Source organism: Nitrosomonas communis, from assembly GCF_001007935.1.
Lineage (GTDB): Bacteria > Pseudomonadota > Gammaproteobacteria > Burkholderiales > Nitrosomonadaceae > Nitrosomonas > Nitrosomonas communis.
Genome location: NZ_CP011451.1, coordinates 3,633,307 through 3,748,649 on the forward strand (window position 1 = coordinate 3,633,307; position 115,343 = coordinate 3,748,649).

Consider the following 115,343-nt stretch of genomic DNA (forward strand, 5'->3'; position numbering starts at 1 on the left):
AAGAAATTCTTTTAACCACACCGATTCAAACAAGAACCATTCTCATAGATTCGAGCGCACCCCTAGTAACGATAGCAAGAAGCGCTCTTTTAGACGCCCAAATCAATTCAACTCGGGCATTTATGCTGAATCAAGCAATTAATTCAACCTGTAAGAATAATTCTAAAAGATCACTTTTAGGATAATCTGTAAAAAGAGAAGATAAATAACTACGGCAGATCACTGCCGTAGTATATCCCTTATTCACTACGAGTCATCTTGTGAGAGTGGGATATTTTTTACTTCTAATTGTATTTCCTTATTTGATCTGTTTGATTAAATCTTTCTAATAATCTACGCTTTTTTAGCATACGTAGCATCCAGTAAGCGGCAAAGCCTGCTAGAAGATGTTTAAGCGTATGGCCACTAATCATTTGACCGAAATGATAGATCTCCTCATCCAGTATTTCTGCCAGCTTAGCCAGACCGTAAAGAAAAATAATCACGTAAATATCTCGTCCTCGTGTATAGCGGGATGGAAACCAAATTGCCAATAAAATGATCGATAGTATCGAGCAGATTTGCACGACAATATAAAAATTCAGATTCCCGTCGCCCTGCAGCTCACTCCAGTACCAGTAAGTCACACTAGCTACCCCCATTATCAGCAATACCGGCAACCAGCGCAAACCTTGTTTGACACCTATCCGCTCCGTCATGGTTGCAGCTAATAAACCCATGATGGCAATGGTTATAGGGAATCTATCCCAAAATAAAGTATGGTTATCTGGTTGCCAATGATAATAAGCTGATCCCATACTTACTAAGATGATACTTAAAAATATGGTCATGTATGGCCAACATTCTGAGAAGGCAGAAAACGTTTTTTGTACGAGCAACACCTGCATACGCCTCAGAAAGACTAAGCCAGCTACCCCAACAAACAAAAAAGCCAGATTAGAAACAACGTTGAGAAAATTAGGAATACCCAGAAATGAGCGTCGGTCAATAAATTCATGATAGGAAAGAGGCTGAGGAATGGGTTGCAATATGGCAGCAACGAGTAATCCCATGATGAAAAGTAGTATCAGAATACAAAATCTGGTTTTCATGATCTTCAATTTTGATTGCAAGAGTCACCTTATTCCATTTCCAAATCAAATATAACGCGAGGCGAGCGGCAGACAGTATCAATCATAAGGCCAGGTGAAACCGGCAAAGTCAGTTTTGATTTATAAATGGAATAAGTACTTCCTTAACGCAATTGAATCACTGCTTCTTCAATCCGCTGCACCGCGATGATCTCAAGGCCAGGAATAGATTGTTTGGGCTGATTGGCTTTGGGAATAATCGCTTTAGCAAAGCCCAATTTGGCTGCCTCTTTTAATCGCTCCTGACCACGCTGAACAGGACGCACTTCTCCTGCCAAGCCGATTTCACCAAATACGACTATTTTTTCCGGCAATGGTTTGTTTTTCAGAGAAGAAACTATCGCAAGGACAACCGCCAAATCTGCACCAGGCTCTGTGATCTTGGCACCCCCCACCGCATTGATAAAAACATCCTGATCAAAGCAAGGAATACCTGCATGTCGATGCAATACAGCCAGTAACATCGCCAACCGATTTTGTTCTAATCCCACACTTAATCGCCTGGGGTTAGGCGCATGCGCAGCATCAACCAGCGCTTGGATCTCTACCAATAATGGACGCGACCCTTCTTGGGTTACCATCACACAGCTGCCTGACACTCGGCTATCATGATGGGAAAGAAATAAAGCTGAAGGGTTGCTCACTTCACGCAGACCCTTCTCGGTCATCGCAAAAACGCCCAATTCGTTGACGGCACCAAAGCGGTTTTTGAATGCCCGAATCAAACGAAAACTGGAATGGGTATCACCTTCAAAGTACAGTACGGTATCCACCATATGTTCAAGCACACGCGGTCCAGCAAGGGCACCTTCCTTGGTAACATGGCCAATTAAAAATATACAGACTCCTTGAGCCTTGGCTAACCGCGTCAACTGAGCAGCACATTCGCGCACCTGAGCAACTGACCCTGGCGCCGATTGTAGTGTATCCGAATAGATGGTCTGAATCGAATCAATTACAGCCACTTTGGGTTGATATTCAGCGAGGACTGCTTGAATGTTTTCCAATCGAATTTCGGTTAATAGTTTGACTGCTGACACCTCAAGCGTTAAACGTTTGGCACGTAGCGCAACTTGTTGTGCTGATTCCTCCCCACTGACATACAATACCTCATGCCGGGCCGACATGGCTGAGAGCGCCTGCAATAACAGTGTGGATTTACCAATACCGGGATCGCCACCCAGCAGGATGACCCCGCCTCGCACCAGCCCCCCCCCCAATACCCGATCAAATTCGGTCATCTCTGTCGAGTAACGCGGAGATTCTTCTGTTACAACCTCATTTAAATTGCATACTTGGCTGACCTCAGTTGCAGCAATAAAGCGAGAGCTATTTTTATCGAAACTCGTGTAACTCGTTTTCTCAGCAACGGCTTCTACTAGCGTGTTCCATTCTCGGCAATGCGGACACTGTCCCTGCCATTTCAAAGTTTGGCCACCACAGGCATTACAGAAATAGAGCGATTTAGATTTGGCCATCATTTACAGCCATTGCGTTATTATCCCGACCAAAAGAGCAAACGGATCGATTAATCGTAAACTTCTGCTTCGTAAAAAGGTTTTCCTTGCGCATCTTTGGTTGATAACATAGGCTCGTTCTCAATAGGCCAATGGATATTTAATACCGGATCGTCCCATAGAATACAACGCTCATATTCAGGTGCCCAGTAATCAGTTGTTTGATAAAGAAATTCTGCAAATGCTGAAAGTACGACAAAACCATGAGCAAAACCTTCAGGGATCCAAAGCTGTTTCTTATTTTCCGCACTAAGAATTTTTCCCACCCACTGCCCAAATGTAGGAGAAGTTTTACGAAGATCCACTGCCACATCAAATACTTCACCCGCAATTACACGTACCAGCTTACCTTGAGGCTGCTTGATCTGATAATGCAAACCGCGCAAAACATGTTTCATAGAACGGGAATGATTACTTTGGACAAATGTCACATTTCTACCGATCAAAGCGTCGAATTGGCGCTGATTATAACTTTCAAAGAAGAAACCACGTTCATCACCGAATACGCGTGGTTCAATGAGGTATAACTCAGGTATCACTAACTGCGTCGCTTTCATATTTAACCAAGCTTTTCTTCATTATTCATACCGTCAATATAGCCATGCTTGAGAATCTGCATCAAATATAGACCATAACCGTTTTTACTCAATGGATGAGCCAGCTTTTCCAACTGGGCAGCATTAATCCACCCTTTTCGATAAGCAATTTCTTCTGGACAGGCTATTTTAAGTCCTTGCCTGTGCTCGATCGTAGCTACAAATTGACTGGCATCCAGCAAAGAATCATAGGTACCCGTATCAAGCCAGGCATAGCCACGCCCCATAATTTCCACATTCAGCCTACTTTGAGCCAAATAAATCCGATTGAGATCAGTGATTTCCAGTTCATTACGTGCTGAAGGCTTAAGACTTTTGGAAAAATCAACGACTTGCTGATCATAAAAATACAAGCCAGTTACAGCATAATTTGATTTTGGTTGCCTGGGCTTTTCTTCCAAATCGACCGCCAGCCCTTTTTGATCAAACTCAACCACACCATAACGTTCAGGATCATTGACATGATAGGCAAAAACACTCGCACCTTCTTGACGCATCATGGCGTTTTCGAGCAGATAATGGAAATCATGCCCATAGAAAATATTGTCCCCCAGAATAAGTGCAGAATGATCATTATGGATAAAAGATTCCCCAATGATAAAAGCCTGAGCCAATCCATCTGGTGAGGGCTGAACAGCATAAGATAAATTCAGCCCCCAGTGCTCACCACTTCCCAGCAAATGTCTAAAAAGCGGCGTATCCTGTGGCGTAGAAATAATGAGAATATCTCGAATACCCGCCAGCATCAGGGTGCTTAAGGGATAATAGATCATTGGTTTATCAAAAACCGGCAATAGCTGTTTGGAAACAACCTGAGTAACGGGATATAGTCTTGTACCAGAACCACCCGCTAAAATAATACCTTTTCTTCGGCAAGCAGCAGTTTGTGTCAGATTAATAGGATGCACTGGAATCATTTTTATTATTTTATTGCATTAAACTTAATTGCTTCTATCAATTATTTGAACAAAAGCCTGATTAAAATAGATTGTATAAATTTAGCCATAATATTTCTTACACTTAATGACATGTCTAACTTTTTTATCTCCCCTGCTTTAACATGCATCCATTGTATCTTGATATTCAAATAAGCTGACCTATGATCGAAATACAAATGCTCCGCCGCCTGATGATATGGGTTGTGCCCTACTGGACAATGCTTGCATTCGCTATCATCAGCCTGATTACCATTGCAGTCACTACCTCCTTATTACCCTTATTCATTAAACCATTACTGGATAACATTCTGACCAGTCAGCACGGATTAGAAGAGTTTCAGTTTGCTCTTCTGGCGATACTAGGTTTATTAATTACACGTAGCCTCGCAAGCTTCTCTTGTAGTTATGCAACTAGTTGGATAAGTGGAAAAGTCGGAATAGATCTGCGAAGAACCTTGTTTGATAAACTCCTAGCGCTACCTTTATCCTATCCGAAAGAAACGAATTCAGACAAACTCAATATCAATCTCTTCTCAGAAATCGAGCACGCTACCGATAGTATCGCTCAGATCCTAATCATTTTCGTCAAAGAAATATTAACCATAACTGGCTTGTTGATAGTGATGATACTCTTAAACTGGGAATTCTCATTCATGGGATTTTTAATCGCAGTGGTTATTGGTTTAATCATGCAATTTGTCTCTCAAGCGAGTAACTCATATCAAAAAGTACCCTCCTTATTAATAACACCTACTTTTTTAACATCGTGCAAGCATATCAAATCAATCAAGCTTGATGGTAGCCAGTCACAAGAAAGTCAACATTTTTGCAACTCCATTGATCATCAACGAAATCTTGCCCTAAAACAAGTAGTCGCCAAAACATTTAGCAAAACCATTGCATTCATTATGATTGCTACTATCTTAACGGTATTTTTTTTCCTTTTTAAACAACAGATCTCTCTTGGCATGATGACGGTCGGAGACGCAAGTGCTCTAATCACAGCAGTACTGATGCTTGTTCTTCCTGTAAGACGCGTACTGAACATACAAACATCTCCACAAAATAAGTTTCAAGTCATCCACAATGTCGATGCACTGCTTGCACAACAAAATGAAACTGATTCAGGCAAAGTTGAGATAGCCAACGCGCGCGGTCAAATACGGTTTGAAGAAATCAATGCTGGTAATTACTCACAAACATGCCCTCCCCTCTTCAACCTCACCTTGACGATACAGCCGGGTGAAATCATTGCGCTACCAGGCTCCAGCCAGGGTCAGGAAAGAACATTGATCGATCTTATTGCACGTTTTATTCACCCAGCAAGTGGTAGAATATTGTTCAATGACATTGATATTGCCACAATCAAGCTAGCTGACTTGCGTGCAAAGATCTCCTGGATAACACCCGACACCAGGCTTCTAAACGATACCATCGCAGCCAATATCGCCTACGGTACAATGCGCTGTGCGACAGAAGCAAGCATCATGAAAGTTGCGCGCACTTGCCATGTGACCACATTTGCACGCGAAATGCCGCATGGCCTTCAAACCAGAATTGACAATCAAGATATTAAGTTCACGGAGAATCAGCGCCAACGCATCTTAATTGCCCGGGCATTACTTAAAAACCCGGCAATTGTCATCATTGACGAGACGACATCCGTTTTTGATACCGATTGCCGATTGGTAAACAATGCGCTTGATGCTTTAATCCAGAATCGCACTACCTTGATCGCCTCATCCCAGCCAAACATGCTTGGAAAAGCGCATCGGATTATCAAGTTAACATAGCTAGAATGAGTAGTTTCAAAGAAAGCCCTTCTTTAGTAGCTAGGCCCTATCCTATAAAACAGGTGAATAGTAGTATGGTCGCAAAACTACAATTATTTCTTCTTTAATACCAACAGTATGTCATCCAGCCCATACCGTACTACTTCTAGTCGATCATTGCATTGAGAAACGTAATCCCCGCTTATGAGGGGAAGCTGGAATGGAAAGAATGCTGGGTTATTTAACAACAAGCCCAGTGCCACCTTGCCTTCTGAGGTGGCATGAAGTGCGGACTCAAACATCAGAATGGCTAGATCAGGATCAGCAACACTGATTGGCGCTGATTTCTCATAACAACCTTTGTTCTCAGCGTCCTTAAGTATTCCCCAAGCTACAAAGGAGCGCACGGTGTAACGTGCATTTCTAGCAACCGTTTCTCTATCCCCATATTGTTCCTTGATGCGTCCAAACACCTGAACCTGGGTTATCTGATCTTGAAGATTAAAAAGTCTTCCTGCCTGTTTAGCGATATTAAACCAGAAAGGGTATGAAGCAGATATTATTATCCAGTGAAGCGGGAGCCACTCCTCAGTTGATAAACTTCTTGCAAACATTAGTGCTTCATCACGAAATGGAACTAAATCAGAATCGGGAGCAAACCAGGAAGTCAAAATACCGATTGCCATTCCGTAGGTTTTTTCGCCTCTCTGACCTGTACCACCACTTTGCTTTTGCGTTTTTAGAAATTCATCCAATTCCGCTCGTATTTCTTTTTCGGACATCCCGGCCAGCATCATCTGAACAGTACGATCCATCCAGTATTTTTGAATCGTCTGTTTGACACCTAATTTCTCATGCCTTTTTCTCATCACCGTGTCCTCCTTTCAAACTTCACCAGGGGCACGATGACTTCTTCAATAGCGATACCGCCATGCCCTACCATGGCCTCTCCAGGATGCACGAAGGCATCGCGTCCACCCGTCACCAGGGGAAAATAATCTGCTGGCAATCCGACCGGCTGCCACTCATGGGCAAATGGGAAGATTCCTGCGACCTGAGAACGGAGTTCCGGCGTGGGATACACACGAACCCGCTCACCGCGAGTTTCGGCAATCACACCTTCAGATGGGCGGCCTTTGCCATTGCATTCGATGTTACCATGATCGGATGTCAGCCAGACCTCATACCCATAGTCCAGCAGGTAACCGACCAGCGCCGCAAGAAATCCACCTTGGCACCATTGCTTGATCTGATTGTGCATCCCAGCCGAGCCGAGTTGCATGCCATGCATGATCTTGTCGATCTTGTCCACAACAAGTCCTACTACTTTGGTTTTGCCGGGATGGATTACGGAGTCGAGCACGCTGGATGAATTACCGTCGCCAAGACCACGCTGGTAGGCGACATCCAGCCGGGACAGGCCATGACCTTCCCAGAACTGTTTCCAGAGTTTCTCTTCGCTGTTGGTCGAGTTGATGGATGACGGGAAATAGAGCGGCGGTTTGCCCGAAAAAATTGATTGCCGCGATACTGAGGTCAGCGTCGGGATCCAGGCGAAAGTCGCGAATTCGCGCATGACCAGATTGGCATCCTGCTTCTGCAAAAGTTGGCGGATAGTCACCCACTGGTCCAGGGCAAGGCCGTCTACCACGATCAGGCCCACACGATTGTCCCTCAACTCCTCTACATCCCGAGCCAAGCGGCGGGGCACATGGTGCACCATAGCCGGATTTGTCGGCGGCAAGTTGATCAGACTGGAATAGTGTTCGGCCAACCAATCGGCAAAAATCGTATTCAAGATATCACCGACTCCTTTTAACCGGTTCTGATGCACGGTGCTGTTGCCGCAATGAACCAGTGAAGAAAGCTCGGCCCATTTCAGCGCAAAGGCAGTCCAGTCAGAGTAGCGCGCTTCTGCTGTCGGCAGCTCCTTTTCGACAAGGTCAAGCAGGCGGGAGATACGAAGCTCTTCATCATCCACACCGACCATGGCAATGCCGCTTCGCACCCAGGACCCAGCATCCACCTCCATGCCAGTGGCCTCGACAGGTATAAGTTTTCCCTCCAGGAACAAGTTGTCGACGTAAACCTTAATATCATGATGATCAAACGGCAAGAGATTAGGCCCTAAATACTTGAGACCATATTGAGGCTGACGCCCATCATGCATCGTTCGCACTGGCTGGGTACTGCTTTGCGGTACCCAAATCTGCTGCCCTACTGATTTGTTAGGTGAATCTTCTATGAGCTGATCAATCTTTCTTAAGCTATTCAGGAAAAGAGGCCACCGCTCCTGCAGAAAGGCAAAAAATGCCTTCTCATTAGGAATAATTTCTTCCAAGGGCCAAACCTTGAATCCACCATGGCTTATGAGAACCTGAACGAACCGATGAGCCAGCATGAGCGGGATCTGAAGTTTCCCATAATGCAAACGAAGCAAAACCCGCAGCAGCTCCACCTCGTTAGCGATCAGCTCGGCGGCGATGCCGAACACATGGCGGAGAATGAAGTCCTTGGTGGCATTGTCGCCCATACGATCCGGCGGCGACTTGCGCTGTGCCTCAAAGAGCGCATCGAGCAGGCTCCGGTCGAGCTTCTCGATGACCGGGTAGCTCAGGTTAGGAAAGAGATCCCCCAGATTGAAGGAGAGCTTGCGTCCTGCCTGGAGCAGGTCGTAAGGCAAGGATTCCAGCTCGGTATCCTGCAAATGGAGGATCACCGCCAGATCGGTGTGCTCGCCTCGGTCAGAGATTGAGCGGTATTGGGACTCATAGGCGTATCTAAATTCGATCGGGTCATTGAACTCGATCAGGTCGAATCCGCGTCCGCGAAGCTCCAACGCTAGTTTCTCCTCAGTCAACAGACCGTCAGGGTCTGCAACTAGAGTGAGTTTGCTGACGTTGGGTACAAACTCGTTCAGGATGGCGTCTCGCCAACTACTCATTAAGCGCTTCCTGGTTGAACCACGAATAAACACGAACGGATATCACCTGAAATCACCCTGGTTAAGGCATGGATCTGGTGCGGCAAAGGGATGACATTGGATTCCACAAAACTCAGCATACCTCAAGCCAAGAAGTTTTTTCCGAAGCGAATGCTTTATGGACACGCTCTCAGCAATCGGGAATTGGTTGATGTGGTTCCCTGTAACTGGACAACCTGAAAGAAAGTTCAGCTCTGATATGTATAGTTAAACAGGTTCAGGCAACCCGATCAATTCTTGGATCACTATAGTAGATTTCATCAGGCGTAAGACGGTCAAGGCTTTGATGAAATCGTTCTTGATTGTACCATTCAAACCATGTGGATAAATTCTGCTTTATCTCCTTCAGATTATTGAATTCTCTGGTATATAAAAGCTCATACTTAACTGTCCGCCAAAGTCGTTCAACAAAAATGTTGTCATAGTAGCACCCCTTGCCATCCATGCTGATCTGAATATGATGATCTTTTAGTATGGAGGTAAATGCTTCGCTGGTAAACTGTACGCCCTGGTCGGTATTCATGATCTGTGGACAGCCATAATCCTGGATGGCTGCCTCCAGCGCCTGAGTACAAAAGTCAGTATCCAAGGTATTGGACAAGCGCCAGCTCAACACCTTACGCGAATGCCAGTCGATGATGGCAACCAGATAGCCAAAGCCTTTCTCCATGGGGACATAGGTTATGTCGGCAGCCCAAACCTGATTGGGTTTATTAATGACAAGTTCTCTAAGCAGATAAGGATAGACCTTATGCTGTTTGCTTGAGATGCTGGTCCTGGGTTTTGGAGCTATGCTGACAATACCGAGTGTCTTCATTAAGGAAGAGGCTTTCTTGCGCCCTAACATGATTCCCTGGCGCTGAAACCAGGTAGCATAACTGCGTGAGCCATATTGTGGCGTCTTTAAGTACTGTTCATCCATCATGCGCAGCAGAACCAGATCAGCATTACTGATTGGTTGCGGTTGATAATAATAAGTTGAGCGCGCCAGATCCAGCAGCTGACATTGACGAGTTTGACTAAGTTTGCCATGGGGCTCAATCATCTCTTTGCGTTCTACAAGACTTAATGATTGAGCTTTCTTGCTAAAAAATCGCGTTCTACCGCCAATTGACCAATAACCCGGTGCAGGTCATCTGTTGTAGGCTGCTCCTTATTGGCGGCAGTATTATTTTTACAAAACAGCTCGGCAGCTTGCTCAATGAGTTGCCGTTTCCAGCTATTGATCTGCGTGGGATGTACATTATAACGCGCTGCTAATTGGGGGACAGTTTCATCACCACGTATCGCTGCCAGCGCTAGTTTTGCTTTGAATTCGCTCGAATATTGTATGCGCTTTTTACTCATTGTTATTAAGCTCCTTTTTAATTCTGCCAGAGCTTAACAACCTGTACAGTTTTTGGGTACCACTTCAGAATTTGTCGGCTTCACCTTGCCGTATTATTTTTATACTGTCTGCGACTCGCCTTCGTGTCACTTTTGATTTGGAAATGGAATAACGAGGGGCTAGGGGAAAGTTTGTTCATAAAGCTATTGATCATTTTGCTGGCTTCCATCTGCAAGTTCAGGATTGATAAGAGTTGTTCTTCAAAAAGGTAACCAAAACGTTGGGCAATAAAGATTTGCGTTTCGATTTCGGTCAAAGACTCCCTTGCAATGAAAAAAGAGCGTTAAAATCAGCCGTTGAGATTTTTGCATGGCCTGTTGCCAAACAATTAAATTCTTGTAGCTGTTAATTTTCATAGCTCGCCCCTCACTCCTCGATCCTCCTTCCTAATCTCAACGATCAATGCATCGACCGAGTCATAGCTACGGTACTCGGGATGACCGGTTTCTGCATACAAAAGCCTCCCGGAGATTATGTTTCCGTTCCATGAAGCCACAATGGCCTGATTTCTCGAAATGCTCTGCAGCAACCGCAAAGGGTCTTGCTTGAGGTCTTTGTCGAAAAGGATCTCTAGATTATCCAGCACCACCGGTGTCTGAGCTTTATCTACGATTTGGTTGAGAATTCCAGGCAATCGTAGTGATCGCTGCTTCACAGTCAGCTCAAGCAATTCAATGGAAAGCGCCTGATTAATATTGATGACAAATACCCCGAACTCCTCGGCAACATTCTGCAGAACGCTAGTCTTGCCGGAACCGGTTTCGCCTACGAGTAATACCAAACGGTAATATAAGCCTTCGGCTGCTCGCAGGGATCGTATTATCTTGTCGGGAATTGGTTCGGCCATAGTTGCTGCTTCTTATTATTTTTTGCTTGCTCGTCAAACGCATCACCATAAGGGCTCTATTATCTACTTTGTCTTGTTTGAGCAACAAGTATTTTGAAAAAAGAGGAATTAACCAAGGTGCTTCCCTGATCCACTGTTGGAGCCTTTTACGAAAGGGAAAAAAATAATATCGATGACTGATGATCTGCCATTTACCTCTTCAGTATCATCAGTTTATGCTGTTAAGATTACGAAATTGATTAATCTTATATCTACACTAACCACCCTGCATCCAGCTAAATAATCAGTGCTGCTGCCACACGACGGCCTTCTGCAGATAAAATATTATAAGTGCGGCAGCCAGCCTGGGTATCCATCACTTCTAATCCGATCCCTGAAGAAACCATTGCTTTCATCAACTTAGGATCAGGAAAACGCAGTGCTGCCCCGGTTCCGAGTAAAATAATTTCTGGTTGAAAAGGTCGTATGCAGTCAAAATGGGCTGTTTCCAACTGCTCAATACTTTCGATTTGCCAGTTCTCGATAATGTGATCTGGCAGTACGATCAAATTATCCTCATAACGAATTTGATTAATCGTAACATAGCCTTCCCCGTAACTGGTGAAAATATTGATTCCTTCATGCTCTGAAAGATGTAGCTTCAAGGCAAAACCTCCTGCTTATTTATCGATAAAGAGTCTGTTCTTTATCCAGTAGAATATATTTAAAAATTATATTCAGTGTATTGCGTTGTTGAACGATTGTGCAGCAAGTAGTTATCAATAAAAAATTTAGCGTTTTTTTATTTTACTTTTTTGCAAAAATATATGGGTCAGGTAACATTATATTCTCTTTATTTTTTCAATATCTATCTACTACAGTGTAGTTTTTCATATTAACCATGCAGCCCATCACGAAATCCAGCAAGCTTGCTAACGTCTGTTACGATATTCGGGGGCCCGTACTCGATCGGGCCAGAGAAATGGAGGAAGAAGGTCATCACATTATCAAACTCAATATCGGCAACCCCGCTTCATTTGGCTTTGAAGCACCCGAGGAAATATTACAGGATGTGATCCGGAATCTGTCCGCTGCATCTGGTTATTGCGATTCAAAAGGCCTCTTCGCTGCACGCAAGGCCATCATGCATTACACCCAGGAAAAACATATTCCAAATGTGCAAATGGATGATATTTATATCGGTAATGGCGTTTCTGAACTGATCATGCTTGCCATGCAGGCACTGCTGGAAAACAACGATGAAGTGCTTATTCCTGCGCCTGATTATCCGTTGTGGACAGCTGCCGTATCGTTAGCAGGGGGGACGGCACGCCATTATATTTGCGATGAGCAGTCTGATTGGTTTCCGGATCTGGATGATATTCGTGCTAAAATAACGCCTCATACGCGCGCAATCGTAATCATCAATCCCAATAATCCAACAGGTGCGCTGTATCCGGTCGATTTACTGCTCGAAATCATAGAAATTGCCCGTCAGTATCACTTGATCATTTATGCGGACGAGATTTATGACAAAATACTTTATGATCAAGCTATCCATACCTCGATCGCTTCCTTGGCTGATGACATTTTGTTTGTGACATTCAATGGCTTGTCGAAGAATTACCGGGCAGCAGGTTTTCGTTCTGGTTGGATAGTAGTATCAGGTGATAAACAACGCGCGCAGGATTATATTGCAGGCTTAAATATGCTGGCTTCTATGCGCCTGTGTGCAAATGTACCCGCGCAATTCGGTATCCAGACTGCATTAGGGGGTTATCAAAGCATATATGATTTGACGTTACCTACCGGGCGACTCAAACGACAACGTGATCTTGCTTGGCAACTTCTGACCGATATCCCGGGTGTAAGTTGCTTTCGTCCCCAATCAGCGCTGTATCTATTTCCACGCCTGGACCCAAAAATTTATCCAATTCAGGATGATGAGAAATTTGTGCTGGATATGTTGCTGGAAGAAAAAGTGCTGGTAGTACAAGGAACAGGTTTTAATTGGCCCTGTCAAGATCATTTCCGTGTAGTGTTTCTACCCAATAGTGATGATCTGGCTGAAGCTATTGGACGCGTCGCACACTTCCTGGAACGTTACCGTAAACGCCATGGTATACACGCCGTATAATCCCATAGCCAATCTCATTAAATATGCTCAGAAATTCTGAAGAATCCATAATTTAATTATTTTGTAACAATTTTTGCTTATTTTAACAATTAGAATATGAACCCCATTAATGTTGGCTTATTAGGAATTGGTACGGTCGGTGGCGGCACCTATACCGTCCTGAAACGTAACCAGGAAGAAATTGTCCGCCGTGTTGGTCGTAACATTGTCATCCGTATTATTGCCGACCGTGATACCGAAAAAGCCCGCCGTCTCGCTGATCGTGATACGACAGTAACCGCTGATGCATTTGAAGTCGTCTCACGGCCCGATATTGATATTGTCATCGAATTGATCGGCGGACAAACTATTGCCAAGGAACTGATACTACAAGCGATTGCCCACGGTAAACATGTGATTACAGCCAATAAAGCGCTTTTGGCCTCTCATGGCAGTGAGATTTTTGCAGCCGCTCAGCAAAAAGGCGTCATTGTTGCCTTTGAGGCTGCAGTTGCAGGGGGGATACCTATTATTAAAGCATTGCGCGAGGGATTAGCCGCCAATCGGATAGAATGGATTGCTGGCATTATCAATGGTACCAGTAATTTTATTTTGTCGGAAATGCGTGAGAAAGGGCTTGCATTCGATACAGTATTGGCCCTCGCACAAAAACTTGGCTACGCGGAAGCTGACCCTACCTACGATATAGAAGGAATCGACGCTGCCCATAAAATAACCATCATGGCAGCGATCGCTTTTGGTATCCCGGTCAGCTTCAACAAAGTGTATATCGAAGGTATCACCCAACTAAGTAACGATGACATCCGTTATGCTGAAGAGCTCGGTTATCGCATCAAGTTACTCGGTATTACCAAACGTGTAGCGAAAGGCATCGAACTACGTGTGCATCCTACCCTCATCCCTATTAAAAGATTGATCGCTAATGTGGAAGGCGTGATGAATGCGGTAGTCGTCAAAGGCGACGCCGTCGGACCGACACTTTACTATGGAGCAGGTGCAGGCGCAGAACCGACAGCCAGCTCGGTCATAGCTGACTTGGTCGATGTGGCACGTTTACTGACCGCCGATCCGGAACATCGCGTGCCTTATCTCGCATTTCTGCCAGAATTATTATCAAATATTCCGATCGTGCCGATGGAAGAGGTTGAAACTGCTTATTATCTTCGCTTACAGGTGATGGATCAACCCGGCGTTCTTGCTGATATCACACGCATCCTGGCTGATTCAGATATTTCGATCAACGCTATGGTGCAGAAAGAACATGCTGAGGAAGAGGATAAAGTCAATATCATCATGCTCACTCATACAACGATAGAAAAGAACATCATTGCAGCATTAGATAAAATTGAGAAATTACCTACCATGGCAGGAAAGATAGTGCGTATCCGTTTGGAAGAATTAAACAAATAAGCATGATGTAATTTGAGTCGAATTACCGCCTTTTTTCAAAATCAGTCTAGGATAGTCGCTTATTTCTTCTCCTCCCTTATTATTTCAATCAGAATATTATGCGTTATATCTCTACTCGCGGCGGTATGTCGCCAAGAACTTTTACTGAAATACTGCTGAGCGGCCTTGCGCCAGACGGCGGGCTCGCTGTACCTGAAGTTTATCCAAAGATTAGTCCGCCTGAACTTGAGGCATGGCGTCATCTGGATTATCCAGCGCTTGCATTTGAAGTGCTTTCTCGTTTCATGGATGATATTCCTGCTCATGATTTGCGCAACTTGATAGCGCGCACTTACACAGCGGAAGCATTTGGCAGCACAGACATTACACCGGCTAAAACCCTTGAACCCGGGTTGCACATTTTGTGTTTGTCAAATGGACCAACCTTAGCATTCAAAGATATCGCCATGCAGTTATTGGGAAATTTGTTTGAATATACATTGGCCAAGACAAATGCTGAACTGAATATACTCGGAGCAACTTCAGGTGATACCGGTTCAAGTGCTGAGTATGCCATGCGCGGCAAACGGGGTATCCGTGTATTCATGCTTTCACCACTTGGCAAAATGAGCCGTTTCCAAACCGCGCAAATGTTTTCCTTACAAGATGACAATATTTTTAATATTGCTATTCGCGGTGTCTTTGACGACTGCCAGGATATTGTCAAAGCAGTCAGTAATGATCATATCTTCAAAGAAAAATACCATATCGGCACGGTCAATTCGATCAACTGGGCGCGCATAGCTGCGCAGATCGTTTACTATTTCAAGGGGTATTTTGCAGTCACTCAATCCAATGATGAGCAAGTATCATTTTCTGTGCCATCGGGAAATTTTGGAAATATCTTCGCTGGCCATGTCGCGCGTATGATGGGGCTGCCAATCAGACAACTCATTCTAGCCACTAACGAAAATGACGTATTGGATGAGTTCTTTCGTACTGGGCTGTATCGGCCACGCACCACTACTGAAACACATCACACAAGCAGCCCCTCGATGGATATCTCCAAAGCTTCCAACTTTGAGAGATTTATCTTTGATCTGACAGACCGCAATGCGATGCGGGTTAAGGAATTATGGCAATCCATTGATAAAGGCAATGCCTTTGATCTATTTGGGACGGCTTTATGGGTCAAAACGAAAGAGTTTGGCTTTATTTCCGGAACCAGCCATCATGCGGCACGTATTGATACGATTCGCCAACTCTATCATGAGCACAAAGTTTTGATTGACACCCATACCGCGGATGGAGTAAAAGTGGGACTTGAATATCGCGAGCCGGGTATTCCGCTTATTTGCCTGGAAACCGCGCTACCTACAAAGTTTGCCGAAAGTATCAAGGAAGCTGTGGGATTGGAGCCAGCACGGCCTGCAGGATTTAAAAATCTGGAAGACCTACCTCAACGCTTTGAGGTCATCGATAAAGATGTAGATGCAATCAAGACTTTTATCTGCCAGAAGATTGAACAGACTTGATGATTAAGATTTCACTCTGAATAGATCAATTTTTTAAACTGCATCGATGCCATCACCCTGCCCTGCTATCTTGATCGGTGAATATTAACTGTTAAGAAACGGAGGAGCTTCAATCATGCGATTCTCAATTAGCCGGTATAATCCTGACAAAGATGAGAAACCTTACATGCAGGATTACGATATTGAGTTAGAGTCAACTGACAAAATGCTGCTGGATGCCTTGATTCGAATCAAGTCTCAGGATGATAGTCTTAGCTTGCGTCGCTCCTGCCGGGAAGGTGTATGTGGCTCAGATGCAATGAACATCAATGGCCGAAATGGATTAGCTTGCATCACTCCAATCGCTAGTCTGAAAGAACCGATAGAAATCCGCCCTCTGCCTGGCCTGCCGATTATTCGCGATTTAATCGTAGATATGACACAATTTTTTAAGCAATATCACTCGATCAAACCTTATTTGATCAATAATGATCCTCCTCCAGAGACCGAGCGATTGCAATCGCCGGAAGAAAGAGCTGAATTGGATGGGCTTTATGAATGTATCCTGTGTGCATGCTGTACCACAGCATGCCCCTCGTTCTGGTGGAACCCGGACAAATATGTCGGCCCTGCCGGCTTGCTGCAAGCTTACCGTTTCCTGGCTGACAGCCGCGATCAAGCTACTGCTGAACGATTGGATTATCTGGAAGATCCTTATCGCCTGTTTCGCTGCCATGAAATCATGAATTGTGTCGATGTCTGTCCAAAAGGATTACATCCCATGAACGCAATTAGTAAGATAAAAAATCTGCTAGTGAAAAGAACGATATGAAACAGCGAGAACGCCTTTATTGGCGTTGTCGGCGCGGCTTGCTAGAGCTGGATATTGTATTGCAGCGCTTTCTGGATAAATACTATGCGCAATTAGATGAAGCGCAGTTAAATACGTTTGAATCCTTACTCTTACTCCCTGATAATGATCTGTGGGATATAATTTCTTCTAAAAAAGAAGCACCAAGCGAAAACTTGAAGTCATTATTAAAGCTTCTTCAACAAAGTTAAGCAAACTTACGCTGTCAGTTATACTAAACTAAAGCGTGTAGATCCATCCTCAAACCATGGAGATAGATATGTCTGAACAACGTATAGCAACCTTGCTGCTTGGCGAGAATAAAGAACCGGTTGAGCTCCCGATTATGCCGGGTGCGATGGGTCCGGATACGATTGATATCCATACCCTCTATGCCAAGAGTGGCATGTTTACTTATGACCCTGGTTTTCTTTCTACGGCTAGCACAAAATCTGCTATTACATTTATTGATGGGGACAAGGGGATACTCCTCTATCGTGGCTACCCTATTGAGCAGTTAGCGACACAATGCGATTTCATGGAAGTCTGTTATTTGCTACTGAATGGCGAATTACCTTCTGACGAACAAAAAAAGCAATTTGTTCATGCTATCAAGAGCCATACCATGCTGCATGAACAACTGGTCAGATTTTATAGTGGATTCCGCAGAGATGCTCACCCTATGGCAGTAATGGTGGGGGTAGTGGGTGCCTTGTCAGCCTTTTACCATGAAGCGATGGATATATCAGATGCGGTTCATCGTGAGCAATCCGCCTTCCGACTGATTGCCAAACTACCGACGATTGCGGCCATGGCTTATAAATACAATATTGGACAACCCTTCATTTATCCACGCAACGATTTAAGCTATGCTGCAAATTTTCTGCACATGATGTTTGCCACACCTGCTGAACATTATGAGCCCAATCCGGTTTTCGTAAAAGCGTTAGATCGTATTTTAATTCTTCACGCTGATCATGAACAAAACGCCTCAACTTCTACAGTCCGCCTGGCAGGTTCCAGTGGCGCCAATCCATTTGCCTGTATTTCTGCTGGCATCGCCTGTTTATGGGGTCCCGCGCATGGGGGCGCAAATGAAGCATGCCTTAACATGCTGGAGGAAATTGGCGATACTTCACGCATCACTGAATATATCAAACGCGCGAAAGACAAGAATGATCCTTTCCGCCTGATGGGCTTCGGTCATCGGGTATACAAAAATTTTGATCCACGCGCAAAACTGATGCGTGAAACCTGCCACGAGGTATTAGATGAAATGGGGCTCCATAACAATCGCCTTTTCAAGCTCGCCTTGGAGCTAGAGAAAATTGCTCTGGAAGATGATTATTTCATTACTAAAAAACTTTATCCCAATGTCGATTTTTACTCTGGCATCATACAACGTGCATTAGGTATACCAACTTCTATGTTTACTGCAATTTTTGCAATGGCACGGACGGTGGGCTGGGTAGCTCAATGGAATGAAATGATCGCTGATCCCGATCAAAAAATTGGACGCCCTCGTCAGCTCTACACCGGTGTGACACAAAGAGATGTACCGTCGAAAGAAACTGACAAATAGTAAGATCAACCCTAAATTTTAGAAATAAATTTTATGTGTATAGGGGTAAAAAGGGAAAAACCATAAAATTAAATTAGCATTGTTGGAATACAGGTCGACCGGCCAAATAAATTAAACCATATTGTGCAGGTACAACCTATTGCAAGGTGCTTCCGTTTTTTAACATATAGCGAGTTTGGTCATGATGAGACAATTCTTTGAGAATTCAATATTATTTGGCATTAATGCTCCTTTTATCGAAGATCTCTATGAAAAATATCTCAGCAGCCCGGATTCAATACCTCTTGAATGGAGGAGTTATTTTGATTCATTGCAGCAGACCCTGACGATAACTGCACGAGATGTTCCCCATACTCCCATCATTGAATCATTTGTAAAACTCGCACAAACTCCTCCATCTGAAAAACGTGTTGGCAGCTTATCAGTCGCTCCTTCTTTAGTCCCGTCTGAGGCTAAGGAACGTAAACAAATAGCTGTTCTCCAGCTTATCAACATGTACCGCTTTCTTGGGGCGCGTCTGGCGCGTCTCGATCCACTCAATCATCAGCAAATATCGGATACACCAGAACTCGACCCGGCTTTTTATGAATTAACTGAAGCCGATATGGAAACCGTTTTTAATACTGGTTCACTGGTAGATCAGGAGCATGCGCCATTAAAGGAAATTTTACAAATACTGCGGCAAACTTACTGCGGCACCATTGGCGCAGAATATATGTTTATTACTGATTTAAAGCAGAAGCGCTGGATTCAGAATCGTGTGGAAGGTCCGCGCTCCCAGCCCAGCCTTACTGCTGATTACAAACGACATATCCTTGAACGCCTGACTGCTGCAGAGGGTCTGGAAAAATACCTTCACACTCGCTATGTTGGACAAAAGCGTTTCTCTGGTGAAGGAAATGAAAGCCTGATTCCTTTACTGGATAAATTGTTACAACATGCGGGCGAAGTTGGCGTACAAGAAATCGTGATTGGCATGGCACATCGAGGCAGACTGAATGTGCTGGTTAACACGTTAGGCAAAATGCCCTCAGATTTGTTTCTGGAATTCGAAGGAAAAAAAGTGCAGACGCTCGCCGCCGGCGATGTCAAGTATCATCAGGGATTCTCGTCCGCTGTGATGACACCGGGTGGAATTGTATATCTTGCCCTTGCGTTTAATCCTTCCCACCTTGAAATCGTTAACCCTGTGGTGGAAGGCTCAGTTCTTGCCCGTCAGCATCGTTTGCAGGATAAAAAAGGAGAGTTAGTCATTCCTGTGTTGCTGCATGGCGATGCAGCCTTCTCTGGGCAAGGAGTGGTAATGGAAACATTAAACTTGTCGCAAACACGAGGCTACGGTACAGGCGGTACCGTTCATATCATCATTAATAACCAGATCGGCTTTACTACCTCCGACCCTCGTGACAGCCGCTCCACCCTTTATTGCACCGATGTGGCAAAAATGATCGAAGCCCCTATTTTCCATGTCAATGGTGATGATCCTGAAGCTGTTGTCATGGTGACAGAAATTGCATTGGATTATCGCATGCAGTTCCACAAGGATGTTGTCATTGATTTAGTGTGTTTTCGCAGGCAAGGCCACAATGAGCAGGACGAGCCCATGGTCACGCAGCCCTCCATGTACCACATCATTAATAAACACCCTGGAACACGCAAGCTTTACATGGATAAGCTGGTCGCAGCAGGCATCATTACTGTGGCTGAGGCAGAAGCTATGGTCAAGGCCTACTATGATGCCATGGATGCAGGGAGCAACCCCAACAAAACCATTCTCTACGATTATAAATCACCTCACGCAACCAATTGGGTGCCTTTCCTTAATCCAGGTAAATGGAATCAACCAGTAAAAACAGGCGTTCCCATAGATAAGTTAGAATTCCTGGCAGAACGGCTAACGGATACTCCGGCGACCTTTAAATTGCATCCGAGGGTGGAAAAAATTATTGCCGATCGTCGTGAAATGGGAAAAGGAAACTTGCCACTGGATTGGGGAATGGCTGAAAATCTGGCCTACGCCTCACTACTGAAAGAGGGTTATCCCATCCGCTTCTCCGGGCAAGATAGTGGGCGCGGCACCTTTTTCCATCGCCATGCGGTATGGCATGATCAGAATCGCGAGCAGGAACAATGGGAAGATGGCATTTATGTACCGCTTCGTCATATTGCAGCCAAGCAGCCTGATTTCACGATTATCGATTCCATGCTCTCGGAAGAAGCCGTGTTAGGTTTCGAGTATGGTTATGCAACGGCTCAACCGAATGCACTCGTTATATGGGAGGCGCAGTTTGGTGACTTTGCTAATGTCGCACAAGTTGTCATTGACCAATTTATCACCTCGGGCGAAGCCAAATGGGGACGTTTATGCGGATTAGTCATGATGCTGCCGCATGGGTATGAGGGGCAAGGACCTGAACATTCATCGGCCCGGTTAGAGCGATTCCTGCAGTTATGTGCGGAATATAATATCCAGGTATGTGTTCCTTCCACGCCTTCCCAGATCTTTCATTTGTTACGACGGCAGATGATCCGTCCCATTCGCAAACCATTGATCATCATGATGCCCAAAAGCTTGCTTCGACATAAAGAATCGGTATCTTCATTAGAAGATCTCGCTAATGGTCAATTCCAAGCGGTCATTCCCGAAATCGAGCCTCTCAATGCAGATAGGGTAAGGCGTATCATTGGCTGTAGTGGCAAGATATATTATGAATTACTCGCCTATCGCCGCAAGCAAGGCATTACCGATATGGCCATCATTCGGATCGAACAGCTCTATCCCTTCCCACACGAAGATTTTCAAGTAGAAATAGATCGTTACCACAATGCCAAGGAAATCATCTGGTGCCAGGAAGAACCAGGCAACCAGGGAGCTTGGCACCGTATTCAACATTACATCCTTAGGCATAAGCGACCTGATCAGATTCTCAGCTACACTTTACGTCCTTCATCGGCATCACCTGCTGTTGGTTATCTGGAGTTGGATCGGTTCCAGCAGAAAGAACTGGTTGAGGCGGCATTTCGGGATAAAATTTAAAAAGGAAAGCAGATTATGTTAATCGAAGTCAAAGTACCACAATTGTCTGAATCGGTTGCTGAAGCCACTTTGATTTCCTGGCACAAGCAGCAAGGTGAGATGGTCAATCGCGGTGAAAATCTTATTGATGTTGAAACTGACAAAGTAGTTCTCGAGCTACCTGCTCCGCAGCAAGGTATTCTAGCTGAAATTATTAAGGGGGATGGTACGACAGTAAAAAGTGGCGAAGTAATCGCTAAAATAGAGACAGAGATTCGGGAAGCCAAAGAACAACCTAAGGTTGAAGCAATGACTGAAAAAAAAACCACATCCTCTGAAGCCTCAGGAAGTGAGGAAACACCCTCCGTAGAAGAAACTGAGCCGGTCACACCAAAGCTAATGCCTGCAGCTAAAAAAGTGGCTGAAGAAAACAATCTCAGCTTGGATGATCTCAATGTTATTAAAGGAACAGGACGTGATAGCCGCATCACTAAGGAAGATATCCTAGCCTATGTGAAAAATAAGACCCTTACCTCTCAAGCAAAAACTAAAATGCCTGAGACAGTGGTAATGCCTGCAACCGGAAATCGACCTGAACAACGCGTGCCAATGACTAGATTACGCATGCGTATTGCTGAGCGGTTGGTACAGTCTCAAGCAACCACTGCCACCCTGACGACATTCAATGAAGTCAATATGCAGGCGATTATTGATTTACGTACGCGTTACAAAGATACCTTTGAAAAAGAGCACGGGGTTAAACTCGGCATTACTTCATTCTTCGTCAAAGCGGCTGTTGCCGCGCTGAAGAAATTTCCTATTATCAACGCTTCGGTAGATGGTAACGACATTGTTTATCATGGTTATTATGACATCGGTATCGCTGTGGCAAGTCCACGCGGATTGGTGGTACCGATTATCCGTAACGCTGATCAGTTATCATTGGCAGAAATAGAAAAGCAAATCGCTGATTTCTCAAAAAGAGCGCATGAGGGCAAATTGACCATTGAAGAATTAATGGGGGGTACTTTTTCCATTACGAATGGGGGTGTCTTTGGATCGATGCTTTCTACGCCCATTATCAATCCGCCGCAAAGTGCGATTTTAGGTATTCACGCGACTAAGCAACGCCCTGTAGTTGAAAATGGTCAAATTGTTATACGTCCTATCAATTATCTTGCGCTTTCCTATGATCATCGCATTATTGATGGTCGTGAAGCTGTGCTGTCGCTGGTCGCTATCAAGGAAGCTTTAGAATATCCAGTCAGTCCGCTATTTGAGCAATGAGACATTAGAAATAACTCATTAATAAATGATCTCTACGTTCTCTGGCTGTAGATAAGTAGATAGCGATTCAATCAATGTGTCATCTAGATGAACCTGCCATTTATTACCTAACTCGATCTCGCAGGTTGCGTACTGGTTCCGGTAAATGACCGTCACAGGGCAGTAGGAATAAAGGTGGCTTTCTGCACCTTTATTTTTGGCTATGCTATCTTGCCGATAAGGCATGAACAATTCCCTAAGCCTGGCGATAGTGGTTATATCAGAGGTTACCGAGCCGTTTATGACGAACCTTAATTTTTTTGCATGGCAAGAGCGAGCACTTGCAAGATCATAAAGTTTATCGGCAATAATGCGAAGCTCATCATTGCCTCCAAAAGCATTACTAATAGTCACTTCAGCAATCAGAAGTTGATCTTCTTTTAGAAGATCAGTGTGTTGACAAAATAATTCGTTATAAACCACGACCTCTACTTGGGCATGACCATCGTCTAACACAATGATGGCCATTTTCCCTCGACGCGTCATTTGCGTGCGAACAGAATGTATCACGCCAGCAATTAGCTGAAGCTCTCGTCGCAAACTTGAACTAAGTCGATCTAGGCGGGTCTGGACAAAGTGGCTAAGCTCTTTTACGTAGGTAGAAAATGGATGTCCGCTGAAATAAAACCCTAATCCCAGCTTCTCATTCTGCAGTATCTCTTTCTCTGACCATTGGGGAACGTTAACTAAAGCCGGATGTTGAAAATTATTCTCCATTTCCGTAAATAAACTCGTCTGATGAATTGACAAACTACGTTGCTCGGCAAATTCGATCGCGATGCCTACAGAGGCTAATAAGCCTGCCCGGTTAGGATCGATACTATCAAATGCACCGACACGAATAAGTGATTCTATAACACGACGGTTTACTACTCGCCGATCAATCCGACAACAAAGATCAAATAAATCAGTAAACCATCCACCTTGATTGCGTGCATCAATAATGGCTGAGATAGCCCCTTCCCCGGTGCCCTTCACTGCTCCCAAGCCATAACGGATAGTTCTTTCATCAATTGGATGGAAATGATACCTGGATTGATTGATATCTGGCGGTAAAATAGTGAGCCGATTGGCCAGACAGTCCCCGTAAAAAATATTGATCTTGTCGGTATCATTCATTTCTGCCGACAAACACGCAGCCATAAACTCTGCAGGAAAGTGTGCTTTAAGGTAAGCTGTCTGAAACGCGATCAAGGCATAAGCCGCAGCATGCGATTTATTGAAACCATAACCAGCAAATTTCTCCATCAAATTAAACAGCGTAATCGCATCCTGTTCAGTCAAACCATTCTTGATGGCACCCGCTACAAAAATATCGCGTTGCTGCGCCATTTCTTCAACCTTTTTTTTGCCCATCGCACGCCGTAGTAAATCAGCGCCCCCCAAGCTATACCCGCCTATCACCTGAGCAATTTGCATCACTTGTTCCTGATAAATCATGACGCCATACGTTGGCCCAAGAATAGGTTCCAGACGCGGATCCAGATATTCCACACGTTTTCCGTGTTTACGTTCTATAAATTCGGGGATCAGATCCATTGGCCCAGGTCGATAAAGTGCGACCAGAGCGATGAGATCTTCAAACCGATCAGGCTTCGCTTTTTGCAGCAGATCTTTCATACCGCGTGATTCAAATTGAAAAATTCCGATGGCGTTGCCTTTTCTCATCAACGCATAGGTTGCAGCATCCTCTAAAGGAATATGATCTAAAGAAAAGGGTGGATTCAGTGGAAATGTCGACTGTCCAGCTTGCTGATCGGCTGCCTGTGCCCCTAATTCAGCATAACGCTGCCGAATATCACAAACTGCCCTGTCGAGAATAGTCAGGGTACGCAATCCAAGGAAATCAAACTTCACCAAACCAATTTTCTCGACATCATCCTTATCAAATTGGCTAACGACCGAATCTCCCGCATCAGCGCAATACACAGGGCAAAAATCAGTAATCTTGCCCGGTGCAATCAGCACACCCCCTGCATGCATTCCCACGTTGCGCGTCAGCCCCTCTAGACGTTCTGCTAGTTCCAGCAAATTACGCACATCTTCTTCCTCTCGTGCGCGCTGTTCCAATTGAGGTTCAACAGCACGTGCTTTTTTTAGCGTCATCCCGATCTCAAATGGCACTAATTTAGCTAGTTGATCGACAAAGTTATACGGTAAATCGAGCACACGGCCCACATCTCGCACGACTGCTTTTGCTGCCATCGTGCCAAAAGTGACAATCTGTGAAACACTCTCAGCACCATAGCGCTGCTTTACATATTCAATGACGCGTTCGCGCCTATCCTGGCAGAAATCGATATCAAAATCTGGCATAGATATTCGTTCGGGATTCAGGAAGCGCTCGAACAGCAAATCATAGCGCATCGGGTCAAGATCAGTAATCCCAAGTGAATAAGCCACAAGAGAACCAGCACCTGATCCACGCCCTGGACCTACCGGCACATCGTTCTGCTTAGCCCAGTTGATAAAATCAGCGACGATTAAAAAATAGCCGGCAAATCCCATCTGGATGATAGTATTCACTTCGAAATCCAGTCTGTTCTGATATTTTGGCAGTTTCGAAGCATATACTTCGATCTCTGGAAATAGAACATGCAGGCGTTTTTCTAACCCAGCTTCGGCCTGCTCACGCAAATATTGCTCAATACTAACCGCACCCGGTGTTGGAAAACGTGGCAAGCGGTTAACGCCTAGCTCGAGCACAAGTGAACAGCGCTTGGCAATTTCTATACTGTTGGCAAGAGCGGCTGGTATATCCGCAAAAAGAGCCTGCATCTCTGCTTGCGTTTTAAAATATTGCTGCTCGTTAAAGCGATGCGGACGCCGGCGGTCACCTAACACATATCCTTCTGCAATGCATACCCTCGCCTCATGGGCTTTATAATCTTCAGGTTCTAAAAATTGCACTGGATGGGTTGCCACAACAGGTAATTGCAATTTGGAAGCCAGTTGCAGAGAATTTCGTACACAGCTTTCCTCGTTCGCATAGCCGATCCGCTGCACCTCGATATAGAATCGTCCTGGAAATAAGCTTGCCCATTCTTGAGCAAGAGTTTCAGCTGCACTCAAATTATTTTGCGATAGATGCAACCCTATTTCACTACGATAGGCACCTGACAGCAGAATCAATCCATCTGTTCCACTTTCATTAGCATGAAACCATGATTTGCGGAATTCAGCCCGGCCACGGTATAAATTCTCACGATAAGCTCGTGATAGCAAACGACACAATAACAAGTAACCAGTAAAAGATTGGCATAATAATAAAACGCGCGTAGGCTTATCACGATCTGTCTCATTCGTAATCCAGCTATCACACCCAATGATAGGTTTGATACCCTTTTTATAAGCGCTTTGGTAGAATTTGATCAATCCAAAAAGATTGGCAAGATCCGTTAACGCCACTGCTGGCATATTATCTGAAGCTGCTTTTGATAAAACTTCATCGATACGAACGATGCTATCAACGATGGAGTATTCACTATGCAGTCGAAGGTGGATAAAAGCAGGATCAGTCAGCATAATGCTACAATTAAAAAATTAACTTTTCGACTTTCAGGATTATTTCTGGAGATGATTCACTATTAATGGGCGTAGTGTCTCGTATGCGTACCAAACGGCCCATCGATTTAATATTACTGCTCATTTTACACTATGCTAAACACCCTTGAACTTTTACTCCCAGCTGGCTCGCTGGAAAAAATGCGTATTGCTTATGCTTATGGCGCTGATGCAGTTTACGCTGGCCAACCACGGTATTCTCTACGAGCCCGCAATAATGAGTTTTCTCTGGAGCAATTGCGTAACGGCATTACAGAAGCCCATGCATTAAACAAAAAATTCTTCGTTACCAGTAACCTTATGCCGCATAATGCAAAGGTAAAAACTTATATGGCTGATATGGCACCTGTCATTGAGCTCAAACCCGATGCACTGATTATGGCAGACCCCGGGCTCATTATGTTAGTCAGAGAAAAATGGCCGCATATTCCAATCCATCTTTCTGTTCAAGCCAATACTGTCAATTATGCTGCGGTAAAATTCTGGCAGAAAATCGGATTAACACGCGTCATCCTCTCCAGAGAGCTATCACTCGACGAAATTAGCGAAATTCGTCAACTTTGCCCGGATATGGAACTGGAAGTATTTGTTCATGGGGCCTTATGCATTGCCTACTCAGGGCGGTGCCTGTTATCAGGGTACTTTAATCACCGCGATCCAAATCAGGGTACCTGCACCAATTCCTGTCGATGGGATTATAAAGTCAAGTCAGCCGAAGAAAATGCAACCGGTGACATTGAGCCTTTGCAAAAAATTGACTTCGACTTCAACCAGGCATTAATGCAACAACCTACCCCTCAGGATAATATCAAACGGCACCCGGCTGCAGACCAGGTTTATCTGATTGAGGAAGGAGAACGACCAGGCCAGCTCATGCCCATCATGGAAGATGAGCATGGCACCTATATTATGAACTCTAAAGATCTGCGCGCAGTGGAACATATTGGACGACTTGCCAAAATCGGGGTCAATTCTCTCAAAATCGAAGGACGAACCAAATCAGCCTATTATGTTGCCCGTACAGCCCAAGTCTACCGTAAAGCGATAGATGATGCGATAGCCAACCGCCCCTTCGATCCTGCCCTGCTTGGTCAACTGGAAGGGCTTGCCAATCGTGGTTATACCGACGGTTTCTACCAGCGGCATCATAGTCATGAAACTCAGAATTATCTGCGTGGCCATTCGGAATCAAACCGTAGTCAATATGTGGGAGATGTGACTGCTATCGATGAAATCAGCGGCATGGCTGAAATTCTAGTTAAGAATCGCTTTGAGATCGGAGATCGCTTGGAGATCATTCACCCCTCTGGTAATCAAGTGATTGAGCTGGAACAGATGCAAAACATTGATGGCCTAGCCATTCATATCGCTCCAGGTAGCGGCCATCGGGTGAGAATTCCGCTCAAAGGAAATATTGAAAAAGCTTTTGTAGCAAGGTTCTTATCTTGATCCAGGAAAATTTACTAAAAAACCGAGATTTTTAAACAGCCCAGACGTTCACACTGATTCAAAGAAACTGATAAGCCGCTGAGGCAGCCAACTATGCTGACCAGGGAAAGTTCCATGCATAAATCCCACATGCCCGCCTTGCTCAGGAAATTCAAGCAAAACCATAGATGAAACCTTACCTCTTGTCGGCAATGCATCAGCCGGCATAAATGGATCATTTTGCGCATTGATAACAAAAGCGGGAACCTGGATATGTTGAAGCCAAGGCTTGCTGCTGGATTTACTCCAGTACTCTTCCGTATTACGGAAGCCATGCAAGGGTGCTGTAACATGGGTATCGAATTCATATAGCGAACTCGTTGCAGCGATCGCCTGCCCATCGAGCAAGCCTGGAAAACGCTTATGTTTTTCTAATGCTTTACGCTTTAAAGAACTCAGAAAATGCCGGGTATAGACTTGGTTAAAGCCTAACTCAAGCGCCTTTCCAGCAGCAGCCAAATCAAGTGGGGCTGAAACTGCAGCAGCGGCTGTAACCAATCTGCTTGCCTGACTACCTTGTTCACCTAACCATTTCAATAAAGCATTTCCTCCAAGTGAAATGCCGATTACGTAAAGTGGCAAACCTGATTTCTGCAACTCACATTGATGCGCTATCCGTCGCAGCATGCAATCTATTTCCAATGAATCACCTGCATGGTAAGCACGTGGTAGTCTATTAGGCTCTCCAGAGCAACCCCGGAAATGAATAATCGCACCCCGCCAATTCTGCTCTCGTAAATGATTCAAAATACTGAGCGAATAATGACTGCGTGAGCTTCCTTCCAGCCCGTGAAACATGACCACCAGCGGCTTATCCAAAGGACCTTCCAACCAATCAACATCTACAAAATCACCATCTTCAAGCTCCCAGCGTTCGCGTTGCAAAACCACCTGCAACGATGGCCTTAGAAAATAAGGATAAATGGTTTGTGCATTACCACCTGGTAGCCATTTTGGCGCAATATACTTAAATTTAACGTTCATATAATCTCGGACACCCAACAATGAGTTTCTCAAAAATGACAAAGAATAATCGTTATTTTCTTGCCATGCCAATAAATTAATGCTTGTTGATTCTTATCGAACCCAACTTAAAGTGATGGAAAATGTCACTAACTATATGCAGTGAAAAATTTATTTTTCGTTTTAAAAGCAATAAATATTACCTTGCTTCTCATCATGCTGCTACTCTAAGCAGAATGAAATATAAATTTTAAAAGTTCAAAACATCATTCTTTTTAACTTATATTTGAACCTATACAATGTTTCAGTTAGAATGTTGCATTACCCAGGCGCGTAGCTCAGCTGGTTAGAGCATCACCTTGACATGGTGGGGGTCGTTGGTTCGAGTCCAATCGCGCCTACCACAATCTCAAATAAATAAATTCAAGAATCAATAACCAGTTTTAGGTCTTGTTTTTTTATTTGTTGCATAGCTAAGAATATGACATTTGAGCAAAAAGCAAGTTTCATGCTGATTGACATAATGTCGTTTTGATGATCCATATATTCTCTGTCTCTCGTACTTCAGTACAACTTCTAAATTGAATAAAGTGATAAATAAGCTTTTTAGAATGAAATGTAGTGCTAGTTGGAGCAGATCATAAGAAGAGCTTATTTTTCAGCAAACACATGATGATGAAATGTGGGGCGCCTACTATTTTGGAAAATTTTCTATGATGATTTTAACCTATCTTCCGATTTCTACTCCAAAATTCTTAGAAAATTCATATTTATTTCACCAACTGTGAAATAAATATGATTGATATCCAGTATCTTTTCTCTTTAACGCTCTCTTATTCTTGTATTGTAGCGCTATAATATTAATATTATGTAGTCAGTATCGCATCTATTCATGCCATGGCCACTAGATATATATTCGATACACAACAATTAAAAGTAAGCAATCGAGCGGACCCTACAAAACTTATCGTCTAGTAGAAACTGAGTGCCTCGATGGGAAAATGAAGTAACTTATTGTCCTGAATTTTGGATGGCATTTTGATATTCCTCAATCCTGCTGGACTCTTTTGGCCAAAAGCGGGTATTTGTATTTTTAATCCCACCAGAATGTCGATTGATTCTTTGTCACGGACGTTCGGCAGCTCTGAGCCAATCGTTGATGCTATCAAGCCCTAATGAAAGCAGTGTGTCTTGTATGGATACCACGCGCCACAGCATTTCGCCATGATCAGACTCTTCCCGTTCTTCGGCTTCCGAAAACAGTCGGGTCATTAATTGGGTAAGGTTATTTCCATGATCATACAGATACGGTCTGGTCCGTTTGACATAGGTTAGAAAAATCTCAGTCGCAGCTATCGCCTGTTCAGGATCATGTTGCGATATGCCGTTAAGCCAATCACCAAACTCAAAAAAGTAATGTTGCCTGTTCTCATTATCGTTTTCCAAGATACTAAAACATTTACGAATCAACTCCGTTCGAATAGAAATTACCGATGTACTATCCCGGAACAACTTTTCCAACCCCTTGGCGATTATATTAGCATGTGGACTATCAGCATTCAGACCTGCTTCAATTCCTGCAAGACATTGACTCCGATGTTGTTTAATATTTTCAGTATTCGTCCATACGCTTGCTGCCCCTTGCCAGGCATCAGTAACACCCAAAGTTTTTAAGTCTTCTAACCAAACGTCAAAATCAATTCGATTGGACAAAGCTGCCAATGCCGAAATACGCCCCCAGGTTTTCATGCCCTTTTCGCCATCCTCGTGGTAAATGCGAGCAAGCAATGGTGCGACTTTTTCAAAATGACTATGATAAGAATAATACAGGCAAGGCTCAGCGGTCTGCCAAAGTCCGGATGCATCTTTCATGGCACAATTAAATAAATCCCAACCTAACTCAGATTTTTTGTATAGCATGTCCCCTATAAATTGATTATAATTTACAGATGACCTATCCGATATTATTTCGCCGTAAAGTATTATCCGTTCGTGAGAAGGAGAACCTCTCAATGGCGCAAGTGGCCAAGCGTTTTGGTGTAGGTGTGGCCAGCGTGATGCGTTGGATCAAAACTCCCGATCCCAAGACCACCCGCAACAAACCTGCCACCAAGATCAACATGGAAATGTTGGCGCAGGACATCAAGAATTATCCGGACGCGTATCAGTACGAGCGCACCAAACGGTTGGGTGTCAGCAAGCAAGGCATTAACCATGCTTTAAAGCGTCTGGGCGTGACTTATAAAAAAAAGCCTGTGTCACCCCAAAGCCAGCGAAAAAGAGCGGCGTATCTTCCAGCAAAAAATTGAAGACTATGAGCGAGCAGGCCGCGTTATCGTCTACCTTGATGAAAGCGGCTTTGCGCACGACATGCCACGCACGCATGGCTATGCGCCAGTGGGTGAGCGCGTCCATGGCGTAAAAAACTGGCATGCACGAGGTCGAACCAATGTGATTGGCGCTCTCATCGGAAAGACGCTGCTGACCATAAGTCTGTTCATCGCCAATATCACCGCTGACATTTTCTATGCGTGGATAACGCAGGACCTGTTGCCTAAACTTTTGCCCGCTTGCGTGATTGTCATGGACAACGCAACCTTTCATAAACGGCAGGATATCCAAACCGCCATTGCCAATGCCGGGCATACACTTGAATACCTACCGCCTTATTCCCCTGACTTAAATGACATTGAACCCAAATGGGCTCAGGCCAAAGCCATCAGAAAAAAGGAAGGTTGTTCCATCGAGCAACTCTTTGCCGCTTATGAAATTTAAATCATTTTATATGGGATCTGCTATACTGAAGATAGGGTAAACGCCGCAGGATTAAAGCACGAATCGCAGGGTGCTCATCCCCAGCAAAACGGCGAAGCGTGGGTGATAATAACTCGGGGAATGGGATGCTCCGTTCTTGAAAATTATTAGCCAACGTGAGTTCGACATAAGAAAAGCTGTAAAGGGAATCTGAATTCTTTATGATGAAGTGGTTCTGGAAAGAAATTCATCATGAGAGGAGTCAGATTTCAATGGCTACTACAACGATTTTTTGTGAGAGTGACGAATTTTGTAAAGAGTTTGATGTGGTTCCCTGTAACTGGACAACCTGAAAGAAAGTTCAGCTCTGATATGTATAGTTAAACAGGTTCAGGCAACCCGATCAATTCTTGGATCACTATAGTAGATTTCATCAGGCGTAAGACGGTCAAGGCTTTGATGAAATCGTTCTTGATTGTACCATTCAAACCATGTGGATAAATTCTGCTTTATCTCCTTCAGATTATTGAATTCTCTGGTATATAAAAGCTCATACTTAACTGTCCGCCAAAGTCGTTCAACAAAAATGTTGTCATAGTAGCACCCCTTGCCATCCATGCTGATCTGAATATGATGATCTTTTAGTATGGAGGTAAATGCTTCGCTGGTAAACTGTACGCCCTGGTCGGTATTCATGATCTGTGGACAGCCATAATCCTGGATGGCTGCCTCCAGCGCCTGAGTACAAAAGTCAGTATCCAAGGTATTGGACAAGCGCCAGCTCAACACCTTACGCGAATGCCAGTCGATGATGGCAACCAGATAGCCAAAGCCTTTCTCCATGGGGACATAGGTTATGTCGGCAGCCCAAACCTGATTGGGTTTATTAATGACAAGTTCTCTAAGCAGATAAGGATAGACCTTATGCTGTTTGCTTGAGATGCTGGTCCTGGGTTTTGGAGCTATGCTGACAATACCGAGTGTCTTCATTAAGGAAGAGGCTTTCTTGCGCCCTAACATGATTCCCTGGCGCTGAAACCAGGTAGCATAACTGCGTGAGCCATATTGTGGCGTCTTTAAGTACTGTTCATCCATCATGCGCAGCAGAACCAGATCAGCATTACTGATTGGTTGCGGTTGATAATAATAAGTTGAGCGCGCCAGATCCAGCAGCTGACATTGACGAGTTTGACTAAGTTTGCCATGGGGCTCAATCATCTCTTTGCGTTCTACAAGACTTAATGATTGAGCTTTCTTGCTAAAAAATCGCGTTCTACCGCCAATTGACCAATAACCCGGTGCAGGTCATCTGTTGTAGGCTGCTCCTTATTGGCGGCAGTATTATTTTTACAAAACAGCTCGGCAGCTTGCTCAATGAGTTGCCGTTTCCAGCTATTGATCTGCGTGGGATGTACATTATAACGCGCTGCTAATTGGGGGACAGTTTCATCACCACGTATCGCTGCCAGCGCTAGTTTTGCTTTGAATTCGCTCGAATATTGTATGCGCTTTTTACTCATTGTTATTAAGCTCCTTTTTAATTCTGCCAGAGCTTAACAACCTGTACAGTTTTTGGGTACCACTTCAGTTTGAACCACGATGGGAGCAGCACTTATTAGAGTCATCGCTGAAACAGCGTCGGCGGCAAGGAGCGCTGTGTCTAAGCGAAATCATGACCATTATGGTGGGATTTCATCTGTCCGGCTACCAGACATTTAAGCACTATTACCTGAATTACGTGTTGAGGTATCAGCGCGATTATTTTCCAGGGTTGGTGAGCTATAACCGCTTTGTTGAGCTATTGCAAGGCAGCCTGGTACCTTTGTGCTGCTTTCTGACCAGCCGCTTTGGGCAATGCAGTGGGATCAGCTTCATTGATTCGACTAAGATCAGTGTGTGCCATAATCGCCGTATTGGGTCTCATAAAGTAATGGCAGATTTTGCTGCTCGGGGAAAGACCAGTGTGGGTTGGTTTTATGGGTTCAAGTTGCACCTGGTCATTAATGACCAGGGGGAATTGCTGGGAGTCAAAATCACAGCGGGCAATGTGGATGACCGTGATGTAGTTCCGGAACTGGCGCGCTCTCTGTTTGGAAAACTCTTTGGTGACCGGGGCTATATCTCGCAACCGCTCTTTGAGCAACTTTGGGAGCAAGGCGTACAGCTCGTCACCAAGGTACGCAAGAACATGAAAAACAAGCTGTTGCCGATGTTTGACAAGCTCTTGTTACGTAAACGCTCAATCATTGAGACTGTCAATGATCAATTGAAAAATATCTCACAAATCGAGCATTCCCGCCATCGCAGCCCAGTTAACTTCTTTGTTAATCTGATAGCCGGGCTGGTGGCTTACACCTTTCGCGAAAAGAAACCCTCGCTTAATATCAGACTCCCTCAAGCTCTTCCAGATGTGGTAGCGTGATCCTTATATCGAACTCACGTTAGCCACAATCATTAAGGCCTCGGCAATGCATTCACCTATCATATTGATACCTTGATTGATTAAATCGACCGAATCTCCTTTTATAGGATTTTCCTCTTGAAGATTCGCAAAACCTATTGCTTTAAACACAAGACGTCCAGCATTTTGTGTATCCTGTATCACATATGCACAGGCTTGCAGGGCCTTTAATGCAGCCCGATTATAATGCCAGTGTTTGGGATGTCTTTCCAGTTCATCAAGAATGTGGCCCGCCAATATAAAGGCATCAGGTTCATTGATCGGCTTCCATGTATCATTGGTTTGCAAATTACCATAACGGCGTTCTAGATAATTGGCTACACCGTCGAGAATATCATCACAAAACTCTTCGGGAATCTCGATCCAATGAGCGGACAATAACTGCAAGAAATGCAATGGATGGCGAGATGCCGCTTCACGCAATTGCCAACCAACTTGTTGTTTTCCACCAACCAGACGATCATCGAAATCTTTGATATATTTTATGTAATGCGCCAATAAACACAATACTCCACCATCACTTGAATCAAGAAATACTTCAAATGAGAATGGAGCAGAAACCGTACCGCTCCATGCCCGAATGTCAGGCTCAAGAAATAAAACACCCTCTCTATTTTCATGAGCTTCCAACACTGCTTGTGCTTCTGGTGAGCGCAGATAGCATGGAATAGTGACAATCAATTCAGCTTGTTTCTTCAGTATCCACGCACGCCTATTCTCCTCAGTAAAATCTTCTTCCCACGCGTTCAGAACGCAGGCCATTGCATCACCCTGTTTAGACGTATCAAGGTATATGAATGCTGTCTGAATCAATGCACCCAATTCGTGGACAAGTTCGAATTTTAATAAATTTTTATCGCACAACATGCGCCCGATCAAATCTATGTTGGCTTGAGGTGATGCGGTGCATGCCAGGATAGCGAAGTAGAGTAAAGCACCTTCATGGTTGAAGCACAGTCGTTCACGGTTGCTTTGCCACCACTCAGAATGCGTTTGGGCATGATTAAGGATAGCAGCTTCTACCGCATCCATTAGGATGCGTTCACTGCTCATATGTCTAACTATCGTGCTGACTATGTATATCATTATATGAGGTTTCGTGCAGGAATCCATATCGGTAAACTATGGGGGTCTTGCCATAGTGAAGTGACCGGGCTTCGCTCCACTGCTCAATCGATTTCAACGCCAAATCCAGCAATGTAGTGGATTGCACCATCCGGTTACGGAGAAAGTTGTTATTACTCTTTCCAAACTCATGAGGTTGACAATGCAGTTTGTTGTTGAAATGAAATTTGATTACATCGTCTTCGCTGATGTCACCGGCAATATAACGCCATAACCAAAGATCTTCCATACTTCCTGCTGCCACACAGCGAGCTAGAGCATGTCCTAGAGAACTATGTTTTTGCCTCGGCATATCGAGCAATTTTTTAAGTAGGGGGCTGATCACAGTGCCAAATTTTCCGAATTGATCTCGGATAAATGATGTTCTAACTGCCAGGAAATTTTTTCGCCATCCATCCAGCTTAATGACAATACTTCCATCCAAAACGACAATACCCCTGCAGTATCTTCGTTTTTCCACCGGGATACTCGATAGGTATGTGCTGTCAGCTCTTCGGTATCCCGCGCGACGATCAGGCTAGGCACCAGATGTTTGAGCCAAAAGTAATGCCATTGTATTAGTTCCGCTTGGGTGTATATCACCTGAAACACGTCGTAGTGCTTTTCATGCAAATCACGTATCAGTGGCCAGTCATCATCCTGTGGTGGTTGTTCAGCAAATGATTCAGCTACCAAGCGGCGTATGTGAAAGGCAGCGTTTCCTGTCAATACTGCTCGTATTTGTTTCCTGAGCTCACGACGATCACCTATTGCCAGTTGTGTGACAAAACTACGGATACTGGGGCGTACAAAGGGGACAGGAGGCAAGTCATTAATAAACTTATTTAGCGTGATCCCCTTGCGTACAGCTCCACTGATCACCAACACATCCAACAGAGTTTGATGTCCGAACGTTAATTTTCCCTCTTGGTTTCTCTTAATACGTTAAGGCCCCACAGTATTCGTAAAATATCTTGTGACGCGGTAAAGCGTTGATGATGTACTGCCAAGCTACGTGTTTTGAGCATTTCATCGGCTATGGTTTCAATCGCTTGCATTGCTGTTTCACCTAACTTGTCATTTGCCCGCACAATGGTGTCAAGATATCGCTGTGCCAAAGCCTAGCTGGATACCACGTTAAAACTGCCTTCTCGCTGGGCAAGCTCGACAAATAATGCCAACTCGTGCGGATTTCGGATTAATTCACGGGTGACAGAATCAACAGTTGTCGCATGAACGCCGAGTGTATCAAGCAGCGGCTCAATTTCAGATTCCCAATCTAAAGGTTGGCACTTTAATTCACAATCCCATTGTCGTGCTGCAATTCTGTAGTCATAATGCCGGTCAAAGTCACGGCAGGCAGTGACTACTGTAATATTGGGTATCAACAGTAGACGGTCTATTTGTGCTAAGAAATATGTCAATACGCTGTGTTCACGAGAAATAGACAAAACATCCAATGAATCAATGACTACGACTACTTTTACTGCGTCAGCCATGCGAGCTGCTTTTTCTACCCATAATTCAGGCAATCCCAGGGCTTTGCGTTCCTGTTCTGTGGCCACATCGGCAAATTCGCGTGCTTGAACAAAGAGTGGCACTAAATCAGAGCAAGTTTTTGCTCTTTGTTCTAAAGCCTCTTGCACGGCTAATATCGCACAGGTTTTACCTGAGCCAGGTAGGCCCGTAAGTAAGATAGTGCGTTTTCCAGCATTAATAGCTTCGAGTAATTCGCTAACAATAGAACGATTAATGCACTGACCCGCAGTGCTTCGCTGCCATGATCTACCGATAGCAGAGGTGCTAGCAAACGAAACTCGAATCTCTTCAATATGTATGCTTGGAGCTAGCATGGCGCCTGCCTGCTGAAGGAAGGCTTTAAGGTCATCCTTTGTAAGGCGATGCTGGAGGGAAGTGAATAGGTTGATATGGTCTAATAGACCCGGACACTCCAGTTAAGAGAAAATAGTCTTAATTGGAGGATGAAATGGAACCTAGGAAACACTATACAAAGGAATTCAAGCTGGATGCAATCAGCTTGGTACTGGATCAGGGATTAACGATAGCAGAAGCTGCCAGAAACCTGGAAATCAGGGCTAACATGCTTGGGCGATGGATCAGGGAAAGCCAGGCGGATACTAATGGTCAGGCATTCCGCGGTAATGGGAAACTGACACCGGAGCAGGAAGAAATCCGGCGGCTTAAACTAGAAAACAAGCAATTAAAGCTTGAGCGGCAAATATAGCATGTCTCCTATAAATTGATTATAATTTACAGATGACCTATCCGATATTATTTCGCCGTAAAGTATTATCCGTTCGTGAAAAGGAGAACCTCTCAATTGCGCAAGTGGCCAAGCGTTTTTGCGTAGGTGTGGCCAGCGTGATGCGTTGGATCAATACTCCTGATCCCCCAAGACAACCCGCAACAAACCTGCAATGCAACCAGGATCGACATGGAGATGTTCGCAGGACGTCATAGGTTATCCGGACGCGTATCAGTACGAGCGCATCAAACGGCTGGGAGTCAGCACTTGCGTGATCGTCATAGACAAGGCGATGTTCCACAAGCGACAGGATATCCAAATCGCCTTTGCCAATGCCGGGCATACGCTTGAATACTACCGTCTTATTCTCCAGACTTTAATGGCATTGAACCCAAATGGGCCCAGGCCAAAGCCATCAGAAAAAGGGAAGGTTGTTCCATCGAGCAGCTCTTTGCCGCTTATGAAATTTAAATCATTTTATATGGGATCTGCTATACTAAAGGAGGCGGCGGTCTTTTTCGCGAAAGAAACGAAGTGAAGTATTCGTTCATCACCCAAAAGAAAAAGACCTACCCGGTCGGCCTCATGTGCCGGCTATTGGGTGTCAGTCGCAGTGCTTGACTCATGACTATGAACAACGCTGCTGCAATTGCCCGGATGATCTACACCACAGGCAACTACTTAATGCTGTGCAGAATATTGCAAAATCATGCGATTATACCTATGGCAGTCGCAGGATGAAGCGAGCGCTAAGTGCCTTGGGCTATCGGGTTGGTCGCTGGAAGGCGAGAAGACTAATGCAAGAAGCCGGGATACAAGTGAAACACCGGAAGAAATACAAGGTGACGACGGACAGCAATCACCCGTTGCCAGTGTTTGAGAACCAATTGAATCGGCAATTTACGGTTGCCAGACCGGATCAAGTCTATGTTTGCGACATTACCTGCATTTGGACTCAGGAAGGCTGGCTGTATCTGGCGATTGTTATCGATTTGTTCTCCCGAAAGGTGGTGGGCTGGAGTATGAGCTCACGGATGAAAGCAACACTGGTTTGTGATGCATTACGAATGGCGATCTGGCTACGCCGGCCACCGCCTGGCCTGATCGTGCATTCGGATCGTGGGTCGCAGTATGCTAGTAAAGCATACCGCAATCTACTGAAAGCATACGGTTTTATTGGCAGCATGAGTCGTCTGGGAAATTGTTGGGATAATGCGGTTGCGGAAAGTTTCTTTGGCAGCCTCAAGCAGGAACGCTGCCAATGGCGGCATTACCAAACCCGCCATGCAGCACAGCAGGATATTTTGCAGTATATCGCCGTGTTTTATAACAACCAAAGACTGCATTCATACCTGGATTACAAAAGTCCGAATCAATATGAAGCAGAAGCAGCAGAATCGATAAAAGCAGCTTAACTGAGGTGTCCGATTTTACTTGAACACGTCAGGTTGCTACTATCTAGACGCGCTCCGAGTTGATCGATGTTTTTCCAAAGAGTATCGTAAGCGGCTCTTGGATTACTAGCTATAAAGCGTAAACGCTCATATAGCAAGCTTTCCATACGGCCTAGTTCTGGACTGGTTTCAAACGTAGTTCGATTCAGGAACTCATAGGTTGAAAGATTGGGTGCATGCAAGCTAAGTTTCACCGCTAACTCTGCGTTAGTTTCTCGATGTCCTTTGTTTAAATTTGCGAGGTAGTGTGCTTCATCTGCTTGAGTAGCGGCATATTCGCGCAGCTTTGCTAATTCGCCAAAAGGGCTACGTGAATAGAAACGAACTTTCACATTCTTTTTGCAAGCCAATAAACATGAAGCTTTTTCTAACTCATCTGAAAGGTCTGCTATTGTCCAAGATTTGAAATGGGTTTGGTTTTTTTTTACATTGGCAACAAATCAGAGTGCCGTCAGCTTTTCCGATTACTACATCGTCAACTGGACACGATACAGAATCAACCTCAATCCAGTGAAAGTCAGGGTCGGATAATACAGTTAATGCCCAATCAAATGCTATAGCAGATCCCATATAAAATGATTTAAATTTCATAAGCGGCAAAGAGCTGCTCGATGGAACAACCTTCCTTTTTTCTGATGGCTTTGGCCTGAGCCCATTTGGGTTCAATGTCATTTAAGTCAGGGGAATAAGGCGGCAGGTATTCAAGTGTATGCCCGGCATTGGCAATGGCGGTTTGGATATCCTGCCGTTTATGAAAGGTTGCGTTGTCCATGACAATCACGCAAGCGGGCAGAAGTTTAGGCAAAAGGTCCTGCGTTATCCACGCATAGAAAATGTCAGCGGTGATATTGGCGATGAACAGACTTATGGTCAGCAGCGTCTTTCCGATGAGAGCGCCAATCACATTGGTTCGACCTCGTGCATGCCAGTCTTTTACGCCATGGACGCGCTCACCCACTGGCGCATAGCCATGCGTGCGTGGCATGTCGTGCGCAAAGCCGCTTTCATCAAGGTAGACGATAACGCGGCCTGCTCGCTCATAGTCTTCAATTTTTTGCTGGAAGATACGCCGCTCTTTTTCGCTGGCTTTGGGGTGACACAGGCTTTTTTTTATAAGTCACGCCCAGACGCTTTAAAGCATGGTTAATGCCTTGCTTGCTGACACCCAACCGTTTGGCGCGCTCGTACTGATACGCGTCCGGATAATTCTTGATGTCCTGCGCCAACATTTCCATGTTGATCTTGGTGGCAGGTTTGTTGCGGGTGGTCTTGGGATCGGGAGTTTTGATCCAACGCATCACGCTGGCCACACCTATACCAAAACGCTTGGCCACTTGCGCCATTGAGAGGTTCTCCTTCTCACGAACGGATAATACTTTACGGCGAAATAATATCGGATAGGTCATCTGTAAATTATAATCAATTTATAGGGGACATGCTATACTAGTGTTTGATAACCGTCACCTCGGTTGGATTGAATGCCCGCGATGCTCATTTACTTCATCTCTATTAAAGACCTTTACACAACTCTGAAAATTTTGTTTAGTGAGTGGGGAAGAAAATTTCCAAATAATAGTTTTATTCACTTTTTCTGTCAGAAAAAGTGAATTTTTACCTTTTTTAACGCAGTTTTTTATCCTTATGCTGTATTAGGGCGGACTACTCATCTTGAGATTCATCTACGAAAATTTTATTAACAGATTTTTTTCAGATTCATGCCATTATTTCTCACCAAAATTTGAGCATTGATTTTTACCGTTCTAAAATAACTGGCGCTCCATTCCGAATAAGCGTTTAGCTGTCCCAAAAATGGAGAAAATTAATCCGCACGCACAGCGCCTGTTCCAATGCAACATCCCACAAACTATGCCATAAAAAAGCAAGGATCGCTTTGAACATCATCAGTGCGTCAAACGGCTCTTATCCTCCACCATTCGATAGTTCGTGCTTGTATTAACCTCTAAGATTTAGTCGTAACTTCTACCAATCAATCAGTGCATCAATCTTCATCAGTACCTTGTCTTACCTTAGACATTGCGTCAATTCTATTGAGCCCAAACTCATCTGCATCTTTTGCTCTAATCGTCTTTTATCTGGCGCTATTTTTAGTTGTTTATTTAGCTAATAACGTGAGTTCGACATAAGAATCATCAAATCACGACTGGAAGAGCTTGAGGGAGCCTGATATTAAGTGAGGGTTTCTTCTCGCGAAAGGTGTAAGCCACCAATCCGGCTATCAGATTAACAAAAAAGTTAACTGGGCTGCGATGGCGGGAGTGCTCGATTTGCGAGATATTCTTCAATTGGTCATTGACGCTCTCAATGATCGAACGTTTACGTAGCAGCAGCTTGTCAAACAACGGCAACAGCTTGTTTTTCATGTTCTTGCGTACTTTGGTGATGAGCTGCACACCTTGCTCGCGGAGTTGCTCAAAGAGTGATTGCGAAATGTAGCCCCGGTCACCGAAGAGTTTGCCAAACAAGGAGCGGGTCACCTCTGGTACCGGGTCACGGTCATCCACATTGCCCGCCGTTATTTTTACCCCTAGCAATTCTCCCTGGTCATTAATGACCAGGTGCAGCTTGAATCCATAAAACCAACCCATGCTGGTCTTTCCCCGGGCAGCAAACCCTGCCATTACTTGATGAGACCCAATACGGCGATTATGGCACACACTAATCTTAGTCGAATCAATGAAACTGATCCCACTACATTGCCCAAAGCGACTGGTCAGAAAACAGCACAAAGGCACCAGGCTACCTTGCAACAGCTCCACAAAGCGGTTATAGCTCACCAACCCTGGAAAATAATCGCGCTGATACCTCAACACGTAATTCAGGTAATAGTGTTTAAACGTCCGGTACCCGGATAGATGAAACCCGACCATGATGGTCATGATTTCGCTTAGACACAGCGCTCCTTGCCGCCGACGCTGTTTCAGCGATGACTCTAATAAGTGCTGCTCCCATTGCGGCTCAAACTCTTTACAAAATTCGTCACTCTCACAAAAAATCGTTGTAGTATCCATGGAAATCTGACTCCTCTCATGATGAAATTCTTTTGCAAAACCATTTCATCATAAGGAATTCAGGTTTCTTTTACAGCTTTTCTTATGTCGAACTCACGTTAATAGGTAAGCTGCGCAGGAATCTTTCCGTAAATTTTTAGGTCAACCCCATGACTAGAGCATAAATACTCTTGTCAAGAACCACGTTCAAAAATGTTTCTGTTTCTTCAATAGTGGATAAACCGAGTAGGATACACAAAATAAATAAAAGAAGCGAAAAATACGACTAATGTATAAATCGAGATGCCTTTAACGCGTCTCAAGAGATATGAACCTCCTAATCAAAATTAAACCTAGCTTCTTCAGAAAAACTAAAAATTATCACCTTTACCTATTAATCAAACTTTTCTTGATCGCTGGCGGAAAGTCTCGAATAAGCAAATCCCAGCACTCACTGATACATTCAGGCTTTCAACACTGCCGACCATTGGAATACGTACCAGTTGATCACATGTTTCCTTTGTCAGGCGACGCATGCCCTCGTGTTCTGCACCTAATACCCAAGCTATAGGACCATTAAGTGAAATACTCTCAAGGAGATCAGTCGCTTCAGCCGCAGTGCCGATAACCCAGATACCTTGTTCTTTGAGTTCACGTAAAGTTCGAGCTAAGTTGGTGACGGTAACAAAAGGTACAGTATCAGCGGCACCGCTAGCAACCTTATGCACTGTAGCCGTCAATCCTACGGAGCGATCTTTAGGTGCAATGACAGCATGCGCCCCTAATGCATCAGCAACACGCAAGCATGCTCCTAAATTGTGTGGATCCTTGATGCCATCTAATATTAGGAGCAAAGGGAGTTCATTTACTGCCTCCAAGATATCTTCAATGGTGACGTACCTCTGAGTGACCATGATGTTAGCCACGACACCTTGATGGTGAGTGATGCCCACCATTCTAGCCAGCCTCGTGTTATCGCAAACCATTAACCGAATATTTTTGGTTTCAGCAAGTTTGCATAGATCGCGTGCACGCTGGTCATGTCGCGCTGAATCGATATAGATTTCTTTGATACTGTCCGGATTCTGCCGTAAACGGCTCATAATGGCATGAAATCCAAAAATATGTCGTGTCTGAGACATGTGTTTGTCGCTCGCTCAGGAGAATTGTTGTAAATGCTCTATCCTAAACAATTATCTGAAAGAATCGTACGCTTCTAGTGATAGTTTCCATTAATCATGGGTGTTCCTTGCTCGCATCCACTAAAATTCATATAGAGCCAGAAAATTTGAGTTTTATGATTTTTTTGCTTTTCAAGCAAGAACAAAGTCTATTTTGCGGGTTTCCAAGTCAACTCTTACAAGTTTGACATGTAAACGGTCACCCAAGCGATATTTTTTTCCAGTGCGTTCACCATATAACATGTGTTTAGTGCTATCAAAATGAAAGTAATCGCTGGGCAACTCTGAGATATGGACTAATCCTTCCACATAAATTTGATCAAGTGCAACAAATAAACCAAAGGCAGTGACACCACTGATAACACCATCGAAGCAATCATTAATTTTATCCTGTATATAAAAGCATTTAAGCCACGATTCAACATCACGTGTCGCTTCATCAGCGCGACGCTCTGTCATTGAGCAATGCTTACCCAGCTCATGCCAGCCGCCAACCGATGGTGAATAAGTATCGCTACTTAGAACTGCTTTGATTGCGCGATGCACTAGTAAATCAGGGTAGCGCCGAATGGGTGAAGTGAAATGAGTATAGGCTTCATAAGCCAATCCAAAATGGCCCATATTCTCAGGACTATATATCGCTTGTCGCAACGATCTCAACATCACAGTCTGTAATAATTGGGCATCGGCTCTACCATTGATTTTAGTTAAAACTTTAGCAAAATCTTTGGCATGTGGTTCACTCCCTCCTCCTAACTGCAAGCCAAATTCTTTAAGAAAATCTCGTAGTGCCTCTAATTTTTCTGGTGCTGGGCCCTCATGGATACGATACAAAACGGGGTGCCTATGTTTCTGCAAAAAATCTGAGGCACAGACATTAGCTGCCAGCATACATTCTTCTATCAGGCGATGCGCCACATTACGTTGTACCGGTAGTATCTGCTCAATCTTGCCCTGATCGTTAAAGATCATTTGGGTTTCAATTGTTTCAAAATCAATGGCTCCACGTTTCTTGCGTGCTTTCTGCAAAATTTGATATACTTTATAAAGTAACTGAATGTGCGGTAGTAGTTCGGTATATGGCTCGGTATCGGGCTCTTTGGGCTTATTCAGCATCGCTGCAACTTGGTTGTATGTAAGACGAGCATGTGAGTGCATGACTGCTGGATAAAATAGATAATCTACATATTCACCATTTGTAGCTAACTGTATTTCGCATACCATACTAAGACGATCCGTATGCGGATTAAGCGAACATAAACCATTGGAGAGTACTCCTGGTAACATCGGAATCACTCGTTGTGGAAAATATACCGAATTACCCCTTTTGTATGCTTCTTGGTCTAGCGCATCAGCATCATGCACGTAATGACTGACATCCGCGATGGCGACATATAACCGATAGTCTTTTCCATCCCGTTCACAGTAAACTGCATCATCGAAATCACGCGCGGTTTCACCATCGATTGTAACAAGAGGTAAATGACGGATATCTTTTCGCTTGGTAAGCTCCTTTTTTAGTACTTTTTTGGGAAATTTGGCAGAGATTTTCTCTATCTCAGATGTAAACTCATAGGGTAAGTCATGTGTACGTAATGCGATTTCGATTTCCATGCCAGGTGAAGTGTATTCACCCAGAATTTCAAGAACATGGCCAATAGGCTTGGTATGGATATCAGGTTGTTGTACAATTTGAACCATTACAACCTGACCAGTCTTAGCCTTCATAGTAGCTTCACGAGGAATCAGTATGTCTTGGCTAATACGCTTGTTTTCAGCAACTACGAAAAAAATACCACACTCGGTATAGAATCTTCCTATTAAGTGTGTGTTGACATGTTCAAGCACTTCCACGATTTCACATTCACTACGACCACGACGGTCTATACCAATTTCTCGCGCGATGACACGATCACCATCAAGCACCTTGTGCATTTCTTTGGCACTAACATATAAATCAGGCCCGCCATTATCGGTAATCAAGAAGCCATAGCCATCACTATGTCCTTGTACCGTTCCTCTGATCAGTTCAAGTTTTTCAATGACACAAATATCCCCTTTGCGATTGAGCATGATTTGGCCGGCACGAATCATAGCTGCCAATCGCCTATTAAAAAATTCAGTTTCTTTTGGGGTTATATCCAACAGCTTACGTAATTTTGTTTCGCTTACAGGTATGCCTTGTTCTTCAAGTACTTGTAATATGAACTCTCGACTTGGCAAAGGTGTGCCATATCGCTCGCTTTCGCGCTCGATAAAAGGATCATGTTTACGTAGCTGGCTCTTTCTAATTTTCTTGTTGATTGACAAAATGACTGTTTCCTATAGAATCACGAGTTGCTCCTAATCACTTGGTTAGGAGTATTGCCCAGATGGCGGAATTGGTAGACGCGCATGGTTCAGGTCCATGTGCCTTCGGGTGTGGAGGTTCGAGTCCTCTTCTGGGCACCACCATTTATAATCAATATCTTGATTATAATAGAAAATTATTAATTAAATAAATTTTCTATGCCAAAGAATATGCCTAAAAAATTTTGCTGGCTAAAAATTAGACAATCCATTTAACCCCCAGTTTATCCAATTTTTAATCATGTTGACCCAAATTTGATGGGCAACTTTTTTCTTCCTTTTATGAATGGTCGGGATGTGCAAGGTAGATGGCTGCTTCCAGCTTTGAGATGATATCACTTCCTATCCTGCAAATTCGTTGCTAACGCACAATATTTCAGTATGACATCTATGCTGGTGGGAAAGCAGTAAATTGTTGGTCCTTTCTATTAGCCCTTCAGCATGTTTGGCTGGTAGTCAACCCGCTATGACGCGATTTCAACTCTGCCAGAGTGACCAGTATCCCTTGATGTTGCCTGATGGTCAAGGTATCGCCTTCGCAAACACGGATACGCGCGCTCTGCTCAACCATTCCCCGCCGGTCTTCGTGCTGACCCGGCTATTTGTCCGTATAGAGGTGCTGATCAAACAGAAAAGATTGCTCTTATTTGATAATTAAGAGGGTGATCATATTTTAATCTTGTACAATCTTCTCATTGACTTAATGACCTGATAAACAGGATGAAGATACAAAAGTTTAACGACTTTTATCACATACAAACAGGCGCATCACATATAAGGAGTTGATCCAATGAGCGAGGATAAGAAATATGAAAAATCTTTCGGCCTTGATATGCCAATGGATGAGGCAATAAAGCGTATTGCAAAAGTTACAAAAAAAGAAGTTAATAAGAAAGATGAAAATACCAAAATTATTAAAGAGGGAGAGGAACAGTTAGTTCTATTTAAAAATAAAGAAATTAGACAGGTATTTCATGAAAATGAGTGGCATTTTTCTATAGTTGATGTAATCGAAGCCATCACAGAAACAGATAGACCGAGTAAATATTGGACAAATTTAAAATCAAAGCTTTTTAAAAAAGAAGAGCTTTATGAGCTTTCTAATAAAATCATAAAACTGGAAATGAAGGCATCTGATGGAAAGTATTACTCTACAGAAGTAGTGAATGTTGAAACCCTTTTTAGAATAGTACAGTCAATTCCATCAAAAAAAGCCGAACCTTTTAAGAAGTGGCTGGCTAAAGTTGGATATGAGCGAATACAAGAAATACAAAATCCAGAAATTGGAGTCAAAAGAGCTATTCTCCAATGGCAAATAGAAGGGCGAACAGAAGATTGGATTGATGCAAGGATTAGATCAATAGTAACTCGCAAAGAATTAACTAATGAATGGAAGAATAGAGGTGTGCAGGATAAAGAATACGGGTACTTAACCAATATTATTTCCTGTGAGACTTTTGGTATTGACGTTTCTACACACAAGAAAGTAAAAGGGCTAAAGAATCATAGACTACGAGATCATATGACTGACTTAGAATTAATATTTACTATGCTTGGTGAAAAATCAACTACCGCTATTGCCGTTTCCTCAGATGCACAAGGGTTAAATGAAAATGCAGAAGCAGCTAAAGCTGGTGGCAAAATTGCTGGAGGTGCTGCCAGAACGTTAGAAAAGAAACTTGGCAAGAGGATTGTTAGTTCAGATAATTTTTTATCAGGAGGTAACCGCATAAATGACCCTAAACAATTGGCTCTGATTCCTGATAAAGAGTAATTAAAATTTTTCACATAGCTCGTTTATCAGACCGGGATCTTTCCAACGGAGGCAGTCAAAAGCAAGGAATGGTAAAAGGCATTCCAACATATAACTGACGGGAGTAATTATGGCTTATGTATAGCTTACTCTTACTGAGACTGAGAAATTATATTGGAATACGTCTGAAACAGGAGGATTCGCGGAATCGGATAGCACGGCATATGAGCCTAAATTCCTCAGTTGAAATCTTTTAAACTGCTTAAGAACCTACTGATTAAGGCACTTTGAGAGATTTATGGCATCACCAATCAGGTGAGATTTTAATAAAATAATCAAAATCTTCTCAAAGTATTGTCACATCTAGCTTTCAGCTTGTTTACAATAACTTAGGAGAAGTTAATATTTTTGGCCAGGAACTGTTGATAGAATTTAAATTCCAACAGAAGAATTTAGGATGAATCGTGCTCAATCCCCTTAGTCAAGAACTTATACGAAACACGGTGATGCACGTCTATTATCATATGCACGCGACAGGAAGGCCAAACAACGCCATACACAGACAAACCCAAAGCCATTAAAATAGACAATGGAGCTAGGGGATTTTATTAACGTGATGCTTCGGCAACAGTGGAGTCCCGAGCAGATCAGTGGCAGGTTGAAACGGGAAGGCTGGGCCAGTATCTGCCATGAAACCATCTACCAGTATATCTTAAAGGTTAAACGGGCGGAAGGTGACCAGCTGCACCTGAATTTACGCCACCATGCGAAGAAATATCACAAACGCTATGGTGGCATCACATGCAGCCGTAAGCACATCCACAACCGGGTAGATATTGATAGATTTCCTGAGATAGCAAACCGAGGAGAATGGTTAATTACTGGGAAGCAGATACCATGATTGGCAGAGAACACAAGGCGATCTAATCTCATATGAAAAAGACTACTTGATCGAGTAGCCTAATCATATTCTAACAATATGTATTTAAGTCTAAAATCAAACATTTTAGACTTAAATTAGTTTTATTCTTCTTTTGGAGTAGCAGATATATCAGCATCCTGTGGTCGATCTACGAGTTCTACTATCGCCATAGGTGCATTATCGCCTCTCCTGAATCCATATCTTAAAATTCGAAGATATCCACCATTTCGCAGTTTATAACGAGTTCCCAGATCAGAGAATAATTTAACAACAATGTCGCGATCCCGCAACCGGTTGAAAGCTATTCTTTTATTTATAACAGTAGGGTCTTTTCCTATTGTTATAAGGGGCTCAACAACTCTGCGCAACTCTTTTGCTTTTGGCAAAGTAGTTTTAATTATTTCATGGCGTAATAGTGAATTAGCCATATTCCTAAACATCGCCAATCTATGACTACTGGTGCGATTTAGTTTTCTAAGTCCATGTTTATGACGCATGACCAGTTTCCTTTCCCTGATTTTCTAGATTAGCCGGTGGCCAATTTTCTAATTTCATACCTAAAGATAAATTTCGAGCTGCTAACACTTCCTTAATTTCATTAAGTGATTTTCTTCCTAAATTCGGCGTTCTGAGTAGCTCAGCTTCAGTACGTTGTATTAAATCTCCGATATAGTAAATATTTTCTACTTTCAAGCAATTTGCTGAACGCACAGTAAGTTCTAAATCATCAACTGGACGTAGTAATATCGGATCAATTTGCGGTATTTTAGGCTGCTCTTTAGGAAGAGGAGTGGTTTCAAGCTCAGCAAAAACTGACAATTGATCTACAAGTACTCTTGCAGCATATCGAATTGCTTCTTCAGGATCAACAGATCCATTTGTTTCAATATCAATTATTAATTTATCTAAATCAGTACGCTGCTCTACGCGTGCATTTTCAACAGAATAGCTAATCTTTTTGATTGGACTGAAAGAGGCATCTAATAATATGCTGCCAACTTGAGTATCCATATCTGCCGAACGTCTTACATTAGCGGGAACATAACCGCGTCCTTTTTCAACGATAATTTGCATATCAATAGTTCCACCCTTTACGATATGCGCAATGACGTGATCAGGATTCACAATCTCAACATCATGGGTACTCTCAATATCTGCAGCAGTAACTGGTCCATCTATATTCTTTTTCAATGTTAATACAGATTTTGTATTGCTATGCTGTTTAAAAACGATATTTTTGAGATTCAGAAGAATATCAATAACATCTTCTTGTACGCCTTCAAGCGTAGAATACTCATGTACCACCCCGGCTATTCGAATTTCTGTAGCTGCAGATCCAGGCATTGAGGACAGTAAAACTCTTCGTAATGCATTACCCAATGTATAACCATACCCACGCTCGAATGGTTCCATTATCACTCTAGCCAAGACAGGAGTAATATTCTGGACCTCTATTATTCTAGGTATAAGATACGGGCTACTCGACATGTATAAATCCTTAACTAGAAAGATATAAAATTAATTATTTTGAATATAACTCAATTATCAAAGACTCATTAATAGTAGATGATAACTCAGATCTTTCCGGTTTCATTTTGTATGTACCTTTCATAGCTTTGACATCTACATCCAACCATGCAGGAAAGCCGCGTTGTTCAGCAGATTGAAGAGATGATTTTATTCTAAGATAATTCTTAGCCTTATCAGCTACTTCAATAATATCTCCAGGCGAAACTTGATAGGACGGAATATTAACTCGATGCCCATTCACTAATATACAGTTATGTCGCACAACTTGTCTAGATTCAGATCTTGAAGATCCAAATCCCATATGATAGGCCACATTATCTAATCTACTCTCTATCATTTGTAACAAATTTTCACCAGTTACACCACGCATTCTGTCAGCATTTTTGTAAATAATTCGGAATTGCCGTTCAAGTAATCCATAAATGCGACGAACTTTTTGTTTTTCTCTTAATTGCAATCCATAATCCGAAATTCTACTCTTTTTCTGACCATGTTGGCCTGGAGGGTAATTTCTTCTTTCAATTCCACATTTACTTGAAAAGCATTTATCACCTTTCAAGAACAATTTTTCACCTTCTCGACGACATTGCCGACACTTTGGTTCAAGAATTCTAGCCACTAAATATTCCTCTCAAATTCGACGTTTTTTTGGTGGTCGACATCCATTATGGGGTACAGGGGTAACATCGGAGATACTAGTAATTTTAAAGCCAGCAGCATTTAACGATCTGACTGCTGAATCCCTACCCGGCCCAGGTCCTTTTATACGTACTTCTAAATTTTTAATTCCATATTCATGTGCAATTTTGCTAGCTTGTTCAGCAGCAATTTGAGCAGCAAAAGGAGTACTTTTTCGTGAACCTTTAAATCCCGCTCCTCCTGAGGTTGCCCATGATAAAGCATTACCTTGTCTATCGGAAATCGTAACAATTGTATTATTAAATGAAGCATGTATATGTGCGATCCCTTCAACAATATTTTTCTTAACTTTTTTTCGTAATCTAGATTGAACCTTTGCCATTAAATTATTACCTTAGAATCAATATTTATAGATGATTATCGTGTACTTGCAGATCTTCTCGGTCCCTTCCTAGTACGGGCATTCGTTCTCGTACGCTGTCCTCTTACAGGCAAACCCCTTCTATGTCGCAATCCGCGATAACAGCCAAGATCCATTAATCTTTTAATATTCATCGATATTTCACGTCGAAGATCACCCTCAACAGTATATTTGGCAACTTTTTCGCGTATTTGCTCTAATTGGGCTTCTGATATATCTTTTAATTTAATGGAACCTTCAATCCCCAATTCACTACATATTTTTTGTGAAGTTGAATTGCCGATTCCATAAATTGCCGTTAAAGCAATTTTGACGTGTTGATGATTAGGTATATTAACTCCGGCTATACGCGCCATTTACTCACCTTGAATATTATTTTATTAGCCAATGCTTAAATATTAACCTTGTCGTTGTTTGTGTCTGGGATCAATACAAACAACTCTTACAACCCTTTGGCGTCTAATTATTTTACAATTTCTGCATATTTTCTTTACAGAAGCAAATACTTTCAATTGATGTTTCCTTTTTAATTGAATAATGTTTATTTAAGAGCTTGATTTTATTTAGTTCTAAAAGTAATTCTAGCTTTAGTTAAATCATAGGGAGTCAAATCTACAGTCACTTTGTCCCCAGGCAATATACGTATATAATTCATGCGCATTTTCCCTGATATATGGCCTAACACAATATGACCATTCTCCAGTTTAACTTTAAATGTAGCATTTGGCAGCGTTTCGAGTATCTCGCCTTGCATTTGAATTGTTTCTTCTTTTGCCATTATTATGACCACATTCTAACGCGATATATAAGGGCTAGTTTTAAAACTAGTTTTCTTAAGCAAGCTTTCATATTGGGTTGACATAACATGTGATTGAACCTGTGCCATAAAATCCATTGTTACAACAACTATTATAAGTAAAGAAGTACCACCAAAATAAAAAGGTACGTTCCATTTCAATATCAAAAATTCAGGCAATAAGCAGACAAGCGTCACATACATAGCTCCAACAAGTGTAAGTCTAAGCATGATCTTTTCAATATAACGCGTTGTCTGCTCGCCTGGACGAATACCGGGAATAAACGCTCCGCTCTTTTTAAGATTATCTGCTGTTTCTTTTGGATTAAAAACAAGCGCTGTATAGAAAAAACAAAAAAACATAATCATCGCAGCATATAAAATAACATACATCGGCTGACCTGGAGATAAAGCACCGCTTATATCTTTTAACCAAGTCATTGATTCATCAGTTGACAGCCAACCTGCCATCGTAGCGGGAAATAAAATAATACTAGAGGCAAATATTGGAGGTATTACACCCGCCATATTCAATTTTAACGGCAAGTGTGAACTTTGCCCTCCAAAAACTTGTTTCCCTACTTGCCGTTTCGCATAGTTTACCAAAATCTTTCTTTGTCCACGTTCCACAAAAACAACGAATCCTGTTACAGCAATGACCGCTATAAATATTCCTAAAGCAACTAGAAAATGCATAGCACCTGTTCGAACTAATTCTAGCGTACCACCAATAGCTGCAGGTAAGCCAGCCGCTATTCCAGCAAAGATGATCAGTGATATTCCATTGCCGATTCCACGTTCAGTAATCTGCTCGCCAAGCCACATGAGAAAAATGGTACCTGTTACCAATGTAGTAACAGTTGTTATTACGAAAAATATCCCTGGTTCTATTACTAATCCAGCCTGAGACTGTAAAGCGATTGATATTCCATAGCTTTGCACCAATGCAAGAACTACCGTGCCGTAGCGAGTGTATTGTGTTATTTTTCTTCTTCCAGACTCCCCCTCTTTCTTAAGCGACTCAAGGTATGGAATAGCAATCGTCCCTAATTGCATTATAATAGATGCTGAAATATAAGGCATTATTCCTAATGCAAATATTGAAAAACGTGATAAGGCTCCGCCGGAAAACATATTAAACATACCTAATATGCCGCCTTCTTGGGTATCGAATAAATCTTTCAGAACAATTGGATCTATTCCAGGAACAGGCACATGAGCTCCAATTCGGTAAACGATGAGTGCAAACAACAAAAACCAGAGTCTTCGTTTCAAATCCGAATATTTATTCACATCTTTATTAAATTTATTTGCAGCCAAAACTATTCCTTTAATTAATCAACATTGCCACCAGCATTAACTATAGCTTCTTTTGCATTTTTTGATACAGCCAATCCTTTAATCACTAATGCTGTATTTATTTTCTTATCAAATAATATTTTCACCGTTTGTATCGAATTCGCTATTAACCGAGCCTTTTTCAAGTCGTCTATTCCATTAATCTCATTAAAGGATTGAGCAAGGATTGATAATTTGATTTCTTTAACTTGTGTATTGTCGAGGGATGTAAATCCACGCTTAGGTAAACGTCGATGTAAAGGCATTTGTCCACCTTCAAAGCCTACTTTATGGAAGCCGCCAGCTCGAGATTTCTGTCCTTTATGGCCTCTTCCTGCTGTTTTACCTAAGCCTGAGCCTATACCTCTACCCACTCTTTTTTTGGCTTTCCGCGATTCTTTATTTGATTTTATATTACTTAAATACATTTATTGCTCAACCTTAACCAAATATGAGACTTTATTTATCATACCTCTTATTGAGGGGCTATCTTGTAAAATCGTAATACTATTTATTCGTTTTAAACCTAATCCTGCAATTATTCTACGATGTTCGTTTTTTTTACCTATCAAGCTCTTAACTAATTTAACCCTCAATATCGCATTCTTATCTTTTATCATTTTAGCTTTCCTAAAATCTCTTCAAGATTTTTACTTCTTTTAGAAGCTATCATTGAAGGCGTACGTATTGATTCAAGCCCTTGAATGGTAGCGCGCACAACATTATAAGGATTAGTTGATCCAATACATTTGGCAAGTACATTAGTAATGCCCATAACTTCAAATATTGCTCTCATTGGTCCACCTGCTATTATACCGGTTCCTTCAGAAGCGGGTTGCATGAATACTTTGGCAGCACCGTGTCTTCCAACAACAGCATGTTGAAGAGTACCATTTTTTAACTCAATTTTAACCATTTTGCGTCGCGCTTCGTCCATCGCTTTTTGAACGGCAACAGGTACTTCTCTGGATTTACCTTTACCCATACCAATTCTGCCTTTACCATCACCTACTACTGTTAACGCAGCAAAGGCCAGGATGCGTCCACCCTTCACAACTTTAGTAACACGGTTAATCGAGACCATTTTTTCTTTAAGCTCATCGGTCTGCTCATCATTTACCGAGGTAATGTTTTGTGTTCTTGAAGCTTTAGACATTAATATTCCTTATCTCAAAATTTAATTCCACCATTTCGAGCACCCTCAGCTAATGCTCTGACTCGCCCGTGGTACTTATAGCCGGATCGATCAAAGGCAACGGTGTCAATTCCTAGGTTTTTAGATTTTTCTGCTATTCTTTTACCAATAAATTCTGCAGCTTGCACTGTGCCACCATTCGTTATGATACTTCTAACGTCGCTCTCAAGCGTTGATGCACTTACTAATACTTTACTATTTTCATCATCTATAATTTGCGCATAAATATGTTTATTACTGCGATGCACTGAAAGCCGGTAAGTTTTTAGCAATGCAATTTTAACTCGTGTTCTGCGAGCTCTTCTTATGCGAGATAGCTTAAGGTTTTTCATGAGCTTCCTATTTACTATTTTTTCTTAGTTTCTTTAAGGGTTATCACTTCATCAGCATAGCGCACACCCTTACCCTTGTAAGGCTCAGGAGGTCGAAATGCGCGAATTTCTGCTGCTATTTGTCCAACTTGTTGTTTATTAATTCCTTTAATCACGACTTCTGTTTGAGTAGGTGTTTCAACTGTAATGCCATTCGGCATTTTGTAAGCAATAGGATGAGAGAATCCCAGACTCAAATTTAATGTATCACCACTCGCCTGTGCACGATAACCTACACCAACAATATTTAATCGTTTCACAAAACCAGAAGTTACTCCAATTATCATATTATTAATTAAAGATCGCATTGTTCCTGATAATGAATGAGATTGTTTTGTCGAATTCGTTGATTTAACGAATAATTCATTATTTTCATTCGCGATGGTAATATGATCAGCAGAGAGGCGTTGGTGAAGAGAGCCTAACGGACCTTTAACGATTACTTCGCTATTTGAAATACTGAAATCAACATTATTCGGTATTTGAATTGGTTTCTTGCTAATTCGCGACATTAAATTAATCCTTTAAGCTACTATACATAAAACTTCGCCACCGATTCCATTCAGTCGCGCTTTTTCTTCTGTCATAACACCTTTGGATGTAGATACTATTGCAATACCTAATCCATTCATTACATTAGGTAACTCAGAACAAGATTTATATACTCTTAATCCAGGACGACTAACTCTAGATATTTTCTCTATAACAGGATGGCCAGCGTGATATTTTAGCTTGATTTCCAGATTTATTTTTTCTTTTTCTGAGTATGTTTGAAAATCTTCAATATAGCCTTCATCTTTAAGCACCTCAGCGATAGCTTTTTTTAACTGAGATGAACTCATGAGCACAGAGGATTTTTGAGATAATTGCGCATTTCTTATGCGGGTTAACATATCAGCTACTGGATCCGTTAGACTCATATTTTTTACCTATAAAAACTTTACTGAATTAATATTTAATTTGTTGATCACTATTTTGTTGTATTAATTATCGTTATAGTTTAAATCATTCACCAACTAGCTTTAATCATTCCAGGAATTTGACCACTCATAGCAAGTTCTCTTAGTTTATTCCGCCCTAATCCGAATCTCCGATAATATCCTCTTGGTCTACCAGTGAGCTCACATCGATTCCGTAGTCGTGTAAAGCTAGAATTTCTCGGTAAATTTTGCAATTTTTTTCTAGCCTCATCCTTTTCTTCAAAGCTCGCTTGACTGTTAGCAAGGATTTCTAATAAAGATTGTCTAACATTAGCGTATTTCTTTACTGTTGCTTGTCTTTTCAAATTTCTGTTTATAAGAGATTTTTTTGCCATTCCAGTCTCAATTTTTAAATGGGAATTTAAAAGCTGACAATAATGCTTTTGCTTCTAAATCAGTCTTCGCTGTAGTTGTTAGCGTAATATTCATGCCTCTTAATGCATCAATTTTTTCATATTCAATTTCAGGAAAAATGATCTGCTCTTTAATTCCGAGATTATAGTTCCCTCTCCCATCAAACCCTTTTCCAGAAATTCCACGAAAATCTCTAATACGAGGAATAGCAACACTAATTAATCGATCAAGAAATTCAAACATTCTTTTACCGCGTAAAGTGACTTTACACCCAATAGGATAGCCAACTCTCACTTTAAATGTGGCGATAGATTTTCTTGCTTTTGTAGTAATAGGTTTTTGTCCACTAATATTTTCAAGATCGCTCATCGCATTTTCAATCTTTTTCTTATCCGATGTCGCATCACCAACACCCATGTTGAGAGTTATTTTGGTAATTCGTGGCACTTCCATAACTGATTTATAACTAAATTGCTGCATTAATTGCTGCTTTACATTTTGATTATAAAATTCCTGTAATCTGGCCATTTAGACTATACCTTGTTAAATACTAACCTGCTCTTTATTAGATTTAAAAATCCGGGATTTATTATTATCATCTAATCTTATACCAACTCTATCCGCTTTTTTGGTGGTAGGATTATAAATTGACACATTTGATATATGTATTGGTTTTTCAAATTCAGTAATACCTCCAACAGTGCCTTTTGTCGGATTGGGCTTTACATGCTTTTTAAACATATTTAAACCTTGTATCACGATATAATTATCAGTTACATACCGCAATACTGTGCCTCTTTTACCTTTATCTTTACCACATCGAACTATAATCTCATCACCTTTTTTAATTTTCTTCATATTAATACCTGAATGCTTTTACATTACCTCGGGTGCAAGTGATACTATCTTCATGAATTGAGCCGTTCGGAGTTCTCTTGTAACTGGACCGAAAATACGTGTTCCAATAGGCTCCAATTTGGTATTTAATATTACTGCGGCATTAGCATCAAATCTAATCAATGATCCATCTGATCGACGAACCCCCTTTGCTGTACGGACGACTACTGCATTATAAACCTCACCTTTTTTAACTCTACCGCGGGGTGCTGCATCTTTTACAGCTACTTTGATAATATCGCCGATACCAGCATACTGCCGCTTAGATCCTCCTAGCACTTTAATGCACATGATAGATCGCGCACCTGTATTATCTGCTACATTCAGTATCGTCTGAGGCTGAATCATTTTTTAATCCGTGTATATAAATAAATTAATTTGTTTTATCTTTTTGTCTAATTAAATCTTTTTCACATCAAAAGAATTTAATATTGAGCATGCAACAAATGATTATTTTCAGTTTGTCAATTAATTACTAGTCAATAATTTGACTGCACGCCACGCTTTAGTTTTTGATAATGGCCGTACTTCTTGTATTATCACTAAATTGCCCATACTAAATTGGTTATTTTCATCATGAGCATGAATTTTCTTTGAACGTATAATAGTTTTACCATAAAGTGGATGTTTTATTTTTCGTTCAACAAGCACCGTGATAGTTTTATCCATCTTATCACTCACTACTTTGCCTACTAGGGTATTAGGTTTTTTATCGTTATTCATGACATTCTAACTCTTTGATTAAGCTCTGTTTTAACCCTGGCAATATCTCGCCGCACATTTCTTAATTGAGATACATTTTCAAGTTGCTGAGTTGCGTGTCGAATTCTTAAATTAAAATGGCTTCGTAACAAAGACATTAATTCATTTTTCAGTTCTTCATCAGTTTTTTTCTTAAGCTCACTTGCTTTCATTGCTTTAACTTCCTATATGACGAACCATAAATTGCGTTTTTATTGGCAATTTGGCAGCTGCAAGCTTAAATGCTTCTCTTGCTAATTGCTCATCAACACCATCCATTTCATATAGCATCTTACCTGGTTTTATTTCTGATACATAATATTCAGGATTACCTTTCCCTTTACCCATTCTAACTTCAGCAGGTTTTTGCGAAATTGGCTTATCTGGAAATATTCTAATCCAAATTCTTCCTCCTCGCTTAATATGCCTTGTCATTGCTCTACGCGCTGCTTCGATCTGTCTAGCAGTTATTCGGCCTCGGCCAACGGCCTTCAATCCATATTCACCGAAACTAATTTTGTTACCGCTAGTAGCAATTCCAGTATTCCGCCCCTTATGCTGCTTGCGGTATTTTGTTCTTGCTGGCTGGAGCATTTTATTTATTAACCTTTAATGTGTTGAAAGAATTTATATTTGCGATTAGATTAACATTAAGAATTATACACTTTATCTCTACGCAGTCTTTTCTGTAATCATTTTATCCGTACGCTTTTTATTTTCTTCTGCTGCTAAAGAATATGGTGTGCTTGAAGTCAGGTCACGGTTCCTAGTCTCTAACTGCTCTCCCTTAAAAATCCACACTTTTATACCAATAATTCCATACGTTGTTTTAGCTTCTGAAGTAGCATAATCAAGATCTGCTCGCAATGTATGTAGCGGAACACGTCCTTCTCGATACCATTCAGTACGCGCTATTTCGATGCCATTTAAACGCCCTGAACTCATAATTTTAATACCTTGAGCGCCTAATCTCATTGCGTTCTGTATGGCTCTTTTCATTGCTCTTCTAAACATAATTCTTTTTTCTAGTTGCTGAGCAATATTATCAGCAATCAGTTGCGCATCAATTTCTGGTTTTCTTATCTCTTCGATATTTATATGCACAGGAATACGAATCAATTTTTCGAGCTCTTTTCTTAGAATCTCAATATCTTCCCCTTTTTTGCCTATAACAACCCCAGGACGCGAGCTAAAAATCGTTATACGTGCATTTTTAGAAGGGCGTTCAATTACAATCTGGCCGACAGAAGCATGAGATAATTTCTTTCGAAGATATTCTCGAACTTTAATATCCTCATTTAATAATTTTGAGAAATTTTTACCATGTGCAAACCATTTTGATGACCAATTCTTTAGTACAGAAAGTCGGAATCCTGTAGGATTTATTTTTTGTCCCATAATCTATCGCCAAGCTCTTCGCAAATAATTTTTAATCGCTAATTGTTAATAAAATACGGCATGTTGGTTTCATTATGCGATTGCCTCGTCCTTTTGCTCGAGTACTTAATCGCTTTAGGTATGTTCCACGATCCACCATAATTTCTGATATATGCAGCTCATCGATATCAGCACCTTCATTATGCTCAGCGTTAGCTATGGCTGTTTCAAGAAGTTTTAGAATAATAGCTGACCCTTTTTTTGGACTAAAAGTCAATAACTCAATTGCTTTAGCTACTTTTAAACCTCGTATTTGATTTGCCACCAAGCGCCCTTTTTGTTCAGACAATCTAGTGCTTGGTAATATTGCAGTTGCTTGCATAATTGATATTCCTATTTTTTAGATCCTGCAGTCTTTTTATCGCCAGCATGGCCTTTAAAAGTTCGAGTAAGCGAGAACTCTCCTAGTTTGTGCCCCACCATATTTTCAGTAATATAAATAGGTATATGTTGCCTGCCATTATGTACTGCTATAGTTAAACCAATAAAATCTGGAATTACAGTTGATCTACGAGACCACGTTTTAATTGGCCTCTTGTCATTATTAGCTTTAGCGTTTTGTATTTTGTTATAAAGATTGGTATCTACAAACGGACCCTTTTTAACAGATCGTCCCATAAAACTTAACCCTTCTTAGAATGTCTGTGACGCACGATCATGTTTTCCGTGCGCTTATTTTTTCTGGTTCGGAACCCCTTGGTAGGCAATCCCCAAGGACTTACAGGATGTCGACCTGCAGCCGTTTTCCCCTCACCACCACCATGTGGATGATCGATTGGATTCATTGCCACACCTCGTACTGTTGGTCTAATACCCCGCCAGCGCTGTGCACCCGCTTTTCCAATCGATTTTAAACTTTGCTCATCATTCCCTACAGAACCAATTGTAGCCCTACAATTTATATGTATTCTACGAATTTCCCCTGAACGCAATCGTATTTGTGTGTAACTTCCTTCTCGCGCGAGCAATTGAGCTGAAGAACCGGCAGATCGTGCCAACTGCGCGCCTTTACCGGGTTGTAACTCTATACAATGCACGGTACTTCCAATTGGTATGTGCCGCAATTCCATTGCATTGCCAGTCTTGATAGGGGCCTTAACGCCGCTCAGCAATTTACTACCAATCTCTATATCCTTAGGCGCAATAATATAGCGTCTTTCTCCATCGAGATAACATAACAAAGCTATATTAGCACTACGATTAGGATCGTATTCTATTCTCTCTACATTAGCGATGATTCCGTCTTTGTTACGACGAAAATCAATCATTCGGTAATTTCTTTTGTGGCCACCGCCTTTATGACGTAGTGTAATGCGCCCGGAATTATTACGGCCTGCAGTTTTCTGTTTGTTTTCTACGAGTGCAGAATAAGGTTTCCCTTTATATAATTCCTTATTTGCAATTTTAATAACAGCACGCTGCCCAGGAGAAGTTGGTCTAACTTTTACTAAAGCCATTACTTAATCCTCGCCTTTTATTATTTCAGAAAAATTAATTTCCTGGCCTTTTTTGATGCCAACGTATGCTTTTTTCCAACTTGCTCTCCGCCCCATATATCGGCCAAATCTTTTTTGTTTTCCTTTAACATTTGATATCTGCACTTTTGTCACTTCTATTTTTTGAGATTTCCACAGATACTCAACGGCAGCCTTAATCTCATTTTTATCTGCACTGGGTAGAACACGAAAAACTATTTGATTATCTTTTTCTGCGATTAATGTTGCTTTTTCAGAAATTTGAGGAGCCAGAATAATTTGCAGAGCTCTTTCAGGGCTGATACTAGAAGATTTCATTTTAACATTTCCTCAATTTTCACCAATGCTTCACGGCTCATTAGAATGTCATTGTGCTTTATTAAATTTATAGGGTCCATGTGTAATGCATCAATTACACTTACCATAGGCACATTTCTTGAAGACAAATAAAGATTATTATTAACCTGTTCTGTAATAATCAAAACATTCTTAAAATTTAGCGCTTCTAGCTTATTAATTAACTCCTTAGTTTTTGGAGTATCAACTGAAAACTCCTCAATTAAATGCAATCTATTTTCGCTTAGTAAGCGAGAAAGAATAGTACATATGCCTGCCCGATACATTTTCTTATTGACTTTATGAGCAAAATTCTCCATTGGGCTGCTCGGAAAAATTCTACCACCACCTCGCCACAATGGATTAGAAGCCGCGCCAACTCTGGCTCTACCTGTACCTTTCTGCCTCCAAAGTTTATGTGTAGACTTCGTTACATCCGATCGGCCTTTCTGAGCACGAGTACCTTGTCTCGCATTCGACATATATGCGGTTATTATTTGATGGACTAGTGTTTCATTATAATCTCTTCCGAACACTGATTCCGAAACTGATATATTACTCGTTGTCCCATCAGATCCAATACATTTAGCTTCCACTGCTGGCCCCTATTCTTTGGCGATTTATTTTTTACTACAAAATTCTGAATTTATTATTTATTTTTTGGCTTACTCTTAATACCCGACCGCAATACAACAATTTCTTCCTTGGCGCCTGGAACAGCCCCTTTTACATGAATGAGCTCTCTATCCATATCTATACGCAAAATCTCAAGATTCTGAATTGTACATTTTTCACCACCCAGTCTTCCTGACATTTTTTTTCCTGGGAACACACGCCCTGGATCCTGTGCCATACCAATCGAACCGGGAACGTTATGCGATCTTGAATTCCCGTGACTCGCTCTGTTTGAGGAAAAGTTATGCCGTTTAATTGTTCCAGCGTATCCTTTGCCTATACTTTTACTGGTTACATCTACAATCTGGCCGACCTGAAACATGTTCAATTCAAGCTTCATTCCTGCCTTAACTTCATTTAGCTCGTCTGCGTTTACACGAAATTCTTTAATAACACGCCCAGCTTCCACTCCAGCATTTGCAAAGTGTCCCTGAGCCGGTTTACTTAACCGATTAGCATGCTGTATTCCAAAAGTTACTTGCAATGCATTGTAACCATCAGTCTCAAATTTTTTAATCTGAGTAATACGATTATTCGATACATCCAGCACCGTTACAGGAAAGCTATCTCCATTATCAGTAAAAATCCTGGTCATACCTACTTTTTTACCGATTAAACCTATGCTCATTAATTTATTCCTTTGCAAACATCTTCGTTAAAAGCTAGCACTAACTTTATGCTCAACATTACTTTTATAAAGTTACAACTTGATCTCCACATCAACACCAGCGGGCAAATCAAGCTTCATCAAAGCATCGACTGTTTTATCCGTCGGATCTAAAATGTCCATCAAGCGTAAATGTGTCCTAATTTCAAATTGATCGCGCGAAGTCTTATTCACGTGCGGAGACCGCAATATATCAAATCGCTCAATTCGCGTCGGTAGCGGAACAGGACCTCTAACAACAGCACCTGTACGCTTCGCTGTCTCCACAATTTCCATTGCTGACTTATCTATAAGCCGATAGTCAAATGCTTTTAAACGAATACGTATTTTTTGATTTTGCATATTAATCCTGAGATTAGCCGATCCGTATTCTAATTCTAGAATTAGATCACTATTTTAATTGGCAATATTTCTACTCAATAATTTTAGCCACCACACCCGCACCAACAGTTCTGCCACCTTCACGGATTGCAAACCGCAATCCTTCTTCCATCGCAATGGGAGCTATAAGGTTGACTGTCACCGAAATATTATCTCCAGGCATGACCATCTCAGTGCCTGCTGGAAGCTCTATCGATCCCGTAACGTCTGTTGTTCTGAAATAGAACTGAGGGCGATATCCAGCAAAAAATGGCGTGTGCCTTCCACCTTCCTCTTTACTTAAAACATATATCTCTGCGGTAAATTTCGTATGCGGCAATATACTCCCAGGCTTGGCAAGCACCTGACCACGCTCAACCTCTTCCCGCTTAGTACCGCGCAACAATATTCCCACATTATCGCCAGCCTGCCCTTGATCAAGTAGTTTCCTGAACATCTCCACACCGGTGCACACCGTCTTCAATGTCGGCTTCAAACCCACTATTTCAATCTCATCACCCACTTTAACAATGCCCCGCTCGACACGCCCCGTTACAACCGTACCCCGTCCGGAGATGGAAAACACATCTTCCACCGGCATGATAAAAGCACCATCTACGGCTCGCTGTGGCTCAGGAATATAACTATCCAGCGCATCCGCTAATTTATATATGGAGGGCTCTCCAATATCGCTCTGATCTCCCTCCAGCGCCTTCAATGCCGAACCCACGATGATCGGTGTATCATCCCCCGGAAAATCGTATTTAGACAAGAGCTCACGTATTTCCATTTCCACCAGCTCAAGCAATTCAGGATCATCTACCATATCTGCTTTATTCATATAAACTATGATGTACGGCACGCCAACCTGCCTTGCCAGCAAGATATGCTCGCGCGTCTGTGGCATCGGCCCATCAGCAGCTGATACGACCAATATAGCCCCATCCATCTGAGCTGCGCCGGTAATCATATTTTTCACATAATCTGCGTGGCCAGGGCAGTCTACATGCGCATAATGACGCTTATCAGTCTCATATTCTACGTGAGACGTGTTAATGGTAATTCCCCGCGCACGCTCTTCCGGTGCAGAGTCAATCTGAGCATACGACTTCGCCTCTCCCCCAAATTTTTTCGTCAATACCATCGTAATGGCTGCCGTCAATGTCGTCTTGCCATGATCCACATGACCTATCGTGCCAACGTTTATATGCGGCTTCAATCGCTCAAATTTACTCTTTGCCATGCTATATCCTTATCTTCAATAATTATTTACTTTTATTGATAATTGCTTCAGCAACGCTTTTGGGTGCTTCAGCATAATGTTTAAATTCCATTGTATATGTCGCTCTACCTTGTGTTGCAGAACGCAGGATCGTGGAGTAACCGAACATTTCTGCCAAAGGCACTTCTGCTCTTATAATTTTGAAACCCATTGTATCATCCATGCCCTGAATCATGCCTCGCCTAGATGACAAGTCTCCAACAACATTCCCCATAAAATCTGCTGGTGTTTCCACTTCAACCGACATCATTGGCTCCAAAAGCACCGCATTGGCTTTACGCATACCGTCTTTAAACGCAATCGAGGCTGCCATTTTAAACGCATTCTCATTAGAATCTACGTCGTGGTAAGAACCATCAAACAACGCCACCTTAACATCCACCACCGGATAGCCGGCCAGAACTCCCGCTCCCAAGGAGTCTTGCAACCCTTTTTCAACGGCTGGAATGTATTCACGAGGAACAACCCCACCTTTGATTTCATCAATGAACTCGAATCCCTTACCAGCTTCATTTGGTTCCATTCTTAACCAAACATGGCCATATTGTCCTCGACCACCACTTTGCTTGATGAACTTGCCTTCTATCTCTACTTTCTTCTTAATAGCTTCACGGTAAGCAACTTGCGGCGCTCCAACATTTGCTTCAACACCAAACTCGCGCTTCATGCGATCTACAATTATCTCAAGATGCAGCTCACCCATGCCAGAGATAATGGTTTGGCCCGATTCTTCATCAGTTCGAACTCGAAATGATGGATCTTCCTGCGCCAAGCGATTGAGCGCAATGCCCATTTTCTCTTGATCATTCTTGGTTTTGGGCTCAACGGCAACATGGATAACTGGCTCAGGAAATTCCATTCGCTCTAGCGTTACAACATGCTCGGTATCGCACAACGTATCTCCTGTCACGACATCTTTCAATCCTACCGCAGCCGCAATATCACCTGCACGCACCTCTTTGATTTCTTCTCGCTGATTAGCATGCATTTGCAATAACCGACCAATTCTCTCTTTCCGACCTTTTACTGAGTTATAAACAGTATCCCCTGAGGTAACCACGCCAGAATACACGCGAAAGAAAATCAACTGACCGACATAAGGATCGGTAGCAATCTTAAATGCTAAACTAGAAAATGGCTCATTATCAGTTGCATGACGTTCATCTTTTTCCCCATTTTCCTTGGTTCCCTGAATTGCCGGAATATCTGTCGGAGCTGGCAAATAATCCAAAACCGCATCCAGCATTGCTTGTACGCCTTTATTCTTGAAAGCCGAGCCACACAGCATCGGCACTATTTCGTTATTCAGTGTACGCGCCCTCAATCCCTGCTTTATTTCCTCTATTGACAAAGCACCTTCTTCAAGGTACTTATTCATTAGTTCCTCGGAAGCTTCAGCAGCAGACTCCACCATTTTTTCATGCCAACTATCTGCTTCACTCTTTAAGCTCTCGGATATCTCGCGCTCCTCAAATTTTGTACCCTGAGTAGCGTCATTCCAATAAATTGCCTTCATTTTTAGCAAATCGATGACACCTTCAAACTTGTCTTCTGCACCAATCGGCAATTGAATTGGTACGGGATTAGCTTTTAATCGCGTTTTAATCTGCTCCAGGACACGCATGAAATTCGCGCCTGAGCGATCCATTTTATTGACAAAAGCAAGTCGCGGCACTTTATACTTGTTGGCCTGCCGCCATACCGTTTCAGTTTGAGGCTGCACTCCCCCGACCGCACAAAAAACCGTGCACGCACCATCCAATACTCTTAGAGATCGCTCTACCTCGATAGTAAAATCTACGTGACCCGGTGTATCGATAATATTTATACGATGCTCTGGATAGTTACCCGCCATTCCTTTCCAAAAACAAGTTGTTGCCGCTGAAGTAATGGTTATACCGCGTTCCTGCTCTTGCTCCATCCAATCCATCGTAGCCGCACCATCATGCACCTCTCCTAGCTTGTGAGATACTCCAGTGTAAAACAATACGCGCTCTGTTGTAGTTGTTTTACCTGCATCAATATGCGCCATGATTCCAATATTGCGGTAGCGCTCTATGGGCGTTTTTCTAGACATTAAATTTAAACTCTTAAATTACTAATTTAACCAATTTTTAATAATATGACTCTTTCTGATACGCCCCTATTAAGCATATTCATTAAAGCCAAACTCTCTATAAAACCCTATCAAAACCGGAAATGTGAAAATGCTTTATTTGACTCTGCCATGCGGTGCACCTCTTCACGCTTTTTGACCGCCCCACCACGACCTTCAGAGGCTTCCATTAACTCACCAGCCAGGCGCACATCCATTGATTTCTCACCACGCTTACGCGCAGCATCACGCAGCCAACGCATCGCAAGCGCGCTACGCCGTACCGATCTTACCTCTACGGGGACTTGATAATTTGCACCACCAACACGACGGCTTTTTACCTCAACCATAGGCCGTATATTTGCCATCGCCTGAGTAAATACCTCCACCGGATCCTTTCCAGTTTTTTTCTCGATTTGCTGCATAGCACCATAAATTATCCGCTCTGCAACCGATTTTTTTCCACCTGTCATCAAAACGTTAACAAATTTTGATATCTCAACATTATGATATTTCGGATCTGGCAATATTTCACGTTTTGGCACTTCTCTGCGTCTTGGCATTTACAAACCCCAAACTATCCTAGTTAACTTTAATTGACTTCCACTCATTTCGACTAACAGACTTCGCTGAAAAATTATTTATGATGCCTTAGGTTTTTTGGAGCCATATTTAGAACGTGCTTTCTTACGATCTTTCACTCCAGCTGTATCCAGGCTTCCGCGCACGGTATGATATCGTACACCCGGCAAGTCTTTAACACGTCCGCCTCGAATCAATATCACCGAATGCTCCTGCAAATTATGGCCTTCACCACCAATATAACTTGCAACTTCAAACCCATTTGTCAATCTTACACGCGCAACTTTACGCAAGGCAGAATTAGGCTTTTTAGGTGTCGTTGTATAAACTCGCGTACAAACACCTCTCTTTTGCGGACACCCCTCTAGTGCGGACACTTTACTTTTTACACGCTTTGCTTTTCGCGGTTTTCTTACAAGTTGACTTATGGTTGGCATAATAATATTTTATTTCTCAATTAAACCCTTGTCTTATTCTTCATCACGATTTCAATGTTATGGACAAACTACTTTATTTTAACCTATCTCTTGACTTGCCTTTTCTTTTTAATCTATTTCTCTTTTCTTCACCGTGTATTTTGTATTCGAAAAGAGGAGGCTAAAAAGACTGCGGATTTTAGGGGTTTTATCGTTTCATGTCAAGGTAGAAAGGTAAAAATTGCCTGATTTTCATTTATAAAAACACCCCATATTCTGCAGGAATTTCAGCCATTATTTAAATTCGCAACCTAATTTCCCGCTAAATAATGCCATTTCTTTCGATTGACTCAATGTTTCCTTGATTATTTACTCGGCCTTAAATCTCTACCCTACAACAATCCGTTAATTTCTTATGTCAACCCGCTTTCTTTTATTTTTTAAATGACTTTCTGAGTTGCGCAGCAATTCGCATTCTAAGCGCATTCAATTTAATAAATCCTGCTGCATCTGCTTGATTATAAGCGCCGCGATCATCTTCAAAAGTTGCAACAGCCGGATCAAATAATGAATCCGTTTTAGAATCACGACCAACCACTACTACATTGCCTTTATAAAGCTTCACCCGCACCCAACCGTTGACATTAAGCTGAGATTCATCAATCATGGTTTGCAGCATTTTTCTCTCAGGACTCCACCAATAGCCGCTATAAATAAGGGCTGCATAACGTGGCATGAGCTCATCTTTTAAATGCGCCACTTCTCGATCCAAGGTGATAGATTCAATGGCACGATGAGCGCGTAACATGATGGTACCGCCTGGCGTTTCATAGCACCCACGCGACTTCATACCGACATACCTGTTTTCAACCAGGTCTAAACGCCCAATTCCATGTTTACCGCCCAGCTGATTTAGCTTTGCGAGAACAACTGCGGGCGATAACCTTTCTTGGTTCAGCGCCACAATATCACCACGCTCAAATTCTATGTCAAGATACTCTGGTTCATCTGGCGCTTTCTCTGGCGCAACTGTCCACCGCCACATTGATTCTTCGGGCTCTTTTGCCGGATCTTCCAATAGACGCCCTTCATAGGAAATATGCAATAGATTTGCATCCATACTGTACGGAGACCCAGTTTGCTGCTTCATCTCAATGGGAATACCATGCTTTTTCGCATACTCCAAAAGTTTCTCGCGTGAAGTGAGATCCCATTCACGCCACGGAGCAATGACATGAATATTGGGTTTCAACGCATAATAACCAAGCTCAAATCGAACTTGATCGTTTCCTTTACCCGTTGCGCCATGCGAAACAGCATCTGCTCCCGTTTCTTGAGCAATCTCTATCTGCCTCTTGGCAATGAGTGGTCTGGCAATGCTTGTTCCGAGCAAATATTCACCCTCATAGATAGTATTTGCACGAAACATTGGAAAGACATACTCTCGAACAAATTCTTCACGTAAATCTTCTATATAAATTTCTTTAATACCAAAGCCTTGTGCTTTTGCCCGCGCAGGCTCAATTTCTTCACCTTGACCGATATCAGCAGTAAACGTCACAACCTCACATTGATAAACATCTTGCAACCATTTCAATATGACCGAAGTATCCAATCCACCCGAAAAAGCCAGAACCACCTTGTTAATTTTATTCATAACAACAATACAGTTTCCCTACAAATTAATTAAAGCATCCGCTTAGTTAATTTTTACTTTTCCCAACAATAAATACTCCATTAACGCTTTCTGAGCATGCAATCGATTTTCTGCCTCATCCCAGACTACCGATTGCGGCCCATCCAATACCTCGGCCGCCACCTCTTCTCCACGATGAGCGGGTAAGCAGTGCATGAATAGAGCATCCTTTTTGGCATAAGACATCATTTCTTCATCAACACAAAAATCAGCGAAGGCATCTTTTCTAGCCTCTTCCTCTGCTTCGAAACCCATACTTGTCCATACATCAGTAGTGACAAGATCAGCATTTTTTACCGCATCATGCGGACAAGAAAACTCCTCATAATAATCAGTACTATACAATCCAGCACGCTCTGGCTCAACCTCATAGCCGGGAGGAGTTGAAACATGAACATTAAAATCAAAAATCTCTGCAGCCTGCAGCCATGTATTACACACATTATTGGAATCACCAATCCAAGCAATTGTCTTACCGGTAATATTTCCACGATGCTCTATATAAGTAAAAATATCCCCCAGAATTTGGCAAGGATGATATTCATCAGTTAATCCATTGATAACAGGAACACGAGAATATTCAGCGAAACGTTCAATTATACTATGCTCATAAGTACGAATTATGACTATATCTACCATTCGCGACACTACCTGCGCCGCATCCTCTACAGGTTCACCACGGCCAAGTTGAGTATCCCGAGTTGAGAGATAAACCACATTTCCACCTAGCTGATACATCCCCGCCTCAAATGATAATCGCGTTCGCGTAGAATTCTTATCAAAAATCATCGCTAGAGTCCGGTCTGTCAGTGGCCAGTATCGTCGATATTGCTTGAACTCATTTTTAATCCAACGCGCTCGCTCGAACAAATATTCAAGTTCTTTACGGGTTAAATCGTTAATCTTGAGAAAATGCTTGATTTGCATATAATAGTTGATTTAATTTGATGAGCCAGGTCGGTCACGCGTGATTATATTCGCAGCTTGACCTGTCAAGAATTTATCAATAATCTCCGAAGAAATATCAACTACCTGCTCAGCTTCCGCTTGATTCATTATTAAAGCAGGTAACAAACGCACGACTCTTTCCGAAGTAACATTAATCAATAGTCGATGTTTTAGCGCCTCCTTAATCAGCTCACCACAAGGCACAGGGAGTTCGATTCCCAGCATGAGCCCTTGACCTCGAATTTGTATCACATTCAGCCAATGAGCAAGTTTTTCCTTAAACCGATCTCGTATAAAATTACCCACTTGTACTGCATTTTGCATCAAACGGTCTTTTTCAATCACATCCAAAGTAGTTAACGCCGCTGTACAAGCCAATAGATTACCTCCAAATGTCGAGGCATGATTACCAGGCTTAAATACCTCTCCCGCCTCACCTGTTGCAATACAAGCACCGATAGGCACACCAGAGCCCAGACCTTTTGCTAGCGTCATAACATCTGGCATGATACCGCCATGCTGAAATGCAAACCATTTTCCTGTACGGCCGATACCACATTGCACTTCATCGAGCATCAACAACCAGCCATTCTGATCACATAATTGACGCAAACCTTGCAGATAATTAATTTGCGGAAAATTGACTCCACCTTCCCCCTGGTAAGTTTCCACTAACACTGCTACGACGTGCTTATTGTTATCAGCAATCTGAGCAACCGCATTGAGATCATCATAGGGAACACGCACGAAACCAGCGAGTAAAGGTTCAAAACCAGCTTGGGCTTTACGATTACCCGTTGCAGTCAAAGTTGCCATAGTGCGACCGTGAAAGGACCGTTCCATTACGATGATAGTAGGTAATTCAATTCCTTTATTGTGACCATACAATCTTGCCAATTTAATAGCAGCTTCATTTGCCTCTGCACCTGAATTACAAAAAAATACTCTATCCATTCCCGACAAAGCAGCCAATCTACCAGCCAGCAATTCCTGTTTTTCGATATGATAAAGATTTGAAGTATGGATTAACATCCCTGCCTGTTTACACAGCGCTTTGGTCAATTCAGGATGGCTGTGCCCAAGACTACATACAGCAATTCCGCAAAGAGCATCAAGATAACAATCGTCACGATCGTCCCATAACCAGACTCCCTCACCTTTGATAAAAGTTACGGGAAGTCGCAAATAAGTACTCATCAAGTTTGACACAGCGCTACACTCTCGCATTTAAATTTGAAGAAAAAGAAAACAATACGGCGGCATTTGCCGCCGTTAATTGGTTAATTACCTTATACTCAATCTATATTTACTTATTTAGTAAGCTTTTTCAAGGGGCCTTTTGGTTTTATGTTATTTTTAACATGAAAACATTTTTATGGTTAAGATAATTTAATCTGCTCAATAATCTAGATTTAATATATTCTATTCTGTCTTAATATATTCTATTCTGTCATCAAAATTTATTAATACTTTCATTAGCTAAGTTACAGCCAAGGCTTACAAAGAAATAAATAGAGATCACATGCTAAAATATAATAACTAATGCTCTAACTGTTTTAGCAGGAAATCAATTTTTATAGCCATATCAGACTTTTCAGCTCAATCCATCAATAATGAATGAGGCGGGCTGAATTCCGAATTCGATAAAACCCATCAAAATGAACCAATTCGCAAAGGAAACCTTACCTATCAGTCTCGAAGAAGAGATGCGACGCTCCTATCTGGATTATGCTATGAGCGTCATTGTGGGACGTGCTCTACCCGATGTTCGGGACGGACTGAAGCCAGTCCATCGGCGAGTTCTGTATGCCATGCATGAGCTCTCAAATGACTGGAACCGTCCTTATAAAAAATCTGCGCGTATTGTAGGGGATGTTATTGGTAAATATCATCCACATGGTGACACCGCGGTATATGACACCATTGTCCGAATGGCTCAAGATTTTTCTTTACGTTATATGTTAATCGATGGACAAGGCAACTTTGGTTCGGTTGATGGTGATAACGCCGCAGCCATGCGTTATACCGAAATTCGAATGTCGCGTATCGCGCATGAATTACTTGTCGATCTGGATAAAGATACGGTTGATTTCGGGCCTAATTATGACGGGTCTGAACAAGAGCCACTCATTTTTCCAGCGAAGATTCCCAATTTACTCATCAACGGTTCTTCGGGAATTGCAGTAGGCATGGCAACCAGCATTCCGCCACACAATCTACAAGAAGTAATCGATGCCAGTCTTTTGTTACTTAATAATCCGGAAGTCAATATAGATGCGTTAATGGATTATATTCAAGCACCTGATTTCCCTACAGCCGGCATTATTTATGGAACAGCAGGTATAAGAGATGGTTACCATACTGGGCGAGGTCGGGTAATCATGCGAGCTCGTACGCATTTCGAAGACATCGATAAAGGTAATCGCCACAGCATCATCATTGATGAATTACCTTATCAGGTAAACAAAGCTAATTTACTGGTACGTATCGGTGAATTAGTACGTGATAAAAGAATCGAGGGAATTTCTGAATTACGAGATGAATCTGATAAATCAGGCATGCGTGTCGTCATTGAGTTGAAGCGCGGCGAAATTCCAGAAGTAGTCTTGAATAATCTGTACAAAGAAACTCAGATGCAAGATACCTTCGGGATGAACATGGTAGCCCTCATAAATGGCCAACCTCGCCTATTGAATCTAAAACAGATTTTAGAAGCATTTCTGCGTCATCGGCGTGAAGTAGTGACGCGCCGCACCCGCTTTGAATTGAAGAAAGCACGTGAACGTGGACACTTGCTCGAGGGCTTAGCGGTCGCATTATCCAATGTAGATGAAATTATCGCACTCATCAAAGCTGCACCCACACCTGCCGAAGCTAAAAGAACAATCATGTCTAGAGTTTGGCGCTCCCGGCTGGTAGAAGAAATGCTCACGCGAGCAATGATCGATGCACAAGCTTTTCGTCCAGAGGGATTAGCAGCTGAATTTGGTTTATTCGATCAAGGTTATCGCCTGTCTGATACACAAGCCCAGGCCATCCTGGATCTTCGCCTTCAACGCCTTACCGGCTTAGAACAAAATAAAATTACTGATGAATATAGACAGATCATTGATAAAATCATTGATCTTCTGGATATTCTTGCTAATCCCCTGCGAATTACTGCTATTATTTCGGAAGAACTCGCCAGTATAAAGCAGCAATTTGGGGATAAACGTCGCAGTGAAATCGTTATTGATACCCAAAATTTAAACACAGAAGATTTGATTGCACCAGCCGATGTCGTCATTACATTGTCGCATGCGGGTTACATCAAATCACAGCTGATGGATGATTATCGAGCTCAAAAACGTGGTGGTCGTGGAAAATTAGCGATAACGACTAAAGAAGATGATTTCATTGATAATATGTTCATCGCCAACACCCATGATTATATACTGTGTTTTTCTAGCCTAGGGCGCGTATATTGGGTTAAGGTTTACAATGTCCCTCAGGGTAGTCGATCTTCTCGAGGAAAACCCATAAATAATCTGCTACAGTTGGAAAAGGATGAAAAAATCAACGCAGTATTACCGGTAAAAATATTCGATGACAACCGTTATATTTTTATGGCGACTGCTTTCGGCACTGTTAAAAAAACACCCCTGTCTGAATTCTCACGGCCACGCAATAATGGAATTATTGCAATCGATCTCGATAAAGATGATTATCTCATCGGTGTCGCATTAACCGAAGGAAAACATGACGTCATGCTGTTTTCGGACAACGGCAAGGCCATGCGTTTCGACGAAAATGATGTTCGAGCAATGGGGCGCAGTGCGCGTGGTGTGCGCGGAATGAAGCTCGGTGCTGGCCACAAAGTTATTTCAATGCTTGTCGCTGAGAACGAGGAATTAGCTGTCTTGACGGCAACCGAAAATGGATACGGCAAACGTACTCCGATCAGCGAATATACTCGCCATAACCGTGGCACCCAGGGCATGATTGCAATCAACACGGGCGCACGTAATGGCAAAGTGGTAGCAGCACAACTCGTCAAATCAGATGATGAAATCATGCTGATCACAACAGGGGGTGTATTGATTCGAACCCGTGTCAATGAAATTCGTGAAATGGGGCGTGCTACTCAGGGTGTTACACTCATTAACCTAGATCAGGGAGAAAAGCTTGCTGGACTCGAAAGAGTGATTGAAACTGATGAAACATAGGATCAACCTCCTTTGAAATTGAGAAACCGCAGATTTAAATTGAAATAATTCAGAAATCCACCGATGAACACAACCTATAACTTTAGTGCCGGACCAGCTGTATTGCCCAAAGAAGTACTCGTACAAGCTCGTGATGAAATGCTGGATTGGCATGGCAGCGGCATGTCTGTCATGGAGATGAGTCATCGCGGTGAGGAATTCATGTCCATCGCTGCCAAAGCCGAAAGAGATTTACGCGAACTCGCGAACATCCCTGATCATTACAAGATACTTTTTCTTCAAGGGGGGGCGTCCAGTCAATTTGCCATGGTGCCAATGAACCTTCTGCATGAAAAAAAGAAAGCTGATTACGTTAACACAGGTCAATGGTCACAAAAATCTATTGATGAAGCAAAAAAATATTGCACGGTTCATCTCACTGCTTCAGCAGAAGATGCGCATTTTACCTATGTCCCTACACTCGATAAATGGGAAATTGACCCTGACAGTGCTTATGTTCATTACACACCCAACGAAACCATTGGCGGAGTGGAGTTCAACTGGATACCCGATCTCACACAAGTAAAAGGTGGGAGAGCTGATATTCCCCTGATAGCGGATATGTCTTCCAATATTTTGTCACGACCGCTAGATGTCACACCGTTTGGGCTCATTTATGCTGGCGCTCAGAAAAATATCGGTCCAGCTGGGCTTGTAGTTGTTATCGTACGTGAGGACTTACTAAGTAGGCCGCTAAATGGTACTCCAACCATGTATCATTATAAAACTCATGTAGAGCATCACTCCATGTATAACACACCCCCTACCTACCCAATTTATATCATGGGTCTTGTGCTTGAGTGGCTGAAACAAAAGGGGGGATTAATAGCAATGGAGACGATCAATATCTCTAAATCCAAATTGCTTTATGATTTCATTGATGCTAGTGATTTCTATCAATGCCCTGTTGCTAGACCTGACCGGTCACGGATGAATATTCCGTTTACACTGAAAGATGCTGCACTGGATAATGAATTTCTAAAGCAAGCCAAGGCGCAGGGATTACTCCAGTTAAAAGGCCACCGTTCTGTGGGTGGAATGCGTGCTTCCATCTATAATGCCATGCCCTATGAAGGCGTCATGGCGCTGGTTTCTTTCATGAAAGAATTTGAGAAGATCTATGGTTGACCAGACGCAAAGAATTTTTAATATCCTCACGTTTAATCAAATTTCAGCAGTTGGGTTGAAGCGTTTTCCCTCAGATCATTACCATATCGGTAGTGATTTAACTCATCCCGATGCCATTTTGGTACGTTCGCACAATATGCTGAACATGGATATACCGAAAAGCGTTATCGCAATTGGGCGAGCCGGCGCTGGTACCAATAATATTCCTGTTAACGAAATGAATTGCCGTGGTGTTCCAGTATTTAATACACCTGGTGCTAATGCTAATGCAGTCAAAGAATTGGTATTAGCCAGTATGTTAATAGCAGCACGCAATCTGATTCCTGCATTTCGTTTTGTGGAAAGTTTGCAAGGTGATGATAAAGTTTTGCACAAGCAGGTTGAAGATCACAAAAAAAAATTCTTGGGAGTAGAATTGCCCAAACGGACGCTTGGCATCATTGGTTTAGGTAAAATTGGACGGCTTGTAGCAGATGCTGCCATTAAGCTTGGCATGAAAGTATTGGGGTATGATCCAAAAATTACTGTTGAATCAGCCTGGAGTCTCTCTTCAGAGGTACAAAAAGCCCACAGTATCGAAGATCTGTTGCGCCACAGTGATTTTATTTCGTTGCACGTGCCTTTAATGGATTCTACTTATCATCTCATCAATGATGAGATGATAAGCTATTTAAAACGAGACACCATACTTCTTAATTTTTCCCGTGATGCAATTGCTGATGAAGATGCAGTGCTCGCTGGCATCACGAATGGTAAGATTAAATACTATGTATGTGATTTTCCAAGTCAAAAATTACAGCATCATGAAGCAATCATTACATTACCTCACCTGGGCGCATCCACTCAGGAAGCGGAAGAAAACTGTGCGATAATGGTTGTTAATCAATTGATGGATTATCTACAACACGGCAATATTATTAATACGGTTAATTTTCCGGATGTAGTGATGGAACGAGGATCACCTTACCGGGTTGCAATTGCCAACGCAAATGTTCCCAATCTTTTGGGTCAAATATCAACTTGCATGGCTAATGCGGGACTGAATATACATAATATGACCAACAAGTCTCGTGGTGAAATGGCCTATACTTTGGTAGATATAGACAGTCCAGTATCAGAAAATGTGATTGATGATCTTTCTAGAATCACGGGCGCCTTACTGGTACGTTATTTGCCCATCCTGGCAGAAAATTCAGACTAATATTGATTTCCCATGACTGAACAACTCAAACAGTTGCGAGATAGAATCGATACGATTGATAGCGAATTACTCAGACTCATCAATATGCGTGCTGAGTTAGCACAACAAATCGGGCATCAGAAGAACGGTGTAACCTACCGTCCTGAGCGCGAATCTCAGGTATTGGCACGTCTACAGCAGTTAAATCGCGGGCCACTCACCAATGAGCATATCACACAATTGTTCATAGAAATCATATCGGCTTGCCGGGCGATGGAAGAGCCTTTGACTATTGCTTATCTTGGCCCTCAAGGAACTTTTTCTGAAGAAGCTGTAACCAAGCGGTTTGGCAGCACCGTGGCAGCTCTAGCCTGCAATTCGATTGATGATGTTTTTCGCAAGGTAGAATCAGGTACTGCTAGCTATGGTGTTGTCCCTGTGGAAAACTCTACAGAAGGTGCTGTCGGACGGACTATGGATTTGTTATTACAAACCTCACTCACTGTATGTGGTGAAATAGAATTGCCAGTCCATCAGTGTTTGTTAGCGCAACAAACGGATCTAACAGTTATTCAAAAAATTTACTCCCACCCACAATCATTTGCGCAATGCCTTGGTTGGCTGAACAAACATTTACCCAATTTGCAAGCCATAGCACGCATTGATACCGCAAGCAATGCTGATGCAGCTCGCATGGCTGCAGCAGATAAAAATGCGGCCGCTATTGCGGGAAAAAAAGCTGCTGACGTGTTTGGTCTTACCATCTGCGCCAAAAATATTGAAGATGATCCTAACAATACTACTCGATTTCTAGTGATTGGCACACAGCAAGTTTCTGCCTCTGGCAAAGATAAAACTTCCATTGTCACGTCGACAAGCAACCGACCTGGCGCCATCCATGAACTATTAGCCCCCTTTGCTCGTTATCAAGTTAGTATGAGCCGGCTCGAATCCCGGCCTTCCCGTAGAGGGCTCTGGGAATATGTATTCTTTATCGATATAGAAGGCCATCAACAAGATGGCAATGTTGCAAAAGCGCTTGAGGAAATTCGCAACAAAGCGACTTTCCTTAAAATACTTGGCTCATATCCTTCCGTGTAATAATTTGATCTATTCCTGATCCTAGTAATTTTTTATTTCAATTTTGTTTTTATGAAACTTTGTGAACTTGCACCAGAATGTATCCGAGCTATCCACCCTTATCAGCCAGGGAAACCCATTTCCGAACTGGTACGAGAGCTTGGCCTGGAAAAATATGGTGTTATTAAACTTGCTTCTAACGAGAATCCGCTCGGAACCAGCCCATTGGCTATCGAGGCAATGACTAACGCACTCCAGGAAATTGCCCGATACCCTGATGGAAGTGGTTTTGAGCTAAAAAATGCTTTATCAAAACACTATGGCGTCAATGTCGATCAAATTGTACTCGGGAATGGCTCGAATGATGTGCTGGAACTCGCTGCTCGTATTTTTCTGAAACCAGGTGCTTCAGCGGTTTATTCACAACATGCTTTTGCAATTTATCCATTGCTGGCACAGGCACTAGGAGCGCATGGTATAGCCGTTCCTGCCAGGCTTTATGGTCATGATCTAGTTGCCATGCTCAATGCCATCACACCAGAAACACGTATTGTCTTTATCGCTAATCCCAATAATCCCACAGGTACGCTCTGCGATGCTGATGATCTATTACGCTTTCTTGAGCGGATTTCACCGGACGTCTTGGTCATTTTAGACGAAGCCTACGATGAATATCTGCCTGAAGCTAATAAAGCCAATAGTATTTCGTGGTTAAGAAAATTTTCCAATCTATTAATTACCCGCACCTTTTCAAAAGCCTATGGCCTAGCAGGCATTCGGGTAGGATTTGCGCTGGCTCATCCTGATTTAGCTGATTTAATGAACCGCATCCGCCAACCGTTCAATGTCAATAGTATTGGATTAGTCGGAGCGCTCGCTGCATTACAAGATACCGAATTTGTCAAACGTTCCTATACACTCAACCGGGCGGGCATGCTGCAGATTACCAATGGCCTGCGCCAATTGGGGGTGGAATATATCCCTTCCTATGGAAATTTCATCAGCTTCCGCGTGAGAGGGGATGCCACCAATACTATTAAAACCTACCAAAGCTTGCTTGAGCAAGGCGTTATCGTACGCCCACTCGGTGTTTACGACATGCCTCATCATTTACGAGTTACCATTGGACTGGAATCTGAGAATGAGAAATTCCTGCATGCTTTGGAACAAGTATTGAAAACCTCTCTCTGAAGATCCCTATCCGTAATGACGATCATCCTAAAGTCCACCTAAAGATACGCACCCATGGCCTCTCCTCTCCTTCAGAAGCTTATTGTCATTGGCGTCGGTTTGATTGGAGGCTCCTTTGCGCTGGCATTGCGTCAGGCAGGCATGGTCAAGCACATCGTTGGTATCGGACGCAGCCAGAAAAATTTGCAGCGTGCGCTTGAGCTGGGCATCATTGATGAAGTAGCGAGTAACCCAATATCTGCACTGAAAGACGCTGATTTTGTCCTGCTTGCCATGCCCGTAGGTCAAACCAGCAACATCATGGCTCAGATTGCTCCTTTTCTGGGGTCTAGCACCATTGTCTCTGATGTGGGAAGTACCAAACAAGATGTAATATTGGCTGCGCGCACGCATCTTGCTCGACATCTCACTCACTTCGTTCCTTGTCATCCCATAGCCGGAACTGAATTCAGTGGCGCTGAAGCTGCCAGTACTCATTTGTTCTGCGACAAGCATCTGATCATCACCCCTTTGGCAGAAAATGATGACCAGGCAATTAAACTAGTCTCAACACTCTGGCAGCATTGTGGTGCAAAAATCTCTTGCATGGCTGCAGATCAGCACGATCGGATACTTGCCATTATCAGCCACTTGCCACACATTCTAGCGTTTACGCTCATGAATCATGTTCGCACCCACGTAGAAGATAAACTAGAAGAAATATTGCGCTTTGCAGGCAGCAGTTTTCGTGATTGCACCCGCATTGCCAGCAGTTCGCCGGAAATGTGGCGCGACATCTGTCTAGCTAACCAAGAATGGTTACTTAAACAAATTGATGCTTATCAGAATGAGCTAACCAATGTGCGCACTATTCTAGCAAATAACGATGGAGAAGCACTCGAAAAGGCATTTGCGAATGCTCGCCAAACACGGCAACAATGGCTAAAAAGCGATTAGCTTTCCAGGCAACTGCACTATGGAGTCACTCTCCTGCAAGCTTACTCTGCAAATATAAAAATAGGCAGCTTGATCGAACTTCCTGCTGAAAAGGCAGTCCTTTAATCGTTTATTAATCTTAATTCAAGAATAAAAACCCCTATGCATCGACATCTGATTACATTTATCGCTTTTGCCTTATCACTTACTTGCTTTAAGGAAATTAACGCTCAGCAACCCAATGTGGAAATCCCTGCTGGTTTAACAAAAATTACGACAGTCGAAGGTATCTCTGAATATCAGCTTACCAATGGGTTGCGCCTACTGCTTGCTCCGGATAACTCACTTGATTCGATTACAGTCAATGTAGTTTACCTCGTTGGTTCCCGTGATGAAGGTTATGGCGAAGCAGGAATGGCGCATCTGCTCGAACACCTGTTATTCAAAGGAACTGAGCAATTTTCTGACATCAAAAATGAATTTACCAAGCGTGGTGCCCGTTGGAACGGTACCACTTCCTATGACCGCACTAATTATTTTGAAACCTTTACCGCCAGTGCGGATAATCTTGACTGGGCGCTCCGCCTGGAAGCGGATCGCATGGTCAATTCACGGGTTGCAAAATCGGATCTCGATAGCGAAATGACCGTGGTGCGCAACGAATTCGAAGCTGGTGAAAACAGTTCCTTCAGTGTGCTATCTGACCGCATGACTTCAGCAGCTTATTCTTGGCATAATTATGGCCGCTCGATCATTGGTTCACGCTCAGATATCGAAAATGTACCGATTGAGCGATTACAGGCTTTCTATCGCCACTACTATCAGCCAGATAATGCTGTGCTTGTAATTGCCGGAAAATTCGAGGAGGCTGAAGCATTGAAAATGGTGGCGCGTCATTTTGGCCCTCTTCCACGTCCGACACGTCAATTGCAAAAAACTTATACGGTCGAGCCAACGCAAGACGGTGAACGCATGGTTAAGTTACGTCGCGTGGGGGATACCCAGATTGCTGCCACGCTTTACCATCTTCCTTCTGGAGCACATCCTGAATATGCTGCGATTGATCTACTCGTCACCATCCTCAGAGAAGTTCCTGGCGGTAGATTACACAAAGCGTTAGTAGAGCCTAAACATGCAAGCACTATTCTAGGTTTTGATCGACAGTTGCGCGAAGCCGGTTATGCTTTTTTCAGCGCAAATCTACGACCCGACATGCCGCTGGATACTGCACGTGATGTTCTGATCGATACCGTTGAATCGCTCACTGATCACCCGATTACTGCCGAAGAGCTTGAGCGTGCTCGTACTCGCTTACTAAATGAGATTGAGCAACTACTTGCCGATACACGCAAATTGTCCATCACGCTCACTGAATTCATTGCCATGGGTGATTGGAGGTTACTGTTCCTGCATCGTGATCGCATCAAGCAAGCCTCACTTGATGAGGTACAGCGTGCCGCCAATAGCTATTTCAAACCAAGCAACCGCACACTGGGTTTATTTATACCGACTTCGGCCCCTGATCGTGCCGAGATACCAGCAACCCCCAATATAGCCCGTATGCTTGAAGGGTATCGCGGTGATCCCAGCGTTAGCACTGGAGAAGCCTTTGATCCCACGCCTGAAAATATTGAAGCAAGGATCATTCGTACTATCCTGCCTGGAGGCATGAAGCTCGCGATGGTACCCAAGAAAACCCGCGGCAGTACCGTCGTAGCATCACTTTTACTTCATTGGGGGGATGAAGAAAGTACGCAAAATCGTTCCACCGCGTGTAACATTGCTAGCTCGATGTTAATGCGCGGTACGAAACACCATACTCGTGAAGCATTACGTGATGCATTCGACAAACTTAAAGCACAGGTCAAGGTTGATATTGAAGGTGTTTCCATCGAAACTGTCCGTGCCAACCTACCCAATACACTAAGACTGGTTGCCGAAGTATTGCGTGAGCCGACTTTCCCTGAAAAAGAGTTTGAACAGCTAAAACTTGCTATGCTGTCATCCATAGAAAGCAAGCGAAGTGAACCCAGCGCCCAGGCAAGCTTGGTCATAGAGCGTCATCTTGCCCCTTACCCTGCTTCGCACTGGCACTATACACCTACATTAGAAGAGCGTATTGTACGCATCAATGCATTGACTCTTGACGAAGTAAAGCAATGTCACAGTGAGCTATTCGGTGCGTCAGACAGTGAATTTTCTATCGTGGGTGATTTTGAGCCGGAAGAAGTAGCCCAACTCTTGCAACAGCTTTTCAGCAACTGGAATAATCCACACCCCTATAAGCGTATTCCTGTGCTCTATCAAGACATTACACCCATCAATCATGATATTGAAACACCTGATAAGGCCAATGCTGTATTTCAAGCTGGTATGAATCTAAAGTTGCGTGATAATCATCCTGATTATCCTGCTTTGATTATAGGCAACTATCTTCTTGGTGGTTCGGCCGACTCAAGGCTATGGCGCCGCATCCGCGAACAAGAAGGCTTGTCCTACAATGTTGCATCGAGTCTCTCAGCCAGCGCTTTTGAGGAACAAGGCGAATTCAGTATATATGCCATTTACGCGCCAGAAAACCGTGCACGAATTGAGTCAGCCATGAAGGAAGAACTGGAGCGCATCATGAAAGATGGTTTTACTAAAGAAGAAGTTGAGACAGCTAAGGCTGGTTATCTGCAAGCACGACGCATCGCCCGCGGGCAAGACAAAGCACTTGCTGAACGTCTGGCTAATTACCTGACTCGCAAACGCACCATGCAATGGGATATCGAGTTTGAAACCAACATCGCTGCGCTCACTCCAGAATCAATTCTCGCGGCACTACGCAACCATCTCGATTTCAACAAGCTGACAATTATAAAAGCGGGTGACTTTTCCAAAATCACTACCGCTACTGCTTCACAATAACTCCAAACGATCTCAATCGTTATGAAGGAATAATAAAACAGACACTCGGAGCCCCAGCCAGGAAATACACTGGGCTCCGAGCAAGCGCGGTCGGGTATATACTTTGCATGGTATCGCCTCATTTATTTATTGAAACCTTCTCTCGCGATATCCAACTTGGGTTCTGGTTCACTTGCGGCAAAATCAAGTTCTACTTTCGCACCATCTGGGTCATGACAAAAAAGTTGCCACGTTTGTTGCTCTATGAGCCGGTGGAGTTTGAATGCAATATTGTAAAAGTTTAGTTTGTCCACGACCAGCTGGAGATTGGATGCAGTAAACGCCATATGATCAATAATACCCTGTGACTCTGCTGGCAAAGACCTGCCAGCAATGATGTGTAGAATGGCTTGATCGCCGGAATAAAGCCAAGCACCTGGAAAAAGAAAAGGTGGACGATAACCTTCCGTTAGCCCAAGCACGCCAATATAAAAAGCTTTGCACTTTTCCAGATCGCTGGTCAGCACTGTAAAATGGTTCATACCCTCGATTGCCATTTTAATTTCCCTGAATTCGTCCTTTTCTATAATCTAAGTGACACAATATTTTAAGCATATTTTTCTCGAGGCAAATTAAAATTTACACAATGGATTGAATATATGATAAAAAACCTGGTATTACCTAAAAATTGTACTTTAGTACCGAGATTGTTATCAGATATTATCATATGCTCTGAGATTGAATTGAGATTGAAGGTACCGAAAGGCATCCATACTATCTGGTCATCGTACTCAAGCTGAATTAGGCTCTGCTGCTATCAATGAACTAAAGTCGCTTCAATTTCTGCAAAGGTCTTGGCAACTTCTGAAAGTGGAACAGCAGTGCCTAACTGCTTTTCGATTTGGGTCAATGAAAAAATTCCGCATATCATAGTTGCACCACCGACATCTCTCTCCATAACCAAGGTATGCTGGCGCCCGGCATCACACAGGCTAGCAATCACATGCCCGACTTTGGCATGCTGCACTTCCTCGATAGGGATCGCTTCTAAGCAATCGAGGGGTGTCATGATATCTGAAACTAGAATCTCACTACGTTTCACGCGGTGTTCCTGAATAAAGCGCAATGGCTTCTCACCAAGAATATCGGAAGCAGTAATCACACCTTGCAGAAAATGATCATCATTTAATATAAACAATAAGCGAACCTGCCTTTGCATCATATATGCATTAGCTGATTCCATCGTTGCATGCGGATCAATCCCAGCGACATGACTGTGCCGTAAATCAGTCATAATTTCGAGCGCTGGTGATTCCATTGTTACATGTTTAGGTGGAACTGGGTGGGCGATCCGAACAGTATCTGTTAATTGCCGTGCAGGAAGTACATGGTATCCAGTCATGGTGGCATCCTCCATAGATGTTGGTTAAGGACGTAAAAAATTAAAAAGGATTAAAACTTTATCCTGTTTTTTTACTCTACGCTTATCAAAATGAAGGGTCAAGACGATATATTGCATTGTTTTTAAAAAAAACCATAGGTTATACACTCAGACTCAGAAACATACCAAGCGCGCAAGTTGCTTTTCTTTGTTCAAACTTATCAACAATCAAATCAAATTATGCCGCTTCAATTTAGGGCACCTCTAAAAATACCTAAAAAAAGCAAATCAATTCAACCAGGAGGGCAATTTCACTTGATTCTCAAAGTTTTTCTGTCCAATAATTAAATTTTTCTAAATTCAAGGTGATTCGGGTTGTTATCTTCTCGTTTTTGCTCCCTTTAAGCCATTTCGGGCGCACTAACCCTATCGAAACTGAAATACCCTTTTCGAATCAGCGTCGCTACACGCTTGATGTTATAGACGAGGTTGAGTAAGCCTATGTGTACTTTTGCTCTCCCATAACCTATGGTACGAATCGTGATTCCGCCCAGTTCATTCGTCATCGAACCAAACACATGCTCGACTCGTGCACGTACCCGTGATTTCTCTTTGTTACTGGATTTTTGTGCTTGCGTGAGGGGATGATTGCGAGCGCCTTTTTCGTGAATCTGACTCGTGTATTTTGAGGTGACCAGACTTTCTTCCTGTGCATTGCTGCGGTATGCTGAGTCCGCATAAATATCTGCGCCTCCCACTTCAGGGGATTGCAGCACTTCTTCCAAAACCTGACTGTCATGAATTTGCGCTGAAGTAACTTCCCATGTGGTTATCAGCTTGGTATCGCGATCCATATTGACGTGATCTTTGTAACCATAAAATGATTCGCTGTTCTTCTTCGTCCAACGCGCATCAATGTCTTTTTGCGCCAGTTTGTGGGGATTCTGTCCCCATTCAATCGGAACGGCATCTTCTTTAATCATCTTGTTTTCTTCACGTGTATTGCGTTGTTTAGGCACACTCACAAAGGTCGCATCAATGATCTGACCTGACTTCAGTTCTACCTCCAACTCTCGTAAACATTCATCGAATCTTGCAAACAGACGATCCATCAGATGGTTCTCTTTCAACTCTTCCCGGAACGACCACATGGTCTTTGCGTCAGGCACTACCCCTGCCAGACCAAGTCCCAAAAACCGCATGAAACTCAACCGGTCCCGGACTTGATACTCCAGCCGATCATCCGACAGATTATTCATTCTTTGTAATACCAGCATTTTGAATAGCATCACCCGATCAAAGGGTTTGCGGCCTGCTTCACTTTTCCGGGGCTTCGTCGTTGTCTCTGCAAGAAGATCAGCGAATAGATTCCAATCGATTATGCGATTCAGCTCTTCAAGCGGATCATTTAACTTACTTAGCTGAGCATATCGATTGTCAAGGTCAAAAAAACCGAGTTGCATGGTGAGGACTCATATCGGGGAGCATAATCTCATTATTATACATTTTAAACAACGTGTTATCCTGGACAAATCAAGAAAATACTACTTTCTCCTAACGCGCCTCATTTTATAGCTTGAATTTTTAGAGGTGCCCTTTAGGAAATTGCAATAATAACCAGGTATGCTTAGTCATAACATGAATAACAGGCAGACTGCCTTAGAATAGAAATAAAAGGCGGCCAGAAGCTCTAATAATTTATGATTTCACAAAGCTCTAATGGATACTGCCGATACGCCTGAAAATCAAGCCTCTCGGCCCTTCCATCTTTTGGAAGCTGAGGATGTCTGTGCGTTGCTGGAAGTCACTCCGACAGATGGATTAACGTCTGAAGCAGTCACACTCCGCCGTCATAAATATGGCACTAACGAGATTATCGAAACGGTGGGACATCCCTGGTGGCGCATATTGCTTGGTCAGTTCACTGATTTCATGATCGTTGTACTTATTGCTGCCGCTGCCGTGTCTGGAATACTAGGAGAGCTTACTGATGCAATTGCCATCATAGTGATCATCATTCTAAATGCACTGGTTGGCTTCATACAAGAATTTCGCGCCGAGCAAGCAGTCATTGCCTTGAAGCAGATGGCACGTACTATCGTACGTGTACGACGCGATAAGATTACGCATGTGTTAGCTGCGGCAGAGCTTGTTCCAGGTGATATCGTGTTATTGGAAGCCGGCAATATGGTACCAGCGGATATTCGACTGCTAGAAGCGATCGATCTGGAAGTGGACGAATCGGCGCTAACTGGTGAGTCTTTGCCGGTGCACAAAATCATCGCTTCGATCAAGGATAAGGACACTATTCTTGCTGAGCGTCATAATATGCTGTTTCGCGGCACCTTAACCACACGTGGCCGTGCAACTGGAGTAGTGACAGCAACGGGAATGCAAACAGAGTTGGGTAAAATCGCCGTCATGCTGGACAGCGAAACAATCCAAAAAACACCGATACAAAAGCGTCTCGCAGTATTCGGGCGCAAGCTGGCATTATCCATCATAGCGATTTGTACCATTATCTTTGTAGCTGGCTTATTACAAGGCGAAGATATGATAATGATGTTTCTGACTGCAGTCAGTCTCGCCGTTGCAGCGATTCCCGAAGCGTTACCAGCGGTGGTAACCATTGCGTTTGCGCTGGGTGCAAGTCAGCTGGTACGTCAACATGCACTGATACGGCGCTTACCTGCGGTGGAAACTTTGGGATCAGTTACTTTTATTTGTTCCGACAAAACAGGTACGCTGACTAGAAACGCCATGCATGCAGAGCTATTCTATATAGCTGGCGTTGAATATACTACACTCGCGTCTCGTGATGCTATTTCATCAGAAATTAAAATCTTCATCCAGGCATTAGCGCTGAATAACGATGTCGAAAAAAACCCGACAGGCAAACTGATCGGGGATCCAACTGAGATTGCGCTGTTACAGGCAGCGCTCGATACCGGTATCGATAACACAGCGCTGAGCAAGTCATGGCCACGTATGGCTGAAGTCTCGTTCGATTCGAGCAGGAAACGCATGACTACTTTTCACCAGGGTAAGGAGCAGTTACTTGCTTTTACCAAAGGCGCCCCAGAGCAGGTTCTAGAACATTGCACGAGTGATATTCATGGGCAATTCAGCCATGCTGCTATCCTTGATATTGCAAACCATTGGGCCATGCGGGGTTACCGAGTCATCGCCTATGCTTATCGCGACTGGCCAGCGCTACCTGAACCCATAGATGCCAATAATGTAGAACAAGAGCTAACGTTTCTCGGTTTGGCAGGGCTGATGGATCCACCTCGTGATGAGGTACCGGCAGCCGTTCGGGAATGTTATCAAGCCGGGATCAAACCTGTCATGATTACTGGCGATCATCCAGCGACGGCGCGTGCAATCGCAGAGCGAATTGGCTTAGTGCATGACCATGCCGACGTTATCACGGGAAAACAGCTCGAACGCCTCACTGACGAGCAATTAAGCGGCCAGGTAAACCATACGCAAATTTATGCGCGAGTCTCACCGCAGCAGAAAATACGGCTAGTACAACTTTTACAGCAGCGTGGTGAGTATGTCGCTATGACCGGAGATGGGGTAAATGATGCCCCAGCTCTGAAAAAAGCGGATATCGGTATCGCCATGGGTGAAAAAGGCACGGATGTTGCGCGAGAAGCTGCTGATATGGTGCTGATGGATGATAATTTTGCTACGATAGTACGTGCTATCCGTGAAGGACGACGGATTTATGACAATATTCGCAAGTTTATCAAGTATGCGATGACGGGTAACTCAGGCGAAATCTGGACATTGTTTCTGGCACCGATTCTCGGGTTGCCGCTACCGCTGCTCCCTATACATATATTATGGATTAATCTGGTAACCGATGGTCTACCCGGTTTAGCATTGGGTCAAGAGAAAGCAGAAGAAAATATCATGCAGCGTCCACCGCGCCATCCGCAGGAAAGTATTTTTGCACATGGTATGTGGCAACACATTTTATGGATCGGATTGTTGATTGGTGCCTTGTCATTGTTTACTCAAGCATGGGCTATTCAAAATAATATTGAAAACTGGCAGACAATGGTCTTTACCGTTCTAACGTTTTCGCAGTTGATCCACGTCTTGGCGGTCCGCTCGGAAGCACAATCGTTGTTTACCATCGGCTGGTTAACAAATCCAGCCCTGATTGGCACTGTACTGCTAACCATTCTGTTGCAGTTAGGTGTAATTTATATTTCTGTGTTTAACAGCATCTTTAATACCGCGCCATTATCATTAGAAGAACTTCTATTCTGCTGCACAGTACCGTGGTTAGTATTACTTGCGGTCGAGGTGGAAAAATGGCTGGTACGGCACGGCATGATTTATCGTGACTCCAATTGAGGCTGTTTGTCTATATCAGGATGAGGCATGGTTTTTGGCTGATATCTCTTTCCCCAGGCAGTGTTTCGCTAGCGTTCAATTTCTGATCCTTTATGTAAATGATGGGCGCGCTGATAAGCCAGCGCTGCGAGGGCAAGATCCCCCAAAGCCAGACCGCGAAATACAAAAGCAGTTTTCTCATCGTCAGAGCAGCGTCCAGTCATGTCATCATTAATCAGCCCTGCCAGATCACCACTCACTAGCTCGGGATCAACCAAAGGTGTAGGCATTTGCGCTTCCTGCTCGATATCATCAATAATAATGCGATCAAACGCGGGCATACTGTCTGTTAACCACGAAGCAGCCAAGTCTACCACTGCCGCAAATGCGCCTGGCTTCAGCCAGCGTGCGTCCAGAAAAGGTATAAGCTCGGGTGAGAGCGTGACAGTCGAGATTATCAGATCAGCATCTCTCACCGCTTCCCTTGCACTCTTGCTGGTGATCGCCAATAGACCCAGCTTTTCTGCTGCCTGACATAAGGCTTCCCGATTTGTGCTTCCACGACCGAATACCCGAATTTCCCTTAAAGGAAACAAATCAGCAAAGGCCTGTAAATGGCTGCGTGCCTGAGTACCGTAACCGATAAATGCAGCGGTGGAAGCATCCATCCTTGCCAGCCGCTTGGCTGCCACTGCACTTAGCCCTGCTGTACGCACAGCCGTAATCCAGTTGCCATCCATGACAGCCAGCGGCAGACCTGTATCACTATCGAGCAGAATAACCAGTGAGTTAATGTCTGGCAGACCCCGCTGCCGATTACGTGGATTGAGAATAAGTGCCTTCACAGCCAGAAAAGGGGGATCATCAGCCGCAGATAGCGTCGCCATCATATATCTTCCATCCGGTAGTGTAATAACAGCTTTCGGTGCATTCCAGACCTTGGATTGTTTGCGCCCCAGCAAAAGGTGTTCAATACTTTCGATGACATCTTTGGTCGTGAGCGCCAGGCTCTCAAGCGTTTTGTGAGACAGATACCATAAGCTATCAGGATGTTCCATTCCCATTACCCATTTTCATTACCTGGAAACTTACCATAACTGGGCTACGGCAGGTACAAGCATATAAGCAATCTGAGGAAAAGGCCTTATCAGCTATGACTCAGCGCCCATCGCACGATATCTGCCATTCCCATCGCGCCCGACTGACGCGCCACCTCGCGGCCGTGGTGAAACAGTATCAGCGTCGGAATACTGCGGATACCAAACTGGGCGCCCAGCATTTGCTCAGCCTCAGTATTGACCTTGGCCAGGCGCACGTTGGGCTCAAGCTGGGTTGCAGCCTGAGTAAACTGAGGCGCCATCATTTTGCAGGGACCACACCACGGCGCCCAGAAATCGATCAATAACGGAATATCATTATGGTTAACATGCTGTTGAAAGTTGGATCCAGTCAATGCCACCGGATGACCATCAAATAGTGGCTGATGACATTTACCGCAATTCGGCGCTTCGCTCAGTCGCACAGAAGGAATGCGATTGATGGCATCGCACTGTGGACAAACAATATGCATAGATTCGTTCATTATATTTTCCTAATCAAAGATGAGAGTTCTCCCTCTTATTCCATTTCTAGATCAAAGCTGACTTTGCCGGCTTCATCTTGTCGTATTATTGATACTGTCTGCGGTTCGCCTTCGCGTCATGTTTGATCTGGAAATGGAATTAGCCAGATCACGCTCAGATCAGCACCCATACATCATCTGGTCAACTGCTAAGGTAAGCAACTATGGCTTCAGTTTGTAGAACTGTAGCGCATCCTCGAACATGCTATCAAGTGTCTTCTGATGTAAGTAAGGCATGTGTCCACCATGATAGACTTTGAGCTGGATGTTATGATTCATCATCGGTTCCAGCGCCAGTTGCTTGATTATCATCTCGGTGGCATAGTATGGGGTAACCAGATCGAACACGCCATGCATAATCTGCGTGCGCATAGCAGGATTCAGGCTCATGGCCTTCTTCAGATCTGAAAGGGCTTCAGCAAAGCCTTGCTGTCCGCGAATTCCGGATCGCCAATTCCAAGATTGATATACCTCTTCATTTAACAGCAGAAAGGGTATATCAGTTTTAAAATTGAGGCGATCGCGGACATAATGGTTAAAAGCTGCCGTCAGAGGCGCATTGAGCCGCTGGAGATAGAAATCACTGCCAGTAATCAGAGATTTTGCTGGCTCCGGATCAACCAAGGTAATTGATCCATCATATAAACTCAGCACACGGCGCTGCTCGGCGAGCAGCGCCTTGGCAAAACGCGCGGGAGGCACACGTCCCATCTCACGTAACAGGATATCCTTATCCAAGCCGATCAATTTACTGATTTGCTTGAGCCAATCCTGTTCGAACGAACCTGTGGCCAGTCCGCCAAGATAGTCGGTCAAGGCAGCACGCTCCACTTCCGCTAGCGAAGAACGGGGATCACCCGCCCGGTAGGGTATCTTGTTACTACGCTCATGGACTGCCGCAACCGCTGCGTAACTCGGCAATAAGGACACCCATGGCCACAGGCTGCGCTCATTCCCCCAGATAAAACTAAAGTCCAGTACTGGCGAAATCAGGATCAAACCAGTTGGTGCAATACTAAACTGGGATTGCAGCCGTCTAGAGAGACGTGCAACTCGGAATCCACCATAACTCTCACCAATTAAATAAACGGGTGACAGCCAGCGATTTTCCTTAGTCAGATAGGCACGAATAAAACGAGATAGCGAAACCGTATCTTCCTCAATTCCCCAAGCTTTCGCTCGCGGATAGGTATGGCCGGAAGATTCCGATTTCCACTTATCTTCACCTTCTCTCTTGCTGCTTTTGTCATACCGCAATTCTCGGCTATAACCCGTGCCTACAGGATCAACAAAAACCAGATCAGTAAAAGCCAGCCAGCTTTTCGGGTTGTCCACGATCTGAGCCGGCATCGGAGGTACTGTACCATCTGCATTGAACATGACGCGCTGTGGTCCGAGCGCACCAAGGTGGAGATACGCGGAAGCGGCACCAGGGCCGCCATTAAATACAAAGGTAAGCGGTCGGGAACGCCCCCCCTGTTGCTCCATCGTGTAGGCAATATAGAAAATCTGACCCATAGGTTTTGATGGTTTATCATAAACCGTAATCGATGCAGCAGTCGCTTTATAGTTGAATTTTGCATCCCCTGCCTGAAAGGTATGCGAGGTAATCGAACGATTGGATGGATCAAGCGCTTCCGACTCACTGACAGGTTTTGCTTGTACCTGAGCCTTCTCTGGTACATCTGTCCCAATCGCAACTTGCGGCAAACAAAGCCAGATGGTAACGAGTATTCCTATTATGCGCGGATCCTGAACAAACTTTTTTCTCACCTGCATTTCCTTCCTCAAGCGCTAAATTGACGGCCACCTGCATGTCTTAATTGATTACCAACTCAACACGACAAAACGCTGCGTATCGCCTTCGCGGATAAGCAACAGTAGGCGTTTGTCACTATGGCTTTCCTTGATCGCTCGCTGGAACTCAGCGGTATTTTTCACTGCTTTGCGATTTACCTGCAGGATAATCGTGCCTGGCTTGATTCCCGACATGGCCGCTACAGAGCCGGGCCGAACTTCTGTGACAATTACGCCTTCGCCGGCTGTGGCACCAAATTGCTCTGCCAGTTGCGGCGTCAATGTCTGCACTGTCAGACCAATATCTTCGGCACGCTGCGACGTTTGTTCGGTAGGCTGTTTCTCCTTGGTGAGTTTACCGATCTCAACTTCTACGTTTTTTTTCTTGCCATTCCGTAGAATAGTTAGCTCTACGGTAGTGCCAGGGGCAAGGAATGCCACCTGGTTACGAAAACTTCCTACATCTTTAACCAGCTCGCCCTGGAAGCGTTCAATGATATCGCCCTGCAGTAGACCTGCTTTCTCTGCGGGAGAATGCTTACTGACTTGCGCAACAAGAATTCCTTGCGATGCCTCAATTCCAAACGATTCCGCCAGGTCAGATGTTAGTTGCTGAATGACGATACCCAAATAACCACGCGTAACTTCGCCATGTTCAATGAGTTGAGTAGTAATTGCCTTGGCGAGATTACTCGGGATAGCAAAACCTACGCCCATGTATCCTCCACTGCGACTAAAAATGGCCGTATTGATGCCTACTACCTCACCATCTAAATTGACTAAAGGACCACCTGAGTTACCTGGATTGATAGCTGCATCAGTCTGAATGAAATCTTCGTAATCATTGATGCCAAGACTGGTTCTCCCTTTAGCGCTGACTACGCCTACGGTCAATGTATGGCTAAGACCGAAGGGATTACCAATCGCCACCACCCACTCACCGACCTCAAGCTTAGAAGAATCAGCCAGAGTAAGCGCAGGATAGCCGCGCGCATTAATCTCGATCACCGCAATATCAGATTGTGGATCACGGCCGGTGACCTCGGCCACGAATTGGCGACCATCTTGAAATTCAACTCTGATTTTGTCGGCATTTTCTACCACGTGGTTGTTCGTCAGAATATAAGTTTTGTCAGATAACAGGGATCGGGTTTCAAAAACGAAGCCCGATCCCTGCTCCATAATGCGGCGTTCTTCTTGTGGCTGGTCAGAATACGGGCTGCTTGGGATGCCTGGGAGTTTACCACCAAAAAAGCGTTTAAAAAAATCATCACTAAACGGCCACTCATCATCAAATTGTGGAAAAAATGGCGTAGCCTCTCTTGATGCTTTACCCTCTACCTGAATGAACACGACAGAAGGTGAAATGGCGCGCGCTACGGAAGCAAATGCTTTGCTAGTCTGCCGCAAATTTGCAATAGCATCTTCTTTCGCTTCACTAGGTAGAGCTATCAGCCATGCCACACCCAATAACGAAACAATTAAGTTTTTTTTCATAATACTAGAACCTCCTCTTAGATGGATGAGTGATCTATATAAATGAAACAACCATAAATACCTTAATCCCTTTCCAAATCAAAAATGACGCGAAGGCGAGCCGCAGACAATATCAATCATACGGCAAGGTGAAGCCGACAAGGTCATTTTTGATTTGGAAATGGAATTATTCATGAGAATCCGCTCCCACTATAAGATGTAATGGTTTGTAACTCGATTCCAGTCAGCACTCGCACCGAAATACTTGGTTAATTCGAAATCAGGCGTCAAATCTTCTAAGGTTTAGGAGGATTCGAGTGTAATGCGTAGAAATTTTAAATTCCTGATCATTTGCTGCTTGAGCCGCTGGCGACCGATGCTGCGCTTCAAATTGTTGTCTTGAACTTGAGCAGTGGAAGCTCTATGTGTATAAAACAAGATAGAGCCATTACCGTACGGCATACAACCCAAGATCATATGACTGGAGTTATATGAATGACCGACAAAGAATTGTCTGGTAATAATGACGGAGGCAGCATCAGTCGTTAACACCCTACGATGATTAAGAATTGCCGTAGGTCGATTTTGCACTTGCCGATTGAGCCAAAAAAATCGTTCTTCAGTATCGGCTGGCAATTGAGTCGGATAATTTAACCAGATCTTTTGTAAAGCTGGAGAAAAGTATGTCAGCAATTTACTGTTAGCCGCTGCTATGCGTAATTCGTCAGTAAGATTGATATTTGCTCGTTTGCGTGTGTAAGCTGCGACTCCAGCCAGGCCCTGCTTACTGTAAGCGTGCCAGCGCTGCCATAAAATCTGCCGGTAATGCTGCGATACACTTGCAACCAGGGCCGTTTCGTCAGCATCAGTTAATTTTTCCCTAAGAGAAACAAAGCCATCCATTTCCTCGGCAGACAAATTGAATTGATCACCCGCGGTCACTGCGAGCAAATTGCGGGCTTCATTGCTCTGTTCACGCATAAAAATCAACCCCTGGAAAGCGTTTATACCGGATTGTGGGTATATTTCGCCCAGTGCTGAGGCATCTTGATTGACTGTCGCCACATCTTCACGATTGAAAAAAGCTGCCAGCTTTGCTGGAGGAAATGGAAAATACATACTCAGACCCATCATCAATTTTTTTGAGTGGTTGCTTCCCCTGTCTCAAACGGGACGATTTTACCGCGCTCAAGATCAGCTACTTTATCCGGCTCAAGCTTAAGCATGGTAAAAATAGTATCTGCTGTGGGTATGAATTCCGCAATCTTCGTAGCAGACAATAGCGGCATTTATCCAAGTAGAAACCACAAGAATAGAGCACGTATTGGATAACTAATGGCAGACTTACTCATTCATTATCCCTATATATTCAGTTGAGAATTCGCGATTTTAAATGCTCGCCACATCTTTGCGCATTCCAGATCATTCACATCGAGTTGTTATCTATCAACAATTTGTCTGCCGATTTGCTGTTTAATCAGCTACTTATTATTGCACCGATAGACAAAGCTTTAACTATCCAACTAGATTAATAGCTAAAGTTAGCGCACGAGTGCCACACCTAAAATGGGAACTTCAAACACCAAAATAGAAGCAGCAATCAAAATAATTTCGCACTTGATTACATTATGATACTAAGAAATAACATTCAGACAGGCAATAATGCATTTGTATACAATTTTATTCCTCAGCATCTACTTCTATTTCTACATCAAAACTGATTTTGTCAGCTTCACCTTGCCGTATGATGGATGCTGTCTGCGGCTCGCCTTCATGTCATTTTTGATTTGGAAAGAGAATAAAATCTCTTGGAAGGTAACAAATATATAATTTAAGTGTCGCCATCTGCATCAATGATTTGGTAAGAAAAAGATTTAACTATCGGCCTAGGAAGTCGTGTTGGAGGACAATGAATTAAAGAAAAAAAAGTCGATTAACACATGAACATGAGCAATCATAACTTGACTCATGCATTAATCAATGATTCTTGGAATTAGTTAAAAAGTTAGATGTAATGATTTAAGGGCACCTCTAAAAATTCATATTTGCGAGCATCCGCTTCGCGGATTGCCTGCTTACCCCGTCTCGTCACAATACTTCGTTGTTCACAAAAAATGTTTCCTTACCTATCAGTTATATACTGCGTCAACATTTTTTGTTGTTCGCCTTGTCTTGTCTAGAACTCTTAATTTTTAGAGGCGCCCTTAAGATTCTTCTGTCAATCAGCAACGGCCTTTTTTTGCTTGACCAGGAGGGCAGTGATAACCACGGTCATAGTCATAATGATTATATTGATGGCGAACACCACTAGGTGGCGCATTATAATACTGCCCCCCTGGGGGAGCGGCATAATATTGATTTCTACGTGACGCATGACGATGATCATCATCTGTAGTAATCGCTGATCCTACCCCTGCACCCACAGCGCCACCGATAATCGCACCATTGCGGCCACCGATCTCATTACCCAGTGCTGCCCCAGCCGCTCCACCTAGCGCCCCACCGATGGCTGCATCAAGTGTGGAGTTATCTGCACTCGCTTCCACCGCTGCCAAGGCAAGTGCCAAGAGAAAGTATTTCAATTTCATAGAATAAACGTCCTGTTTAAATTAAATTGATCTATATATTAAATAGCGTTGCTTGTCATCAAAACTTTAGAGAATATAACCTGATATCTCATCAAAGCATATTTCAATGCATATGGTATATGTTATTTGCGAATTATTAATGAATAAAATAACTGTTTATTCTGATCTATTATCATTTTAATGATAATTGAATTGCAAGAATACCCGTCCTAAGCTGAACTGGTGATGAATGGGCGCTATGAGTATAATCATATAACAGATGACGTAGGCTTATCTGTCCGATTATGTATGCCCACTGAAAATTAGAATGAAGCACCAAATAAAAACCCTGATAATCATCGTAATGTGGTAGCAACGATTATCATTAACAAAATGATTGCATGGTTTAACGAGCCGACTCTATTAAATAAAGCCTCAACCTCTTTGAAAAAACTTATTTCAGATATCTAAGCAAATAAAATCTATCCTCCAACTATCATATCAAAGCTGTTTGACGATGTGCTTAACGGCAGCGTCTTCCTCGCTAGTACTGACTTTGAATCCCAGTTTGCGTACTAACTCCAGCATAAATTGATTGGTTGCCAATACTTCTCCTTCCATGGTTTTAATTTCCTTGGCACGAGCCGCATCGAACAGGCAATTCATGAGTTTATTGCCAATACCTCTTCTCTGCCATTCATCTGCTACCACAAGCGCGAATTCACAGGAATAGCCATCAGCACTGGCCACATAGCGACATACACCTAGCTCCTTTTCCTGATTATCCTGTTTGAGCACGGCAATCAATGCCATTTCTCGGTGATAATCAATTTGCGTAAAGTGCAGAAGTGTATTTTGTGAGAGCTCCTTCAACGCATCCATAAAACGAGAATATTTTGATTCATCCGATAAGCCTCGTACAAATTCCTGCTCGATTTGTGCATCCTCCGAGCAAATCGGACGTATCATCAGGTCGGTACCATCTGGTAACTGCCAGTACGTAATCAGGTGAGTGGGATAAGGGTGGATCGCCATGTGCGCATAGCGGTCGACAGAAGGGGGCAGATAATCCACGACCATACGCGCATCCACCGCGCAGGCACCGCTTTCATCGACAATTAAAGGATTGATATCCATTTCCTTGATCCAGGGAAGTTCACATACCATTTCTGAAACGTGCAAAAGTATGCTTTCAAGCTCCTCCATATTGATGGGTGGCATATTACGGAAGGCCGAAAGAAGTTTGGAAATACGAGTGCGTCGAATCATATTTTTAGCCAAAAAATTGTTAAGTGGTGGAAGCGCAACCGCGCGGTCACCCATCGCTTCAACGAGTACTCCTCCTGCTCCGAAAGTAATAACAGGGCCAAATACCGGATCAGTGATGACCCCGATCATCAATTCCCGACCATTGGATTTGATCACCATCGGCTCAACGACGATACCGTCAATCCTAGCATTGGGATTTTTCTTTTGCACCGACTGGATAATGTCGTGATAGGCTGACCGGACTGCCTGTGCATTACCGAGGTTGAGACGTATTCCACCTGAGTCTGACTTATGCGAAATATCAGGGGAATTGATTTTCATAGCGACAGGCAGGCCTAGTTCTTCAGCAATTAATAAAGCTTCGTGAGGGGTACGTGCTACCATGGATTTGGCAATAGGAATATGAAATGCTGTCAAAATCGCTTTGGATTCCATTTCATTCAGGACTTTACGGTGATCTGCCAATACACTTTCAATCAATAAGCGGGCACCTTCTTTATCCGGTATACTGCGTTGAGATATTGGGCATGGTGTCTGCATGAGCAGCTTTTGATTCTGATAATAAGTAGAAATGAAGGAAAATACTTCAACGGCGGGTTCTGGTGTACGGAAAGTGGATATCTTTGCCTGGTTGAAGAGCTGTCTGCTTTCAGCCACTTGTTCCTCTCCCATCCAGCATGCGATAAGCGGCTTGTCAAACTTACCAGCGATTTCAATAACCGCTTGCGCCACCTCCAGTGGTTGAGTCATCGCTTGCGGTGTTAGTATTACTAGCACACCATCCACACCCTCATCCTGCATACAATATGTGACAGCATGACGATAACGTTCTGCAGTTGCGTCACCGATGATATCGAGCGGATTACTATGCGACCAGGTAGCTGGTAACACTGCATTTAATTGGGTTAATGTATTTTCAGACAGTGTAGCAATAGTCACCCCCAACTCAACAGCCCGGTCAGTCGCCATGACACCGGGCCCACCCCCATTCGTTACAATCGCTAACCGATTGCCGCGCGGGCAGATATGAGTCGAGAGGGCTTTGGCTGCAGAAAATAATTGCACGATCGTATCAACGCGTACAACACCTGCGCGTTGCAAGGCAGCATCGAATACATCATCCGCTCCAACCAGTGCACCCGTATGGGAAAATACCGCTTTAGTGCCGGCTTCATGGCGACCTGCTTTGACGATGAAGATAGGCTTGACTCTAGCCGCCGCACGCAGCGCGCTGATAAAGCTGCGAGCGTGCTGAATACCCTCGATATAGAGTAGAATACTTTGAGTATGTGGGTCAATTGCGAGGTAATCGAGTATCTCACCAAAATCCATCCCTGCTGCAGCACCCAAGGATATAATACTGGAGAAACCAACATCATTGGGTCGCGCCCAGTCCATAATTGCAGTGCAAAAAGCTCCAGATTGAGAAATTAACGCCAACCCACCAGCTTTTGCCCTTCCCTTACTGAAGGTGGCATTCAACCCTGTCTCCGGACAGAGAATGCCAAGACAGTTAGGGCCAATGAGCCGCATACCATAACGCCGTGCATTTTCTACTATAGCACGTTCCAGCGCAGCGCCTTGTGGCCCGGTTTCACTAAAACCTGCCGACAACACCAAGGCAAAACGCACACCGTGCTTACCACACATCTCAATAATATTAGGCACGGTTGCTGCGCGTGTGATGATGACAGCCAGATCAACTGTTCCCTCAATCTGCTCAATGCCGGCATAGGCATGCTGACCTTGGATTTCAGGGTGGTTCGGGTTGACTGCATAGAGCTTGCCCTGATAACCGCTTTCAAGCATGTTTTTAAACACGACTCCTCCAACGGAATCTATACGGTTACTCGCACCAATCACGGCTACCGATCGAGGGGAAAAAAGTGGACTGAGATAATGTATGTTCATTGAATGATCTCCCAAACCTTAACATTCCTGGCGGCAGTATAAAAGTTTCTTTTCGAATATCGGTCATACCAGACTGATCTCGCTCTTAAGCGCCTATTTTATTCTTATAGTAGCACCATTTCTTGTACACTATTCTGCATAGAATTTAGAGTAATTAAAAATATACGATTAATTTAAAGGGGGAATTCATGATCTTCTGGCGCGTAAAATCGCTAGATACCATTTTGGCTACAGCCGAAAAGAGAAGCCTTCACCGCTCGCTGGGAGTATGGCAACTGACACTCTTGGGCGTAGGCGCCATCATCGGAACCGGTATCTTCGTTTTGACTGCTGAAGCCGCACAGAAAGCAGGCCCCGGTATGATGATTGCCTTCATCATCGCTGGCTTTGTGTGTGCCGTGGCGGCACTTTGCTATTCTGAGCTTTCTTCAATGGTGCCTGTATCCGGCTCTGCTTATACCTACTCCTATGCGGTATTGGGTGAATTTGTAGCATGGATGGTAGGCTGGGCATTAATCCTTGAATATTCCGTCGCTGCTAGCGCAGTTGCTGTAGGCTGGTCCGGCTATTTTGTTGGACTATTAAATAATTCTCTTGGTATTGAAATTCCCTTTGCTCTGGCAAATGGCCCCTTTGCCGGCGGAATGATCAATTTGCCAGCAGTGGTCATTTGTTTGCTGATTGTGGGTCTGCTTGTCATCGGTACGCGCGAAAGTGCCGCGTTCAATGCCGCGCTGGTGGCGGTCAAAATTGTTGCCCTTACAGCTTTTATCGCGCTGGCACTGCCTGTCGCTGAGCTGGAAAATTTCCAGCCGTTCTTGCCGTTAGGTACCTCTGGAGTGGTCGCGGCAGCTGCTTCTATTTTTTTCGCCTATGTTGGTTTTGATGCCGTCTCGACTGCTGCAGAGGAAACGAAAGATCCGCAACGCAATATCCCCCTCGCTCTCATCGGCTCACTGGCGATCTGCACCTTATTCTATCTTCTGGTATCAGCCGGCGTGATCGGTGCAATTGGGGCACAGCCATTGACAGATGCTAGCGGTCGTGGTCTTATGCCTGGCTCATTAGCATTGGCCGAGCGATGCCAGTCACTTGCCGCTCTCGGACAGCAGCCCATTGTGTGCTCACGTGAAGCGCTCGCGCATGTACTGCGTGAAATCGGCTGGGAAAAAATCGGCAATCTGCTTGGCCTGGCCGCTTTTCTGGCATTGCCTTCGGTTATCCTGATGATGCTGTTTGGTCAGACGCGCATCTTTTTTGTGATGTCTCGTGATGGCCTGCTGCCGGAAGTACTGAGCCGCATCCATGCACGGTTCAAAACACCGCACATTGTCACCATGATCACCGGTATCGGAGTAACGTTTGCCGCTGCTTTCCTACCGGTTGGCAAACTCGCGGATATTTCCAATTCTGGCACATTGTTTGCTTTTCTGGTTGTGGCACTGGCCGTCATGATTTTGCGCATCAAAGATAAAGATCGTGACAGGCCTTTCAAGACACCAGCCGTTTGGGTGGTAGGACCTCTCGCAATTGTTGGCTGCATAACGCTCTTTCTCTTTCTGCCAGCTGATGCCAAACTGGTATTCCCGATCTGGACGGGAATCGGCTTGATTGTCTATTTTCTATATGGTTACCGGAAAAGCCATGTAGCATTACACATTAAAACATCCGCTGGTGGTGAAAACCTCATCGAACCGATTCGTCCGCTTGCGGATTACCGAGATGGCTTTAAGTCGCTTAAGCAAAAGGATTAACTACTTACTGCAAGCATAGGAAGCAATTGATGCAGACAGCCTATATTACCCATTCCGCGTGCCTTAAACATAGCATGGGATCTGATCATCCAGAGTCGCCAGCCAGACTGAGAGCGATTGAAGACCAATTGATTGCATCAGGTATTTTTCCGCTGTTGCAGCAACACCAGGCACCCTGTGTAACGCCTCAACAACTCGCGCGGGTACATTCGGAAAGCTATCTCAAATCCATTGAAACAGTTGCGCCACAACATGGATTGATCAGTCTGGATGCGGATACCTTTATGAACCCTTTTACGCTGGAAGCGGCATACCGCGCAGCCGGTGCCGTAGTGCTGGGCACAGACCTCGTGATGACCGGTAAGGTAGAAAATGCGTTTTGTAATATCCGCCCGCCCGGCCATCATGCTACCCATGATCGGGCCATGGGTTTCTGCTTTTTTAATAATGTCGCGGTCGGTGTTGCGCACGCCTTGACACAATATGAACTGAAGCGAGTCGCGATCGCAGATTTCGATGTCCATCACGGCAATGGCACCGAAGATATTTTCAAATATGACCCTCGCGTCATGCTTTGTTCTACTTTTCAGCACCCATTTTATCCGTTTTGTGGCGCGGATAGCAGCAGCGCTCACATCATCAACGTACCGCTTGCTGCAGGTACAAATCATCTGGTTTTTCGCACTGCCGTTACCCAGTATTGGTTACCAGCACTGGAAAGCTTCCAGCCAGAAATAATTTTTATTTCTGCAGGCTTCGATGCCCACCGAGAAGATGATATGGCTCATCTGAATCTGATCGAATCGGACTATTCCTGGGTCACTGAACAAATTAAAATGATCGCTGGCAAATATGCCCAGAAACGCATTGTCTCTGTGCTCGAAGGCGGCTATGCGCTGCATGCGCTCGGTAGAAGCGCTACCGCCCATATTAAGGTATTATGTGGATTGTAAGTTGGTTAAAAGCCGCATCCGGCACTTCAGCATAAGAATCTTCTCTTGGATTGTGCGATGCTAACTCTGCAGCCAAATCGCAAACACTCTTGCAACATCAACTTTTGAGTATCATCAGCTGAAAATTAGCCCAATAAATGACTCGAGCTAGTCGAATTTATCTCTGGTTGGCAAAGACTACCTGGCTGAACATGCCATTGAGCTCCAATAAGAAGTCATCCCTGAAAATTTCTTTCAAGGATGGCTAATTAAACCTGCATCCAAGCACCAAACTATCATTAAATTTTTTTACCAAGACTGTTTTACATTGAAATATTCTGGAATTCTCTGCACAGAAGTCGCGCAAAGCAGATTATTCATTGACAACTTATCATAAATTTAATCATTTAAGCTTGCTTCTAAAGTTGTATTTGGTGGTTCCAAGCGCCGTTCATCCCACAATGGCACACCAAATACATCGTGAATAAAGTAATAAGTAACCGGAACACCCAGTATCATTCCCCACAGGCCAAAGCTGTGGTAAGCAATCAGTAAAATGATTAATACCAGCACCGGATTGAGTTTGAAGTGTTTACCATAGATTAAAGGATTAAGTCCATAGGCCTCAATAATATGAATAACGGTAATCATCACTACAATTGCTAAGGCCAGAGTCAATCCACCCGTATTCAATGCAATCAGCACCATCGGTGTAGTAGAGATAAACACGCCCAGTACTGGAATAAAGCTGCACACGAACACAATCAAAGATAAAAGTGCAACGGAAGGAATCCCAAGTATGATCAGGCCTATCAGAGTTAAGAAAGTATTCACACATGCGATCATTGCCTGTGCCTGAATAGCTCGGCCAATTACATAGGCAAAGCGGACTACCGGCTGTGCAGTTTCCTGATAAAAATCACGCAAGCGTGAATCATGCAAACTTTTCATCAAATCTCCCAGGCGAACGCTATCAAACAGGATCAGGAAACTGAATAACAGAGCCAGCAGCATCGTACCGGTGGCTTGATAGAAATGATTGATAAGTTTAGGCACTTGCTCACGAGCTTTATCCATCTGTTTAGTCATCAAGGAATCAATGAGCAGTTCGGCTTCCTTATCGTAGTATTTTTTCAGCTTCTCCTGCATCTTTTCCGTCATGCTGCTATCTTCTTTATTTTCAGCGTCTTCCGGCTGCTCGACCTCAGAAAGATTGATGGTTCTCTTGAACAAATTAAGTTCTCTATCAATAACTTTTTGAGTATCTTCATTCAGTATGCTTCGGATATAACCGTGCAAAGAGCGTTCTATACCAGGATATTTACTGCCAATATCTTGTTTTAGTTCCAGCAGCTTCAACTGCAGTTCACTAAGGTTATTCATAAAACGACTGGCTTCACCGATCACACTGGGTGTGACATAGTGGAAAAAGCTTCCCAACCCTACCAGAAAAAAGATATATACCAACGCCAGAGAGAAGCGGTAAGACAGTTTCAATTTATTCTGGCCGAGGCGAATCAGAGGTGTAGCAATAAATGCAAGAACAAAGGTGATAAAAATCAGTCCAAAAAAGTCACGCAATAACCAAAGCAAACCGATCAGGATGAGCCAGATCAATATGCGGCGGTTAGCTTCATAAAAACTATCCAAGCTGAATGGCATTATTTAGATTATTTGAGTAGTTATTATTCGGGTAGATTTGATCAAAATTCATTTAATCAAAAAGTAATTTACAACATAAGGATGAATACTTTTTCTATGCAAGTATAAAGTATAATAACGCGGCAAGATATCTGTCGGTTATTGGTTGGTTATATGTTTTCGCATAAATAATGCTTTCAATCTCATCTTCGGGAATGTCGATTCTATCGAAAGCTTGACCGCATGTAGACTAAAGATTGCTAGTCTAGCAAACCGTGCTATTCATCCAATGCACAACCAGATAGAACGATCATCGTAAATTCTATCTGCCCAACCATCACATACCCTTTCTCTACTGTTCAGCAATATCACCTGTCCGATGGGACAATGAGTATAAACATTTAATTCTTATAGGCTAGCAGATCAATCAAATAAAGTTTAGGGCACTGATCTTTCTAGCTTTACTCAATATACCAACCAGGCTTAGTATTTTATGAATCTAATCTAGTTCGAGCCTTGCCTAATCAATATACGTTCTGTCATAAATACTGCATATTGAAGGTGTGAGTATGGTCTCAAGGAGAAGTCAATAACTATGTCACTCAATCTCACGACTTTTATTCAAGAGTTGATCTAATTTATTTTTCTGATTATTTTTTACTTTATTGATTCGATAGAACTTTAGTCAATGCACTAACTAGTGCCAAATGCTATAAATCAACAGTTCAGGCCTTGTCTAATCAAATCAATGCGCATGCTGCTCACAAAAAATTGTATATTTTCTGTAGGCGCAAGGAGGAACAAATGTTAATGTCATCTAATCACACTGCCTTTAGACAGTCCATGGCACTCAATATCACTGTGTTCAGGCAATTTATGGCCACTATTTTCTCTGTTATTTTTTTCCTAGTGGCGTTAATACTTACTTTTCTCACCGGAGAAGCCCTTTATCAAGGATTCGTAGGCAATATTGGACTGGTAGAAGCCGTTATTAAATCTATCAACATGGCTATTGTCGTACTAGCAATCTTTGAGCTTGGCTTGGTGGTTAATAGGGAATATGGGTGCAAAGAAGGTGAACAAAACCTCATAGTTGTACTCAGACGTACAGTGCCTCGTTTTGTTAGTATCGTATGTATCGCGCTTGTTCTTGAAGGGTTATTATTAGTTATCAAGTACAGTCAACTTGGACCGGCAAGCAATCTCAATTATTCGGCCATTATAATTATTAGTGCCGCGATACTGCTGGCTGCTCTTGGAATATTTATGCGTTTGACTGACGATAGCCACAACAACCATAACAAAATTCTGTTTAATGACAAAAAGATGCAAGCTGACGGTGAATCAATAGGAAATTCACATCATTCTTTAAACCAATAATATCAATCTAGCTGATTTTCTCTTATTATGTTGGTTAATGACTGACACATCATTTCACATGATACAGCGGTCGATCCAGGTGCGAGGCAAGTGTTAGATGGCCGCAGGACCAACCTCTGCTACGAAAAATAACGCCACCTTCGTTACCTGGAACAGCAATCATGCCCTGTAACGGTCTCACTATTCCGGTAAATGGTTCTTCCATTTCCAAATCAAAACAAAAATGACGCGAAGGCGAGCCGCAGACAATATCAATAATACCGCAAGGTGAAGCTGACAAAGTTAGTTTTGATTTGGAAATGGAATTATTTAAGCTTAATACTTTTTACTGATAGAAAAGCTGATTTGATTTATCGGGAGCCGCACAATGAAGGTTATGAGTATTAACGATATCCAAAAACTGATCAAAATTATCGGCTTGAAAGCCTTCCTTACCAGGCTGATACTATTTCTGGAAAGCGATTTCGCCCGTTGGGACACCTTCCATAAATCTATACGCCATGCGACTTATTTTGCGCACGGCGCTATTGAATTGATGCCTTGTGCAAATGAGCAATTCTATGCATTCAAATATGTCAATAGCTATCCCGGCAATACAGCACAAGGTAAATTGAGCGTGATCGGCATTGGTCAGTTAAGCGATGCCACCACGGGTTATCCATTGCTACTGAGTGAAATGACCTTGTTGACCGCTTTACGTACGGCAGCAACCGGAGCCTTGGCAGCAAAGTATTTGGCCAGAGAAGACGCCCGCTCCCTGGCAATGATTGGTACCGGTGCACAGGCGGAATTTCAGGTGATAGCATTTAACAGCCTTTTCCCATTACAACAGATACGCTACTTCGATATTGATCCAGCAGCGATGGCTAAATTTTCGCGTAATCTGGCCTCCTATGCTTTTGAGCTGATACCTTGTGCCAATGTAGGGGAGGCCATTCACAATACCGATATTATTATTACTGCAACGGCAACAACTAGACGGATGAGGTTGTTCGAATTGCAGGATGTCGCAGCAGGCACCCATATTCACGCCATGGGTGGCGATTCTCCAGGTAAAACCGAATTAAGCCAGACCCTGCTAAAGGCAGCGAAAATCGTGGTTGAATTTATTCCGCAAACACTCAAGGAAGGTGAAGTACAGCAATGTGATGCAAGCGATATTTATGCTGAATTATGGGAGCTCGTCACCAAGCGCAAACGAGGCAGAGAAAACGCTACTGAAATTACCGTATTCGATTCGGTTGGCTTTGCGGTGGAGGATTTCGCAGCGCTGCGTTTAGTATATGAATTGGCTTTAGAGCATCAATTAGGTAGCGAGATCGCGTTGTTGCCTGAGCCAGATGATCCTAAAGACTTGTTCAGTGTATTAATTCCATTTCTAAATCAAAACTGACTTTGTCAGCTTCACCTTGCCGTATTATTTATACTGTGTACGGCTGCCTTCACGTCATCTTTGATTTAGAAATGGAATAACATTTCTTCCTGGCAAGGGAGAAATTGATTGTTAATCTGCATAAAACGTTTCTACAATTGATTTCATCAGAAGTAGCGTTTTAGCGTGTCGATCACTTTCTGGATTGAATTCACTGATTTCCAGAGCACAGAACTTGGCATGATGCTTCACCAAGGCAAGCGCTTCCAGCAGTGCAGCAGCTTTAATTCCAGCCGATACCGGCGTCTCTACGCCAGGTGCATCTTCAGGATCGATTAAATCCAAATCGAGGCTGATACCTATAGTTTTGCAGGTTCTGCTTAATTGTTCGATAGCTGCAAGTAGTGTCCGTGAAAAATCGATGATTTGATCAGCAAACACAATCTTGACGTTTGCCTGTTTTAAAAGAGCGTATTCCCCCGCTTCATAACTGCGAATACCGATCATCAGCAGATTTTCTGGTTGAATAAAGCAGCAGGCTGGATAAATTGTGCCCAGCCGCTCATCCGCTTTGCCTAGCAGCGCAGCAACAGGCATACCGTGTATATTGCCGGAAGGTGTGGTGGCAAAAGTGTTCGCATCCATGTGCGCATCAAGCCAGATTAAGCCAAGTTCGCTGCTGTGCGGCAATGCCTGTAGTACGCCTGACCAGGTACCTAGTGCACAAGAATGATCACCGCCGATTACCAGAAAAGGATGGTGGTTTTCAGTCCAGTGGCGGGTAAATTGACTCGCTTTTTGGTAGAGATGGGCTAATCTGGCCTCTTTTGTGCCTGTCTTTTCGGGATATAGCATATGCCATTGCAGTTGCAAGCCAGTTTGCGTTACTGGCAGCTTAGCAAACTCGTCCCGCAGCAGTTCTGCTGCGTTACCGCAAGTACGCATCGGTCCGCCTAGACAAGAAGCAATCCCTAATGTTTGTATCAGTTTTGTCATAAAATAATGATGGCATAAGCTGAGGATAATGTCTCTAAGACAAGCCAATTTTTGGCATTTTCCCAGCCAAGATGACTAATCACACCCTGCTCACCCGGATAAGAATATATACCCGAACAAGCAGGAATCACTGAGTTACTCAAAGTTCGCAAGACAAGCTCTCCATGCGCTCTGGTAGCAGTCGGCAAAAAATATCAAATGCTACGCAAGCTCAAGGCATGCGATAAATCTGACTGGGCCTCCAAAATTCACCTCGCTCTGTTTCCAGCCTACCATCATAATCACCTGATGTACAAAATGCTCGCATCCTGTTTGCATGTCTATATGTGCCGTATAGCCCTGAAATCAGGCAACCTTCAGCGAGAAGCCGATATTGGTCGCATTGAGATCGGAAGCTGGCTCATCAATAGCATCTTTAAGTTCAGCCGCACTCTTTTGTGAAGCGGTTTGATTGAGAACACTATTGGAGAAAAGCCACTGCGAAAAACTGTGCCACCCAATTCGTGAACTGACCGCAGATGGTTAGCTGAGAACTAGAAGAGTAAAGTGATAAATCCCTTCTAGAGTATCATTATGTACTATGCCGTTTGACAGGAATTGATCAAAAATAATGACAATAAACCTTTTGCTCATCAGCATCTGATGAGCAAGTAGGAGCAAGTTCTAAGTGGAAAATATACAGCAAAGTTATTTCAATCTGCTATGTTAAATTCATAGCACCAAACACTCACGCCGCGCTGCTACTTCAGTGTCATTCCTTAGCAGGTGCCTCTTCCGGCTCGATACTCTCGACTTGCGGAATAGCTTTATGTGGATGCTGTTTGACCATCCGCTTCAATTTATCATCCTTCGCTCGCCCATGAGTGCCGCTTTCCTGCAACTCTATATTCGGTGGCAATTTCTCAGACTCTGGCATTCTGCGCTCAAATTCTGCTTCAGCGGCAAGCCAGTCCTCAAGCTCATACCCCGAAGCGTAACCACGCTTGGCATACTGATAGTAGGCAGCCTCGCGAATCATCGTCTCGCGCTGCTCTGGACTGTAACTTCCTTGCCCTGTAATGTTGGGATCGCTGTTTTGTTTAACGGAAGTGCGTGTCTGTTTAGCCATGTTTTGTCCTCCATCATTGAAGATAAGCAGCACGGACCGAATGAGTCAAATCCTCGTGCTATGCACCTTTCATGGATCCCTGGCTGATTTGCAACTTTAATCATGTGCACCAGGACCATGCAGTATAGGAAAAAATAAATGTTTTTTATTTAACTCTAATATTGCAATAGATTATGACAATACTTTGATTAAAGAAATACGTGCTAGCACGTACTAGCTTGATAAAAATTGTAAGTTTTCTTTTTTGATCAATAGTCTCGCAGCACGCCCAACACTCATGTCTCAAGAGCGTTGGGTTTTATTGCGCAATGAATCCGCAATCAGAGGTAATGACGCTGCAACTGACCACAAAATATAGTGCCACCGCTCGCGAGATAAGCGCTAGATATACAAAATCACACTAGAGGGAGTCTACTCGTCCTTACCCTTGTAACCGTTTACTATTTTTGACAACCGCTGTTGCGTATCAACATGGCCTTTGCGACGAGCCACCCCATAGTGCGTGTTATCTTCTACATTTTCGTTACCCCACTGAAGCCAGCCATGACGACGAAAGCGTGCGAATAACTCAAGATAAGGGCCAGGCGAGCAGGATTCGATCAAATCGTAGATTTCATCAGGTTTGCGAGAGTGTTCCCGTTTCCGGCTTAAAAAAAGATTAACCTGCGTGCGTCCTGGAGAAAGGGTCCGCAGATTGCCGCGTACACCGAATAAAACCAGTTCTGTGACATTACGAAAATAGAAACCCACCCCTCGTCCATCTGGGCCGCCATCTTTGCGAATCTTATACCAAACCAGGTTTGATTTATAGGTAAACCCCCATGCTTCCATTACCTTAAGGCCTTCCTGCAGCAGAGTATTCGGCACCCAAAGATAAAGATGTGATTTGGCAGCTGCAAGCTGGAAAACAGGAAGTTCCATTATATCTTTCAATTCCATGGTGGGATATCTGAGCAACCGTCTGTGCTCTGGTGCCATTTTGCCGGTGCGATTCTGGAACTGCCAAGGCGGATCAGCCAGGATGGTCGAATACTGACCTTCTGCCTTTGCCAATAAATCTTCCGATGGATGCGACTCTGTAATGTGATCTACCTGCGCTACCACGACCAAACTTCCCTTTTCAAAATTATCAAAATAGCGACTTCTTACGAATTGCATTATCACCCTTAGATTCTTTTGACCCATAAAACAACAGAAGAAGCCACTCCAAATGCAGGTTTTCTTTGTGCCATATTTACGCTAAAAACTAACCTCCATCCCGCAGATATTTTTGCAAAAAAGCAGACACCCTGGCTTCGTATTCTTTGGGATTATGCGCGTGGAGATTAATGTGGGCGGCACCTTCAACGATCCACAGCTCTTTAGGTGGATTAGCGGATTCAAACAGGCATTGCGTTTCTGCAACTGTGGGGTGCAGATCTTCTGACCCTGACATGATGAGTACCGGGCTATGTAAGGCAGCAAGATTGGTGATAGGGCGAAGCCGGTCAGCTGTAACGCTCAGCCGGATGGGTAATTGCCAAAGAAATAGCGGCGTAAGCAAACTCCCAAGTGGACCAAGCCGCTTCTGCAGCCTGCGAGCAATGGCTTCTTCAATGGTCGGGTACATTGACTCCAGCACCACAGCACTCGGAGCAGGAGATGCTTTCGAAAGCACGAGCGATGCCGCGCCCAAGGAAACGCCAATCACAGCAATCTTTTCATGTGGAAATGACTCGACCAGATTGCGCATAGCAGCCTCGACTCCTTCAGCCTCCCGATAACCAAAAGTAATATATTCCCCACTACTTTCACCATGGGCAGGAAGATCGATCAACATGACCGAATAGCCCGCCCGCACTAGAAATCTAACGCGGTCCAGCATCTGGCGTCGATCATTGCGCAAACCATGCAACAGCAAAACCACACCCATTCCAGGTTCTCCACGTATGAGCCATCCCGAAACTACCAGCTCGCTCGTTTCATTTGGGGGACTTTGCAATGTAAATGTTTCGACAGGCAAATCCGCCGGGGGACTACCGACAGATCGTTGTGCAGGACGGCAAAGCTCACCTCCAGCCATGATACCGATAGCTATCACTGCGATGCCACAGATAACGATAAGAATGATTAACGCAATGAAAGCTGGCGCATGAACAATGTGAAGCATTGTTTAAACTTGACTGGTAACTAAGGTTGATTTGGCAAGATGCGCATCAATCAGCGGCGCGATCTCTTTAGCATGGACCATGACCAAATTGTGGTCACCGCCTGGCACAATGTGCAAGTTGGCATTTGGCAGCAACGTAGCAAGGCGCAGACCCACACTGACAGGACTGATCGGATCGGCATCACCCCATAACAGCAAGGTGGGAGCCTTGATCTTGTGGAGCTGAGGCGTCAAGTCTTCATCGTATTCCGACAACAAACGAGGGAAAGACGGATGAGCAGCAAGAATGATTGGACGCCAATCCTGCGCCCCAAAGCTCTCCATATCAATTCCGCCTGAGGTAGCCGCCAACACTAAATGGGTGATGAGCTCAGGTTTCTTGAGTGTAGCCTGGATCGCTATGATGCCTCCTATCGACTGTGCGATGATGGCAACAGGTTGATCTACTTCGGCAGCCACTAAATCTACCAAATCATGCATGCTGTTCACCTTGGGATCAGATGGTATAGACCCCAACTCCGGCCATTCCAAGTAAACTTTTTCTGCAGGATAGGTAAGTGAATTAACCACAGGCAGCCAGAACTGGGTATCACCTGATGCACCAGGCAGAAACAAAAGTTTAGACGGCATGGAATTATTCCAAATTGTAAATCATTCTATTTTCACATCAAACATGACGTAAAGGTAAACCGTGGAAGCGGGTCGGTGCATGTGGTAGTCCAAGGCGAGGTAAGCTGCAATGAAGCCGCACGGCCACTTCCCGTAACCAAAGGTGCCACCGCATTTGTGCCTGGAGCAATATACGATGCACGCATAGCTGCTCCCCATTCCGTTAATTCAAAAAATTTCAAAATGCTTCTATAGAGCATGGTTTAACTCCCCAATTAAAAATGCAGGAGACAGCCTAAGGTTCATGGTTCGTCAGGAAAGTAGGTATTCTGAATTTCATTACCAATTATTTGTTACATTCGTTTGGTCCACCAGAGAAAGCAGGAAGATTGCAGCACAGTTCGTTTCGTATGAAGCATACTTACACGGCTGAGATTGATATTACTATCGCTTGGAAGCATTCGAGCTGAATGACTTAGAATACCCCCAGCGGCTAATGAGGATGATAATGCTAACTGCCCTGGAGATTTCATTCTTACCTTCTGGGTATTTCGCACCATTACGGATTGGTGATTCTGCAAGCACATGGCCATATTACAACTCCTTGGAATGGTACGACTATTCCACATCGTTGTGCCTTGCCCTGCACTCGCAAAACCACCAACTTTACTCTATTTAATTAAAACATCCAGGTTAAATGGTCTAGGTTGGGAAAGGATACCCATCCACCATCCCTCCAGCTATGCTGAGAGGTACCTACTTACTACCATTTTAATCCTTTTTGCTGGCTTTAGATTCACGCAGATGACTTGAGGCTTCTTCGGCATGTTTGGTTCCTTCCTCGGCATGCCCCATATCAGCGTGCTTAATGGATTCTTCTAAATGCTCAATCGCCTGATCCATATGCTCATCGGCACCTGATTCCTTAGCTTTTTTAGCATGTTCCAGGCTTTCCTTCGCATGCTTGGACAGCTCTTTAGGATGACCCATTTTTCCGTGCTTTATCGCTTCTTCAAGATGCCGTGTTGCATCTGCTTTATGTTTATTAAACTCTCCAGCTCCAGCTTCTGCATAAGCGGGGATGCTCAAGAAAAATGCCAACATTGCAATTGAAAAAATAGCTGATATTGTTTTCATGACAATTACTCCTTATTTGGTTAAAGATTAATCATGTCAAAACACTTGCAACAATCGTGCCATTCAACTCCACAATTTCCGGAAAAAGAGTCATCTACTGAGTAGCTCTCTCAGATTCGTAGCACGCATTTGCTTTATAACACATATTTCAAGAAAACAATATTGCTTAGGTAGTTTGGCAATTTATCCAAGCAATAGATTGGTATCTCAACTACCCTGGCCTACCCTGGGAATTGATAGCTTCTGTCGACTATGGAGATTGTTTTTATTCACATCATTTTTTCAAATACGTTTATTCTGATCAAGGGGTATAATCACAAGCTCTAATCGATTCATTCAAGATAGCACCCCAGAAACAGCATGCTGAAGATAAGAATTATTTTTCCCATCCAGCATCATACGATCTACATTATTGAAATAATCCATATACTTTCCTTTTTCATGTACTATTGCTCGTCATTCGCTGTCAGTAGTCATGAAATATGGGCCTTGAAAAGCAACATCTTTATTGCTGTGCTAAAAGAGGTCAGTACTCTCTTCCATGCCGCCTAAATCAACATACTTTTTCACGCTGATCAGCGTACGTGCTATCAGTTTTTTCTTGAATAGATCTTCAATAAAGATCGGAACATTTTTCAGCGATACTACGCAACCGTAACGACCCAGGGTTTTGCCTTGACCAAACGAATAGAAGCGCCAAAGACCACGCAAATCTGTAAGGTCATTATCAAATTTTGGATCCAGATTCCAAAAGAAATTAAGCCCTTCCTTATCAAAGGTAAGATTGACACGGTTAATAAGAGTCAAAAAGGCGATTCTTGTTTTAAATTCAACCGTTTCCTGTTGAGGGCGCTTAGCGATGACCTTGGCCTCTTCGAGCTCTTCAAGGTATTTAACCTGATCTTCAATGCGAGAAAGTAATTCCCACGTCTTTTCAGTAGTTTGATTAAAGATAACGGCAGCCTGGATCAATCTCGAGTGTTCTTGCCCAGTCAAATGACTAATAGTAAACACAATCTCGCCACTAGCTAGCCGTTGTCTTTGATCACTATCTAGATCTTTGAGACCATCCGAGCCGAAATCGGGTGTGGCAGCAAGGGACAGCGTTGAGATCAAGCAGAGTATTCCAAAAACAACTTCAATATATTTTTTCACTACACCCATCTTCCTCCTTGAATATCTATTAAATCAATATTTAGTGTAAGTTTCACATAAGTATTAAATTGACATTGAACAAAAATACCTGAAGGGAAGATGCATCACAAGGGTAAATTTGCTTCATTCCATTTCCAAATCCAACATGACGCGCCGGCGAGCCACAGATAGTATCAATCATACGGCAAGGAGAAGCCGCCAAAGTCAGCCTTGATCTGGAAATGGAATCGGGACTATTCTATGAATTAATAGGCAGGTTGATTGCTGAAATATTTTGAATAAACGTATTGTATTATGGTTGGCAGGGTAATAGCATAAAATGCGCCTTAAATCAGGCAAGCACAAAAAAAGTTGATAGCATATACTTATGCCGCTTCTATCTTTGCGCAAGCTTAATGTTGAGCAGGCTGTATAGAATGAAACTGAAGTGATTCGAACGACACAACCTATACGCCTCTACGTTCGCTACATTCGTTCACTTACTACAACCATTTTTCTAACCTTGAAACTAGGCAAAAGGAATAAACAAAATAAAGTAGCCGCACCTGAGAGAATAATGAGAGGCGCTAAATATCCTGCAAACCAGTTAACCAACATCCAGGAGCCCGTCATAGCGGATAACTGAGCGCAGCCATTTATTATCGACATCAGTACGGCAAAAGTAAAGCCTTCCGCTTTCTCGGGACAGGCTCTAGCTGCAAGGGTAAGAATAGCTAGCAGAGCGATCATACTCGTAATGCCAAAAAAGAAGGATAAAGTAATAAACAACAGGCTACTGTAAGAAGTTGGCGTGAGCGCGCCAAGATAGGAAAAGGTGCTAAACGCGCTTGTAAGAATGCTGAAAACAAGCTGAAAATCAATACTGCGATTACTGAGGTACTTTCCATAGAGCCAAGCCCCTAGAATTGAGCCCACTGAGCTTATCGCCCCCAAATGGCCGATAAATGATTGAGAAAAATTGAGCGTGTCAGTCATAAAATAGTAAATAGGAATGCCAAAGCCTGGGCTAAAATTCCATAAAACTAAAAATAATATCGTGGTCCAGAGTAATCGACTTCGGAAAGTTTCACGTAAACCCGCTACTGTGGCTTTTAATGAAGCGACATCCATTGAAGTTTTTTCTTCTTTTACTATCAGCCAACTAAGAATGGCTATGATTGCGGGAGCGGCCATGGTAATGATTGCTGCTGTACGCAAACCTGTACCAGGATCAGCCATTTCCGCTAACCATCCGCCTAATATTGAAGTAACTATTTGAGCGACACAAAGCCAAAACCACTGCACAGCCTGAAATTGAGCAGTCATATTAAATTTCCGGCCGTTTTCTACCATTAAAGCATCAATAATGACATCTGCAGCGGCCGTTCCTATGGCGGTTAAAAGAAGTGCCATAATTAATTGGTCGTTATCTGCTATTTCAGCTAGCCAAAAATAGCCAATGCAAGTAAATAGGTTTAAAACTAACAGCCAAGACTTACGTCGATACCCAAACAGAGAAATAAAATCGCTAACCAGGCCATAAACAGGTTTGATCACCCAGGGAATCGCTAGAACAGCCAGGTAATGAGTTGCACCTAATTCGTTAAATTGCATGACTTCCTTAAGATAATAGTTCAGAGGAAGACTGATAAGGCCTCCCGATTGAGCAATACCTTGCGCGAAATAGACAATACCGAAGAGAAAAACAAGGTGATTAACATAACGGCTGTTAATCGATTGCTGACTTACAAGCGGAGTATTTTCCATAAATGTTACTTCTTAAAAGTGCTATCTTTGGTATGATAAAAATAACTTTACTCAACCAAAAATCTTATTATTCCATTTTCTGCTCAAGTATTTACAAGTGATTTCTTTCCACTAAAAAAACTTTTTACCACATTTTTTCATATCCTTTGATAGGACAAACTAGAATTAGTTTCGTTTCAAGGGTCAGGGTTAGAAACCACATAAAACTAGAAGCCTGAAAAACTGATTTTTATCATGACGACATCTCACTCTCCTCAAAATTTTAGCAACAAGGGAATACTTGCACGTATGGTAGGAGCGATAGGTGTCGTTTACGGTGATATCGGTACCAGTCCGCTTTATGCCATGAAGGAGGCTTTTAGTGGTACCCATGCGCTTTCACCAGAGCCACAGAACATACTGGGTTTTCTCTCATTGGTCTTCTGGGCACTTACTATTGTGGTATCTGTCAAGTATGTACTTTTCATGATGCGCGCAGATAATAAAGGTGAAGGTGGCATCATGGCACTCATTGCATTGACGCAGCGGGTAGGAAAAGCTAATTCACGATTACGCTGGCTGTTATCTTCACTTGGGTTATTTGGAGCAGCACTCTTTTATGGTGACGGAATGATTACTCCGGCCATTTCAGTACTAAGTGCTGTAGAGGGAATAGCCGTTACGACGCCAGCACTGGAATCCTGGGTCATTCCTGTTGCTGTCATTATTTTGGTACTGTTGTTTCTGTTTCAACCACGCGGCACCGCTGGGGTAGGGAAATTGTTTGGTCCAGTCATGGTAGTTTGGTTTTTGGTTTTGGCGTGGTTAGGAGTAGTCAACATCATTCAGTATCCGGTTATACTTCAAGCGATAAACCCCATCTATGGCCTTGATCTGCTGTTACACCATGGATGGTTTGGATTTT

The 115,343-nt window shown here is 43.3% G+C and carries 116 protein-coding genes, 2 tRNA genes and 2 pseudogenes (2 of these 120 only partly in view); 36 read left to right on the top strand and 84 right to left on the bottom strand.

Translation table 11 applies throughout. The features are described from left to right. Window positions 1-142, top strand: partial view of a DEAD/DEAH box helicase gene (locus tag AAW31_RS16340; protein WP_046851051.1) — the end only. It extends 1,226 nt beyond the left edge of the window; only the last 142 of its 1,368 coding nucleotides appear in the window; its start codon lies beyond the left edge, outside the window; it ends in the stop codon at window positions 140-142. A 142-nt stretch (window positions 143-284) separates the two neighbouring features. On the opposite strand, the gene AAW31_RS16345 is transcribed toward AAW31_RS16340, so the two are convergent. The 4 genes from AAW31_RS16345 to rfbA all read right to left on the bottom strand — a co-directional run bounded on the left by AAW31_RS16345 (window position 285) and on the right by rfbA (window position 4,160). Beyond that, window positions 285-1,091 carry a ceramidase domain-containing protein gene (locus tag AAW31_RS16345; protein ID WP_046851052.1) on the bottom strand — a complete coding sequence of 269 codons (807 nt, stop codon included), beginning with the start codon at window positions 1,089-1,091 and terminating at the stop codon, window positions 285-287. A 143-nt stretch (window positions 1,092-1,234) separates the two neighbouring features. After that, a complete protein-coding gene (radA, locus tag AAW31_RS16350) occupies window positions 1,235-2,608 on the bottom strand; it encodes a DNA repair protein RadA (protein WP_046851890.1) in 1,374 nt (457 codons plus the stop codon). A 50-nt stretch (window positions 2,609-2,658) separates the two neighbouring features. Then, complete coding sequence (gene rfbC, locus AAW31_RS16355; protein WP_046851053.1) at window positions 2,659-3,204, bottom strand: dTDP-4-dehydrorhamnose 3,5-epimerase; 546 nt, start codon at window positions 3,202-3,204, stop codon at window positions 2,659-2,661. 2 nt (window positions 3,205-3,206) lie between these two features. Then, a complete protein-coding gene (gene rfbA / locus AAW31_RS16360) occupies window positions 3,207-4,160 on the bottom strand; it encodes a glucose-1-phosphate thymidylyltransferase RfbA (RefSeq protein WP_046851054.1) in 954 nt (317 codons plus the stop codon). A 182-nt stretch (window positions 4,161-4,342) separates the two neighbouring features. Between rfbA and AAW31_RS16365 the strand changes: the two genes are divergently transcribed. Beyond that, window positions 4,343-5,974, top strand: a complete 1,632-nt coding sequence (locus tag AAW31_RS16365; protein WP_046851055.1) for an ABC transporter transmembrane domain-containing protein — start codon at window positions 4,343-4,345, stop codon at window positions 5,972-5,974. A 92-nt stretch (window positions 5,975-6,066) separates the two neighbouring features. Here AAW31_RS16365 and AAW31_RS16370 read toward each other — a convergent pair whose 3' ends face one another. The 7 genes from AAW31_RS16370 to AAW31_RS16400 form a co-directional block, all read right to left on the bottom strand. Further along, on the bottom strand, window positions 6,067-6,822 hold the full coding sequence (locus tag AAW31_RS16370; protein WP_046851056.1) for a hypothetical protein: 756 nt from the start codon (window positions 6,820-6,822) through the stop codon (window positions 6,067-6,069). Then, window positions 6,822-8,897 carry a BREX-3 system phosphatase PglZ gene (gene pglZ, locus AAW31_RS16375; protein WP_046851057.1) on the bottom strand — a complete coding sequence of 692 codons (2,076 nt, stop codon included), beginning with the start codon at window positions 8,895-8,897 and terminating at the stop codon, window positions 6,822-6,824. The genes AAW31_RS16370 and pglZ overlap by 1 nt, the downstream gene beginning before the upstream one ends. Before the next feature lie 256 nt (window positions 8,898-9,153). Next, window positions 9,154-9,981, bottom strand: coding sequence for an IS3 family transposase (locus tag AAW31_RS16380; protein WP_046848692.1), 828 nt, complete (start codon window positions 9,979-9,981; stop codon window positions 9,154-9,156). A gap of 20 nt (window positions 9,982-10,001) precedes the next feature. Next, the gene (locus AAW31_RS23790; RefSeq protein WP_036503716.1) at window positions 10,002-10,283 is read right to left on the bottom strand and encodes an IS3 family transposase; all 282 of its coding nucleotides are present in this window, start codon (window positions 10,281-10,283) and stop codon (window positions 10,002-10,004) included. Window positions 10,284-10,363: 80 nt separating this feature from the next. Next, complete coding sequence (locus AAW31_RS23795; RefSeq protein WP_082110505.1) at window positions 10,364-10,594, bottom strand: four helix bundle protein; 231 nt, start codon at window positions 10,592-10,594, stop codon at window positions 10,364-10,366. A gap of 81 nt (window positions 10,595-10,675) precedes the next feature. Next, entirely contained in the window at window positions 10,676-11,170 is a 495-nt protein-coding gene (brxF, locus tag AAW31_RS16395; protein ID WP_046851059.1) for a BREX-3 system P-loop-containing protein BrxF, read from the bottom strand. A gap of 275 nt (window positions 11,171-11,445) precedes the next feature. Continuing rightward, on the bottom strand, window positions 11,446-11,814 hold the full coding sequence (locus AAW31_RS16400; protein WP_046851060.1) for an Mth938-like domain-containing protein: 369 nt from the start codon (window positions 11,812-11,814) through the stop codon (window positions 11,446-11,448). A 236-nt stretch (window positions 11,815-12,050) separates the two neighbouring features. Between AAW31_RS16400 and AAW31_RS16405 the strand changes: the two genes are divergently transcribed. The 8 genes from AAW31_RS16405 (at window position 12,051) to odhB (ending at window position 22,924) form a co-directional block, all read left to right on the top strand. Next, entirely contained in the window at window positions 12,051-13,286 is a 1,236-nt protein-coding gene (locus AAW31_RS16405) for a pyridoxal phosphate-dependent aminotransferase (protein ID WP_046851061.1), read from the top strand. A gap of 96 nt (window positions 13,287-13,382) precedes the next feature. Further along, a complete protein-coding gene (locus AAW31_RS16410) occupies window positions 13,383-14,696 on the top strand; it encodes a homoserine dehydrogenase (RefSeq protein ID WP_046851062.1) in 1,314 nt (437 codons plus the stop codon). A 98-nt stretch (window positions 14,697-14,794) separates the two neighbouring features. Next, a complete protein-coding gene (thrC, locus tag AAW31_RS16415) occupies window positions 14,795-16,210 on the top strand; it encodes a threonine synthase (RefSeq protein ID WP_046851063.1) in 1,416 nt (471 codons plus the stop codon). A 115-nt stretch (window positions 16,211-16,325) separates the two neighbouring features. Next, window positions 16,326-17,021 carry a succinate dehydrogenase iron-sulfur subunit gene (locus AAW31_RS16420; protein WP_046851064.1) on the top strand — a complete coding sequence of 232 codons (696 nt, stop codon included), beginning with the start codon at window positions 16,326-16,328 and terminating at the stop codon, window positions 17,019-17,021. Continuing rightward, on the top strand, window positions 17,018-17,251 hold the full coding sequence (locus AAW31_RS16425; RefSeq protein ID WP_046851065.1) for an FAD assembly factor SdhE: 234 nt from the start codon (window positions 17,018-17,020) through the stop codon (window positions 17,249-17,251). Before AAW31_RS16420 ends, AAW31_RS16425 begins: the two co-directional genes overlap by 4 nt. A 68-nt stretch (window positions 17,252-17,319) precedes the next feature. Then, the gene (gltA, locus tag AAW31_RS16430; RefSeq protein ID WP_046851066.1) at window positions 17,320-18,621 is read left to right on the top strand and encodes a citrate synthase; all 1,302 of its coding nucleotides are present in this window, start codon (window positions 17,320-17,322) and stop codon (window positions 18,619-18,621) included. A gap of 181 nt (window positions 18,622-18,802) precedes the next feature. Next, window positions 18,803-21,658: a 2-oxoglutarate dehydrogenase E1 component gene (locus AAW31_RS16435; RefSeq protein WP_046851067.1), complete on the top strand. Its 2,856-nt coding sequence runs from the start codon at window positions 18,803-18,805 to the stop codon at window positions 21,656-21,658. Between the two features lie 15 nt (window positions 21,659-21,673). Beyond that, window positions 21,674-22,924, top strand: a complete 1,251-nt coding sequence (gene odhB / locus AAW31_RS16440) for a 2-oxoglutarate dehydrogenase complex dihydrolipoyllysine-residue succinyltransferase (RefSeq protein ID WP_046851068.1) — start codon at window positions 21,674-21,676, stop codon at window positions 22,922-22,924. Window positions 22,925-22,942: 18 nt separating this feature from the next. On the opposite strand, the gene dnaE is transcribed toward odhB, so the two are convergent. Next, the gene (gene dnaE, locus AAW31_RS16445; protein ID WP_046851069.1) at window positions 22,943-26,488 is read right to left on the bottom strand and encodes a DNA polymerase III subunit alpha; all 3,546 of its coding nucleotides are present in this window, start codon (window positions 26,486-26,488) and stop codon (window positions 22,943-22,945) included. A gap of 132 nt (window positions 26,489-26,620) precedes the next feature. On the opposite strand from dnaE, the gene trhP reads away from it, so the two are divergent. Continuing rightward, on the top strand, window positions 26,621-27,976 hold the full coding sequence (gene trhP, locus AAW31_RS16450; RefSeq protein ID WP_046851070.1) for a prephenate-dependent tRNA uridine(34) hydroxylase TrhP: 1,356 nt from the start codon (window positions 26,621-26,623) through the stop codon (window positions 27,974-27,976). A 48-nt stretch (window positions 27,977-28,024) separates the two neighbouring features. On the opposite strand, the gene AAW31_RS16455 is transcribed toward trhP, so the two are convergent. After that, window positions 28,025-28,999, bottom strand: a complete 975-nt coding sequence (locus AAW31_RS16455; RefSeq protein WP_046851071.1) for a YheT family hydrolase — start codon at window positions 28,997-28,999, stop codon at window positions 28,025-28,027. A 306-nt stretch (window positions 29,000-29,305) separates the two neighbouring features. On the opposite strand from AAW31_RS16455, the gene AAW31_RS16460 reads away from it, so the two are divergent. After that, a tRNA-Val gene (locus AAW31_RS16460) sits at window positions 29,306-29,382 on the top strand. A gap of 721 nt (window positions 29,383-30,103) precedes the next feature. Here AAW31_RS16460 and AAW31_RS16465 read toward each other — a convergent pair. Then, on the bottom strand, window positions 30,104-30,850 hold the full coding sequence (locus tag AAW31_RS16465) for a hypothetical protein (RefSeq protein WP_144413004.1): 747 nt from the start codon (window positions 30,848-30,850) through the stop codon (window positions 30,104-30,106). A gap of 77 nt (window positions 30,851-30,927) precedes the next feature. Between AAW31_RS16465 and AAW31_RS16470 the strand changes: the two genes are divergently transcribed. Both AAW31_RS16470 and AAW31_RS16475 read left to right on the top strand, forming a co-directional pair. Then, on the top strand, window positions 30,928-31,287 hold the full coding sequence (locus tag AAW31_RS16470; RefSeq protein ID WP_046849893.1) for an IS630 transposase-related protein: 360 nt from the start codon (window positions 30,928-30,930) through the stop codon (window positions 31,285-31,287). After that, complete coding sequence (locus tag AAW31_RS16475) at window positions 31,283-31,753, top strand: transposase (protein ID WP_144412826.1); 471 nt, start codon at window positions 31,283-31,285, stop codon at window positions 31,751-31,753. Before AAW31_RS16470 ends, AAW31_RS16475 begins: the two co-directional genes overlap by 5 nt. Before the next feature lie 369 nt (window positions 31,754-32,122). Here AAW31_RS16475 and AAW31_RS16480 read toward each other — a convergent pair. Then, window positions 32,123-33,252 (bottom strand): IS3 family transposase gene (locus tag AAW31_RS16480; protein ID WP_144412787.1). Its coding sequence is split into 2 segments (ribosomal slippage): window positions 32,123-33,000 and window positions 33,000-33,252, totalling 1,131 coding nucleotides; the frame shifts between segments, so codons are not numbered across the junction. A gap of 20 nt (window positions 33,253-33,272) precedes the next feature. On the opposite strand from AAW31_RS16480, the gene AAW31_RS16490 reads away from it, so the two are divergent. Continuing rightward, window positions 33,273-34,154, top strand: coding sequence for an IS982 family transposase (locus AAW31_RS16490; RefSeq protein WP_082110585.1), 882 nt, complete (start codon window positions 33,273-33,275; stop codon window positions 34,152-34,154). A 3-nt stretch (window positions 34,155-34,157) separates the two neighbouring features. Here the strand turns inward: AAW31_RS16490 and AAW31_RS22315 are convergent, their stop codons facing one another. From AAW31_RS22315 to AAW31_RS22335, 5 genes are read right to left on the bottom strand one after another with little or no spacing between them, the layout of a single operon-like run. Next, on the bottom strand, window positions 34,158-35,246 hold the full coding sequence (locus AAW31_RS22315) for a hypothetical protein (protein WP_052752315.1): 1,089 nt from the start codon (window positions 35,244-35,246) through the stop codon (window positions 34,158-34,160). 4 nt (window positions 35,247-35,250) lie between these two features. After that, window positions 35,251-35,643, bottom strand: coding sequence for a hypothetical protein (locus AAW31_RS22320; RefSeq protein WP_200899654.1), 393 nt, complete (start codon window positions 35,641-35,643; stop codon window positions 35,251-35,253). Then, window positions 35,640-36,179, bottom strand: a complete 540-nt coding sequence (locus tag AAW31_RS22325; protein WP_200899655.1) for a hypothetical protein — start codon at window positions 36,177-36,179, stop codon at window positions 35,640-35,642. Before AAW31_RS22325 ends, AAW31_RS22320 begins: the two co-directional genes overlap by 4 nt. Window positions 36,180-36,211: 32 nt before the next feature. Further along, complete coding sequence (locus tag AAW31_RS22330) at window positions 36,212-36,415, bottom strand: hypothetical protein (RefSeq protein ID WP_052752318.1); 204 nt, start codon at window positions 36,413-36,415, stop codon at window positions 36,212-36,214. Between the two features lie 3 nt (window positions 36,416-36,418). Then, a complete protein-coding gene (locus tag AAW31_RS22335) occupies window positions 36,419-37,150 on the bottom strand; it encodes an AAA family ATPase (protein WP_052752319.1) in 732 nt (243 codons plus the stop codon). 134 nt (window positions 37,151-37,284) lie between these two features. Between AAW31_RS22335 and AAW31_RS16500 the strand changes: the two are divergent. The 4 genes and pseudogenes from AAW31_RS16500 to AAW31_RS16510 form a co-directional block, all read left to right on the top strand. Continuing rightward, window positions 37,285-37,539 (top strand): annotated as a pseudogene (locus AAW31_RS16500) (transposase); the annotation flags it as partial. Window positions 37,540-37,574: 35 nt separating this feature from the next. Next, the gene (locus AAW31_RS22340) at window positions 37,575-37,778 is read left to right on the top strand and encodes a helix-turn-helix domain-containing protein (RefSeq protein WP_200899656.1); all 204 of its coding nucleotides are present in this window, start codon (window positions 37,575-37,577) and stop codon (window positions 37,776-37,778) included. Beyond that, complete coding sequence (locus tag AAW31_RS22915) at window positions 37,736-38,101, top strand: hypothetical protein (protein WP_046851074.1); 366 nt, start codon at window positions 37,736-37,738, stop codon at window positions 38,099-38,101. The genes AAW31_RS22340 and AAW31_RS22915 overlap by 43 nt, the downstream gene beginning before the upstream one ends. Continuing rightward, a pseudogene (locus tag AAW31_RS16510) lies at window positions 38,062-38,978 on the top strand (IS3 family transposase); the annotation flags it as partial. The gene AAW31_RS22915 and the pseudogene AAW31_RS16510, both read left to right, overlap by 40 nt. Here AAW31_RS16510 and AAW31_RS16515 read toward each other — a convergent pair. The 6 genes from AAW31_RS16515 to rnr form a co-directional block, all read right to left on the bottom strand. Next, window positions 38,975-39,349, bottom strand: a complete 375-nt coding sequence (locus tag AAW31_RS16515) for a hypothetical protein (protein ID WP_144413005.1) — start codon at window positions 39,347-39,349, stop codon at window positions 38,975-38,977. The pseudogene AAW31_RS16510 and the gene AAW31_RS16515 sit on opposite strands and share 4 nt — an antisense overlap. A 248-nt stretch (window positions 39,350-39,597) precedes the next feature. Further along, window positions 39,598-40,131: an IS630 family transposase gene (locus tag AAW31_RS16525; protein ID WP_309567619.1), complete on the bottom strand. Its 534-nt coding sequence runs from the start codon at window positions 40,129-40,131 to the stop codon at window positions 39,598-39,600. Then, complete coding sequence (locus AAW31_RS16530) at window positions 40,064-40,423, bottom strand: IS630 transposase-related protein (RefSeq protein WP_046851077.1); 360 nt, start codon at window positions 40,421-40,423, stop codon at window positions 40,064-40,066. The genes AAW31_RS16525 and AAW31_RS16530 overlap by 68 nt, the downstream gene beginning before the upstream one ends. Before the next feature lie 744 nt (window positions 40,424-41,167). After that, window positions 41,168-42,046: an IS982 family transposase gene (locus tag AAW31_RS16535; protein WP_046851078.1), complete on the bottom strand. Its 879-nt coding sequence runs from the start codon at window positions 42,044-42,046 to the stop codon at window positions 41,168-41,170. 377 nt (window positions 42,047-42,423) lie between these two features. Further along, window positions 42,424-43,167 carry a 23S rRNA (guanosine(2251)-2'-O)-methyltransferase RlmB gene (gene rlmB / locus AAW31_RS16540; RefSeq protein WP_046851079.1) on the bottom strand — a complete coding sequence of 248 codons (744 nt, stop codon included), beginning with the start codon at window positions 43,165-43,167 and terminating at the stop codon, window positions 42,424-42,426. A gap of 171 nt (window positions 43,168-43,338) precedes the next feature. Continuing rightward, a complete protein-coding gene (gene rnr, locus AAW31_RS16545; protein ID WP_052752320.1) occupies window positions 43,339-45,516 on the bottom strand; it encodes a ribonuclease R in 2,178 nt (725 codons plus the stop codon). Between the two features lie 56 nt (window positions 45,517-45,572). Here rnr and AAW31_RS16550 point away from each other — a divergent pair. The 4 genes from AAW31_RS16550 (at window position 45,573) to AAW31_RS16565 (ending at window position 48,209) form a co-directional block, all read left to right on the top strand. Next, window positions 45,573-45,657 (top strand) — tRNA-Leu (locus tag AAW31_RS16550). 364 nt (window positions 45,658-46,021) lie between these two features. Further along, the gene (locus tag AAW31_RS16555) at window positions 46,022-46,213 is read left to right on the top strand and encodes a hypothetical protein (RefSeq protein WP_046851080.1); all 192 of its coding nucleotides are present in this window, start codon (window positions 46,022-46,024) and stop codon (window positions 46,211-46,213) included. A 132-nt stretch (window positions 46,214-46,345) separates the two neighbouring features. Next, a complete protein-coding gene (locus AAW31_RS16560; protein ID WP_200899657.1) occupies window positions 46,346-47,329 on the top strand; it encodes a BRO-N domain-containing protein in 984 nt (327 codons plus the stop codon). A gap of 568 nt (window positions 47,330-47,897) precedes the next feature. After that, entirely contained in the window at window positions 47,898-48,209 is a 312-nt protein-coding gene (locus AAW31_RS16565) for a hypothetical protein (RefSeq protein WP_144413006.1), read from the top strand. Between the two features lie 122 nt (window positions 48,210-48,331). On the opposite strand, the gene rplQ is transcribed toward AAW31_RS16565, so the two are convergent. The 36 genes from rplQ to AAW31_RS16740 form a co-directional block, all read right to left on the bottom strand. Beyond that, complete coding sequence (rplQ, locus tag AAW31_RS16570; protein WP_046851081.1) at window positions 48,332-48,727, bottom strand: 50S ribosomal protein L17; 396 nt, start codon at window positions 48,725-48,727, stop codon at window positions 48,332-48,334. After that, window positions 48,717-49,718, bottom strand: a complete 1,002-nt coding sequence (locus AAW31_RS16575) for a DNA-directed RNA polymerase subunit alpha (RefSeq protein WP_046851082.1) — start codon at window positions 49,716-49,718, stop codon at window positions 48,717-48,719. The genes rplQ and AAW31_RS16575 overlap by 11 nt, the downstream gene beginning before the upstream one ends. A 34-nt stretch (window positions 49,719-49,752) precedes the next feature. Then, window positions 49,753-50,379 carry a 30S ribosomal protein S4 gene (rpsD, locus tag AAW31_RS16580; protein ID WP_046851083.1) on the bottom strand — a complete coding sequence of 209 codons (627 nt, stop codon included), beginning with the start codon at window positions 50,377-50,379 and terminating at the stop codon, window positions 49,753-49,755. Window positions 50,380-50,391: 12 nt separating this feature from the next. After that, window positions 50,392-50,781: a 30S ribosomal protein S11 gene (gene rpsK / locus AAW31_RS16585; protein WP_046851084.1), complete on the bottom strand. Its 390-nt coding sequence runs from the start codon at window positions 50,779-50,781 to the stop codon at window positions 50,392-50,394. A gap of 35 nt (window positions 50,782-50,816) precedes the next feature. Further along, window positions 50,817-51,176: a 30S ribosomal protein S13 gene (rpsM, locus tag AAW31_RS16590; protein ID WP_046851085.1), complete on the bottom strand. Its 360-nt coding sequence runs from the start codon at window positions 51,174-51,176 to the stop codon at window positions 50,817-50,819. Window positions 51,177-51,218: 42 nt separating this feature from the next. Beyond that, on the bottom strand, window positions 51,219-51,332 hold the full coding sequence (rpmJ, locus tag AAW31_RS20215; protein WP_074667393.1) for a 50S ribosomal protein L36: 114 nt from the start codon (window positions 51,330-51,332) through the stop codon (window positions 51,219-51,221). A 47-nt stretch (window positions 51,333-51,379) separates the two neighbouring features. Continuing rightward, window positions 51,380-51,598: a translation initiation factor IF-1 gene (gene infA, locus AAW31_RS16595; protein WP_046851086.1), complete on the bottom strand. Its 219-nt coding sequence runs from the start codon at window positions 51,596-51,598 to the stop codon at window positions 51,380-51,382. Between the two features lie 15 nt (window positions 51,599-51,613). Then, on the bottom strand, window positions 51,614-52,936 hold the full coding sequence (gene secY / locus AAW31_RS16600; RefSeq protein ID WP_046851087.1) for a preprotein translocase subunit SecY: 1,323 nt from the start codon (window positions 52,934-52,936) through the stop codon (window positions 51,614-51,616). A gap of 14 nt (window positions 52,937-52,950) precedes the next feature. Further along, window positions 52,951-53,382: a 50S ribosomal protein L15 gene (gene rplO, locus AAW31_RS16605; RefSeq protein ID WP_046851088.1), complete on the bottom strand. Its 432-nt coding sequence runs from the start codon at window positions 53,380-53,382 to the stop codon at window positions 52,951-52,953. After that, window positions 53,383-53,574 (bottom strand): 50S ribosomal protein L30, encoded by a 192-nt coding sequence (gene rpmD / locus AAW31_RS16610; RefSeq protein ID WP_046851089.1) that lies wholly within the window; start codon window positions 53,572-53,574, stop codon window positions 53,383-53,385. It lies immediately after the preceding gene. Continuing rightward, window positions 53,571-54,110 (bottom strand): 30S ribosomal protein S5, encoded by a 540-nt coding sequence (rpsE, locus tag AAW31_RS16615; protein ID WP_046851090.1) that lies wholly within the window; start codon window positions 54,108-54,110, stop codon window positions 53,571-53,573. The genes rpmD and rpsE overlap by 4 nt, the downstream gene beginning before the upstream one ends. A gap of 14 nt (window positions 54,111-54,124) precedes the next feature. After that, complete coding sequence (gene rplR / locus AAW31_RS16620; RefSeq protein WP_046851091.1) at window positions 54,125-54,481, bottom strand: 50S ribosomal protein L18; 357 nt, start codon at window positions 54,479-54,481, stop codon at window positions 54,125-54,127. A gap of 14 nt (window positions 54,482-54,495) precedes the next feature. After that, entirely contained in the window at window positions 54,496-55,032 is a 537-nt protein-coding gene (gene rplF / locus AAW31_RS16625) for a 50S ribosomal protein L6 (protein ID WP_046851092.1), read from the bottom strand. 12 nt (window positions 55,033-55,044) lie between these two features. Further along, entirely contained in the window at window positions 55,045-55,440 is a 396-nt protein-coding gene (gene rpsH, locus AAW31_RS16630) for a 30S ribosomal protein S8 (protein WP_046851093.1), read from the bottom strand. Between the two features lie 89 nt (window positions 55,441-55,529). Continuing rightward, entirely contained in the window at window positions 55,530-55,835 is a 306-nt protein-coding gene (gene rpsN / locus AAW31_RS16635) for a 30S ribosomal protein S14 (RefSeq protein WP_046851094.1), read from the bottom strand. A gap of 7 nt (window positions 55,836-55,842) precedes the next feature. Beyond that, window positions 55,843-56,382, bottom strand: coding sequence for a 50S ribosomal protein L5 (gene rplE, locus AAW31_RS16640; protein ID WP_046851095.1), 540 nt, complete (start codon window positions 56,380-56,382; stop codon window positions 55,843-55,845). 15 nt (window positions 56,383-56,397) lie between these two features. Further along, on the bottom strand, window positions 56,398-56,712 hold the full coding sequence (gene rplX, locus AAW31_RS16645; protein WP_046851096.1) for a 50S ribosomal protein L24: 315 nt from the start codon (window positions 56,710-56,712) through the stop codon (window positions 56,398-56,400). An 18-nt stretch (window positions 56,713-56,730) separates the two neighbouring features. Then, window positions 56,731-57,099, bottom strand: coding sequence for a 50S ribosomal protein L14 (rplN, locus tag AAW31_RS16650; RefSeq protein WP_046851097.1), 369 nt, complete (start codon window positions 57,097-57,099; stop codon window positions 56,731-56,733). Between the two features lie 120 nt (window positions 57,100-57,219). After that, complete coding sequence (gene rpsQ, locus AAW31_RS16655; protein WP_046851098.1) at window positions 57,220-57,474, bottom strand: 30S ribosomal protein S17; 255 nt, start codon at window positions 57,472-57,474, stop codon at window positions 57,220-57,222. Next, on the bottom strand, window positions 57,471-57,665 hold the full coding sequence (rpmC, locus tag AAW31_RS16660) for a 50S ribosomal protein L29 (protein ID WP_046851099.1): 195 nt from the start codon (window positions 57,663-57,665) through the stop codon (window positions 57,471-57,473). Before rpmC ends, rpsQ begins: the two co-directional genes overlap by 4 nt. A gap of 4 nt (window positions 57,666-57,669) precedes the next feature. Continuing rightward, on the bottom strand, window positions 57,670-58,086 hold the full coding sequence (gene rplP, locus AAW31_RS16665) for a 50S ribosomal protein L16 (RefSeq protein WP_046851100.1): 417 nt from the start codon (window positions 58,084-58,086) through the stop codon (window positions 57,670-57,672). A 78-nt stretch (window positions 58,087-58,164) separates the two neighbouring features. Beyond that, on the bottom strand, window positions 58,165-58,890 hold the full coding sequence (gene rpsC / locus AAW31_RS16670; RefSeq protein ID WP_046851101.1) for a 30S ribosomal protein S3: 726 nt from the start codon (window positions 58,888-58,890) through the stop codon (window positions 58,165-58,167). Between the two features lie 31 nt (window positions 58,891-58,921). Further along, a complete protein-coding gene (gene rplV, locus AAW31_RS16675; protein ID WP_046851102.1) occupies window positions 58,922-59,251 on the bottom strand; it encodes a 50S ribosomal protein L22 in 330 nt (109 codons plus the stop codon). Between the two features lie 11 nt (window positions 59,252-59,262). Beyond that, window positions 59,263-59,547 carry a 30S ribosomal protein S19 gene (gene rpsS, locus AAW31_RS16680; protein WP_046851103.1) on the bottom strand — a complete coding sequence of 95 codons (285 nt, stop codon included), beginning with the start codon at window positions 59,545-59,547 and terminating at the stop codon, window positions 59,263-59,265. 5 nt (window positions 59,548-59,552) lie between these two features. Beyond that, the gene (gene rplB / locus AAW31_RS16685) at window positions 59,553-60,386 is read right to left on the bottom strand and encodes a 50S ribosomal protein L2 (protein WP_046851104.1); all 834 of its coding nucleotides are present in this window, start codon (window positions 60,384-60,386) and stop codon (window positions 59,553-59,555) included. Between the two features lie 3 nt (window positions 60,387-60,389). Then, window positions 60,390-60,722, bottom strand: a complete 333-nt coding sequence (gene rplW, locus AAW31_RS16690; protein WP_046851105.1) for a 50S ribosomal protein L23 — start codon at window positions 60,720-60,722, stop codon at window positions 60,390-60,392. Next, on the bottom strand, window positions 60,719-61,336 hold the full coding sequence (gene rplD, locus AAW31_RS16695; protein WP_046851106.1) for a 50S ribosomal protein L4: 618 nt from the start codon (window positions 61,334-61,336) through the stop codon (window positions 60,719-60,721). Before rplD ends, rplW begins: the two co-directional genes overlap by 4 nt. A 53-nt stretch (window positions 61,337-61,389) precedes the next feature. Further along, window positions 61,390-62,043: a 50S ribosomal protein L3 gene (gene rplC, locus AAW31_RS16700; RefSeq protein WP_046851107.1), complete on the bottom strand. Its 654-nt coding sequence runs from the start codon at window positions 62,041-62,043 to the stop codon at window positions 61,390-61,392. A 72-nt stretch (window positions 62,044-62,115) separates the two neighbouring features. Continuing rightward, complete coding sequence (gene rpsJ, locus AAW31_RS16705) at window positions 62,116-62,424, bottom strand: 30S ribosomal protein S10 (RefSeq protein ID WP_046851108.1); 309 nt, start codon at window positions 62,422-62,424, stop codon at window positions 62,116-62,118. Between the two features lie 70 nt (window positions 62,425-62,494). Further along, the gene (gene tuf / locus AAW31_RS16710; RefSeq protein WP_046851109.1) at window positions 62,495-63,685 is read right to left on the bottom strand and encodes an elongation factor Tu; all 1,191 of its coding nucleotides are present in this window, start codon (window positions 63,683-63,685) and stop codon (window positions 62,495-62,497) included. A 22-nt stretch (window positions 63,686-63,707) separates the two neighbouring features. Beyond that, the gene (fusA, locus tag AAW31_RS16715; RefSeq protein ID WP_046851110.1) at window positions 63,708-65,801 is read right to left on the bottom strand and encodes an elongation factor G; all 2,094 of its coding nucleotides are present in this window, start codon (window positions 65,799-65,801) and stop codon (window positions 63,708-63,710) included. Between the two features lie 110 nt (window positions 65,802-65,911). Further along, complete coding sequence (gene rpsG, locus AAW31_RS16720) at window positions 65,912-66,382, bottom strand: 30S ribosomal protein S7 (protein ID WP_046851111.1); 471 nt, start codon at window positions 66,380-66,382, stop codon at window positions 65,912-65,914. Between the two features lie 78 nt (window positions 66,383-66,460). Beyond that, a complete protein-coding gene (gene rpsL, locus AAW31_RS16725; protein WP_046851112.1) occupies window positions 66,461-66,838 on the bottom strand; it encodes a 30S ribosomal protein S12 in 378 nt (125 codons plus the stop codon). 412 nt (window positions 66,839-67,250) lie between these two features. Beyond that, window positions 67,251-68,474, bottom strand: coding sequence for an argininosuccinate synthase (locus AAW31_RS16730; RefSeq protein WP_046851113.1), 1,224 nt, complete (start codon window positions 68,472-68,474; stop codon window positions 67,251-67,253). Window positions 68,475-68,516: 42 nt separating this feature from the next. After that, window positions 68,517-69,440 (bottom strand): ornithine carbamoyltransferase, encoded by a 924-nt coding sequence (gene argF, locus AAW31_RS16735; protein ID WP_046851114.1) that lies wholly within the window; start codon window positions 69,438-69,440, stop codon window positions 68,517-68,519. Between the two features lie 12 nt (window positions 69,441-69,452). Then, window positions 69,453-70,670: an aspartate aminotransferase family protein gene (locus AAW31_RS16740; protein ID WP_187426915.1), complete on the bottom strand. Its 1,218-nt coding sequence runs from the start codon at window positions 70,668-70,670 to the stop codon at window positions 69,453-69,455. A 449-nt stretch (window positions 70,671-71,119) separates the two neighbouring features. Between AAW31_RS16740 and gyrA the strand changes: the two genes are divergently transcribed. The 7 genes from gyrA (at window position 71,120) to AAW31_RS16775 (ending at window position 82,109) form a co-directional block, all read left to right on the top strand. Then, entirely contained in the window at window positions 71,120-73,666 is a 2,547-nt protein-coding gene (gyrA, locus tag AAW31_RS16745; protein WP_046851116.1) for a DNA gyrase subunit A, read from the top strand. 63 nt (window positions 73,667-73,729) lie between these two features. Then, entirely contained in the window at window positions 73,730-74,833 is a 1,104-nt protein-coding gene (serC, locus tag AAW31_RS16750; RefSeq protein WP_046851117.1) for a 3-phosphoserine/phosphohydroxythreonine transaminase, read from the top strand. Beyond that, window positions 74,826-76,034 carry a 3-phosphoglycerate dehydrogenase family protein gene (locus tag AAW31_RS16755; protein ID WP_046851118.1) on the top strand — a complete coding sequence of 403 codons (1,209 nt, stop codon included), beginning with the start codon at window positions 74,826-74,828 and terminating at the stop codon, window positions 76,032-76,034. Before serC ends, AAW31_RS16755 begins: the two co-directional genes overlap by 8 nt. Window positions 76,035-76,046: 12 nt before the next feature. Next, window positions 76,047-77,114 carry a prephenate dehydratase gene (gene pheA / locus AAW31_RS16760; protein WP_046851119.1) on the top strand — a complete coding sequence of 356 codons (1,068 nt, stop codon included), beginning with the start codon at window positions 76,047-76,049 and terminating at the stop codon, window positions 77,112-77,114. A gap of 51 nt (window positions 77,115-77,165) precedes the next feature. Then, a complete protein-coding gene (hisC, locus tag AAW31_RS16765; protein ID WP_046851120.1) occupies window positions 77,166-78,284 on the top strand; it encodes a histidinol-phosphate transaminase in 1,119 nt (372 codons plus the stop codon). A gap of 54 nt (window positions 78,285-78,338) precedes the next feature. Further along, a complete protein-coding gene (locus AAW31_RS16770; protein WP_046851121.1) occupies window positions 78,339-79,220 on the top strand; it encodes a prephenate dehydrogenase in 882 nt (293 codons plus the stop codon). Window positions 79,221-79,361: 141 nt separating this feature from the next. Continuing rightward, a complete protein-coding gene (locus AAW31_RS16775) occupies window positions 79,362-82,109 on the top strand; it encodes a M16 family metallopeptidase (protein WP_052752322.1) in 2,748 nt (915 codons plus the stop codon). Window positions 82,110-82,231: 122 nt separating this feature from the next. Here AAW31_RS16775 and AAW31_RS16780 read toward each other — a convergent pair whose 3' ends face one another. From AAW31_RS16780 to AAW31_RS16790, 3 genes are all read right to left on the bottom strand, one after another. Then, entirely contained in the window at window positions 82,232-82,645 is a 414-nt protein-coding gene (locus AAW31_RS16780) for a VOC family protein (protein WP_046851122.1), read from the bottom strand. A 260-nt stretch (window positions 82,646-82,905) separates the two neighbouring features. After that, window positions 82,906-83,490 carry a CBS domain-containing protein gene (locus tag AAW31_RS16785; RefSeq protein WP_046851123.1) on the bottom strand — a complete coding sequence of 195 codons (585 nt, stop codon included), beginning with the start codon at window positions 83,488-83,490 and terminating at the stop codon, window positions 82,906-82,908. A gap of 380 nt (window positions 83,491-83,870) precedes the next feature. Further along, entirely contained in the window at window positions 83,871-84,932 is a 1,062-nt protein-coding gene (locus tag AAW31_RS16790) for an IS5 family transposase (RefSeq protein ID WP_046849671.1), read from the bottom strand. 256 nt (window positions 84,933-85,188) lie between these two features. On the opposite strand from AAW31_RS16790, the gene AAW31_RS16795 reads away from it, so the two are divergent. Further along, window positions 85,189-87,840 (top strand): cation-translocating P-type ATPase, encoded by a 2,652-nt coding sequence (locus AAW31_RS16795; protein ID WP_046851124.1) that lies wholly within the window; start codon window positions 85,189-85,191, stop codon window positions 87,838-87,840. Between the two features lie 68 nt (window positions 87,841-87,908). Here AAW31_RS16795 and AAW31_RS16800 read toward each other — a convergent pair whose 3' ends face one another. The 8 genes from AAW31_RS16800 to AAW31_RS16830 form a co-directional block, all read right to left on the bottom strand. Continuing rightward, entirely contained in the window at window positions 87,909-88,877 is a 969-nt protein-coding gene (locus tag AAW31_RS16800; protein WP_046851895.1) for an ornithine cyclodeaminase family protein, read from the bottom strand. A gap of 89 nt (window positions 88,878-88,966) precedes the next feature. Next, window positions 88,967-89,401 carry a thioredoxin TrxC gene (trxC, locus tag AAW31_RS16805; RefSeq protein ID WP_046851125.1) on the bottom strand — a complete coding sequence of 145 codons (435 nt, stop codon included), beginning with the start codon at window positions 89,399-89,401 and terminating at the stop codon, window positions 88,967-88,969. 201 nt (window positions 89,402-89,602) lie between these two features. Beyond that, window positions 89,603-91,213, bottom strand: coding sequence for a S10 family peptidase (locus AAW31_RS16810; protein ID WP_158441577.1), 1,611 nt, complete (start codon window positions 91,211-91,213; stop codon window positions 89,603-89,605). Between the two features lie 54 nt (window positions 91,214-91,267). Then, entirely contained in the window at window positions 91,268-92,734 is a 1,467-nt protein-coding gene (locus AAW31_RS16815; RefSeq protein WP_046851126.1) for a DegQ family serine endoprotease, read from the bottom strand. A gap of 282 nt (window positions 92,735-93,016) precedes the next feature. Continuing rightward, window positions 93,017-93,847: a hypothetical protein gene (locus AAW31_RS16820; protein ID WP_046851127.1), complete on the bottom strand. Its 831-nt coding sequence runs from the start codon at window positions 93,845-93,847 to the stop codon at window positions 93,017-93,019. Then, window positions 93,847-93,993 (bottom strand): hypothetical protein, encoded by a 147-nt coding sequence (locus AAW31_RS21525; protein WP_158441579.1) that lies wholly within the window; start codon window positions 93,991-93,993, stop codon window positions 93,847-93,849. The genes AAW31_RS16820 and AAW31_RS21525 overlap by 1 nt, the downstream gene beginning before the upstream one ends. Before the next feature lie 942 nt (window positions 93,994-94,935). After that, the gene (locus tag AAW31_RS16825) at window positions 94,936-95,301 is read right to left on the bottom strand and encodes a glycine zipper domain-containing protein (protein ID WP_046851128.1); all 366 of its coding nucleotides are present in this window, start codon (window positions 95,299-95,301) and stop codon (window positions 94,936-94,938) included. 480 nt (window positions 95,302-95,781) lie between these two features. Next, a complete protein-coding gene (locus tag AAW31_RS16830; protein ID WP_046851129.1) occupies window positions 95,782-98,460 on the bottom strand; it encodes a bifunctional acetate--CoA ligase family protein/GNAT family N-acetyltransferase in 2,679 nt (892 codons plus the stop codon). Window positions 98,461-98,648: 188 nt separating this feature from the next. On the opposite strand from AAW31_RS16830, the gene AAW31_RS16835 reads away from it, so the two are divergent. Continuing rightward, entirely contained in the window at window positions 98,649-100,214 is a 1,566-nt protein-coding gene (locus AAW31_RS16835) for an amino acid permease (protein ID WP_046851130.1), read from the top strand. Between the two features lie 29 nt (window positions 100,215-100,243). Continuing rightward, a complete protein-coding gene (locus tag AAW31_RS16840) occupies window positions 100,244-101,167 on the top strand; it encodes a histone deacetylase family protein (protein WP_046851131.1) in 924 nt (307 codons plus the stop codon). A 378-nt stretch (window positions 101,168-101,545) separates the two neighbouring features. Here the strand turns inward: AAW31_RS16840 and AAW31_RS19255 are convergent, their stop codons facing one another. Continuing rightward, the gene (locus tag AAW31_RS19255) at window positions 101,546-102,808 is read right to left on the bottom strand and encodes an AI-2E family transporter (protein WP_052752324.1); all 1,263 of its coding nucleotides are present in this window, start codon (window positions 102,806-102,808) and stop codon (window positions 101,546-101,548) included. 789 nt (window positions 102,809-103,597) lie between these two features. Here AAW31_RS19255 and AAW31_RS16850 point away from each other — a divergent pair. Continuing rightward, window positions 103,598-104,167 carry a hypothetical protein gene (locus tag AAW31_RS16850; RefSeq protein WP_144413007.1) on the top strand — a complete coding sequence of 190 codons (570 nt, stop codon included), beginning with the start codon at window positions 103,598-103,600 and terminating at the stop codon, window positions 104,165-104,167. Window positions 104,168-104,216: 49 nt separating this feature from the next. Here AAW31_RS16850 and AAW31_RS16855 read toward each other — a convergent pair whose 3' ends face one another. Further along, complete coding sequence (locus tag AAW31_RS16855) at window positions 104,217-104,447, bottom strand: hypothetical protein (protein ID WP_046851132.1); 231 nt, start codon at window positions 104,445-104,447, stop codon at window positions 104,217-104,219. Between the two features lie 96 nt (window positions 104,448-104,543). Between AAW31_RS16855 and AAW31_RS16860 the strand changes: the two genes are divergently transcribed. After that, window positions 104,544-105,560 carry an ornithine cyclodeaminase gene (locus tag AAW31_RS16860; RefSeq protein ID WP_200899658.1) on the top strand — a complete coding sequence of 339 codons (1,017 nt, stop codon included), beginning with the start codon at window positions 104,544-104,546 and terminating at the stop codon, window positions 105,558-105,560. A gap of 111 nt (window positions 105,561-105,671) precedes the next feature. On the opposite strand, the gene AAW31_RS16865 is transcribed toward AAW31_RS16860, so the two are convergent. The 9 genes from AAW31_RS16865 to AAW31_RS16910 all read right to left on the bottom strand — a co-directional run bounded on the left by AAW31_RS16865 (window position 105,672) and on the right by AAW31_RS16910 (window position 114,439). Continuing rightward, window positions 105,672-106,535: an arginase gene (locus AAW31_RS16865; protein WP_046851134.1), complete on the bottom strand. Its 864-nt coding sequence runs from the start codon at window positions 106,533-106,535 to the stop codon at window positions 105,672-105,674. A gap of 751 nt (window positions 106,536-107,286) precedes the next feature. Beyond that, window positions 107,287-107,643, bottom strand: coding sequence for a DUF2934 domain-containing protein (locus AAW31_RS19260; protein WP_052752326.1), 357 nt, complete (start codon window positions 107,641-107,643; stop codon window positions 107,287-107,289). Between the two features lie 411 nt (window positions 107,644-108,054). Beyond that, entirely contained in the window at window positions 108,055-108,801 is a 747-nt protein-coding gene (locus tag AAW31_RS16880; protein ID WP_082110587.1) for an MT-A70 family methyltransferase, read from the bottom strand. A gap of 88 nt (window positions 108,802-108,889) precedes the next feature. After that, on the bottom strand, window positions 108,890-109,792 hold the full coding sequence (locus AAW31_RS16885) for an alpha/beta hydrolase (protein WP_046851136.1): 903 nt from the start codon (window positions 109,790-109,792) through the stop codon (window positions 108,890-108,892). A gap of 3 nt (window positions 109,793-109,795) precedes the next feature. After that, window positions 109,796-110,422: an alpha/beta fold hydrolase gene (locus AAW31_RS16890; protein WP_046851137.1), complete on the bottom strand. Its 627-nt coding sequence runs from the start codon at window positions 110,420-110,422 to the stop codon at window positions 109,796-109,798. Between the two features lie 32 nt (window positions 110,423-110,454). Continuing rightward, on the bottom strand, window positions 110,455-110,661 hold the full coding sequence (locus tag AAW31_RS16895; RefSeq protein ID WP_046851138.1) for a hypothetical protein: 207 nt from the start codon (window positions 110,659-110,661) through the stop codon (window positions 110,455-110,457). A 511-nt stretch (window positions 110,662-111,172) separates the two neighbouring features. Continuing rightward, window positions 111,173-111,538: a small metal-binding protein SmbP gene (smbP, locus tag AAW31_RS16900; RefSeq protein ID WP_046851139.1), complete on the bottom strand. Its 366-nt coding sequence runs from the start codon at window positions 111,536-111,538 to the stop codon at window positions 111,173-111,175. Window positions 111,539-112,054: 516 nt separating this feature from the next. Continuing rightward, complete coding sequence (locus AAW31_RS16905; protein WP_046851140.1) at window positions 112,055-112,702, bottom strand: hypothetical protein; 648 nt, start codon at window positions 112,700-112,702, stop codon at window positions 112,055-112,057. Between the two features lie 456 nt (window positions 112,703-113,158). Then, entirely contained in the window at window positions 113,159-114,439 is a 1,281-nt protein-coding gene (locus AAW31_RS16910) for an MFS transporter (protein ID WP_046851141.1), read from the bottom strand. A 234-nt stretch (window positions 114,440-114,673) separates the two neighbouring features. Between AAW31_RS16910 and AAW31_RS16915 the strand changes: the two genes are divergently transcribed. Next, window positions 114,674-115,343 carry the beginning of a potassium transporter Kup gene (locus tag AAW31_RS16915; RefSeq protein WP_046851142.1) on the top strand. The gene runs 1,223 nt beyond the window's last position, so 670 of the gene's 1,893 nt are visible here — the first part of the coding sequence; its start codon is at window positions 114,674-114,676; its stop codon lies off the right edge, out of view.

Bases quoted from the DNA above. Each gene is read 5' to 3' on its own strand.
- AAW31_RS16345 (WP_046851052.1), bottom strand. From the start codon at position 1,091: ATGAAAACCAGATTTTGTATTCTGATACTACTTTTCATCATGGGATTA.
- radA (WP_046851890.1), bottom strand. From the start codon at position 2,608: ATGGCCAAATCTAAATCGCTCTATTTCTGTAATGCCTGTGGTGGCCAA.
- rfbC (WP_046851053.1), bottom strand. From the start codon at position 3,204: ATGAAAGCGACGCAGTTAGTGATACCTGAGTTATACCTCATTGAACCA.
- rfbA (WP_046851054.1), bottom strand. From the start codon at position 4,160: ATGATTCCAGTGCATCCTATTAATCTGACACAAACTGCTGCTTGCCGA.
- AAW31_RS16365 (WP_046851055.1), top strand. From the start codon at position 4,343: ATGATCGAAATACAAATGCTCCGCCGCCTGATGATATGGGTTGTGCCC.
- AAW31_RS16370 (WP_046851056.1), bottom strand. From the start codon at position 6,822: ATGAGAAAAAGGCATGAGAAATTAGGTGTCAAACAGACGATTCAAAAA.
- pglZ (WP_046851057.1), bottom strand. From the start codon at position 8,897: ATGAGTAGTTGGCGAGACGCCATCCTGAACGAGTTTGTACCCAACGTC.
- AAW31_RS16380 (WP_046848692.1), bottom strand. From the start codon at position 9,981: ATGATTGAGCCCCATGGCAAACTTAGTCAAACTCGTCAATGTCAGCTG.
- AAW31_RS23790 (WP_036503716.1), bottom strand. From the start codon at position 10,283: ATGAGTAAAAAGCGCATACAATATTCGAGCGAATTCAAAGCAAAACTA.
- brxF (WP_046851059.1), bottom strand. From the start codon at position 11,170: ATGGCCGAACCAATTCCCGACAAGATAATACGATCCCTGCGAGCAGCC.
- AAW31_RS16405 (WP_046851061.1), top strand. From the start codon at position 12,051: ATGCAGCCCATCACGAAATCCAGCAAGCTTGCTAACGTCTGTTACGAT.
- AAW31_RS16410 (WP_046851062.1), top strand. From the start codon at position 13,383: ATGAACCCCATTAATGTTGGCTTATTAGGAATTGGTACGGTCGGTGGC.
- thrC (WP_046851063.1), top strand. From the start codon at position 14,795: ATGCGTTATATCTCTACTCGCGGCGGTATGTCGCCAAGAACTTTTACT.
- AAW31_RS16420 (WP_046851064.1), top strand. From the start codon at position 16,326: ATGCGATTCTCAATTAGCCGGTATAATCCTGACAAAGATGAGAAACCT.
- AAW31_RS16425 (WP_046851065.1), top strand. From the start codon at position 17,018: ATGAAACAGCGAGAACGCCTTTATTGGCGTTGTCGGCGCGGCTTGCTA.
- gltA (WP_046851066.1), top strand. From the start codon at position 17,320: ATGTCTGAACAACGTATAGCAACCTTGCTGCTTGGCGAGAATAAAGAA.
- AAW31_RS16435 (WP_046851067.1), top strand. From the start codon at position 18,803: ATGATGAGACAATTCTTTGAGAATTCAATATTATTTGGCATTAATGCT.
- odhB (WP_046851068.1), top strand. From the start codon at position 21,674: ATGTTAATCGAAGTCAAAGTACCACAATTGTCTGAATCGGTTGCTGAA.
- dnaE (WP_046851069.1), bottom strand. From the start codon at position 26,488: ATGCTGACTGATCCTGCTTTTATCCACCTTCGACTGCATAGTGAATAC.
- trhP (WP_046851070.1), top strand. From the start codon at position 26,621: ATGCTAAACACCCTTGAACTTTTACTCCCAGCTGGCTCGCTGGAAAAA.
- AAW31_RS16455 (WP_046851071.1), bottom strand. From the start codon at position 28,999: ATGAACGTTAAATTTAAGTATATTGCGCCAAAATGGCTACCAGGTGGT.
- AAW31_RS16465 (WP_144413004.1), bottom strand. From the start codon at position 30,850: ATGAAAGATGCATCCGGACTTTGGCAGACCGCTGAGCCTTGCCTGTAT.
- AAW31_RS16470 (WP_046849893.1), top strand. From the start codon at position 30,928: ATGACCTATCCGATATTATTTCGCCGTAAAGTATTATCCGTTCGTGAG.
- AAW31_RS22315 (WP_052752315.1), bottom strand. From the start codon at position 35,246: ATGAGCAGTGAACGCATCCTAATGGATGCGGTAGAAGCTGCTATCCTT.
- AAW31_RS22335 (WP_052752319.1), bottom strand. From the start codon at position 37,150: ATGCTAGCTCCAAGCATACATATTGAAGAGATTCGAGTTTCGTTTGCT.
- AAW31_RS22340 (WP_200899656.1), top strand. From the start codon at position 37,575: ATGACCTATCCGATATTATTTCGCCGTAAAGTATTATCCGTTCGTGAA.
- AAW31_RS22915 (WP_046851074.1), top strand. From the start codon at position 37,736: ATGCAACCAGGATCGACATGGAGATGTTCGCAGGACGTCATAGGTTAT.
- AAW31_RS16530 (WP_046851077.1), bottom strand. From the start codon at position 40,423: ATGACCTATCCGATATTATTTCGCCGTAAAGTATTATCCGTTCGTGAG.
- AAW31_RS16535 (WP_046851078.1), bottom strand. From the start codon at position 42,046: ATGGATACTACAACGATTTTTTGTGAGAGTGACGAATTTTGTAAAGAG.
- rlmB (WP_046851079.1), bottom strand. From the start codon at position 43,167: ATGTCTCAGACACGACATATTTTTGGATTTCATGCCATTATGAGCCGT.
- AAW31_RS16555 (WP_046851080.1), top strand. From the start codon at position 46,022: ATGACGCGATTTCAACTCTGCCAGAGTGACCAGTATCCCTTGATGTTG.
- AAW31_RS16560 (WP_200899657.1), top strand. From the start codon at position 46,346: ATGAGCGAGGATAAGAAATATGAAAAATCTTTCGGCCTTGATATGCCA.
- AAW31_RS16565 (WP_144413006.1), top strand. From the start codon at position 47,898: ATGGAGCTAGGGGATTTTATTAACGTGATGCTTCGGCAACAGTGGAGT.
- rplQ (WP_046851081.1), bottom strand. From the start codon at position 48,727: ATGCGTCATAAACATGGACTTAGAAAACTAAATCGCACCAGTAGTCAT.
- AAW31_RS16575 (WP_046851082.1), bottom strand. From the start codon at position 49,718: ATGTCGAGTAGCCCGTATCTTATACCTAGAATAATAGAGGTCCAGAAT.
- rpsK (WP_046851084.1), bottom strand. From the start codon at position 50,781: ATGGCAAAGGTTCAATCTAGATTACGAAAAAAAGTTAAGAAAAATATT.
- rpsM (WP_046851085.1), bottom strand. From the start codon at position 51,176: ATGGCGCGTATAGCCGGAGTTAATATACCTAATCATCAACACGTCAAA.
- infA (WP_046851086.1), bottom strand. From the start codon at position 51,598: ATGGCAAAAGAAGAAACAATTCAAATGCAAGGCGAGATACTCGAAACG.
- rplO (WP_046851088.1), bottom strand. From the start codon at position 53,382: ATGTATTTAAGTAATATAAAATCAAATAAAGAATCGCGGAAAGCCAAA.
- rpmD (WP_046851089.1), bottom strand. From the start codon at position 53,574: ATGATAAAAGATAAGAATGCGATATTGAGGGTTAAATTAGTTAAGAGC.
- rpsE (WP_046851090.1), bottom strand. From the start codon at position 54,110: ATGTCTAAAGCTTCAAGAACACAAAACATTACCTCGGTAAATGATGAG.
- rplR (WP_046851091.1), bottom strand. From the start codon at position 54,481: ATGAAAAACCTTAAGCTATCTCGCATAAGAAGAGCTCGCAGAACACGA.
- rplF (WP_046851092.1), bottom strand. From the start codon at position 55,032: ATGTCGCGAATTAGCAAGAAACCAATTCAAATACCGAATAATGTTGAT.
- rpsH (WP_046851093.1), bottom strand. From the start codon at position 55,440: ATGAGTCTAACGGATCCAGTAGCTGATATGTTAACCCGCATAAGAAAT.
- rpsN (WP_046851094.1), bottom strand. From the start codon at position 55,835: ATGGCAAAAAAATCTCTTATAAACAGAAATTTGAAAAGACAAGCAACA.
- rplE (WP_046851095.1), bottom strand. From the start codon at position 56,382: ATGGCCAGATTACAGGAATTTTATAATCAAAATGTAAAGCAGCAATTA.
- rplX (WP_046851096.1), bottom strand. From the start codon at position 56,712: ATGAAGAAAATTAAAAAAGGTGATGAGATTATAGTTCGATGTGGTAAA.
- rplN (WP_046851097.1), bottom strand. From the start codon at position 57,099: ATGATTCAGCCTCAGACGATACTGAATGTAGCAGATAATACAGGTGCG.
- rpsQ (WP_046851098.1), bottom strand. From the start codon at position 57,474: ATGAATAACGATAAAAAACCTAATACCCTAGTAGGCAAAGTAGTGAGT.
- rpmC (WP_046851099.1), bottom strand. From the start codon at position 57,665: ATGAAAGCAAGTGAGCTTAAGAAAAAAACTGATGAAGAACTGAAAAAT.
- rplP (WP_046851100.1), bottom strand. From the start codon at position 58,086: ATGCTCCAGCCAGCAAGAACAAAATACCGCAAGCAGCATAAGGGGCGG.
- rpsC (WP_046851101.1), bottom strand. From the start codon at position 58,890: ATGGGACAAAAAATAAATCCTACAGGATTCCGACTTTCTGTACTAAAG.
- rplV (WP_046851102.1), bottom strand. From the start codon at position 59,251: ATGCAAGCAACTGCAATATTACCAAGCACTAGATTGTCTGAACAAAAA.
- rpsS (WP_046851103.1), bottom strand. From the start codon at position 59,547: ATGGGACGATCTGTTAAAAAGGGTCCGTTTGTAGATACCAATCTTTAT.
- rplB (WP_046851104.1), bottom strand. From the start codon at position 60,386: ATGGCTTTAGTAAAAGTTAGACCAACTTCTCCTGGGCAGCGTGCTGTT.
- rplW (WP_046851105.1), bottom strand. From the start codon at position 60,722: ATGAAATCTTCTAGTATCAGCCCTGAAAGAGCTCTGCAAATTATTCTG.
- rplC (WP_046851107.1), bottom strand. From the start codon at position 62,043: ATGAGCATAGGTTTAATCGGTAAAAAAGTAGGTATGACCAGGATTTTT.
- rpsJ (WP_046851108.1), bottom strand. From the start codon at position 62,424: ATGCAAAATCAAAAAATACGTATTCGTTTAAAAGCATTTGACTATCGG.
- tuf (WP_046851109.1), bottom strand. From the start codon at position 63,685: ATGGCAAAGAGTAAATTTGAGCGATTGAAGCCGCATATAAACGTTGGC.
- fusA (WP_046851110.1), bottom strand. From the start codon at position 65,801: ATGTCTAGAAAAACGCCCATAGAGCGCTACCGCAATATTGGAATCATG.
- rpsG (WP_046851111.1), bottom strand. From the start codon at position 66,382: ATGCCAAGACGCAGAGAAGTGCCAAAACGTGAAATATTGCCAGATCCG.
- rpsL (WP_046851112.1), bottom strand. From the start codon at position 66,838: ATGCCAACCATAAGTCAACTTGTAAGAAAACCGCGAAAAGCAAAGCGT.
- AAW31_RS16730 (WP_046851113.1), bottom strand. From the start codon at position 68,474: ATGAATAAAATTAACAAGGTGGTTCTGGCTTTTTCGGGTGGATTGGAT.
- argF (WP_046851114.1), bottom strand. From the start codon at position 69,440: ATGCAAATCAAGCATTTTCTCAAGATTAACGATTTAACCCGTAAAGAA.
- gyrA (WP_046851116.1), top strand. From the start codon at position 71,120: ATGAACCAATTCGCAAAGGAAACCTTACCTATCAGTCTCGAAGAAGAG.
- serC (WP_046851117.1), top strand. From the start codon at position 73,730: ATGAACACAACCTATAACTTTAGTGCCGGACCAGCTGTATTGCCCAAA.
- AAW31_RS16755 (WP_046851118.1), top strand. From the start codon at position 74,826: ATGGTTGACCAGACGCAAAGAATTTTTAATATCCTCACGTTTAATCAA.
- pheA (WP_046851119.1), top strand. From the start codon at position 76,047: ATGACTGAACAACTCAAACAGTTGCGAGATAGAATCGATACGATTGAT.
- hisC (WP_046851120.1), top strand. From the start codon at position 77,166: ATGAAACTTTGTGAACTTGCACCAGAATGTATCCGAGCTATCCACCCT.
- AAW31_RS16770 (WP_046851121.1), top strand. From the start codon at position 78,339: ATGGCCTCTCCTCTCCTTCAGAAGCTTATTGTCATTGGCGTCGGTTTG.
- AAW31_RS16775 (WP_052752322.1), top strand. From the start codon at position 79,362: ATGCATCGACATCTGATTACATTTATCGCTTTTGCCTTATCACTTACT.
- AAW31_RS16780 (WP_046851122.1), bottom strand. From the start codon at position 82,645: ATGGCAATCGAGGGTATGAACCATTTTACAGTGCTGACCAGCGATCTG.
- AAW31_RS16785 (WP_046851123.1), bottom strand. From the start codon at position 83,490: ATGACTGGATACCATGTACTTCCTGCACGGCAATTAACAGATACTGTT.
- AAW31_RS16790 (WP_046849671.1), bottom strand. From the start codon at position 84,932: ATGCAACTCGGTTTTTTTGACCTTGACAATCGATATGCTCAGCTAAGT.
- AAW31_RS16795 (WP_046851124.1), top strand. From the start codon at position 85,189: ATGGATACTGCCGATACGCCTGAAAATCAAGCCTCTCGGCCCTTCCAT.
- AAW31_RS16800 (WP_046851895.1), bottom strand. From the start codon at position 88,877: ATGGAACATCCTGATAGCTTATGGTATCTGTCTCACAAAACGCTTGAG.
- trxC (WP_046851125.1), bottom strand. From the start codon at position 89,401: ATGAACGAATCTATGCATATTGTTTGTCCACAGTGCGATGCCATCAAT.
- AAW31_RS16815 (WP_046851126.1), bottom strand. From the start codon at position 92,734: ATGAAAAAAAACTTAATTGTTTCGTTATTGGGTGTGGCATGGCTGATA.
- AAW31_RS16820 (WP_046851127.1), bottom strand. From the start codon at position 93,847: ATGATGGGTCTGAGTATGTATTTTCCATTTCCTCCAGCAAAGCTGGCA.
- AAW31_RS16825 (WP_046851128.1), bottom strand. From the start codon at position 95,301: ATGAAATTGAAATACTTTCTCTTGGCACTTGCCTTGGCAGCGGTGGAA.
- AAW31_RS16830 (WP_046851129.1), bottom strand. From the start codon at position 98,460: ATGAACATACATTATCTCAGTCCACTTTTTTCCCCTCGATCGGTAGCC.
- AAW31_RS16835 (WP_046851130.1), top strand. From the start codon at position 98,649: ATGATCTTCTGGCGCGTAAAATCGCTAGATACCATTTTGGCTACAGCC.
- AAW31_RS16840 (WP_046851131.1), top strand. From the start codon at position 100,244: ATGCAGACAGCCTATATTACCCATTCCGCGTGCCTTAAACATAGCATG.
- AAW31_RS19255 (WP_052752324.1), bottom strand. From the start codon at position 102,808: ATGCCATTCAGCTTGGATAGTTTTTATGAAGCTAACCGCCGCATATTG.
- AAW31_RS16850 (WP_144413007.1), top strand. From the start codon at position 103,598: ATGTCATCTAATCACACTGCCTTTAGACAGTCCATGGCACTCAATATC.
- AAW31_RS16860 (WP_200899658.1), top strand. From the start codon at position 104,544: ATGAGTATTAACGATATCCAAAAACTGATCAAAATTATCGGCTTGAAA.
- AAW31_RS16865 (WP_046851134.1), bottom strand. From the start codon at position 106,535: ATGACAAAACTGATACAAACATTAGGGATTGCTTCTTGTCTAGGCGGA.
- AAW31_RS19260 (WP_052752326.1), bottom strand. From the start codon at position 107,643: ATGGCTAAACAGACACGCACTTCCGTTAAACAAAACAGCGATCCCAAC.
- AAW31_RS16880 (WP_082110587.1), bottom strand. From the start codon at position 108,801: ATGCAATTCGTAAGAAGTCGCTATTTTGATAATTTTGAAAAGGGAAGT.
- AAW31_RS16885 (WP_046851136.1), bottom strand. From the start codon at position 109,792: ATGCTTCACATTGTTCATGCGCCAGCTTTCATTGCGTTAATCATTCTT.
- AAW31_RS16890 (WP_046851137.1), bottom strand. From the start codon at position 110,422: ATGCCGTCTAAACTTTTGTTTCTGCCTGGTGCATCAGGTGATACCCAG.
- AAW31_RS16895 (WP_046851138.1), bottom strand. From the start codon at position 110,661: ATGCTCTATAGAAGCATTTTGAAATTTTTTGAATTAACGGAATGGGGA.
- smbP (WP_046851139.1), bottom strand. From the start codon at position 111,538: ATGAAAACAATATCAGCTATTTTTTCAATTGCAATGTTGGCATTTTTC.
- AAW31_RS16905 (WP_046851140.1), bottom strand. From the start codon at position 112,702: ATGGGTGTAGTGAAAAAATATATTGAAGTTGTTTTTGGAATACTCTGC.
- AAW31_RS16910 (WP_046851141.1), bottom strand. From the start codon at position 114,439: ATGGAAAATACTCCGCTTGTAAGTCAGCAATCGATTAACAGCCGTTAT.